The 115,343-nt window shown below is 33.2% G+C and carries 98 protein-coding genes, 1 tRNA gene, 1 riboswitch and 1 other annotated feature (1 of these 101 running past the window's edge); of the genes, 18 read left to right on the plus strand and 81 right to left on the minus strand.

Going from position 1 to position 115,343, the window contains the following annotated elements:
- Positions 1-355 precede the first annotated feature (355 nt).
- The 3 genes from ACZM4J_RS00870 to ACZM4J_RS00880 form a co-directional block, all read right to left on the minus strand.
- Positions 356-1,177, minus strand: a complete 822-nt coding sequence (locus ACZM4J_RS00870; protein WP_022165364.1) for an energy-coupled thiamine transporter ThiT — start codon at positions 1,175-1,177, stop codon at positions 356-358.
- Between the two features lie 41 nt (positions 1,178-1,218).
- Positions 1,219-1,315: riboswitch (TPP riboswitch) on the minus strand.
- Between the two features lie 74 nt (positions 1,316-1,389).
- Entirely contained in the window at positions 1,390-1,998 is a 609-nt protein-coding gene (locus ACZM4J_RS00875; protein WP_022165365.1) for a thiamine diphosphokinase, read from the minus strand.
- A gap of 19 nt (positions 1,999-2,017) precedes the next feature.
- Positions 2,018-2,932, minus strand: coding sequence for a hypothetical protein (locus tag ACZM4J_RS00880; protein ID WP_022165366.1), 915 nt, complete (start codon positions 2,930-2,932; stop codon positions 2,018-2,020).
- A gap of 111 nt (positions 2,933-3,043) precedes the next feature.
- Between ACZM4J_RS00880 and ACZM4J_RS00885 the strand changes: the two genes are divergently transcribed.
- Positions 3,044-3,115: transfer RNA gene (locus ACZM4J_RS00885), tRNA-Arg, on the plus strand.
- 2 nt (positions 3,116-3,117) lie between these two features.
- On the opposite strand, the gene ACZM4J_RS00890 is transcribed toward ACZM4J_RS00885, so the two are convergent.
- The 3 genes from ACZM4J_RS00890 to ACZM4J_RS00900 form a co-directional block, all read right to left on the minus strand.
- Positions 3,118-4,182: a DUF5688 family protein gene (locus tag ACZM4J_RS00890; RefSeq protein ID WP_428244781.1), complete on the minus strand. Its 1,065-nt coding sequence runs from the start codon at positions 4,180-4,182 to the stop codon at positions 3,118-3,120.
- Positions 4,183-4,394: 212 nt separating this feature from the next.
- A complete protein-coding gene (typA, locus tag ACZM4J_RS00895; RefSeq protein ID WP_302690067.1) occupies positions 4,395-6,227 on the minus strand; it encodes a translational GTPase TypA in 1,833 nt (610 codons plus the stop codon).
- Positions 6,228-6,499: 272 nt separating this feature from the next.
- Positions 6,500-7,132, minus strand: coding sequence for a YigZ family protein (locus tag ACZM4J_RS00900; RefSeq protein WP_428244782.1), 633 nt, complete (start codon positions 7,130-7,132; stop codon positions 6,500-6,502).
- A 199-nt stretch (positions 7,133-7,331) separates the two neighbouring features.
- Here ACZM4J_RS00900 and ACZM4J_RS00905 point away from each other — a divergent pair, with 199 nt between their 5' ends.
- Positions 7,332-9,977 (plus strand): transglycosylase domain-containing protein, encoded by a 2,646-nt coding sequence (locus tag ACZM4J_RS00905; RefSeq protein ID WP_022164630.1) that lies wholly within the window; start codon positions 7,332-7,334, stop codon positions 9,975-9,977.
- An 85-nt stretch (positions 9,978-10,062) separates the two neighbouring features.
- Here ACZM4J_RS00905 and ACZM4J_RS00910 read toward each other — a convergent pair whose 3' ends face one another.
- From ACZM4J_RS00910 to spoVAD, 4 genes are all read right to left on the minus strand, one after another.
- Positions 10,063-10,374 carry a hypothetical protein gene (locus ACZM4J_RS00910; RefSeq protein ID WP_022164631.1) on the minus strand — a complete coding sequence of 104 codons (312 nt, stop codon included), beginning with the start codon at positions 10,372-10,374 and terminating at the stop codon, positions 10,063-10,065.
- A 45-nt stretch (positions 10,375-10,419) separates the two neighbouring features.
- Complete coding sequence (gdhA, locus tag ACZM4J_RS00915) at positions 10,420-11,754, minus strand: NADP-specific glutamate dehydrogenase (RefSeq protein WP_022164632.1); 1,335 nt, start codon at positions 11,752-11,754, stop codon at positions 10,420-10,422.
- Positions 11,755-12,068: 314 nt separating this feature from the next.
- On the minus strand, positions 12,069-12,422 hold the full coding sequence (spoVAE, locus tag ACZM4J_RS00920; RefSeq protein WP_302690070.1) for a stage V sporulation protein AE: 354 nt from the start codon (positions 12,420-12,422) through the stop codon (positions 12,069-12,071).
- Between the two features lie 176 nt (positions 12,423-12,598).
- Positions 12,599-13,609, minus strand: a complete 1,011-nt coding sequence (spoVAD, locus tag ACZM4J_RS00925; RefSeq protein WP_117998916.1) for a stage V sporulation protein AD — start codon at positions 13,607-13,609, stop codon at positions 12,599-12,601.
- 238 nt (positions 13,610-13,847) lie between these two features.
- Here spoVAD and ACZM4J_RS00930 point away from each other — a divergent pair, with 238 nt between their 5' ends.
- Positions 13,848-15,371, plus strand: coding sequence for a sodium/proline symporter (locus ACZM4J_RS00930; protein WP_428244783.1), 1,524 nt, complete (start codon positions 13,848-13,850; stop codon positions 15,369-15,371).
- Positions 15,372-15,648: 277 nt separating this feature from the next.
- Here ACZM4J_RS00930 and ACZM4J_RS00935 read toward each other — a convergent pair whose 3' ends face one another.
- From ACZM4J_RS00935 to ACZM4J_RS01000, 14 genes are all read right to left on the minus strand, one after another.
- Positions 15,649-17,535 carry a fructose-bisphosphatase class III gene (locus ACZM4J_RS00935; RefSeq protein WP_022165848.1) on the minus strand — a complete coding sequence of 629 codons (1,887 nt, stop codon included), beginning with the start codon at positions 17,533-17,535 and terminating at the stop codon, positions 15,649-15,651.
- 235 nt (positions 17,536-17,770) lie between these two features.
- On the minus strand, positions 17,771-18,229 hold the full coding sequence (locus ACZM4J_RS00940) for a SpoVA/SpoVAEb family sporulation membrane protein (RefSeq protein WP_022165847.1): 459 nt from the start codon (positions 18,227-18,229) through the stop codon (positions 17,771-17,773).
- A 106-nt stretch (positions 18,230-18,335) separates the two neighbouring features.
- Positions 18,336-18,773 (minus strand): stage V sporulation protein AB, encoded by a 438-nt coding sequence (locus ACZM4J_RS00945; protein ID WP_022165846.1) that lies wholly within the window; start codon positions 18,771-18,773, stop codon positions 18,336-18,338.
- A gap of 44 nt (positions 18,774-18,817) precedes the next feature.
- Complete coding sequence (locus ACZM4J_RS00950; RefSeq protein WP_022165845.1) at positions 18,818-19,444, minus strand: stage V sporulation protein AA; 627 nt, start codon at positions 19,442-19,444, stop codon at positions 18,818-18,820.
- Positions 19,445-19,691: 247 nt separating this feature from the next.
- A complete protein-coding gene (locus ACZM4J_RS00955; RefSeq protein WP_022165843.1) occupies positions 19,692-20,411 on the minus strand; it encodes a SigB/SigF/SigG family RNA polymerase sigma factor in 720 nt (239 codons plus the stop codon).
- A gap of 12 nt (positions 20,412-20,423) precedes the next feature.
- The gene (gene spoIIAB, locus ACZM4J_RS00960; RefSeq protein WP_022165842.1) at positions 20,424-20,870 is read right to left on the minus strand and encodes an anti-sigma F factor; all 447 of its coding nucleotides are present in this window, start codon (positions 20,868-20,870) and stop codon (positions 20,424-20,426) included.
- Positions 20,871-20,879: 9 nt separating this feature from the next.
- Positions 20,880-21,209, minus strand: coding sequence for an STAS domain-containing protein (locus ACZM4J_RS00965; protein WP_022165841.1), 330 nt, complete (start codon positions 21,207-21,209; stop codon positions 20,880-20,882).
- Between the two features lie 106 nt (positions 21,210-21,315).
- The gene (locus ACZM4J_RS00970) at positions 21,316-22,734 is read right to left on the minus strand and encodes a tetratricopeptide repeat protein (protein WP_428244785.1); all 1,419 of its coding nucleotides are present in this window, start codon (positions 22,732-22,734) and stop codon (positions 21,316-21,318) included.
- 21 nt (positions 22,735-22,755) lie between these two features.
- The gene (locus ACZM4J_RS00975; protein WP_022165840.1) at positions 22,756-22,899 is read right to left on the minus strand and encodes a hypothetical protein; all 144 of its coding nucleotides are present in this window, start codon (positions 22,897-22,899) and stop codon (positions 22,756-22,758) included.
- A gap of 24 nt (positions 22,900-22,923) precedes the next feature.
- Entirely contained in the window at positions 22,924-25,560 is a 2,637-nt protein-coding gene (locus ACZM4J_RS00980) for a valine--tRNA ligase (protein ID WP_428244786.1), read from the minus strand.
- 128 nt (positions 25,561-25,688) lie between these two features.
- Positions 25,689-25,892 (minus strand) — a binding site (T-box leader).
- Between the two features lie 164 nt (positions 25,893-26,056).
- The gene (locus ACZM4J_RS00985; protein WP_117998904.1) at positions 26,057-26,836 is read right to left on the minus strand and encodes a tetratricopeptide repeat protein; all 780 of its coding nucleotides are present in this window, start codon (positions 26,834-26,836) and stop codon (positions 26,057-26,059) included.
- Between the two features lie 25 nt (positions 26,837-26,861).
- Positions 26,862-28,094: a DUF5716 family protein gene (locus tag ACZM4J_RS00990; protein ID WP_022165837.1), complete on the minus strand. Its 1,233-nt coding sequence runs from the start codon at positions 28,092-28,094 to the stop codon at positions 26,862-26,864.
- A 58-nt stretch (positions 28,095-28,152) separates the two neighbouring features.
- A complete protein-coding gene (locus ACZM4J_RS00995; RefSeq protein WP_489485462.1) occupies positions 28,153-31,689 on the minus strand; it encodes a DUF5717 family protein in 3,537 nt (1,178 codons plus the stop codon).
- Positions 31,690-31,706: 17 nt separating this feature from the next.
- The gene (locus tag ACZM4J_RS01000; RefSeq protein ID WP_022165836.1) at positions 31,707-33,023 is read right to left on the minus strand and encodes a replication-associated recombination protein A; all 1,317 of its coding nucleotides are present in this window, start codon (positions 33,021-33,023) and stop codon (positions 31,707-31,709) included.
- A gap of 353 nt (positions 33,024-33,376) precedes the next feature.
- Here ACZM4J_RS01000 and ACZM4J_RS01005 point away from each other — a divergent pair, with 353 nt between their 5' ends.
- Positions 33,377-34,762 (plus strand): citrate/2-methylcitrate synthase, encoded by a 1,386-nt coding sequence (locus ACZM4J_RS01005; protein WP_117998900.1) that lies wholly within the window; start codon positions 33,377-33,379, stop codon positions 34,760-34,762.
- Positions 34,763-34,843: 81 nt separating this feature from the next.
- On the opposite strand, the gene ACZM4J_RS01010 is transcribed toward ACZM4J_RS01005, so the two are convergent.
- The 12 genes from ACZM4J_RS01010 to glmM all read right to left on the minus strand — a co-directional run bounded on the left by ACZM4J_RS01010 (position 34,844) and on the right by glmM (position 46,342).
- Positions 34,844-35,023, minus strand: a complete 180-nt coding sequence (locus tag ACZM4J_RS01010) for a DUF4250 domain-containing protein (protein WP_022165834.1) — start codon at positions 35,021-35,023, stop codon at positions 34,844-34,846.
- A gap of 18 nt (positions 35,024-35,041) precedes the next feature.
- Positions 35,042-35,437, minus strand: coding sequence for a hypothetical protein (locus ACZM4J_RS01015; protein WP_022165833.1), 396 nt, complete (start codon positions 35,435-35,437; stop codon positions 35,042-35,044).
- A 60-nt stretch (positions 35,438-35,497) separates the two neighbouring features.
- Positions 35,498-35,971, minus strand: a complete 474-nt coding sequence (locus ACZM4J_RS01020; RefSeq protein ID WP_022165832.1) for a COG2426 family protein — start codon at positions 35,969-35,971, stop codon at positions 35,498-35,500.
- Positions 35,972-36,039: 68 nt separating this feature from the next.
- Complete coding sequence (locus ACZM4J_RS01025) at positions 36,040-36,804, minus strand: polysaccharide deacetylase family protein (RefSeq protein WP_022165831.1); 765 nt, start codon at positions 36,802-36,804, stop codon at positions 36,040-36,042.
- A 61-nt stretch (positions 36,805-36,865) separates the two neighbouring features.
- Positions 36,866-39,028 carry a heavy metal translocating P-type ATPase gene (locus ACZM4J_RS01030; protein WP_022165830.1) on the minus strand — a complete coding sequence of 721 codons (2,163 nt, stop codon included), beginning with the start codon at positions 39,026-39,028 and terminating at the stop codon, positions 36,866-36,868.
- Between the two features lie 155 nt (positions 39,029-39,183).
- A complete protein-coding gene (locus tag ACZM4J_RS01035) occupies positions 39,184-39,567 on the minus strand; it encodes an ArsR/SmtB family transcription factor (RefSeq protein WP_022165829.1) in 384 nt (127 codons plus the stop codon).
- A 274-nt stretch (positions 39,568-39,841) separates the two neighbouring features.
- On the minus strand, positions 39,842-42,418 hold the full coding sequence (gene clpB / locus ACZM4J_RS01040) for an ATP-dependent chaperone ClpB (RefSeq protein ID WP_302689768.1): 2,577 nt from the start codon (positions 42,416-42,418) through the stop codon (positions 39,842-39,844).
- A gap of 213 nt (positions 42,419-42,631) precedes the next feature.
- Positions 42,632-42,832, minus strand: coding sequence for a hypothetical protein (locus tag ACZM4J_RS01045; protein WP_303000924.1), 201 nt, complete (start codon positions 42,830-42,832; stop codon positions 42,632-42,634).
- A 20-nt stretch (positions 42,833-42,852) separates the two neighbouring features.
- Positions 42,853-43,425, minus strand: a complete 573-nt coding sequence (locus ACZM4J_RS01050; protein ID WP_022165826.1) for a manganese efflux pump MntP — start codon at positions 43,423-43,425, stop codon at positions 42,853-42,855.
- A gap of 21 nt (positions 43,426-43,446) precedes the next feature.
- Positions 43,447-44,502: a histidinol-phosphate transaminase gene (hisC, locus tag ACZM4J_RS01055; RefSeq protein WP_022165825.1), complete on the minus strand. Its 1,056-nt coding sequence runs from the start codon at positions 44,500-44,502 to the stop codon at positions 43,447-43,449.
- Positions 44,477-44,998, minus strand: a complete 522-nt coding sequence (locus ACZM4J_RS01060) for a VanZ family protein (RefSeq protein WP_022165824.1) — start codon at positions 44,996-44,998, stop codon at positions 44,477-44,479. The genes hisC and ACZM4J_RS01060 overlap by 26 nt, the downstream gene beginning before the upstream one ends.
- The gene (glmM, locus tag ACZM4J_RS01065; protein ID WP_022165823.1) at positions 44,999-46,342 is read right to left on the minus strand and encodes a phosphoglucosamine mutase; all 1,344 of its coding nucleotides are present in this window, start codon (positions 46,340-46,342) and stop codon (positions 44,999-45,001) included. It lies immediately after the preceding gene.
- 207 nt (positions 46,343-46,549) lie between these two features.
- Here glmM and ACZM4J_RS01070 point away from each other — a divergent pair, with 207 nt between their 5' ends.
- Entirely contained in the window at positions 46,550-46,741 is a 192-nt protein-coding gene (locus tag ACZM4J_RS01070) for a hypothetical protein (protein ID WP_117998888.1), read from the plus strand.
- Between the two features lie 46 nt (positions 46,742-46,787).
- Here ACZM4J_RS01070 and ACZM4J_RS01075 read toward each other — a convergent pair whose 3' ends face one another.
- From ACZM4J_RS01075 to ACZM4J_RS01090, 4 genes are read right to left on the minus strand one after another with little or no spacing between them, the layout of a single operon-like run.
- On the minus strand, positions 46,788-48,488 hold the full coding sequence (locus tag ACZM4J_RS01075) for an ABC transporter ATP-binding protein (RefSeq protein ID WP_302689765.1): 1,701 nt from the start codon (positions 48,486-48,488) through the stop codon (positions 46,788-46,790).
- A 31-nt stretch (positions 48,489-48,519) separates the two neighbouring features.
- A complete protein-coding gene (locus ACZM4J_RS01080; protein WP_022165821.1) occupies positions 48,520-48,993 on the minus strand; it encodes a S24/S26 family peptidase in 474 nt (157 codons plus the stop codon).
- The gene (locus ACZM4J_RS01085; protein ID WP_022165820.1) at positions 48,986-50,008 is read right to left on the minus strand and encodes a PqqD family peptide modification chaperone; all 1,023 of its coding nucleotides are present in this window, start codon (positions 50,006-50,008) and stop codon (positions 48,986-48,988) included. The genes ACZM4J_RS01080 and ACZM4J_RS01085 overlap by 8 nt, the downstream gene beginning before the upstream one ends.
- A 17-nt stretch (positions 50,009-50,025) precedes the next feature.
- Entirely contained in the window at positions 50,026-50,841 is an 816-nt protein-coding gene (locus ACZM4J_RS01090) for a TrmH family RNA methyltransferase (protein WP_022165819.1), read from the minus strand.
- A gap of 248 nt (positions 50,842-51,089) precedes the next feature.
- On the opposite strand from ACZM4J_RS01090, the gene ACZM4J_RS01095 reads away from it, so the two are divergent.
- Entirely contained in the window at positions 51,090-51,557 is a 468-nt protein-coding gene (locus ACZM4J_RS01095; RefSeq protein WP_022165818.1) for an HD domain-containing protein, read from the plus strand.
- A gap of 108 nt (positions 51,558-51,665) precedes the next feature.
- Here ACZM4J_RS01095 and prfA read toward each other — a convergent pair whose 3' ends face one another.
- The 5 genes from prfA to rho form a co-directional block, all read right to left on the minus strand.
- Positions 51,666-52,739, minus strand: a complete 1,074-nt coding sequence (gene prfA, locus ACZM4J_RS01100) for a peptide chain release factor 1 (RefSeq protein WP_299056377.1) — start codon at positions 52,737-52,739, stop codon at positions 51,666-51,668.
- A gap of 2 nt (positions 52,740-52,741) precedes the next feature.
- Positions 52,742-53,581: a peptide chain release factor N(5)-glutamine methyltransferase gene (gene prmC, locus ACZM4J_RS01105; RefSeq protein ID WP_022165816.1), complete on the minus strand. Its 840-nt coding sequence runs from the start codon at positions 53,579-53,581 to the stop codon at positions 52,742-52,744.
- Positions 53,569-54,774, minus strand: a complete 1,206-nt coding sequence (locus tag ACZM4J_RS01110; protein ID WP_022165815.1) for a DUF1385 domain-containing protein — start codon at positions 54,772-54,774, stop codon at positions 53,569-53,571. Before ACZM4J_RS01110 ends, prmC begins: the two co-directional genes overlap by 13 nt.
- A gap of 83 nt (positions 54,775-54,857) precedes the next feature.
- Positions 54,858-55,058, minus strand: a complete 201-nt coding sequence (rpmE, locus tag ACZM4J_RS01115; protein ID WP_022165814.1) for a 50S ribosomal protein L31 — start codon at positions 55,056-55,058, stop codon at positions 54,858-54,860.
- Positions 55,059-55,198: 140 nt separating this feature from the next.
- Positions 55,199-56,701 carry a transcription termination factor Rho gene (gene rho, locus ACZM4J_RS01120; RefSeq protein WP_022165813.1) on the minus strand — a complete coding sequence of 501 codons (1,503 nt, stop codon included), beginning with the start codon at positions 56,699-56,701 and terminating at the stop codon, positions 55,199-55,201.
- 271 nt (positions 56,702-56,972) lie between these two features.
- On the opposite strand from rho, the gene ACZM4J_RS01125 reads away from it, so the two are divergent.
- The 3 genes from ACZM4J_RS01125 to dut are packed head-to-tail and all read left to right on the plus strand — an operon-like array spanning position 56,973 to position 59,144.
- Positions 56,973-58,121 carry an NAD(P)-dependent malic enzyme gene (locus tag ACZM4J_RS01125; protein ID WP_022165812.1) on the plus strand — a complete coding sequence of 383 codons (1,149 nt, stop codon included), beginning with the start codon at positions 56,973-56,975 and terminating at the stop codon, positions 58,119-58,121.
- Between the two features lie 11 nt (positions 58,122-58,132).
- Complete coding sequence (nrdG, locus tag ACZM4J_RS01130) at positions 58,133-58,660, plus strand: anaerobic ribonucleoside-triphosphate reductase activating protein (protein WP_022165811.1); 528 nt, start codon at positions 58,133-58,135, stop codon at positions 58,658-58,660.
- Positions 58,661-58,712: 52 nt separating this feature from the next.
- Positions 58,713-59,144 (plus strand): dUTP diphosphatase, encoded by a 432-nt coding sequence (gene dut, locus ACZM4J_RS01135; RefSeq protein WP_290988320.1) that lies wholly within the window; start codon positions 58,713-58,715, stop codon positions 59,142-59,144.
- Between the two features lie 145 nt (positions 59,145-59,289).
- On the opposite strand, the gene spoIIP is transcribed toward dut, so the two are convergent.
- Both spoIIP and gpr read right to left on the minus strand, forming a co-directional pair.
- Positions 59,290-60,459: a stage II sporulation protein P gene (spoIIP, locus tag ACZM4J_RS01140; RefSeq protein ID WP_489485467.1), complete on the minus strand. Its 1,170-nt coding sequence runs from the start codon at positions 60,457-60,459 to the stop codon at positions 59,290-59,292.
- Between the two features lie 138 nt (positions 60,460-60,597).
- A complete protein-coding gene (gene gpr, locus ACZM4J_RS01145) occupies positions 60,598-61,494 on the minus strand; it encodes a GPR endopeptidase (RefSeq protein WP_489485468.1) in 897 nt (298 codons plus the stop codon).
- Positions 61,495-61,725: 231 nt separating this feature from the next.
- On the opposite strand from gpr, the gene rpsT reads away from it, so the two are divergent.
- Positions 61,726-61,989 (plus strand): 30S ribosomal protein S20, encoded by a 264-nt coding sequence (gene rpsT / locus ACZM4J_RS01150; RefSeq protein ID WP_022164808.1) that lies wholly within the window; start codon positions 61,726-61,728, stop codon positions 61,987-61,989.
- Positions 61,990-62,131: 142 nt separating this feature from the next.
- Here rpsT and holA read toward each other — a convergent pair whose 3' ends face one another.
- The 14 genes from holA to argC form a co-directional block, all read right to left on the minus strand.
- Positions 62,132-63,112: a DNA polymerase III subunit delta gene (holA, locus tag ACZM4J_RS01155; RefSeq protein ID WP_022164807.1), complete on the minus strand. Its 981-nt coding sequence runs from the start codon at positions 63,110-63,112 to the stop codon at positions 62,132-62,134.
- Positions 63,113-63,196: 84 nt separating this feature from the next.
- Entirely contained in the window at positions 63,197-65,761 is a 2,565-nt protein-coding gene (locus ACZM4J_RS01160; RefSeq protein WP_489485469.1) for a DNA internalization-related competence protein ComEC/Rec2, read from the minus strand.
- Positions 65,762-65,764: 3 nt separating this feature from the next.
- The gene (locus ACZM4J_RS01165; protein WP_022164805.1) at positions 65,765-66,679 is read right to left on the minus strand and encodes a GerMN domain-containing protein; all 915 of its coding nucleotides are present in this window, start codon (positions 66,677-66,679) and stop codon (positions 65,765-65,767) included.
- Positions 66,680-66,689: 10 nt separating this feature from the next.
- Positions 66,690-68,153, minus strand: coding sequence for a sensor histidine kinase (locus tag ACZM4J_RS01170; protein WP_022164804.1), 1,464 nt, complete (start codon positions 68,151-68,153; stop codon positions 66,690-66,692).
- 4 nt (positions 68,154-68,157) lie between these two features.
- The gene (locus tag ACZM4J_RS01175) at positions 68,158-68,844 is read right to left on the minus strand and encodes a response regulator transcription factor (protein WP_022164803.1); all 687 of its coding nucleotides are present in this window, start codon (positions 68,842-68,844) and stop codon (positions 68,158-68,160) included.
- Between the two features lie 26 nt (positions 68,845-68,870).
- A complete protein-coding gene (locus ACZM4J_RS01180; protein WP_022164802.1) occupies positions 68,871-69,482 on the minus strand; it encodes a helix-hairpin-helix domain-containing protein in 612 nt (203 codons plus the stop codon).
- Positions 69,483-69,579: 97 nt separating this feature from the next.
- Positions 69,580-70,008: a DMT family transporter gene (locus ACZM4J_RS01185; RefSeq protein WP_022164801.1), complete on the minus strand. Its 429-nt coding sequence runs from the start codon at positions 70,006-70,008 to the stop codon at positions 69,580-69,582.
- 138 nt (positions 70,009-70,146) lie between these two features.
- Entirely contained in the window at positions 70,147-71,466 is a 1,320-nt protein-coding gene (locus ACZM4J_RS01190) for a sensor histidine kinase (protein ID WP_022164800.1), read from the minus strand.
- Between the two features lie 109 nt (positions 71,467-71,575).
- Positions 71,576-72,259 carry a response regulator transcription factor gene (locus tag ACZM4J_RS01195; protein ID WP_022164799.1) on the minus strand — a complete coding sequence of 228 codons (684 nt, stop codon included), beginning with the start codon at positions 72,257-72,259 and terminating at the stop codon, positions 71,576-71,578.
- A 62-nt stretch (positions 72,260-72,321) separates the two neighbouring features.
- Positions 72,322-73,977, minus strand: a complete 1,656-nt coding sequence (locus ACZM4J_RS01200; protein ID WP_412622246.1) for a Na/Pi cotransporter family protein — start codon at positions 73,975-73,977, stop codon at positions 72,322-72,324.
- Positions 73,978-74,225: 248 nt separating this feature from the next.
- Entirely contained in the window at positions 74,226-75,407 is a 1,182-nt protein-coding gene (locus ACZM4J_RS01205; protein ID WP_412622248.1) for an aspartate aminotransferase family protein, read from the minus strand.
- 32 nt (positions 75,408-75,439) lie between these two features.
- Positions 75,440-76,354: an acetylglutamate kinase gene (argB, locus tag ACZM4J_RS01210; RefSeq protein ID WP_022164797.1), complete on the minus strand. Its 915-nt coding sequence runs from the start codon at positions 76,352-76,354 to the stop codon at positions 75,440-75,442.
- A 132-nt stretch (positions 76,355-76,486) separates the two neighbouring features.
- Positions 76,487-77,716 carry a bifunctional glutamate N-acetyltransferase/amino-acid acetyltransferase ArgJ gene (argJ, locus tag ACZM4J_RS01215; protein ID WP_412334506.1) on the minus strand — a complete coding sequence of 410 codons (1,230 nt, stop codon included), beginning with the start codon at positions 77,714-77,716 and terminating at the stop codon, positions 76,487-76,489.
- A gap of 80 nt (positions 77,717-77,796) precedes the next feature.
- The gene (gene argC / locus ACZM4J_RS01220) at positions 77,797-78,837 is read right to left on the minus strand and encodes an N-acetyl-gamma-glutamyl-phosphate reductase (RefSeq protein WP_022164795.1); all 1,041 of its coding nucleotides are present in this window, start codon (positions 78,835-78,837) and stop codon (positions 77,797-77,799) included.
- 360 nt (positions 78,838-79,197) lie between these two features.
- Here argC and ACZM4J_RS01225 point away from each other — a divergent pair, with 360 nt between their 5' ends.
- The gene (locus ACZM4J_RS01225; protein ID WP_022164794.1) at positions 79,198-80,421 is read left to right on the plus strand and encodes an argininosuccinate synthase; all 1,224 of its coding nucleotides are present in this window, start codon (positions 79,198-79,200) and stop codon (positions 80,419-80,421) included.
- Between the two features lie 157 nt (positions 80,422-80,578).
- Here ACZM4J_RS01225 and ACZM4J_RS01230 read toward each other — a convergent pair whose 3' ends face one another.
- Positions 80,579-82,240 (minus strand): glycoside hydrolase family 13 protein, encoded by a 1,662-nt coding sequence (locus tag ACZM4J_RS01230; RefSeq protein WP_022164793.1) that lies wholly within the window; start codon positions 82,238-82,240, stop codon positions 80,579-80,581.
- A 299-nt stretch (positions 82,241-82,539) separates the two neighbouring features.
- On the opposite strand from ACZM4J_RS01230, the gene ACZM4J_RS01235 reads away from it, so the two are divergent.
- Together ACZM4J_RS01235 and ACZM4J_RS01240 are read left to right on the plus strand one after the other, a co-directional pair.
- Positions 82,540-83,040: a GtrA family protein gene (locus tag ACZM4J_RS01235; protein WP_022164792.1), complete on the plus strand. Its 501-nt coding sequence runs from the start codon at positions 82,540-82,542 to the stop codon at positions 83,038-83,040.
- Complete coding sequence (locus ACZM4J_RS01240) at positions 83,018-85,744, plus strand: YfhO family protein (RefSeq protein WP_022164791.1); 2,727 nt, start codon at positions 83,018-83,020, stop codon at positions 85,742-85,744. The genes ACZM4J_RS01235 and ACZM4J_RS01240 overlap by 23 nt, the downstream gene beginning before the upstream one ends.
- A gap of 278 nt (positions 85,745-86,022) precedes the next feature.
- Here the strand turns inward: ACZM4J_RS01240 and ACZM4J_RS01245 are convergent, their stop codons facing one another.
- The 7 genes from ACZM4J_RS01245 to ACZM4J_RS01275 are packed head-to-tail and all read right to left on the minus strand — an operon-like array spanning position 86,023 to position 95,500.
- Positions 86,023-87,051, minus strand: a complete 1,029-nt coding sequence (locus ACZM4J_RS01245) for a peptidylprolyl isomerase (protein WP_022164790.1) — start codon at positions 87,049-87,051, stop codon at positions 86,023-86,025.
- 34 nt (positions 87,052-87,085) lie between these two features.
- Positions 87,086-87,871: an HAD-IIB family hydrolase gene (locus tag ACZM4J_RS01250; RefSeq protein ID WP_117998856.1), complete on the minus strand. Its 786-nt coding sequence runs from the start codon at positions 87,869-87,871 to the stop codon at positions 87,086-87,088.
- Positions 87,872-87,889: 18 nt separating this feature from the next.
- Positions 87,890-90,019: an SH3 domain-containing protein gene (locus ACZM4J_RS01255; protein WP_022166000.1), complete on the minus strand. Its 2,130-nt coding sequence runs from the start codon at positions 90,017-90,019 to the stop codon at positions 87,890-87,892.
- A gap of 53 nt (positions 90,020-90,072) precedes the next feature.
- Complete coding sequence (locus ACZM4J_RS01260; RefSeq protein WP_022165999.1) at positions 90,073-92,457, minus strand: DNA gyrase/topoisomerase IV subunit A; 2,385 nt, start codon at positions 92,455-92,457, stop codon at positions 90,073-90,075.
- Positions 92,458-92,467: 10 nt separating this feature from the next.
- Positions 92,468-94,375, minus strand: a complete 1,908-nt coding sequence (locus ACZM4J_RS01265; RefSeq protein ID WP_302689926.1) for a DNA gyrase/topoisomerase IV subunit B — start codon at positions 94,373-94,375, stop codon at positions 92,468-92,470.
- A 21-nt stretch (positions 94,376-94,396) separates the two neighbouring features.
- The gene (locus ACZM4J_RS01270) at positions 94,397-95,065 is read right to left on the minus strand and encodes a histidine phosphatase family protein (protein WP_022165996.1); all 669 of its coding nucleotides are present in this window, start codon (positions 95,063-95,065) and stop codon (positions 94,397-94,399) included.
- 21 nt (positions 95,066-95,086) lie between these two features.
- Positions 95,087-95,500 carry a GNAT family N-acetyltransferase gene (locus tag ACZM4J_RS01275; protein WP_302689924.1) on the minus strand — a complete coding sequence of 138 codons (414 nt, stop codon included), beginning with the start codon at positions 95,498-95,500 and terminating at the stop codon, positions 95,087-95,089.
- A gap of 208 nt (positions 95,501-95,708) precedes the next feature.
- Between ACZM4J_RS01275 and ACZM4J_RS01280 the strand changes: the two genes are divergently transcribed.
- Together ACZM4J_RS01280 and ACZM4J_RS01285 are read left to right on the plus strand one after the other, a co-directional pair.
- Positions 95,709-97,196: a M15 family metallopeptidase gene (locus tag ACZM4J_RS01280; protein WP_428244800.1), complete on the plus strand. Its 1,488-nt coding sequence runs from the start codon at positions 95,709-95,711 to the stop codon at positions 97,194-97,196.
- 277 nt (positions 97,197-97,473) lie between these two features.
- Positions 97,474-98,136, plus strand: a complete 663-nt coding sequence (locus ACZM4J_RS01285; protein WP_428244801.1) for a Pr6Pr family membrane protein — start codon at positions 97,474-97,476, stop codon at positions 98,134-98,136.
- Between the two features lie 183 nt (positions 98,137-98,319).
- Here the strand turns inward: ACZM4J_RS01285 and ACZM4J_RS01290 are convergent, their stop codons facing one another.
- The 5 genes from ACZM4J_RS01290 to ACZM4J_RS01310 all read right to left on the minus strand — a co-directional run bounded on the left by ACZM4J_RS01290 (position 98,320) and on the right by ACZM4J_RS01310 (position 103,171).
- Complete coding sequence (locus ACZM4J_RS01290) at positions 98,320-99,009, minus strand: YjjG family noncanonical pyrimidine nucleotidase (protein WP_428244802.1); 690 nt, start codon at positions 99,007-99,009, stop codon at positions 98,320-98,322.
- Positions 99,009-100,013 (minus strand): tryptophan--tRNA ligase, encoded by a 1,005-nt coding sequence (gene trpS / locus ACZM4J_RS01295; RefSeq protein WP_117998847.1) that lies wholly within the window; start codon positions 100,011-100,013, stop codon positions 99,009-99,011. Before trpS ends, ACZM4J_RS01290 begins: the two co-directional genes overlap by 1 nt.
- A gap of 232 nt (positions 100,014-100,245) precedes the next feature.
- Complete coding sequence (rsmH, locus tag ACZM4J_RS01300) at positions 100,246-101,421, minus strand: 16S rRNA (cytosine(1402)-N(4))-methyltransferase RsmH (protein WP_428244803.1); 1,176 nt, start codon at positions 101,419-101,421, stop codon at positions 100,246-100,248.
- A 634-nt stretch (positions 101,422-102,055) separates the two neighbouring features.
- The gene (locus ACZM4J_RS01305) at positions 102,056-102,490 is read right to left on the minus strand and encodes a hypothetical protein (RefSeq protein WP_022165279.1); all 435 of its coding nucleotides are present in this window, start codon (positions 102,488-102,490) and stop codon (positions 102,056-102,058) included.
- 231 nt (positions 102,491-102,721) lie between these two features.
- The gene (locus ACZM4J_RS01310; RefSeq protein WP_178061821.1) at positions 102,722-103,171 is read right to left on the minus strand and encodes a hypothetical protein; all 450 of its coding nucleotides are present in this window, start codon (positions 103,169-103,171) and stop codon (positions 102,722-102,724) included.
- Between the two features lie 282 nt (positions 103,172-103,453).
- Here ACZM4J_RS01310 and ACZM4J_RS01315 point away from each other — a divergent pair, with 282 nt between their 5' ends.
- A complete protein-coding gene (locus tag ACZM4J_RS01315; RefSeq protein ID WP_022164562.1) occupies positions 103,454-103,936 on the plus strand; it encodes an S-ribosylhomocysteine lyase in 483 nt (160 codons plus the stop codon).
- Positions 103,937-103,992: 56 nt separating this feature from the next.
- Here the strand turns inward: ACZM4J_RS01315 and ACZM4J_RS01320 are convergent, their stop codons facing one another.
- The 6 genes from ACZM4J_RS01320 to ACZM4J_RS01345 form a co-directional block, all read right to left on the minus strand.
- Positions 103,993-104,466 carry a hypothetical protein gene (locus tag ACZM4J_RS01320; RefSeq protein ID WP_428244804.1) on the minus strand — a complete coding sequence of 158 codons (474 nt, stop codon included), beginning with the start codon at positions 104,464-104,466 and terminating at the stop codon, positions 103,993-103,995.
- Positions 104,467-104,549: 83 nt separating this feature from the next.
- On the minus strand, positions 104,550-106,658 hold the full coding sequence (locus ACZM4J_RS01325) for a SulP family inorganic anion transporter (protein WP_489485472.1): 2,109 nt from the start codon (positions 106,656-106,658) through the stop codon (positions 104,550-104,552).
- 292 nt (positions 106,659-106,950) lie between these two features.
- Complete coding sequence (locus ACZM4J_RS01330) at positions 106,951-108,912, minus strand: RICIN domain-containing protein (protein WP_022165455.1); 1,962 nt, start codon at positions 108,910-108,912, stop codon at positions 106,951-106,953.
- A 92-nt stretch (positions 108,913-109,004) separates the two neighbouring features.
- Complete coding sequence (locus ACZM4J_RS01335; protein ID WP_022165454.1) at positions 109,005-109,778, minus strand: TraX family protein; 774 nt, start codon at positions 109,776-109,778, stop codon at positions 109,005-109,007.
- Between the two features lies 1 nt (position 109,779).
- Entirely contained in the window at positions 109,780-111,612 is a 1,833-nt protein-coding gene (locus ACZM4J_RS01340; RefSeq protein WP_022165453.1) for a glycogen debranching protein, read from the minus strand.
- Between the two features lie 127 nt (positions 111,613-111,739).
- A complete protein-coding gene (locus ACZM4J_RS01345) occupies positions 111,740-112,231 on the minus strand; it encodes a hypothetical protein (protein ID WP_022165452.1) in 492 nt (163 codons plus the stop codon).
- 239 nt (positions 112,232-112,470) lie between these two features.
- Between ACZM4J_RS01345 and ACZM4J_RS01350 the strand changes: the two genes are divergently transcribed.
- Complete coding sequence (locus ACZM4J_RS01350; protein WP_022165451.1) at positions 112,471-114,105, plus strand: ABC-F family ATP-binding cassette domain-containing protein; 1,635 nt, start codon at positions 112,471-112,473, stop codon at positions 114,103-114,105.
- Positions 114,106-114,121: 16 nt separating this feature from the next.
- On the plus strand, positions 114,122-115,030 hold the full coding sequence (locus ACZM4J_RS01355; protein ID WP_022165450.1) for an alpha/beta fold hydrolase: 909 nt from the start codon (positions 114,122-114,124) through the stop codon (positions 115,028-115,030).
- A gap of 125 nt (positions 115,031-115,155) precedes the next feature.
- Here ACZM4J_RS01355 and ACZM4J_RS01360 read toward each other — a convergent pair whose 3' ends face one another.
- Positions 115,156-115,343 carry the end of a bifunctional chorismate mutase/prephenate dehydratase gene (locus tag ACZM4J_RS01360; protein WP_022165449.1) on the minus strand. Its footprint extends 940 nt past the window's final position, so only the last 188 of its 1,128 coding nucleotides appear in the window; its start codon lies off the right edge, out of view — the gene reads right to left on this strand; it ends in the stop codon at positions 115,156-115,158.

Below are 115,343 nucleotides of genomic sequence, written 5' to 3' on the forward strand. Positions count from 1 at the left end.
TTAGCAAAAACCTTAACTAATATATAAAGCAATAAAACTTTTAACTCAAACTAAAACAAATTAAACTTCAGCTACAAAATGCTAAAAAGAAGCTGCAACATTTTGTTACAGCTTCAGCTAACAAATTTATAGAACATGTACTCTCCCTCTAATAGTTTATAGTTTAATTTATTTCTAATACCCTTATTTATATTTTACATTCACACAAATACATATCTATAAATATTATTATTTATTTTTCAGCATGATTAATTATTCGTTTTTGCAATTAATTAGTTTTGGTAATTAATTCGCTTTGGTAATTAATTTGCTTATTAATCAGCTTTATTTTCTTTCAAGGTTTGTTTCTGATTTATTAATTTTCTCTTCTAGGCAAAACAGTTTTCTTTTTTGAAACTACTAATTTAGTAATTACATAAGTTAAGCCACCAACAATAACACCTACTAATAAAATCACACCTACTAACATCCAGTTTGTATTTGCGATAAGTGTTATCTTAAATCCGTCTTCTGTCTGGATTTGTCTAAATATAATTAGGAAGTCAACAATTATTGCTATACCACATACTAATACGCCATTTAAAACAGCCATAATGTTCTTTGACTTTTCTCTTGTTACAGGTTTTGCTGCTCTTAAATCAATTGAATTTGAAACAAGCGCCATAACATATACTGTAACTACAGTTTCAGGAATCATGTATGCTCCATTGTATACTAAAGAATATAATGCTCCATCAGCTGTTGGAATTGATACACCTGCCCATACTGTACAACCTGTAATAAAATGACATAAATATCTTAATAAACAAACAATCAATGTTCCTAAAACTAAGGCACCTGTCTGATGTTTATTTTTCTTAACAACACCAAGTAAACCAAGCACTGTAAAAGCCACAATGTAGTCTAAAAGAATTATGGCAATCATAGCTGTTGTTGATGTAGCATAAGAAACATTTGATAGACCTGTTAATAATTGCAAAATACTATATGTAAAACTTGTAATAAGTCCCCATTTCAATCCATGTCTGTAACCTGCAATTATAATAGGCAACATACTTGCCGCTGTTACTGCTCCACCGTATGGCATGTCGATAATCTTAATAAAGCTTAACACAAAAGCCATAGCAATCAAAACTGAACATTCTACCAATGTTCCTGTTTTCTTTGTTTTTTCCATAAAAAAAGTCCTCTTTAGAATATAATATCACCAGAGAACCTATACATAACTAAATGCTTCCTTACGATGGTACTAACCATATCAAGTAGTGAGGGTCGATATACATCTCTCAGCCATCCGGCACCCCTAGCGACATATTTTTCATTATTTATTCTATATTCTTTAACATTTTTTGTCAAGTTGGCAAAGTATTGTATACATATCTGATTAGTTTAATATACAATTAGAAGACTTCCTTTTCCAACTGATATAACAGGATTTGCATTTACAAACTGATTGCTTACCCCTAAAGGTCTGTTTTCCTCAAGCTTATAGCTTTCTATATTATATAATGCATTTTTTATTGTAACATTATGAGCAACTCCGTTTATCGCAAAAACCGAAAATATATTTTTTTCTTTTCCTGTTATTGAAATCGAACCATCTGAAACAACTGTATATGTGTTATTACCATCAACCATCTTAATGTTGGCTCCTAATTGTGATGCATATAAAAGTGTTTGTATATTGGCAAAAGTATGGTCTATCCTTCCACCGGTTCCTCCGAAAATCACAATGATATTAAAGCCTTTGTGCAATGCTGTCTTAACACAAATCATCATATCTGTTTCGTTTTTCATTACTTTGTGCTTTTCCACATTGTCACCAACAGGAACATATCCTAAAGAGTCAAAATCACCTATTACCAAATCAGGTTCTATTCCAAGTTGGTGTATTTTTTCAAAACCGCCATCTGCCGCTATTACAAAATCATTTTCTTTTTTAGTAAAATTGGTACCGGAGTTATCTCCGGCACCAACTATATAACATACGTTTTCCATTTATTTGACCTACTAATTTCTATTTGTTTTTGTTATTTTTTGAAGCTGTTGTCTGTGGCTTTGTTGCACTATTCACCTTTGTAGTAGGTGCCTGTGTTGTCACAGATGCTTTTGTTGTTGCATTGTTAGATGTATGAGATGCAGTTGTTTCATTCTTATTGTTTGAAGTTCCTGTAGTAGTCCCATTTTTCTTTTCATTTGCTTTAGCATTAATAGCATCATAATAAGCCTTAACCTTAGGATCTGATGCCTTAACACTTTCAAATTCTTCCTGAACATCTTTTAATAAATCCTGAACATCAGAATCTTTTGTAACTTTATTCATGTATTTTTGAATATCATCACCACTATCATTTTGAATATAAACATTTCCTGTTTTCTTATCCCTAACAACATATAATCTGGTAATTGCAGGAACTGTTGTGTCAATATTCTTAAGTCCCATCTGATAATATGCATAAACTACATACGTGTCATCATAAGGACCTTTCTTTGTGTAACATTCAACGTCACTATATTCCGATACATAAGTTCTTTGCTTCACGCTGTTAATGTCATATAAGTTTCCAACATACTGTGCAATTGTCTCAGCTCTCTTTGCGTCATCTTCAATTAAAAAAGCATTGAGATAATTTTTTACAACGTCAGTTATTTCAGGATACTTGTCGTCCTGTAGTGGATTCTCAGCTACAGCTTTCTCTGCCTTTGATGGAGTATTAACAACAAAATGTCTTACTAATAAAACACCTCCAACTACAATAACAAATGCTATAACTGCTGCAATTATCATATCAAATCTAATATTTTTCTTTTTTACAGGTTGTTCTCTTCTTACTACCTGTCTGCTATCGTTTTCTACTTCCTTTAGAAGTGCATCAAGCTCTTCCTTGGATAATTTATTTTCATCTTCTTCGAAATCCTTTGGATTATCCACGTTTCACATCTCCTTTATTCAACAATTTCTCTCATAATATCAAAAATAAAACTAAAATTCAACTTAGCAGGTATTGAACCCTTCTTAATTCTAATGTAAAATAAAAGCTATGCATCTGTAGTCTAATGGATAGAACGTCGCCCTCCGGAGGCGATAATGCCAGTTCGATTCTGGCCAGATGCATTTTATTCTATCTCACCAATATCTCTTCTATACATATAAACATGGTCTGATAACACGTCTACCGGATCTAACTGTCTTCGATTTACATCCCTTATCATTTCATCAATATATTCTCTTGAACAGCTAATATCAGGAATTAAAATCACTTCATGTATTGAGCTTGGAATAATGTAAACATCACTGTCATGTTCATTGGCAAAATTCTCTATTGCGTGTGGATATGTAATGCAGGTTGCCCCATTTAATTTCATGGTATTGGACATAACATACATATTAATATCTTCTATTTTCATATTATTAACTTCTTCTCTTACTAAAGTCTTAAGTTCTCCGTAAGTGTAATCTCCGTACATTGTATCTTCGCTTATTATTTCGCCTTCATCACCCTCAAAATTTTCTCCAAATTCGTCTCCGTATCCATTTCCATAATTACTTCCAAACTCATCTTCCACCCAGTCTTCATCTCCTAATATATCTTTTAATATCATATCTGAAATAATATCTTCCATTGGTGTAACTACAACAGGGAATTTATCCCATGTATTTTTGAACGCAATATCCCTAAGTTCTTTTCTGGAAATTCCCCAGCCTTCCAAATGTTCTTTATGAATTAATGCAGTTGCCTGACCTTCCCCATCTTCCGAAACCATGATATAAAATACAATTGCCAAATCTAAAAACTTTAAATGGGGTACTTTTTTCAGCAATTCTTTATTCATTTCATAATTAATCAACTTATAATGTATCATGGTCTTTACTTTCTCAAAATCTGCTATGTCTCTTAAATCTATATCTGCATTAAAGCTATCCATACTATATAAATACATGTTAAAAATCTCAGTACATATATTTGTCATGTCTCTTCCATGCTTAAAATCTACAAAATAATTTCTTAAATATATCGTAGGTGTAGCCACCTCTTCTTTCCTTACAATACTAATGGCTTTTCTTCTAACATTGTTGTTCTTTAAAACATTTCGTACTACAACTACTCCCTCACCTAATTCCTTTTCAACAATGTCTTCAACCCCTCTTTTAACTTCCTTTACAAACTTCTCATAATTCATTACTATTCTTCCTCCGGTAAATATTAAAATATTGTCAGCTAAATGCTACTCTTACATTTTACTTTAGGAATTTAGTAATTGATTTTATTTTTAAGAATGTGTCAAAAATAACTTTTTTGTGCAATTAATTTTCAATAATAACGCAAAAATCGTGTGCGATTAAAACTCACACACGATTTTATGCTTTCCACATACCTGATAAAAATCAAGTATTATTGATTCTGTTTTCTAATATTAGCTCTCTTTCTTAATGTTGGATCTAATATTTTCTTTCTGATTCTTAAGCTTTCAGGTGTAATTTCAAGTAATTCATCTGTATCAATATACTCTAATGCCTGCTCAAGACTTAATTCCTTCTTAGGCACTAATCTTAAAGCTTCATCAGAACTTGATGTTCTTGTGTTTGATAAATGCTTTGTCTTACAAACATTTACTTCGATGTCTTCAGCTCTACCTGTCTGACCTACAATCATACCTGAATATACTTTTTCGCCAGGTCCTATAAATAATGTACCACGCTCCTGAGCATTAAATAAGCCGTAAGTAATCGCTTCACCTGCTTCAAAAGCAATAAGTGAACCCTGTTTTCTGTACTGGATTTCTCCCTTATAAGGACCGTATTCATCGAACATTGCGTTCATGATACCGTTACCCTTTGTGTCAGTCATAAACTGACCTCTGTATCCAATAAGACCTCTTGATGGAATTGAGAATTCAAGTCTTGTAAATCCGTCACCTGTTGGTGCCATTCCCTGTAATTCACCTTTTCTGTTACTTAATTTTTCAATAATTGCTCCTGAGAATTCTTCAGGTACATCAATGTAACAAATTTCCATTGGCTCTAACTTCTTGCCCCGTTCATCTTCCTTGTAAATTACTTCTGCTTTACTTACTGCAAATTCGTAACCTTCACGTCTCATGTTTTCAATAAGTACAGATAAATGAAGTTCTCCACGACCTGATACTTTAAATGAGTTCTTCTCATCTGTTTCTTCAACTCTTAAAGAAACATCAGTGTTTAATTCTCTCATAAGTCTGTCTCTTAAATGACGAGATGTAACAAACTTACCTTCCTGACCTGCTAATGGGCTGTCATTTACCATAAACTGCATAGAAATTGTTGGGTCAGAAATCTTCTGGAATGGTATTGGCTTTGGATTTTCGATTGAGCAGATTGTATCCCCAATACTAATATCCGCAATACCTGAAATAGCTACAATTGAACCAACTGTTGCTTCATTAACTTCTACTTTATTTAATCCTTCAAATTCATAAAGTTTGCTGATTTTTACTCTCTTTGTGTTTTCAGGATCATGATAGTTTGCTAAAACTACATCCTGATTTACTTTGATTGTACCATTATCAACCTTACCAACACCGATTCTACCTACATAATCGTTGTAGTCAATTGTACTAATAAGAACCTGTGTATCCGCTTCAGGATCACCTTCTGGAGCAGGTATATAATCAATAATTGTTTCAAATAAAGGCTTCATGTCTACATCAGGATCTTCCATATCTAATTTGGCAAATCCCTGCTTTGCTGATGCAAATACAAAAGGACATTCAAGCTGATCTTCGTTAGCATCTAAGTCGATAAATAACTCTAATACTTCATCAATTACTTCGCTAGGTCTTGCTTCCGGTCTGTCAATCTTGTTGATACATACAATAACAGGTAAGCTTAATTCTAATGCTTTCTTTAAAACGAATCTTGTTTGAGGCATTGCACCTTCAAAAGCATCAACAACTAAAACAACACCGTTTACCATTTTAAGAACACGTTCTACTTCTCCACCAAAATCAGCATGGCCCGGTGTATCAATAATGTTAATCTTTGTATTCTTATAAGTTACTGCTGTATTCTTAGAAAGAATTGTAATACCTCTTTCTCTTTCAATATCATTTGAATCCATTACTCTTTCAGCAACTTCCTGATTTTCTCTAAAAACACCACTTTGCTTTAAAAGTTCATCTACTAAAGTTGTTTTACCATGGTCTACATGGGCAATAATGGCAATGTTTCTAACATCTTCTCTAATCATCTTTTATCTCCTTATTTGTATTTATTAATCTGCTTTTTATAATATGTGTTAATTGTTAGTTTCTATAATAAACCTACGCTATATACTTTTTCAAAAGTAATTTCAAAACTCACTTTCACTAATCTGCGCATAGGCATAACCTTATTTATTTTATCACAAACTTAATTTTTTTCAATCTTTTCCTATTATATTATAATGGATTTATTTGTATTTTATTACGTTTACAACTAGCGTTTTTTCCATTATTTCTATTTTGTATTTATATAGTGAAGTTAATCAGTACATTTTTGCTTATATTCAATATCATCAACTCTGCTAAATACCGCCTGTCCGTTAGTAGCCTCTACCACCTGACTTTTAAATTTTTCAAAATTTTCTTTTGGCATTTCAATATCTAATTTAACATTTGCGCCGTACTCTTCTTTTGCTTCTATATTCATTTGTGCAATTATATATTTTATTTTTCCAATGCTATTGTAATCACACTCAACTGAAAAACTAACACCTTCGCAAACTCTCAAAAGCCGACTGTTTTCTATTGCTGCCTTAGAGCTTTGACCGTACGCTCTTACAAGCCCACCTGTGCCAAGCAATGTACCACCAAAATATCTTGTAACAATTATAAGGGTGTTATGGATATTACCTTTTGTCAGCACTTCCAAAATCGGTTTACCTGCTGTTCCCTGGGGCTCTCCATCATCACTGAATCTCTGCACTTCATTGTTCTTTCCTATTACAAAAGCGAAACAGTTATGCCTTGCATCCCAATACTGTTTCTTAGTTTTCTCTATTATTTCTAATGCCTGCTCCTCAGAATCAACGGGAAAAACATTGGCAATAAACCTTGATTTTTTCTCTACGATTTCTACCTGAGCCGGACCGTCAACCATGTAAAATTCTTCCATTAATGTACTTTTTCCTTTTACTTTAACTAAAATTTATCTCTGCCATTTTAACATACTTTTTTCTCCATATCCACACTGACAAATATTGCAAATCTTTTTTATTATAAAAACTAATATTTGCATTCGATTTTTGGCGACAAACTTCCCCTTTATTTAATGTATGTCTTTTGATATAATTGAACGGAATAGGAGGTTTTCTATGAATTTTGGATACAGAGAGACCATTGACAAACAAAAAGATTTAGTTTCTGTACAAAGAAAAGTGGTTTCAAAATCATTAGTTGGAGTATTAAAAGTATTTCTTTATCTTTTAGTTCTCCTTATTATTACAGTAGGATTTCTGGGCTTAGGACTTTTACATGGAATTATCAAAAGTGCCCCATCGGTAGATGATATTTCCATCACGCCTTCGGCATCAGCTACTACTGTTTATGATTCTAATAATAAAAAAATCAGTACCCTTGTAACATCCGGTTCTAACAGAATCAAGATAAGTCTGGATCAGGTTCCTGATCATTTGAAATGGGCTTTTATTGATACTGAGGACTCTCGTTTCTACGAACACAACGGTATTGATGTACAGGGTATCGGTCGAGCTGCTTTCATTGCACTTACAACAATGAATCCGTCAGAAGGTGCCAGTACCTTAACTCAGCAGGTTTTGAAGAATAATGTCTTTACTAACTGGACAAATGAAAGTTCTTTCCTCGCTTCTTTTAAACGAAAGATTCAGGAACAGTATCTTGCAGTTCAATTAGAAAAAGTCACATCAAAAGACAAAATATTAGAAACATACCTAAATACTATTAACTTAGGTTCTAATACTTTAGGAGTTGAGGCAGCCTCAAGAAGATATTTTAATAAGAAGGCAAAGAAATTAACAATTTCTGAATCAGCAGTAATTGCTTCTATTACACAGAATCCTTCTTACTATGATCCGATTTTGAATCCTAAGCATAATGCTAAAAGACGTAAAAAGATTCTTAAGAATATGAAAGCCGCAGGTCATATTACTAAGAAGGAATATAAACAGGCTTTAAAAGATGATGTTTACTCAAGAATTCAGAAGGTTAATAACAAAATTGAAAAAAACAGTAATTCAATTAATTCATATTTTGTAGATGAAGTTATTAATCAGGTTATGGATGATTTACAGTCCATCAAAGGCTACTCATACACTCAGGCTTACAACGCAGTGTACAGTGGCGGATTAAAAATTTACTCAACACAGGATAGTGACATTCAGAAGATTTGTGACGAAGAAACATCTAATGATGCAAATTATCCATACTCAATTTATTACTCAATTAACTGGGCATGGACAGTTCAAAATCCTGACGGCACAGTTGATAATTATGATGAAAGTGATATTAGTACCTACCACAGAAAAGTTTTAGGCGAAAGCAATTATCAGTTAATCTTTTCATCAAAAGAATCAGCCAAGGCTGAAGTTGACGCTTACAAGAAACATTTAAAACGAAAGTATTACAAAAAAGGTGTAAAGAAAAAATTAGGCTACATTCAGGCTGAAACATTGTACTATAATCCACAACCTCAGGTTTCATTTACAGTAATGGATCAGAATACAGGCTATGTTAAAGCCATTGTTGGTGGACGTGGAAAGAAAAATGTAAACCTTTCTCTAAACAGAGCAACGGATTCAACCCGTCAGCCGGGTTCTACTTTTAAGGTATTATCTGCTTATGCACCTGCAATTGACACAATGGGCTATACTCTTTCAACTACTATTGTTGATGAGCCATATAGATATGCAAATGGTCGTTCAGTTAATAACTGGTACAGTGGTTATCGTGGAACAGTAACTGTTAAGAAAGCCATCGCTGACTCAATGAATGTATGTGCAGTAAAAACAATTACAGCAATTACACCACAACTTGGTTACGATTACTTATGTAATTTTGGAATAACAACTCTTGTTGATAATCGTGTTGAAAAAGATGGTTCAGTTACATCTGATATACATCAGCCTTTAGCTTTAGGCGGTATTACAGATGGTGTTACTAACTTAGAAATGACTGCCGCTTACGCAACCATTGCTAACTTAGGAACATATACACAACCTGCTTTTTATTCACAGGTAATTGACGAAAACGGACGTGTTCTTCTTGACAGAACTACTCCTACTACTCACACAGTTTTAAAAGAATCTACAGCGGTTCTTTTAACAGAAGCAATGGAAAGCGTTGTTACTTCCGGTACAGGTACATCCTGCCAGCTTGACGACGACATGCCTGTAGCTGGAAAAACAGGTACTACTTCAAGTGAATATGACTTATGGTTCTGTGGTTACACACCATATCTTACAGCCTCAATATGGACAGGATATGATGAAAATAAGTCATTATCAGGTGATCAGGCATTCCATGAAAGAATGTGGTCAAAGATTGTTAGCAAAATTGATAAAGTAAAAAAATACAAAAAGACAAACTTTAAACAGGGAAAAAATGTAAAAGCATACGATATATGCGATTCTTCAGGAAAAGTTGCCATTGACGGTGTTTGTCCTGAAACTCATGTTGAATATTACAAAAAAGGTAGTGAACCGGCAAAATGTAATTATCATTCAAACAGTTACACAAAATCATACAGTAACAGCAATAATTACTACACAAAGAAAAAATATTACAGTTCTACTACTACAAACGCCAGTGAGAATCAGACAACTGCTAAATCAGGAAGTAAAACAACAGCTAAGGCTAAAAGCGATTCAGATTCTAAAGGTTCTACAAAAGAAAACAATAAAAAAACAACTGCAAAAGCCAAAGCTGATACAAAGTCAAAAACTTCAGGTAATTCATCAAAGAAAAATACTTCTGAAGAATAGATTCCCACTACAAAAGGCTCTAGCCAAACGGCTAGAGCCTTTTATTTTTTGTAATATTTCGTCTATCTCATTACTTTTATAGAAGCTATCTTTTCATCCTTAAGATAATTTTATTTTTCTGCTTTGATCTTTTTATATCTCCTTTGTAACTTTCAAAAGTCCCATCTGTCTTTATATTCTTCATGCCTCTAAATGGGAATGCATAAGAATACACTTTTCCATCTTTATAAGTTAATACAAGCTCATTTCCCGAATCTGTCTGTAATACTACCTCTTGCTCACCGTCAGCCTCCATATCCACCTGACACCAGGATTGAATGTTCACTTTTCTCCTTTTTAAGTCTTTCATTCCTATAATAATTGAAAATGTAACAATAAAAAAAAGACGTGCTACCATACAGTAACACGCCTTTATTTATGTTATTATATTTGATTACAATAATTAGCAAACACCCTGTGCTTCCATAGCTTCTGCAACCTTTTCGAATCCGGCGATGTTAGCACCTGCTACATAGTTGCCTTCAAATCCGTATCTCTTAGCAGCATCACTGATGTTACGATAAATATTTACCATGATTGTCTGTAATTTAGCGTCAACTTCTTCAAATGTCCATGAAAGTCTTTCTGAGTTCTGTGACATTTCAAGAGCTGATGTAGCAACACCACCTGCATTAGCAGCCTTACCACCAACGAACCAAACTCCGTTTTCCTGTAAGTATTCTGTTGCATCAATTGTTGTAGGCATGTTAGCACCTTCACAAACAGCTTTACATCCGTTTGCAACTAACTGCTTAGCATCATCAATAAGTAATTCATTCTGTGTAGCACATGGAAGAGCGATATCACACTTAATCTGCCATACTCCACGTCCTTCATGATATTCAGCTGAAGGTCTTGCTGCAGCATATTCTGTAAGTCTTGCTCTCTTAACTTCCTTAACTTCTTTAAGAAGATCTACATCGATTCCTTCTGGATCATAAATCCATCCTGTTGAATCAGAACATGTAACAACCTTAGCTCCCATCTGATGAGCTTTCTGAATAGCATAGATAGCAACGTTACCAGCACCTGATACAACTACTGTCTTGCCTTCCATTGTTTCCCCATGATCTTTCATTAATTCCTGTGTTAAGTAAAGTAATCCGTATCCTGTAGCTTCTGTTCTAGCTAAAGAACCACCGTATGTAAGTCCCTTACCTGTTAGAACACCTTCATATAATCCACGAATTCTCTTATACTGTCCGAACAAATATCCGATTTCTCTTGCACCTGTTCCAATATCACCGGCTGGTACGTCTGTGTCTGCTCCGATATATTTGCAAAGTTCTGTCATAAAGCTCTGGCAGAATGCCATAACTTCTCTATCTGATTTTCCCTTAGGATCAAAGTCAGAACCACCTTTACCACCACCGATTGGAAGTCCTGTAAGTGAGTTTTTGAAAACCTGTTCAAATCCTAAGAATTTAATAATACCAATGTTTACTGATGGGTGAAGTCTCAAACCACCCTTGTATGGTCCAATAGCTGAGTTGAACTGTACTCTGTATCCTGTATTTACCTGTACCTGTCCATTATCATCAACCCAAGGAACTCTAAACTTAATCTGTCTTTCAGGTTCGCAAATTCTTTCAAGTAATGCTTCCCTCTTAAATTTTTCCTCGTTCTTTTCGATTACAGGTCTAAGTGATTCTAATACTTCATCAACTGCCTGTAAAAATTCTGGTTCGCTAGCGTTCTTTTCATGAACCTTAGCTAATACCTCGTCTACATATGACATATTTGTAGCCCTCCTTAATATATTTTTCTTAATCTCGTGTATTACTTTTTTTACACTTTAACACACTAAAGAGAATTATATATTAATTTCTTTACTTTATCAAGTATTTCAAACATTAAACTTAATATTGTAAAGTGTTTTGTTTTAGAGCTTTATTTTATTAAGTGTGGACTGAATTTTTATAGCGATTACTTAATACTTTTAAGCGTACTTTATTTTTCACTTTTATGAGCAAACTTTTTCTTTTATTTTGTTAATTTTTTCACTATTTCATCTGCTATTTTTTTAATGTTTTTTTACTATTTTGTCACCTTTTATTTTATTTTGGGTTTAAAAATCAAAGATGCTAAATATCCGAAAATTAACGCCCCAGAAATTCCAACTGCACTGGAAGTAAAACCGCCTTTAAACAATCCTAAAAAACCTGATTCTTCTATGGCTTCTTTCATTCCCTTCCACAGATTATTTCCAAAGCCTAGTAATGGCACTGTTGCGCCACAGCCTGCCCACTTTGAAAAAGGTTCATAAATTCCTATTGCCCCTAAAATTACTCCCAAGCAAACTAAACCTACCATAATTCTTCCGGGAGTTAGTTTTGTTTTATCAATAAATATTTGCACAATGGCACAAATAATTCCACCTACCAAAAAACTTTTTATAAATATCATTTCTAATCCTTCTTATATTTAATTAAATTTTATTTATTATATACTTTTTTATTGTCACTAACCTGTACTTATTTAATCTTCTATTTTTATCTTATTTAATCTTATTTTATTCATCTTATTAACCAATTTCATTTACTTATGAGATTATAGTTAAAACATATATATTAATTGCCATTTTAATCTGCCTCTATTTGTACTAAATGTGCAATTCCCGGAACGCTGTTTCCTTCATTAAAACTTACCGGAGACATTAAAGCACCTGTAGGCACAAACAATATCTTTTTCCAGACCTTCTTTTTTAACTGTTTAAAAATGTATGATGTTAGAATTGTGGCAGCACAACCACAGCCACTTCCTCCTGCATGTGTGTCCTGACTACTACCATCAAACATTTCCACGCCACAGTCCATATGCTTTTTGGATATGTCATATCCTTTTTCTCTTAATAAATCCATTAGAATTGTCTTTCCAACTATGCCTAAATCACCGGTTATTATTTTGTCGTAATCTTCAGGTGTGGTGTTGAAATCCTTAAAATGTCTGTACAAGGTATCTGCTGCTGCCGGTGCCATGCAGGCCCCCATATTTTGTGCATCTTTTACACCATAATCCACAATTATGCCGGTAGTTATTCCTGTGATTTTTGCAAAACCTTTGTTTTTACTTACCACCACTGCGCCAGCTCCGGTTACCGTCCAGGTTGCAGCATAAGGTCTTTGATTTCCATAGGCAAGTGGAAATCTAAACTGTCTTTCTGCACTTGCAAAATGACTTGAAGCTATGGCAATTACGTTTTCTGCATTTTCACCGTCTACCGTTATTGCCGCAATACTTAACGCTTCACCAATTGTGGAACAGGCACCATACAGACCAAAGAAAGGTATTTCAAAATCCAGTATGCCAAATGTAGTAGCTATAAGTTGTCCTAACAAATCCCCTGCAAAAATGTATCTGATGTCTTCCTTACTTAAATTAGACTTAAAAAGAAGTTTCTGTATTACTTCTTTTTGTAAAAGACTCTCTGCATCTTCCCATGTATCCTGACCAAGCATTGGATCCTGTTCTACCACATCAAATAACTTTCCCATGGGTCCTTCACCTTCTTTTTGTCCTACAATGGAAGCGCCTTCCAAAATATATGGTGGATTATCAAAAGCTATGCTTTGTTTTCCCATTATTCTACCCATATTTCCATCCTCACTTTAATTTTTACTATTATTTTGCACTTAATTTTTCAATTTATTCCTATTTACTATTTTTATTAATTACTTTTTTAGTTGCTATTTTAATGTTATTTTAGTTGCTATTTTAATATTTTATTAGTTGCTTTTTAATATTTTATTTGTCACTATTTTGTTTTTTACTTGATTAAATTTCTTTTTTTTTATAGAATATAGAAGAATTTTGTTATGAGGGGAGAATTTTATGACAACATCAGAAATTGGTATTTTAATTTCCATCATTGTTTATATGGTAGCAATTATTGGAATTGGTGTTTATTATTCAAAAGTAAATAATAGTACCGAAGATTTTTATTTAGGCGGAAGAAAATTAGGACCTTTCGTTACTGCAATGAGTGCCGAAGCTTCAGACATGAGTAGCTGGCTTCTTATGGGACTACCGGGCGTTGCCTACCTTACAGGTATTTGTAATGCTTTCTGGACTGCTGTAGGTCTTGGCATTGGTACATACGTAAACTGGTTAATCGTTGCAAAGAGACTTAGAAAATATTCTGTTATCTGTGGAGATGCAATTACAGTTCCTGACTTTTTTGCTAACAGATACAGAGACAAAAAAGTTCTTAAATGCGTATCAGCTCTTATGATTATTATATTCTTTGTACCATATACAGCTTCAGGTTTTGCTGCCTGTGGTAAGTTATTCCATTCATTATTTGGAGTTGACTATATGGCTGCCATGGTTATTAGCGCAATCGTAATTGTTGCTTATACTACTCTTGGTGGTTTCTGGGCTGCAAGTACAAGTGATTTTATCCAAAGTATTGTAATGTCTGTCGCATTAATAATTGTTATTGGATACGGAGTATATTCAGTAGGTGGTATTGATGTTGTTGCTTCTAATGTAAAAGATTTACCAGGTTACATTAATCTTAACGCAACCTTTGATGCAACAACTAACTCATCTTCACCTTATGGAATAATAACTATTTTCTCAACATTGGCTTGGGGACTTGGATATTTCGGTATGCCACATATTCTTTTAAGATTTATGGCTATTGAAGATAAAAATAAAATCAAATTATCAAGAAGAATCGCCAGCGTTTGGGTTGTTATTGCAATGGCTATAGCAATCTTCATTGGTGTTATCGGTCACACAATGTCACAGGTTGGCGTTATTGATAACTTAAAAGATTCAGAAACAATTATTGTTCAGATTGCAAATGTTTTAAGTTCACATGGTATTTTATTTGCAATAATTGCCGGTGTAATCCTTGCAGGTATTTTGGCATCAACAATGTCAACTTCAGATTCACAGCTCCTTGCTGCTTCATCAAGTGTAACTGAAAACTTAATGGACGGAGTTTTAGGAATTAAATTATCAGAAAAAGCAAAAGTAATCGTGGCAAGATGTACAGTTATTGGTATTGCAATTGTTGCCATATTCTTAGCATCAAATCCTGACAGCTCAGTATTCCAGATTGTTTCTTTTGCCTGGGCAGGTTTTGGTTCAACCTTTGGACCTGTAATGTTATTTGCCTTATTCTGGAAACGTTCAAACAAATACGGTGCTATTTCAGGTATGGTAGCCGGCGGTGCAATGGTATTTATTTGGAAATTTGTCGTTCGACCATTAGGCGGTGCCTGGGATATTTATGAATTACTTCCTGCATTTATTATTGCCTGCGTATTCATTATTGTTATAAGTTTACTTACAAAGGCACCTGAACAGGAAATTATTGATGAATTTGATTCAGTAAAAAATGCTTAAATGTAATTATTTAACTATTTAATAAATATAAAACTACTTCATCATTTCCTTTAAGCAAAGTGATGGAAATATAGAAAATAATATAATTTTTCACATAAAAAAGAGATGCTGTCAACACATTGATAATGATATGATAACATCTCTTTTTTGTTATTATTATTGTTTTGTTACTACTCTTTTATGTTACTGTTCTTTTTAAAATCTGTAATTAAGTCTGTTAACTCAGATTGCTTATAGATTGCTTGTAGATTGGTTATAAACCGTTATTTATTTCTGTTTATATAATTATTCCTTCTCTATATGCCATTAGGAGCATTTCTAAATCCTTAATATTTTCAGTGATTTCTTTTCCATCATCTGTGTTTTCAACCATCACTCTATAAGGTTCCGTTTCAAAGGAATCAGAGCTTGACTCTATGTCCTTGTTTTCATTTAGCACTTTCTCTATTGACTCAAAAGGCTGGTGTGCCTTAATTCTCATACCATGGGAATTATAAATCAATGTGTACCCTGCTATTCCTGTGGTTTTCTGATAAGCCTTACAGAAACCTCCATCAATAACTATAACCTTGCCATTTGCTTTTAGCGGTGTCTCACCCTGTCCCACCTTAATTGGTGTATGACCGTTAATTATATGTGATAATGGAGAAAACAGACCAAACTCAATTAGAATCATACCTGCTGTTTTTTCTTCTTCATAATAACTATAGTAAGGATCCTTCTCCTCAAAAGCCAACTCTTCATTATCTAGAAATGTTCGCTCAAAAGTTTTTATGTTTCGACCACATAAAGGTGATTTTTTTCCACTCCAAAGATACCACATAAAATCCAAATTATTTTGATTATGCTTGCCAAAATATGCCTTTCTTGCAACGGTATCTGCATAGTCTAAAAGTTTTTTGCCCTTATACAGTTTGCCATCAAACTCAACTATCTGGAAGTTTCCATCTTTATCTAAAGGAATACAGCCATGGAATAAAAGATTGTTATTACAACAAACATATATTGCCCCTTTTGAATACAAAAATTCCACATGCTCTTTTAATCTGTTACTATTTAAAAATGAGAATTTCAATTCGTTCACAACATCTTCTTCTCCAATAGAAAGTTCGTATGGATTCTCTTTTGTAACTGTTGGAAAAAGTTCGCCTTTTATTTCATATTCATTTCCATTTATTTCAACTATATTCTTTTCTTTATTAATTTTATGTAAAAGCAGTCTGTCATCCATGTTATATTCAGGATGTCTTTTTATAATCTGCCCTTCTAATTTAAGCAAAATCACCGTAATTGAATAGTAAACTGCATCTGACAATTCCATATGCGGATATGTTTCCTGGGCAAATAAAAGAAGTCTTCTTAAACTTATTCCGTATCCGTTTTCCAATACAGACATGTTCTGATATTTAATATTATTTCTTACAACATTTGCAATACAGGCTTCCGAACCTGCTGCAGCCCCCATCCACAAAATATCGTGATTGCCCCATTCAATATCCAGTGTATGATATTTCATTAACATATCAATTATTTCGTCTGCCCTCTCACCTCTGTCAAAAATGTCGCCAACAATATGTAGTCTGTCCACAGCCAGTCTTTTAATTAAAGAAGTAAGCTCAATAATAAAGTCTTCTGCACTGTCAATTCCTATAATTGTTTCAATGATTTTCTGATGATAAACTAATTGATTATTGTCTTCATCAGGCTGTGCATGAAGTAACTCGTCTATAATATAAGCGTACTCTTCAGGCATTGCTTTTCTAACTTTGGAACGGGTATATTTTGATGAAAGAAAACCTGCCAGTTTTATAAGATTTCTAAGCGTCATTGTATACCAGTCATCATTAATGACGTCCTGCTTTTTCAAAAGTTTTAATTTCTCTTTGGGATAATAAATCAAAGTACATAAATCCTGTTGTTCTTTTGTACTTAATGTATCCTTAAAAACCATTTGAACTTTTTCTCTAATTACCCCGGAACAATTATTTAAAATATGATAAAAAGCTTCATACTCACCATGTATGTCGCTCATAAAATGCTCTGTTCCTTTTGGCAAATTTAGGATTGCCTTTAAGTTAATAATCTCTCTTGATACATGTTCTTTTGTTGGATATTTTTCAGCCAACAATGTAAGATACTTTTTCTTTTCTTTTGATAATTCCATTGTTCCCCTTTTCCTGTATTACTTTCGTTAATTTATTACTGCTTTTTTTATAATACATAAAGGTTCTACAATTGGCAAATATAAAAATGTTACAAATTATTTCGTTTTTTTCACTATCTCTTTTTTCCACTATTTTTTCGCTTGATATTTGTCACTATCTAAAAAATGCTCAATAATTTAAAACTAAAAACTTGTCTAACATATAATTTAATAATTTTATATTCTAATTATTCCACTATATTACATTCAGTAATTTTAATATCCAATATACAATTCCTGCAAGCCAACTGCTAAAAATCCCATATAGTATTACAGGTCCTGCAATGGTAAAAATTTTGGCACCTACACCGAAAACCTGCCCTTCTGCCTGAAATTCAATTGCCGGTGAAGCTACACCATTGGCAAATCCCGTAATAGGTACAAGACAGCCGGCCCCGCCTACTTTTGCAATTTTAGGATATAGACCAATTCCTGTTAAAATAACACTTTCTAATATTAGAACCAACGTTGTAAAAGCTGCTGCATTCTCTTTTCCCATACCGAAATTCATAAAAATTTCATTTATAACCTGTCCCATTAAACATATTAAACCTCCAATCCAGAATGCATTCCACATATCCTTAAACAAATTATTATTAGGAGTTATTCTTTCTACATATTCATTGTAGGCTTTTTTCTTTTCTTCACTAGCCATAAATTATCCTTTCCAATCTTAAATTGCCTTTTTTATATTATCCTCTTCTATCCAAAATTATCTTGCTTATGTTAGTCTTTCTTAGCTTATATTATTTATCTTGCTGTTATTTTTTTGCCATGTCGTTTGCAAACTGTATTAACGATGCCATCATTTTTCCCAAAGCCACTGACAAAATTATAAAGTTTAAACCGTATTTCAGTTTTACTCTTCTTGAAAAAATTGCTGTTCCGTTAAGTGCTTCTGCCAATGAAACTGCGAGGCAACCAACAAAGATTCCCTGTGTCAGCCCCATTATCAGTTGGAATCCCTGTGCTATATTATGAGCAAAAGGTAGACTTATTGAGAATGTCCAAAATAAATTCCACCATGCACCGCCAAAAACAATTGCACTTTCATACGCTCTAACATGCTTTGCAGTTCTTGAAGTGTCAGCCATCCTTGTAACTACACCTGTTGATGTAATTAACGCAAAGACAGCTCCGGAAATGACTGCTCCACCGCCAAAAGCAATTAGTGCTAAAATTATATATTTTAATATCATAATCTTTCCTTTTAATAGTTGTTTAAATGTTAATCTTATAGCTATTATTTAACATCCATTTTTCCGTCCTGTCTGTTATGACCGTCAATTAATGCCTGATTGATTTCAGTTTCATATTTTCTCATTTCTACCTCAATAGGTGTAGGATCTTTTGAGAGTTTTTTAGGTCCGAAATGATTATAAAATACAAGTATTCCAACTGCTAAGCCAATGGAATACGATACTTCCATAACAGTCTTACCTGTATTTTTGCTGCCGGCAACCAGCTTGCATATTTTTTCAAACATTGCTCCGATGGTAATATCGTTGTTAAAAGACATAATGGAAAAGCCTGCACCAAAAAATAATATTATACATATACCTATGACTTTTAAGATTTCAAAGGCTTTATTATCACTGTTTGCTTTTTTAAATTCAATTATACAGTCTGTTTCTCCTATGCTTTGTACATCTACATTTTCAAATTCTTTATCTACTATTTCAAATATCTTCATAATCGAAACAATATATCGTTTTTTACCATTAGAATTGTCATTTAGAAGTTTGATTGGTTTTAGTCTGTTTACAACTGTTTTATTTTTGCACTCTAATTTTCCAAGGTCACCTATTGTCACGTAACTTTTAGTTACTTCCACACATTGATCCATTTTGATATATAATGTATCACTCATTTTTAAATTAAAACTGCCGCCTTAATTTCTGTTGTTTCCTTTTTTTCCGACATTAAATAAATGCCTCCCAATGCCATGGTCAAAGCAACTGCTACTATTAAAATAATTTTTACAAATTTCATATTCCACCTCTTACTAAAAATAAATCAATGTTCCTCAATTTCTTTCATTAACCAAAACTTATAGAAATTGTTAGTTAATTGTTTTATAACATTATCTCCAGTAAGTTGTGGAATATTCCATTTTTTTAAAAATTTACTTGTGCTCTTAATTTTTTTAGAATTTTCTTTTCTAATCTGGAAATCTGAACCTGAGTCAGTCCCAGCTTACTAGCAATTTCCGACTGTGTTTTATTTTTAAAATATCTTAAAACAATTATTGTTTTCTCTTTTTCCTCTAACGTTTCTAATATTTGTTTTACAAACAGTTTATTAATTACTTTTTCCTGACTCTGTGTCTTATCTTCTATTTTTTCCCCTAAGGTTATTTTTTTCTCACTGTTTCCATAAGCAATTTCTTTGTCTATGGATTGAACAGCGCCCATTGCATTTAAAGCAATAACTACGTCTTCTTTTGATATATCGCATTTAACAGAGAGTTCCTCTATTGTAGGCTCTCTGTTTTCTTTTTCTTCAATTTGTCCTTTTTCCAGCAGGATTTTGTTTTGATTTTCTTTTATTGTCCGACTTATTTTTATAATTCCGTCATCCCTTAAAAATCTTCTGATTTCTCCTGTAATTAAAGGTACTGCATAAGTTGAAAAAGACAAATTAAGACTTAAGTCAAATCTGTCAATTGCCTTTAACATACCAATACACCCTATCTGAAATAAATCCTCTCCTTCGTAGCCTCTCCCAAGAAATCTTTTCACAATACTCCATATTAGCGGAGTATTTTCAATGAGAATCTGATCTCTGGAATTTTTGTCTCCCATGTGAGCTTGTTTTATTAGATTTATTGTATCCATACTCCCTCTATCTTATTTTCTATTATTTTTTATTTTCTTAGTCATGCACACAGTTGTTCCATTATGTAATTTTGATTCCACATATAAATCATCCATAAACATTTCCATAAACATAAATCCCATACCGGAACGCTCAAGTTCCGGTTTAGTTGTAAAAAGCGGTTCTTTAGCCTTCTCTACATTTTCGATGCCAACGCCCTTATCTTTTACAGTTATTTTTAATGTGCCATGATTTTCATTTTCTTCCATATCCAAACTGCAATCCATGTACACTTTTCCCTCTGTGCCGTTATAACCATGAATTATTGAGTTTGTCACAGCTTCGGAAACTGCTGTTTTGACGTCATTTAACTCTTCAATTGTAGGATCAAGTTCCGTAATAAAAGCTGCTATTACCATTCTTGCCAATCCTTCATTTTCTGATTTTGCATCAAACACCATACTCATATTATTTTCCATCTTAACCTCCTATAATTGTGCTAAACTTGATGTCTCAGTCTTACTTACGATTTTATATAGCCCTGAAATCGTTAAAATTCTGTCAATTGCCTTGTTTATGTTAGTTACCGTAACATTGCCCCCTCTTGGCTTTATAAGCTTGTATCTGCCCATAATTACGCCAACACCTGAACTGTCCATAAAATTCGTATTAGAAAAATTAAATACAATATTTTTTATCTGGTTTGATATTATGTACCAGTCTGACTGTTCTGTTATTATTTTGGCATTATGATGATCCAACTCCTCCGGTAAATAAATAAACAAATTGTCTCCTCTCACTTCATATAAAACTTCCATACTGTCCTCCTTATTTTTTATTAATAAAGTATTCTTTAGAATACTGTTTTGCAAAAGAAAAAGAGAAGAACTTTTTTGTTCTTCTCTTTAGTAAATTAATATTAATTTATTCTGTTCCACTGTCATTTAACAGATTCTGTGCTCTTGAATAAAAATCTGAATCCTGATGCTTATCAACAATTTCCTTGAACCACTTTTTAGCATTTTTAGAATCACCTTTTCTTCTATAAGAATATCCTAAGTAGTACATAGCCTCATCATTTTCAGAGTTGGCGTCAAGAGCTTTTGTAAACTGTTTTATTGCCTCATTATAGTTAGCACTTTCATAGGCATCCATACCTGCATTGAATGCTAACTGTTCCACTTTAGATGACAAATTGCTGTTTAAAGTATTATAAACAGATGTAAATGATTCTGAATCCATCTTCATCTTGCTGTCTACATTTTCTAAAGCTGTGGCACTCTTTGTATAATCTTTTGCAATAAAATACTGAACAGCTTCTAACAGGTTACTATAGTTTGAACTAATTGTATTTCCTGTGCCTGTATACTGTGCAAGACTTGTTTTCAACTTCTTCTTGTCTGACTTAAGAGTTTCAACCTGATTCTGTAACTCAGATATTGTTGAATTCTTTATTGCAATCTTCTGATTATATTCAACCTTTGTGTCATTTACCTTACTTGTTACACTGGATATTCTTGCAGGTGTAACTATAAAGTAAACTAGGGCTGCTCCTAATAAGATACCAACGATTACATACATAATGCTCTGGGCACCTGTTAATGCATCCTTGAAGTTTTCCTTTGGCATTATTGTGTCATTACCACTTAAATATGGTCTGTCCACCATAACACCTCTTAAACTTCTTCTTCTCTCCATTCTCTTATCAGGATCATTTTTCTTTTCATCCTCAATGTATTCATTTATTTCACGTAAATATCTGATACTTAAGGGATTACATTTATCTATTTTCATAGATTTCTTTATTGTTCTTTTGGCTCTTTCATATTGACCATTCTTTGTATATAAAAGAGTCAGTAACTGATATGCCTTAATAAAGTTAGGATTCTGATTAAGAACCTTTTTAAGCTGTATTATAGCCATATCATCTGTGCCGTTTCTGGCATAGTCTAAAGCCACGTTAAACTTCTTAATTGTATGGTTTAACTCATCTACCTTGCCTTTTTCCTGCTGGATTGCAAGAAGATATTTATCTGCCGGATTGTTATTTGGCTGTATATTTGTACTCATAACCCATTCTGAGAATGCCTGTACAGTTTCACCCATTTCAAAATAAACAAGCCCAAGCAGGTTTCTGGCATCAATGTTTCGCTTATTTAATTTTACACATCGTCTAAGTGTATCAGCAGCACCGGATAAGTCTCTGTTTCTTGCTTTTGTCAGACCGGCATTGTAATATGTGTTAGACAATCTTACTATTCTTTTGTATACACTAACATCCATACCACAATGACTACAGTAGTCACTGTTGGTAAGTACATTTCCACAATTGTAGCAAATCATTTATTTTTCCATCCTTCACTGTTATTCTTCTGATTTTAACTCGTTAATCATCTGTATCATAACATCTGTTATGTCTGAAATATTATTGTTATATATGGCATCTTCTGCCTCTTCTATTTCAAGACTAGGATGAAATTTCTTTATTTCCTCATCAAAATTAATCATAATAACCTCCTTAGGTTATAGTCATTAAGATAATCTTAATAACTGCTCTTTAACCTGTTCCATCATCTGCTGGTATTTAGCTTTCTTTTCCTTTTCTTCGTTAATCTTCTTTTCAGGAGCCTTACTTACAAAGTTAGGATTTGAAAGCATTCCATTAACACGTGCTAGTTCCTTTTCAAGTCTTGTTACTTCTTTTTCAAGACGTTCCTTTTCTTTTTCAATATCTACAAGTTCAGCAAATGGCATGTAAATTGTTGCCTTAGGAATAACAACTGATACTGCATCATCTTCAATACCTGTCTTGTCTTCCTGTATAATTACCTGACTTGCATATCCAAGTGTTGCAAAGAAAACATTACCCTTCTCAAAAATTTCTCTTATGTTAGCATCATCTGATACAACAAATACTTTTGCTTTCTTGCTAGGTGCAACATTCATTTCTGATCTGATATTTCTAATTGAACGTACAGCTTCCTTGATTGTTTCAACTGCAGCTTCTTCTTTTGCAAAAGTATTTTCTTCTGTATATTCAGGCCATGCTGAAATCATGATTGATTCTTCTTCGTCCTGAATTGTACAGAATATTTCTTCTGTAACAAATGGCATATATGGATGTAAAAGTTTTAATGAATCAATTAATACTTTCTTAAGTGTCCATAATGCAGCCTGTTTTGTATCATCGCTATCATTGTACAATCTTGGCTTAACCATTTCAATATACCAGTCACAAAATTCTTCCCAAATAAAGTTGTAAATTTTGTCGGCTGCTATACCAAGTTCAAATTTATCAAGATTTTCTGTCACATCTTTGGCTAAAGTGTTAACTTTTGATAAAATCCACTTATCTGCATCTGTAAGATTTTCAGGTTTCTTACTTAAATCAATATTTTCTTCAGGAAGATTCATCTGAATAAATCTTGAAGCATTCCATACTTTGTTAGCAAAGTTTCTTGATGCTTCTACTCTTTCCCAGTAGAATCTCATGTCGTTACCTGGTGCATTACCTGTAATAAGTGTAAATCTTAATGCATCTGCACCGTATTTATCAATTACTTCAAGTGGATCAATACCGTTTCCAAGAGACTTACTCATTTTACGTCCCTGAGAATCACGAACCAAACCATGTATTAATACTGTATTAAAAGGAACTTCTCCCATATGTTCAAGTCCTGAGAACATCATTCTGATTACCCAGAAGAAAATAATATCATATCCTGTTACTAAAACATTTGTAGGATAGAAATAATCTAACTCTTCTGTCTTGTCAGGCCAACCAAGTGTACTAAATGGCCACAATGCTGATGAGAACCATGTATCAAGTGTATCAGGGTCCTGTCTCATTTCTTTACCACAGCATGGACATGTAGCATGGTCTTCTTTTGTTACAACCATTTCTCCACAGTCATCACAGTAGAACGCAGGAATTCTGTGTCCCCACCATAACTGACGCGAAATACACCAGTCACGAATATTTTCAAGCCAGTGGAAATATGTTTTGTCAAAGTGTGGTGGTACAAATTTTGTATCGCCATTCTTAACAGCGTCAATTGCAGGTTTTGCAAGTTCGTCCATTTTTACAAACCACTGTTTTGATACTCTAGGTTCAATAGTTGTATGACATCTGTAGCATGTACCAACGTTGTGTTCATGGTCTTCAATCTTAACAAGGAAGCCTTCTTTGTCTAAGTCTTCAACAATTGCTTTTCTTGCTTCATACCTGTCCATACCTGCGTACTTTGGATAATCATCAACAATCTTAGCATCATCTGTTAATACATTAATGACAGGTAAGTTATGACGAAGTCCAACTTCAAAATCGTTAGGGTCATGGGCTGGTGTAATCTTAACTACACCTGTACCAAAATCAATACCTACATAGTCATCAGCAATAATAGGAATTTCTCTTCCAACTAAAGGAAGTGTAAGAGTCTTTCCTACTAAATCTTTATATCTGTCATCATTTGGGTTTACTGCTACTGCTGTATCACCAAGTAATGTTTCAGGTCTTGTTGTAGCAAGCTGAATATAGCCTGAACCATCTGTTAAAGGATATCTTAAATGCCAGAACTTACCAGCCTGATCTTCATATTCTACTTCTGCATCAGAAATTGATGTTAAGCAGTGTGGACACCAGTTGATGATTCTTTCACCACGATAAATCTGTTTCTTATTATATAAATTAACAAATACTTCTTTTACGGCCTTTGAGCAGCCTTCATCCATTGTGAATCTTTCTCTGTCCCAGTCACATGAAGAACCAATCTTCTTAAGCTGTGAAACAATACGTCCACCATACTGTTTCTTCCATTCCCATGCTCTGTCAAGAAAAGCTTCTCTTCCAATATCTTCTTTTTTTACGCCTTCTTCACGCATCTTTTCTACAATCTTTGCTTCTGTAGCAATTGATGCATGGTCAGTTCCAGGAAGCCATAAAGCTTCATAGCCCTGCATTCTTTTAAATCTAATTAAAATATCCTGCATTGTATTATCAAGGGCATGTCCCATGTGGAGCTGTCCTGTAATATTTGGAGGTGGCATAACAATAGTAAATGGTTTCTTACTTCTGTCTACTTCTGCATGGAAGTATTTCTTCTCCTGCCACTTCTCATAAAGTCTGTCTTCAATCTCTGCGGGATTGTAATTCTTCTCAATTTCCTTCATTTTTTCCTCCTGTAACTTTGCCCTGCCTTCGGCTGGTGGCAATGTGTGTCTATTTTTGTCAATTAGTACACATATAAGAAAAAAGAGCAGCAACGCTACTCTTTTTCTTCTGTATTCCAATGGTAGCACTAAAGGGCGAATAAATTCGCGGTACCACCTTCATTTATCTCTTCTCTTATCCTATAACGGAGACGAACCGATTGTGGCTAATAAACTCTTTCTCACCACAACTGCTTAGAAACTACCTTCACAAACACTTCTCTAAAGGGCTTCCACCATTCCCTTCTCTCTGTCAAAGGTTATTTGCTACTCCTTTTCATCATCGCATTTGACATATAGAAATATAATATAAATTTTATTTATGTTTGTCAACTTTTTCTCTGATTTTATCAGTCATTTTATTATATCCCAAATACTTTTTCATCAATTCGATAATTATTGATAAAGCAAGACTTATTGCAAGCAATACTGCAATTATAATTACCGGATATTTATTTTAACTATTAATTTCTACAATATATTCTTTCTGACATTTTCTTATAAAATCTTCTTCTTTTTCCTTATCCCAATCTGACTGAATTTCTACTTTCATTTTTATAAGTTCGGAACGAAGTCTGTTTACAACAGTGTCAGTTACTGAATATTTGTTTTGGTCTATTTTCAATCTTTTGTCGTTATCTGTAATAAGATCACACATAATAATTGATTCTAAAGATTCGTTGGTTTTGTTTAATCTGTAAGCACTTCTAAAAGCTGCTGCTGCCTGTTCATACTCAAAAAGTCTTGCATAGGCAACACCTAAGTTGTTGTACACATCACCATAAAATCTCTCTGGCAAATCATTGTTAATTGCCTTACTTAATATGTTGTTATAATAAGTTATTGCCATGTTATATTTTTCAGTATCCATTAGAATGTCAGCTTTTGCCTTCCATCTTTCTGCTGCTGTTTTTGAGCAAAGAGCCTCTAAATGATTACCCAGCTTTTCAGCCATTTTATCTGTAAAATACTCTGAGTTTTTTATAACATAAGCAATCTTCTCACCAATTTCACCTTCATTAGCAATTATCTGTTTGATGCCTGCTGCAATATTATGCTGCTTTAAATCCTTGTCGATGTAATCTATTAACTCATCACTGAAAAATTTGTCATCAATTAAATACAGATAATTGTACAGATAATAACTTAATTCCTCAATTGAATAAATATTTTTATTTACTTCTTTTATGTAAAAAGGTTTATCACAATGAGTTGTACATAATCTAATATAGTTCACGTTTTGTACCTTGCCTTTCCATGATTTACTGTAAAGTCACTTCTCTTGTGACAGTCATACCTGAACTTTCAAAAAAGTCACCGAAGCCTAAATCTTTTATTGTTATTTCAAATTTGTTTTCTTCCACATATCTGAAATCAACTTCTATTCTTGTGGTGTTGGGCTCTCTTTCAGGAAAATCCCTTAAGTCAATTTTGAATGTATCGTTAGAATGATTAATTAAATCCTGAATTTCAAAAACTGCTTTTGTTGGCTTTTCCATAATGCATTCCATTTTCGATGTTGCATCATACCAGTAATCTCCAATGTTTGATAAGGTTATGTTACTGTCCTTACCTTTGTATTCTACAGCCATTGTTATCTTTACTCTTGTTCTTCCTTTACATGAAATAAGATATTTATCAAGAGTAGGTGGCAGGAAACATTCTTTTGCTCCGTATGCCGCACCTTTTACAATTAAATTATTACCTTTGAATACTCTTCTGTTTCTGCAGATTGTCTGAAGAGTCTTCTGCCAGCCATCAAGATAAAAACCAGCACCTGACAAATAAATTCCTGAAACTACATGTTTCTTTAATAACTCATCCATGTAATCTGCCAAAATTCTATCACATGAATGAATGTCTTTTTTTGCCATTTCCAAGTCAAAAAGATTGCTTAAATCTTCTACTTTCACATCGGCAACATGTGGTTCACGACCTCTTACAACCTCTAAACGTCTGCAGGCAAATTCGTATTCGTTTAACTCCAAAAACAGAACTTTGTTAATCCAAATATCTTTATTCTGATTAAGTGTATAATAAACAAAACTTTCTGAATGACTTATTACTCTGATATCATCTTCCTGGTAACCTAGGTCAGTCAAAACTTCTTTTATGCCTTTTAGTACATTTTGATTAACTTCCTCAACAGTTACTAAAATATTTTTTATAAGTCTTCCATTACATTGATTAACTGCAAGTTTCAATAAATATGCAAAGAAAACCGTCATTATTTTCCCTACATCTTCTTCTGTATCCTCATTAAATAATAAAGGTAGTTCCTTAATCAGTCTGCTGTTTTCACTGTGGCTTTTGTTTATTGCCTCATCTCCTGCAGACCACTCTTTTAGTTCACTGTTAAAACAAACCGCAGTTGGTATAAGATAGTTACTTTCTGTTCCTATACTAACCGACTTTGGTTTTCCTGTATCATCTAAATATGATAGTTGTGAATAATCTCTTGAAAAATCAATTCCTAAAATTATTTCTTTTGCCAACTTTCATTCCTCCCTTGTTTTTGTGTCTCAAATATATTTCTGTGTTTTCTACAATAATTTATAGTAATTTGAAGATTTCTCTACCTGCTTCCTTACACAATTGATAAGACTGCATCATTTCTCTTGCTGCGTCTTCTCTTCCAATTTTTCGGCATATCATCATACTGTTAATCATTCCAAATCTACTTTCATCATTGTATGTATTTTTCTCACTAATACATATTGAGTCAGTTGCAACTTCTTTTCCATAAGGATACTCATCAGAATATTCCAAAATCTTGTAAGTAATTTTTTCCCCATAGAACATAATGATATTCTTTGTAAAAATCCCCGGATAAATGCTATTCATTTCTTCAGTATTTTCTACCTGTTCATCACCGTTTTTGTTAATTGTATAAACAATATTAACTCTGTGTTTTGGATTAGTTCTATAATCAATTATTGTTTTGTCTATTAAGTCAAATGGTATTTTAAACCATCTGTTAAACTTTTTATAAAACTGAAAAATAATCTTATCCTTAACAAGACTCTTTATTAATCCTTCACAAATTTTAATTTGTCTTTCAGTAATATTAGTCTTTGAGGACATTTTTTCCACAAAAGCTATTTTAACAATAACAGGTGTTGCCAACCCGTTAAAATATTCCTGTTCCAAAATCTCCCAAACACTATCCGGACATTGGATTTTTTTAACAAAATAATTGTATGTTACATAACTGTAAAATGCTTTTCTTATTACTGTTCTTGTTACGCCTTTTATATACTCTTTATACAATTCATATAATCTGTCATTAACCTGTCCTTCAAAAATAACATATACAAGTAATTTTTCTACAAATTCATTGTCTGTTATATTCATTGCTTTCATTTGAGTATAAAGTTTGTACAAATTCTCTGTTCCTGAATTATAGTATTTAGCCATGTATTTAAGAACAGCCTCATCCGTACAGCCTTTCTCAAATACATAACCACAGATTTCTGTTAATAATTCATTTTCACTGTAGTGTTGTTCTGCAACATAATGCCTGCAGACTTTTTCTAAAAGACCTTCGTTAATTGACAAATAACCATACTTATCTAAATATGGCATAACCTTTTCCCAAAGTTCTTTTTTAATTAGAATTTCAAGTAACTTGTTTCTTGATGCCATTGACAACTCTTCCATGTCAAACTCAAGTATATAGTCATCAAACTGTCCTTTATCAAATTCCTTGTAATAATAGTCAACAATAAACTCTTTTAAGTAATTTTTAAACTCAACTGTTAATGTGTCAGATTCTTCTATTTCTTTAAGCTGTACAACCTGCCCTACATATTTTTCAGGAGAATCCATAACATCTTCTAACTGACATAGCATTGTCATTAGATTATTGCCTGTCTTTGTAAGTGGTGCCATAACCTCCATTTTTTCCATGGTATAATCTACATCTGCTAATACTTTTCCACTATGATTAATGAAAACAATTACCGGCTCTTTTGTATACAATGTAATATACGCTTCACCATCTGTTAATGGCATGCTCTGTATACTTTCCACTTCTTTGTGGGAAACAATGACATTTGTTATATCCTGATTATTAACCTTCATTCTATAAGTGTTCATAATTCCAGGCATATATTCATCTAAGTTACCATCTAAAAATTCATCATCTAATATATAGGAATATATTTTCTTTAAATGTATATTGTTGTTTCCTTTAAGCAACTGTTCTGTTACATATTTCTCCAAGCCGGCTTTGTACTTAGGATATAGTTCATCATTTTTTCCTAAGTTTTCAAGCATATTGGCATAAAAATAATCCTTGTTATAAACCAATGTATCTGTACCATAAGAAAAATATTTGTAGGCTGTTTTCTCCAGTGGTTCATAACTGTTAGTGTCTATTGAATATATGTAGTATTCATAAAGGTTAGTAATTTTTAATTCTTTTCTTACACCTTCTCTTAACCACTTAAAATATTCATTACTGATTTTTCCGCTGTTAATTATTTCACTGCATATTGAAGTTAAAACTTCATTGTCCTTAGTTTCTTTATAAATTCTGCTTAAAATATCAATATATAACGGCTTAAAACTTCTCTCGCTATTCATAAGGTCAGCTGCCTGCTTTGCAAGCTCTACTTTTACCATTGAATATTTTCCTGCAAAGTTTAAAACCTGAATTTCAAATCTGTTCATTACACGAAGAAGTTCAGGCTGCTTATTAATGATTTTAGCAGCTTCATAATACATAACAGGACTTGTACAGCCTTTATTAAACATTCTTTTAATTAATGTGTATTTAAGACTTGGATTTTCGTCATATCTGCTGTCCATATTAAATAAAATCCAAAGTATCTGCCAGTTATCGTGACCACCCTCATAATACTGTTCTATTTTTTTCTTAGCTTCATTTGTAAAGTCATATTCGTTCTTGTACAAAGCTGCCAGATATAAATAATAACAGTAGGCAATTACATTTTTAGGATTGCTGTCTTGAATATATTTAGCTGACTTATCTAATGCTAACTTGGCAAGTTCTTTGTTGTTATTAAGAATAGCCACCTGCGCCTTTAACAGATTACCTGTAATATCACTGTTATCTACAGTTAATCTCTGTTCAGCAATATCTGCCGCATCATCAATCCACTTTCTGCCTGTTATGTTACCTGTTCTAAATTTCAAATAATTCTTTATTAAGAAACCGTCTGTTGTTCTTAGCTTTATATAATCACTGTTGTCATTTTTTGGATTCTTTACAACAACCTTGTATTCTTCTTTTCCACCTGCTGTTTTAAAAATAATCTTTCCTTCATTCATGCCACAATGAAGCTTTGCAGTGTTTAAATAGTAAGAATATTCCATTGTCTTTCCGTTAAACTGTTCACTTGTAATTCTTTCCTTACAGTTATAGAAAAACTCTCCCTCTAATTCCACATCAATTTCGGCATAGCCCCATGTGTTTCTTGTAATAATTAATGTGTCACCATAATTGTCTGTTAAATTCTCATATTCTTTTGTTTCACTTTTTAATGATATTTTTACAGGTTCTTTTAAGCCCATTGCAACCATGAATTCTTCTAAGGCAACATCTCTATTTGCGTTTCTCATTAACTGCTTATAGAGAGCTATACCATGATTATCACCCTTTAAGAAATATTCAGAAAAATCCTTTGAAATAAACAAAATCAAGGCTTCGTCATAATTAGTTCTAACGTATTCCACAAAGTCCTCAAGTGTTTTTAGCACTCCTATTTCTGTAACAATTTCCCTTTCTTTTACTTTTATTTCAAAAGGTATCTCAAATTCACCTGCTGTTGTTATTATGTTTATTTTTCCTATACACACTTTGTTTGGTACAAGATTTTTCCCATTTATAATATAATGTAATCTATTTTTTATACCGTTAAACTGATTGTATCTAAACACAAAATGGCTGTCTGAAGAATACGCAATCCCTTTTATGTCCATTGAGTTTTTTCCAACAATTGCAATGTCACCTTCAATAGTTTCATCAGCATCCAGTTCAACAGTTATTTTATTTTCAGATATTAAAGCATCAGCAATTTCGTATGAAACATTACCTGATGCAAGTCTTTCCATTAATACTTTCAATTAAATTACCTCAAAAATTATTTTCCTATTAACTTAAAATACTCTTTTACTTCCTGCTCGTATCCTAAATCACCGGGCTCATAAAACTTCGTTCCTACAAGACCATCAGGTAAATACTGCTGGTCCACATAATGATTTGGATAATCGTGAGCATATTTATAACCTATTCCATGTCCAAGTTTAGCCGACCCTTTGTAATGAGCATCCATTAAATGAGTTGGTACCTTCTCTGTTGTTGTATTCTTAACAGTAGACATGGCACTAAAAATTGCATTGCATGCCCCATTGCTTTTTGGAGAAGTTGCCACGTAAATAACAGCTTCTGATAAAATAATCTGCGCTTCAGGCATACCCACTCTGTGAACTGCATCAGCCGCAGATGTTGCTACAACTAATGCCTGTGGATTCGCAAGTCCTACATCTTCGGCAGCACAAATCATAATTCTTCTTGCTATAAAATCAACACTTTCTCCTGCATAAAGCATTTTTGCCAAATAATACACTGCTGCGTCAGGATCAGAACCTCGCATACTTTTTATAAATGCAGAAATAGTATCGTAATGATTATCTCCACCTTTGTCATATCTAAGGGCTCTTTTTTGAATACACTGTTCTGCCACCTGTAGGGTTATGTGAATCTTTCCGTCTTCACCTGGATCCGTTGTTAAAACTCCCAGTTCTACTGCATTAAGGGCAGTTCTTGCATCACCGTTTGAAAGTTCTGCTAAGAAGTCTACCGCCTCCTCATCAATAACCGCATTATATACACCCATACCTTTTTCTGCATCATTAACAGCTCTGTATATCAGGGTTTTAATATTTTCTGCCGTAAGTGGTTGTAGTTCAAAAATAATTGATCTTGATATTAAAGCTGTGTTTACTTCAAAATATGGATTTTCAGTTGTTGCACCTATTAAGATTACCGTTCCATCTTCTACAAAAGGTAACAAATAATCCTGCTGTCCCTTATTAAATCTGTGAATCTCATCTACAAAAAGAATTGTTTTCTTACCACTCATAGCCATGTTGTTTTTGGCTTTTTCAACAACTTCTTCCATGTCTTTTTTACCTGCTACTGTTGCATTAAGTTGCGTAAACTCTGCACTTGTAGTATTGGCAATTACTTTCGCCAATGTAGTTTTTCCCGTTCCCGGAGGACCATAAAAAATAACCGAACTTATTTTGTCGGCTTTAATTGCTCTATATAATAATTTGCCTTTGCCTATTATATGTTCCTGACCAACTACTTCCTCTAAAGTTGTTGGTCTAAGTCTACTTGCCAAAGGCGATTCCTTTTCACTATTTATATTTCTTGCATAGTCAAAAATATCCATTTTTTGCCTCTTTTGTTCTAATTTTTTTAATTAAAATAATTACATTCTCAAAAGATTTCGTCTCTTGATTCTGCATAATCATTTATATTAGGGTATATAACTCCATATTCCTACATATTCTACCACATAAAAATAAGAATATGAAGAAATAATCTATATTTTTAACACTCATTGAGAAAAATTCTATTTTATGGTAAAATACTTAATTAAAGTGTTAAACTGTGAAAGTACAAATCTCATTACAGTTTATTTATTTAATTAACCTGCCATTTAATTTTATTTAGCAGATTAATTACTTTTATTAATTTTTACATAATTACATATTTTATTGTTACAGAGAGGAGGCACATTTTATGCCAAATATTCGTAAACATGTAGACGAAGAAAAATTAATGCCACAAATAAACAAATATGCTGACCGATGCATAACTAATTCATGTATTGACCCTGCTTTATATGACAAATACAACGTAAAAAGTGGTCTTCGTGAAAAAGGTGGTCAGGGTGTTCTTACAGGGCTAACAGAAATCGGTGATGTTCACTCATTTGATATTGTCGATGGTAAATCTGTTCCTTGTGAAGGTAGATTGTTTTATCGTGGAATTGATATAAATGATATTGTTAATGGTTTTATTAAAGAAGACCGTTTTGGATTTGAAGAAGTTACATATCTTCTTTTATTTGGCGAATTACCAACAGCCCGCAGATTAGAAAATTTTAATAAAGTAATTGCAGAATACAGAACATTGCCTGCTACTTTTGTTAGAGATATTATAATGAAAGCACCAAGTTCAGATATGATGAACCAATTGGCAAGATGTGTTTTATCTCTTTATTCATGGGATGACAATCCCGATGACACATCCATACCAAATGTTGTAAGACAGTGTATCAGTCTTATTTCAAGAGTTCCATTAATATCTGTTTACAGTTATCACGCAATGAGACATTATCATTATGGTGATGACTTGCATATTATTAATCCGGATCCAAATCTTTCGACAGCTGAAAATATTTTAAGACTGCTTAGACCAAACAGTACATACACAAAACTGGAAGCCAAAATATTAGATTTAGCTTTAGTATTACACGCTGAGCATGGTGGTGGTAACAACTCTACTTTCACTACTCACGTTGTATCTTCATCAGGTACTGATACATATTCAGCCATTGCTGCTTCTCTTGGTTCTTTAAAAGGTCCTAGACATGGTGGTGCTAACGTAAAGGTTAAGCGTATGTTTGACAACATGAAGGAAGCTGTTAATGATTGGAATGACGATGAAGAAATCAAGAAATATCTTCGTGGTATACTTGATAAGAGACTGTACGATAAGTCAGGTCTTATTTACGGTATTGGACATGCAGTTTACGCCATATCTGATCCTAGAGCAATTCTTCTTAAACAGTTTACAGAAAAGCTTGCTGTTGAAAAAGGTCGTACTGATGAATTAGCGTTATACAAGAATGTTGAACGTCTTGCACCTGATGTAATTTCAAAAGCACATAAACGTAAAAAAGTTGTAAGTGCCAATGTAGACTTCTACAGTGGTTTTGTATATTCAATGTTAGGTCTTCCTGACGAGTTATATACACCTCTTTTTGCAGCGGCCAGAATGTCAGGTTGGAGTGCTCATAGAATTGAAGAAATCATTAATGCCGGTAAAATTATTCGTCCTGCATATAAGAACGTTGCTGAACCAACAAAATATGTTCCATTAAGCAAACGTAGAAAAAGCTAATTTTTCTTAATATTATAAGATATAAAAAAGTGGGTATTTATTACAGTCATTCGTAATAAATACCCACTTTTTATGTAATCTTTATTTAAACTGATTACTTTCCTGATTATACTCATATCCTATTGCTGATAATGCATTAACTATTTCATCCTTATCTGCATCTTTTGCGTTACAAAATTCATCAAGACTTGAATAAAAATCTCTAAGATTTGTATTAACTACGCTAAGCAGCATTACAGGATCCTTTGGTAACTGACTCATTATATTTCCTCCATATAATTAATGTTTAACACCCCAGATTAAATAACCTATAATAACACCTGCGGCAACACCAATAAGCAAATGAACTATTCTCATAATATCCATTTCCTTTGGACCTTCCCTTTTGTCTGTTGCTTTCTTCTGCTGTCTGTTAAATCTGACAATATCTATGGCAATAACAACACTTCCTACGAAAGCAATAATAAAAGTAAAGAATGTAACTACTATTGCCTGTATCATTCCAAAAGCTGCTATTAAAACAGATATTAAGGCAATTAATGCTGAAGGAACTGTAATTCCAAGAGCGATTTTCCCAACAATTCCAGGTGTATATTTTTCATAACCTGTTCTCATTGGGGAACCGTTCTTTTTGCCCTTATACATATAATCATAATTCATTTGTTTTTTGCTCATTATTTACTCCAATTTCCACGTTTGAAAACTTCAAACATTGTTGTAATCTCTATTCTTACGTTAAAATGCTACTGAAAAAGCTGTTACTCCCAATGCACTTAATGTTCCCATTATTACACCTGCAAGTAATACGCCTCCCATGCATGCAATAACACTTTTCTTAAAGTCCATGTCTAAAAAGCTTGCGGCTAATGTTCCTGTCCAGGCGCCTGTTCCCGGAAGTGGAATTCCTACAAAAAGAAGTAATGCTACATATAAACCTTTTCCTGCTTTTGACTTTAATTTCTCTCCACCACGTTCTCCTTTATCAAGACACCATGTGAAAAACTTTCCTATAAACTTCTTATCAGTACCCCATATTAATACCTTTCTTGCAAAAAAGAAAATAAATGGTACCGGAAGCATGTTCCCTATTACACAGATTATGTAAGATGGAACCATTGGCAAACCGAATACTGCTGCGTATGGTAGTGCCCCTCTCAACTCAACAATAGGTACCATTGATATTAAAAAAATTGTTAAATACTTAATCATACTATCCTCTTTTCTTATTTTTTTACATCTATGACAGTATAACATCCGCGTATGTTTTTAACAATATTTTATTTGTTAATGTTCCTATTTTTTATTACTTTTACACTGTCTATTTTATCTATTGTAACAAATTCATAGCCTTTTTCCCGTAGATCATCAATTATAATAAACGCTGCATCCACTGAAGTTTTAAAAATATCATGTAGCAAAATCACGTCACCATCGGAGGTGTTTTTAATCACTCTGTTGGCAACTATATTGGCATTTTGGTCTTTCCAGTCTTCAGGATCCACACTCCATAACACAATTGACATATCTGTTTCATTCATTAGTCTTTCGTCCCAGTCGCCGTAAGGTGGTCTTATATATTCCGGCTTTTTTCCTGTTAAATCCTTAATAATATCATTTGTTTTTTCTATTTCATCTTTTCCCTGAGCATAGTTTACCTTTTTCAAATCAATATGGGAATAGGTGTGATTACCAATTATATGCCCTTCTTTTGCCATTCTTTTAACAACTGCTTTGCTGTATTGTATTTCCTGACCTGTCAAAAAGAACGTAGCTTTAACGCCACGTTCTTTTAAACCATCTAAAAGTATTTTTGTATAAACTGTGCTTGGTCCATCATCAAAAGTAATTGCTACTTTTGGTTTCGATATTTTTGAATCTGTTTTTTTGATACCATTGTTTTTAACTTTTGGTTGTTTTTTATAAGTTGTAGTTTCATTAAGCCTGTTGTTTTTTTCATTTAGATTATTAATGACCAAAACGCCCCAAAGAAAAACATTTAGCACAACTAATGCAAAAATTACTAATACATATATTTTTTTCATAAGAAACCTTCTGTACATATTATTATTTATCTTATGAACATTTCTTACAGAATATGTTTTTCTATTTTATTTTTCCTGCTCTCATTGCATTTAAAATAGCAACTACGCATACACCAACATCTGCGAAAACAGCTGCCCACATTGATGCAATACCAACTGCTGCAAGTATTAATACTAAAACTTTAACAGCTAAAGCAAATATAATGTTCTGTTTAGCAATGCCCATTGTCTTACGGCCAATCTTAATTGCTTTGCCAATATTTTTAGGATTATCGTCCATCAAAACAATGTCTGCTGCTTCAATTGCCGCATCACTTCCCATTGCGCCCATGGCAATACCGATATCAGCTCTTGCAAGTACAGGAGCATCATTTACACCATCACCAACAAACGCTAAAACTCCACTTGTTTTAAGAAGTTCCTCAACATGTCTTACCTTATCTTCAGGAAGTAATTCTGAATAAACACTGTCGAGATTTAATTCCTTTGCTATTTTTTCAGCAATTTCTTTTCTGTCACCTGTAAGCATAACAGTGTTTTTTACACCTAATGACTTTAACTGCCTAATTGTTTCTAATGATGTTTCTTTTACTGTATCTTCTATTACGGCATATCCTAAATACTGGTTATCAACAGCAACATAAACAATAGTTCCTATTTCCCCGGTTTTTTCGTAAGGAATCTTGAACATATCCAATAATTTGCCATTGCCGGCTAAAATTTCACTACCATCTAATTCTGCCTTAATTCCTCTACCATGAATTTCTTCAATCTTAATGTCTTTCTGTCTTGCCTGAATGCCATCAAATACGCTCTTGTCTTTGTTAATTAATTCATCCTTTAATGATTTTGCAATTGGATGATTAGAATACATTTCAGCAACAACTGCCATTTCAAGGAATTTCTTTTCGTCTACATTAGCATTAATCTTACTTACTTTGAAAACACCCTTTGTTAATGTACCTGTCTTATCAAATACTACAGTGTCACATTTTGAGATTAACTCTAAATAGTTGCTTCCCTTAACTAAAACACCTTTTGTTGAAGCGGCTCCAATTCCTGCGAAGAAACTAAGTGGAACTGAAATAACCAACGCACAAGGGCATGAAACTACTAAGAATGTAAGTGCTCTATAAATCCATGGGCTCCATACACCGTAGAAATCAGTAATGCTTGAACCTGTTGTTGCCATTATAAGTGGTGGCGCAATTGCCAATGCAATCGCTAGGCCAACAACTATTGGTGTGTAAACTTTTGCGAATCTTGTAATAAATCTTTCTGTTTTTGCCTTTTTGCTACTTGCATTTTCTACTAATTCAAGAATCTTTGAAACCGTTGATTCTCCAAATGCTTTTGTAACTTTAATTGTAAGAACACCGCTTACACTTATTGAACCACTAATAACAGCTTCCTTCGTGCCTACTTCTCTTGGAAGGCTTTCTCCTGTAAGACTTGATGTATCAAGCGTTCCCTGACCTTCAATAATTACACCATCAAGTGGAACTTTTTCACCAGGTTTTACAATAATTGTATCTCCTACTTTTACCTTGTTAGGATCAACCTTTTCAATAGTTCCATCTTTCTTTAATATGTTTGCATAATCAGGTCTGATATCCATTAATTCTGTAATAGAATCTCTTGACTTATCTACTGCATAATCCTGAAACAATTCCCCAACCATGTAGAACAACATAACGGCACAGGCTTCAGGATATTCGCCTACAATAAATGCACCTAAACTTGCAACTGACATAAGGAACTGTTCATCTAATGCCTTGCCCTTAAATAAGTTTTTAATGGCATTTAAAACAATGTCCTTTGCTGTAACTAAGTAAATAAGTAAAAATGCTACTAATTCTATGTTTTCCATTGTTGTATCACTAAATGACTTAAATAGTCCCGGTATATGGAAAACCACAAAAGCCACAAGGAATACTGCAACTCCCGCTATTGTTTTATTCTTTTCAATTTCTACACCATCTTCACAGCAATCACATCCATGTCCATGACTGTGTCCATATTCATGTCCGCAACAACAGCCATCGTGGTCATGGTGATGGTCGTGCTCATGGTCATGTCCACAGCAATCATCGTGGTCGTGATGATGCTCATGATCATGTTCATGTCCGCAACAGCAGCCATCATGTTCATGATTATGTCCATGTCCTGCAGTATCGTCATGATGCATCATTTTTCTGTTTTTTATATTCTCCTGCAATCTCATCTCTTTTCCTCCTACTATTATATGTATTGTTCCTTTCCTTTGATTATCGGCATTTCGTCGAAAACATTCTAAAAATAAACTTCGTTCATTTTGTTTTCTCCTAAAAAATATGTATTGCCCTCCCTTTGGTCAGCGGCATTTTATTAAAAGAATAACTATTCCATTACATGCTCTAATCCACCATTTAAAATCGATTGGATATGATCGTCATCTAATGAGTAATATATAGTCTTTCCTTCTTTTCTGTACTTAACCAATCTCATCTGCTTTAAAATTCTTAGCTGATGAGATACAGCAGATTGAGTAAGTCCCAATCCCTGCCACAAATCACACACACATAATTCCTTGTTAGATAATGCGTATAGGATTTTAATTCTTGTTGAATCTGCAAACACCTTGAAAAATTCCGCCAAGTCACATAAAGTTCCTTCGTCAGGCATATTATGATCTAAATGTTCTATATCTTCTGCATGTTTCTTATTACAACAGTGGTCTATTTCTTCTTTCACTTCTACATCTAATTTGTCTTCTTTTTTCATATATCTTCCTTTCTTTCGTAAACATATGAATGATTGTTCATATGTTTATGATACTCATTTATATTTAATCTGTCAATACATATTTTTAATTATTGCAAATTCTCAAAATTCCATATTATAGAATCTAAATATATGTCATTTTATCGGCTTATTTTCATATATACTTAAATTTTCTTTATTAGTTTCAAAACAATCTCCAATTAAACAAAAAGAAACATTCCCATTGCATTTTCAGCAATAAGAATGTTTCTCTTTAATCTGATTCTCAATTATTTTATTTAACTACTAATTTATCACCTTCCACGTCAAATACAATTGTATCTCCAAGGCTTACCTTTCCTTCAAGGATTACTTTTGCTGCCAATGTTTCAACATTTTTCTGCAAATATCTCTTTAAAGGTCTTGCGCCATATACCGGATCATAGCCGTTATCAGCAACGTACTTTTTAGCTGCCGGTGTCAGGCTAATCTTTAATTCTTTATCAGCTAAACGTTCATTTAAATTATTAATAATTAAATCAACAATTCCACCAATATTTTCTCTTGTAAGTGGCTTAAACATTACTATTTCATCTAGTCTGTTTAAGAATTCAGGTCTGAAATGACCTCTTAAGTCATTCATTACAAGTTCCTGATTTTCTTCTTTAATATTACCCTGGTCGTCAATGCCATCAAGCAAATATGGTGAACCAATGTTAGAAGTCATTATTAAAATTGTATTCTTAAAATCTACAGTTCTACCCTGTGAGTCTGTAATACGACCATCATCTAAAACCTGTAAAAGTACATTAAATACATCAGGATGTGCTTTTTCAACCTCATCAAACAACACAACTGAATATGGTTTTCTTCTAACTGCCTCTGTTAACTGACCACCTTCATCATAGCCAACATATCCCGGAGGCGCTCCTATTAATCTTGACACACTGTACTTCTCCATATATTCACTCATATCGATTCTGACAATATTACTTTCATCATCAAACATGTTTTCAGCCAATGCTTTCGCAAGCTCTGTTTTACCAACACCTGTAGGTCCAAGGAATAAAAATGAACCAATTGGTTTTGTTGGGTCTTTAATTCCTGCCTTAGAACGTATAATTGCCTCTGTAATTTTTGTTACAGCCTCGTCCTGACCTATAACTCTCTTGTGAAGTTGTTCATCAAGATGTAATGTTTTGTTTCGTTCTGTCTCTGTTAATTTTGCAACAGGGATACCTGTCCAACGGGAAATAATTCTTGAAATTTCTTCATCAGTTACACTTTCCCTTACAAGTGACAAATCTTTATTTTTAACATTTGCTTCCTCTTCTTCTAACTGTTTCTGAAGTTCAGGTAAAGTACCATACTGTAACTGAGCTGCCTTATCCAAATTGTATTCGTTTTGAGCCATCTCAATCTCTTTTTTAACTGATTCAACTTTTTCTCTTAACTCCTGCAATCTGTTTACAGAATTCTTTTCATTTTCCCATTTTGCCTTTTTATTGTTAAAATCATCTCTTAACTCTGCAAGTTCTTTTTGAAGTTCTTCTAATCTTTCTTTGCTTAGATTATCTGTTTCCTTCTTAAGGGCAGCTTCCTCAATTTCTAACTGCATTACTTTACGTCTTAATTCATCAACCTCTGTTGGCATTGAATCCATTTCAGTTTTAATAAGGGCACACGCCTCATCTACTAAGTCAATTGCCTTATCAGGTAAAAATCTGTCCGTAATGTATCTGTCAGATAAAGTTGCTGCACTAACTAAGGCACCATCAGTAATTTTTACACCATGGAAAACTTCATATCTTTCTTTTAATCCACGAAGAATTGAAATTGTGTCTTCAACTGTTGGTTCATTAACCATAACAGGTTGGAAACGTCTTTCCAAAGCTTTATCCTTTTCAATATACTGACGATATTCATCTAAAGTTGTTGCGCCGATGCAATGCAATTCACCTCTTGCAAGCATAGGTTTTAACATATTGCCTGCGTCCATTGCACCATCAGTTTTTCCAGCACCTACTATTGTGTGAAGCTCATCAATAAATAAAATGATTTCACCTTCACTATTTTTAACATCTTCAAGGACAGCCTTTAATCTTTCCTCAAATTCACCTCTGTACTTTGCACCTGCAACCAAGGCTCCCAAATCAAGGGCAAAAATCTTTTTGTCCTTTAAGCCGTCAGGCACATCGCCTTTAACAATTCGCTGCGCCAAGCCTTCAACTGCTGCTGTTTTACCAACACCGGGTTCACCAATAAGTACAGGATTATTCTTTGTTTTTCTTGAAAGAATTCTGATTACATTTCTTATTTCAGAATCACGTCCAATTACAGGATCCAGTTTCTGGTTTCTTGCTTTTTCAACCAAATCCTCACCATACTTTGATAAAGCATCGTATGTACCTTCAGGATTATCAGATGTAACTCTTACATTACCTCTTACCTGTTCCAAAACACCTAAGAATCTCTCTCTTGTAATTCCATATTCTCTAAAAATTTCCTTAACTTCTTTGTTTGGTTTCTTAATAAGCATTAAGAATAAATGTTCAACTGAAACATATTCATCACCCATTCTTTTTGCTTCATCTTCTGCATTAATCAATACATCATTTAAAGCCTGACTCATGTACATGTTTCCGCCCTGAACTTTCGTACGTTTTTCAATTGCCTGCTCAATTCTATTTTTAAAGTGTTCAGGCTGAATTTCCATTTTTTCAATAAGTTTAAGAATTAAACTATCTTCTAAATTCACTAACGCATATATTAAATGTTCCTGATCAATTTCCTGGTTACCATACTGATTTGCTATCTTTTCAGTATTCTGTATGGCCTCAATTGATTTTTGTGTAAACTTACTTATGTTCATACAACCTACCTCCTTATATAATTATGAAATGCCTTCCCGTTTTGTTCAGTGGCATTCCATACTTATTATAGTCCATTTCTTGAACTATTTATTAATATACAACTTATTTTTTATAAATCATTATTCATAAATTTAATATTTTGTTACTTTTTTGTTATGTAAAAATGTCTGAACACACCCGGTATTCAGACATTCTTAATTTATGTTATTTAATTATTTTTTCCAGTCTTCACCCATTTCAGAATCTATTTTTTCAAAAATAATTTCCTTAATTACAGTATTTACCGGCTTACCTTTATGGTCGCAATATGCCTTAAGTCGACTATACTGGGGTATTTGCATATCAAGAGGTATTCTCTTTAACTTCTTCATGTATTTAAGAGTTGCTCTTTTACTTGCTTCTGTGTATGGCATATTTCCTCCTTAATTGTGTTTTATAAATAATATTCTAATACAACCTTAATTCCTATAAGAATCAAAATTATACCACCTACTATTTCAGCTTTGGTTTTGTATTTGGAACCAAATATATTTCCAATAAAAACTCCTATTATTGAAATAATAAAAGTTGTAATTCCTATTAATGTAACTGACAGCCAAATAGATAAGTGAAGTTGACTTCCCATTGTACCAAATGTTATTCCAACTGCCAACGCATCAATGCTTGTTGCAATAGCCAGTCCAAAAAGTTCCTTAATTCCTACAACCTGTTTTCCATCAGTTTCCTCTTCTTCATTTCCCACTGATTCTCTTATCATGTTTGCACCGATAATTGTTAAAAGTACAAATGCTACCCAATGACTATACGCATTAATGTATTCAACAAACTTTGAACTTAACACATAACCAATGGTGGGCATAATAGCCTGAAATATTCCAAAAAACCAAGCGATCATCAGGCACTGTTTTAGGTCTACAACTTTCATTTTAAGTCCTTTACATATAGACACTGCAAAGGCATCCATGGAAAGTCCTATTCCAATAAATAAGATATCAATAACTCCCATAACTTCTCCTGAATATACTTTTTATTTAACTATTTCTTCTAACGCCTTAAAAAGCCTGTCCATCTCGTCATCAGTTCCAATAGTTATTCTAAGATAATTATCTATACGTGGTTTATTAAAATATCTCACATATATTTTCTTTTCTTTTAGTTTTTCAAAAATTATATTTGCACTAACATTTTTATGTTTTGCAAATATGAAATTTGCCTGAGAGTCAGCAAATTCAAAGCCTAAATCTGCTAATTTTTCCTTAGCGTTTTCTCTTGTTTTTATAATCTTGCCTACAATTTCCTTAAAATATTCATCATCCTTAATTGCAGCCACACCGGCAACAATGCTTGGCATGTTCATTGTATATGAATTGTAAGAGAATTTAACAGCTTTCATTGCACTTATTAAAGCTTCATTTCCAATTGCATAGCCTATTCTCATTCCTGCCATTGCTCTTGATTTTGAATATGTTCTAACTACAAGAAGATTATTATATTTGTTTACTAAATCAAGGGCTGTAACTTTGCCAAAATCAGCATAAGCTTCATCAACAATTACAACAACATCCTGATTATTTTTTATTATTTCTTCTATGGAATCTAAAGAGATTTCAATTGATGTTGGTGCATTTGGATTTGGGAAAATCACTCCACCATTTGGTTCGAAATAATCCTCAACTTTTATATTAAAGTTATCATCCAACTTCTTTGTTTCATATTTAATCTTAAACAAATCAGCCCACACATCATAAAAAGAATATGTAATATCCGGGAATAATATGGGTTTATTAGAATTAAAAAATGTAAGGAAAGCCATTCCTATTACATCATCTGAACCTACTCCAACGAAAACCTGATTGCTGTTTACATTGTAGTATTCTGCAATTGCATCTACTAACTCTGTAGCATCAGGATCAGGATATAATCTTAATTTATCCTTGTTCATGTTTTCCAATGCTTCCACAACTTTAGATGATGGTGGATAAGGACACTCATTTGTGTTCAACTTAATTACGTCATCAACCTTTGGCTGTTCTCCCGGTGTGTACGGTGTTACCTTTCTAACATTTTTTTCCCAAGCGTTCATCTTTCCTCCTAAATACCAGCCATGTAATTACCGTTATAAAAACTGCAGCTGTAAATCCTCCTAAAGTGTCAATAAATACATCCCTTACTCCAGGACTTCTTCCATCAACAAATCCCTGATGAAACTCATCAGTAGCCGCATATACCAATGAAATTGCTGTTGGTATTAATATAAATATTTTCTTTTTTATTTTTCTTATTGATTCAAATGAAAGTAAAAAACCTGACCATAAAAGTGATAATATTCCATATTCACCAAAATGACCTGTCTTTCTCACAAAAAAACTAACCTGATTAAAATACTCCTGCTGCCTGTCCTTAGATAACATATTGCAGTCTTTTTTTATAAGTCTTATTATCTTAATTGTAATCCCATCGCTATAAGACTGGGACTGTTGACCATTTGCAGCTGAAAAATCAAATATAGTCATCATCCAGCAAACTATAAGAGCAATAAGAATAATTCTTACTGCCCATAGTGTTCTTTTCTTATTCATTTATACCGCATGACCTTTTTTCTTAATCACATCAATAACCTGGTCTACATACTTCTCTGCAAGTAAGTCTGATTTTGCTTCAACCATTACTCTGATAACAGGTTCTGTACCGCTTTCTCTTAAAAGAATTCTTCCATCGTTACCAAGTTCCTCTGCAACCTTGTTTACTTCTGCCTGTACATCCTCATCTGCTCTTGCTTCAGGTTTGCTGATAACCTTAATATTCTTTAAGCACTGTGGATAAATTGAAACAGGACTTGTAAGTTCTGACATTTTCTTCTTAGATGAAATCATAACTTCCATTAACTTAATTGAAGTTAAAATACCATCACCTGTTGTAGCATGTTTACTAAAAATAATGTGGCCTGACTGTTCTCCGCCAAGTCTGTAGTCATTATTTCTCATACATTCATATACATACTTGTCACCAACATCTGTCTTTTCATAATTAATTCCCACTGCATCAAATGCCTTATATAAACCAATGTTAGACATAATTGTTGTAACAACTGTGTTATTATCAAGTTCTCCGTTTTGTTTTAAATAAACTCCGGCAACATATAAAATCAAGTCACCGTCAACTAAATTACCATTCTCATCTACGCACAAACATCTGTCTGCATCACCATCATATGCAAAACCTACGTCTAAATGATTTTCCTTTACATATTTCTGTAAAACTTCAATATGTGTTGAACCACAATCCATATTAATGTTTGTTCCATTTGGCTCATTGTTAATTACATGAGTTTCTGCGCCTAATGCATCAAAAACACCTTTGGCAATTGATGATGCACTACCGTTAGAACAGTCAAGTCCAACCTTTATGTTTCTGTATGAATGTTTTGCAAGAGTCATTAAATAACCCATATATCTGTTTCTTCCCGCAAAGTAATCAACTGTTCTACCAATCTTATCACCTGTTGCATATGGTATAGAATCGAAATCATCATCAAGATATTTTTCTACCTCATCAATAACTTCCTGTTCCATTTTTTCGCCCTTACCATTAATAAGTTTGATTCCGTTATCATAGAAAGGATTGTGACTTGCAGAAATCATAATTCCACAGTCGAAGTTTTCTGTCTTAACAACGTATGAAACACTAGGTGTTGTTGTTACGTGTAAAAGGTATACGTCGGCTCCTGTTGATGTTAAACCTGCTGATAAAGCATCTTCAAACATGTAACTGCTTCTTCTTGTATCTTTTCCAATGGCTACAGAACATTTATGAAATCTTCCATAGTACCATCCAATAAATCTTCCTACTTTAAATGCATGCATTGCTGTGAGGTTCACATTTGCTTCCCCTCTAAATCCATCTGTTCCAAAATATTTTCCCATTTGTAATTCCTCCATCAGAATTTTATCCTTTCAATTATATAATATTAACTATTTATTTACAATGTTTTGAATAGTTTTTATGACCATATATATTATTTTGTATTTTTATGTCGCTAAAAGTCGATGAAAATTTTCCACAAATTTCACTTTAAATGCTATAATCTTGTGGAGGGTAATTACATATAACTTTTGGGGGAAGGTGATAGTGTGAATTTTGCCGAAGATACGTCTTTATTACAAGAAACAATGAAGTTGCAACAGGAAGTTGATAATTTGAAAAAAGAACTTTTTTTCGAAAAGCAACAACACAAACATTGGGAGGAGCTTGCAATGTTATTCCACGATGCCCTATGGGAGCAACTTACAACTACAGCTAAAGTAACAACGAAATATACATAAACAGCTCCAAAAAAGTCCGACACTTATTATGTCGGACTTTTTTTGTCTAAATATTTTTCACATGTAATATCTTATCTTTTATTATTATCTCTTTATTGCACACTTCCAGTGCAGCCTCTTTATGTGTTATTATTATAACCGTTTTCTCAGTTAATTTCTTTATTTCTTTTAGAACTTCTTTTTCTGTTTCAATGTCTAATGCTGATGTTGCTTCATCTAACAGAAGTATCGGCGCGTCGCTGATTAACGCTCTTGCTATTGCAAATCTTTGTGCCTGTCCTTCTGAAATGCCTAATCCCTTTTCGCCTATAACTGTATCCAATCCCTTAGGGAGTTTGTCTACAAAATCCTTTACACAGCTAATTTTTAAAGCTTCTTCCACTTCATCTTGTGTAGCTTTGTTGTTTGCTAACATTATATTCTCACGCAAAGTTCCACTAAACAGGTAGTTTCCCTGTGGTACATAAGAGAACAACGGTCTTGTTTTAGGACTTATTTCCATTATACTATTATTATCAAGCTCTAAATCAATTGAACCTTCTGTTGGCTTAAAAACACCTAGAAGTATTCGCATTAATGTACTTTTTCCAATTCCTGATATGCCCCTAATGGCAACGAAATCTCCTTTTGCAATCCTACCATTGCCACTTTCTATAATAGCAGACCTACCGTAACTAAATGAAATATTATTAATGTTTATTTCTTTTAATTTTTTATAAATTTCCTGCGTGTCTATCTTTGTTTCTTCCACATCTTCACTTGGAATTTTTTCAATTTCCTGTATTCTTTCAGCTGAGGCTATCATTGAGTAATACTGTGGTACGACTTTCGTAATATTTACAAAAGGTGTCTGCACCTGTGAAATCAACTGTAGCACCGCCGTAAGGGTTCCATAGGTCATCACCCCCATGCTAACTTTCATGGCACACCATATTAAGCCTAATAAATAACCACCGTTAAATACAAAGGAAAAGCCTGTGTTTGCCAGTATGCTTATGGTACGTCTTTTCATTTTTGTATTGTAATTTTCCTGCTGTAAAATTCTACCATTTGCTTCAAACTGTTCTTCTACGCCAAAAGTTTTAACAACTAATATACTCTCAATTGTCTCCTGAAAAAAAGACCTTACAGTGCCATCTGTTTCCTGAACTCTCTTGTGAAGATTTTTTAATTTTCCTCTAAAAAATAAAGTAACCACAAAGATTATTATGCCTGCTATTAAAAATACCAGTGTAAATTTCCAATCAAAAATAATTAAAATAACAAAAGCGCCCATAAACTGTGCTGCAAAATATAAAAACTGTGGGACAATATTTGCTATTCCCCCAGCCACAATTGCCACATCACCTGTTAATCTGTTCATTAGTTCGCCACTATGATAAACATTTATTTTGTCATATTCCTTGCTGATAATGTTTGCGAATAGGCTTTCTCTCATACTCATTTCCAATTTTGCCTGTATTTTCACAGACAGACTTTGTGCAAAAATTCTTAATATCATTCTTCCGGCTATTATACCGAAAATTATAATGCCATAAATAATAATTAAATTTTTGTAATGCACAAATTCTACATTCGTCTTTGACGTAGCTGCTTTTTGAGCGGTATCTATTGCAAACTTACTTGCCAATGCTAATATAGTGCCAATCAAAGCCAACACTATATTAGAAACACTTAGTGTAATAATCCATGGCATTTGTTTTTTACTATTTTTTATTGTCCATTTTAACCCTGAATTTTTATTCATATTATCTCTGTTACTCATTTCATTTATCGTTTTAATCGTCTTTTCTTAATGTTTTTCTTTTTATTTTGGACAGAATTCTTCTACCCTTCCTATAACATTTTCTAAGCAGAACCGTTTTAACCCATATAATGCTGTAAATTTTGTATAAAATATTAGCTGTTGTATATTCTTTTCCATTTCTTTTAAATCCCACAACCACAGCAATTATGTTATCTTTTGATATGCCGTACTCATTAACTACCTGATTATCTCCTCGTATTTTATAGCTGTCTTTTTGTACTTTAACAATTCTATGTAAAATATACTGACCGTTATTTCTTCTATAAAATACAATATTGTATTTTTTCAATGTAAATTCCGGTGTTGCCAAAATAACCGTATCCACATTGTCCCGAAACAAAGGTAACATACTTGTTCCTCTTGGCGTAAAACTAACCTTGCCGCCTGATTTAAGCTGTTCTTCAATAATGGGAACTATATCTTCTATTTGAACTATTTTATTCAAACAAATTCTCCTTCTTTACCTTCTCAATAAATTCTTCAACGTCATTTTTTGCAGTATCTGCATCAATTTCGTACTGGCTCATTAATTGCTCAATTAACTGCTCCTTTGTTGTTCCCTCTATCATTTTCTCAAACAAAAACGCGCCTGTTTCATTTAAACTCATCATGCCATTAAAATCTATTGTTGCCTCACCTACAGGCACAACAACATTGTTCCCGGCAACATTTCTTAAAATAAATCCCTGTTTTATTTTCATCCTAGCCTCCATTATTTTGATTGTATTATAAGCCATTTCCACTGCACTATCTGATATGTCACAGCCCATTTTGTATATGGGATTTTCCGTTAATACCTGTTCTAAAGTTTTTAACACTAACTCGATGCTTTCAACTTTTTTGAAACTTTTTACTGTCTGATTATAGAATAACGGAATTGCATCTTTTACCTGCAATGGCTCTATATAATTTGTCTTGGACCTTTCCAAAAAAACTATCCCACCAAGAAGTTCTTTTTTATTTGCATTAATGTCATATTTACCACTCCATGGTGTTCCATAAACGTACCAACTGTCATTTTCTTTTTTCAACACCGGTTTGTCATCATTAATTATATAAGCTTTATCTTTAAAATGTTCCAACCACAGCCCTGTATGAGTTGATTTCCCGGTGCCGCTATTTGCCGAAAACAAATATGCATATCCATCCACAACCACACCTGATGAATGAAGCATACACCCATTGTATTTTAACAATTTATGATGAAAATAACTTCCTGTATATATATACTCTATGGCTTCACAGTTTAAATAAGGCATATATTCATCATGGATTTTTTCATAGGTCTCATTACCCAAGTCTATGACAATGTCAGCCTCCTTTTCATCCCAGCTCTCAGCTTTAGCAATATATTTTTTTGCTCTTTTGTATGTTTCTTCATAATAAGTTGTCATTAAAACTTTCAACCCGGCTATATTATATTTTTCTTTTCGAACTATTCTGTTGTTTTGTTCTTTCATTATAAAATCAATACCTTTTATTTATTTCCCAACTGCCAAAACGCAACTGCACTTGCCGCCGCAACATTTAACGAATCCACGCCGTTAGACATTGGTATGCACACTGTATAGTCACTTCCATTTATTGTTTCTTCTGTAAGACCTTCCCCTTCAGTGCCAAGAATTATTGCAAGCCTATCTTCATTCATTAAAGCATCATTATCAATATTTACACTTTCTTCCTTTAAAGCCATTGCTGCCGTCTTAAAGCCTAATTGGTGTAAAATTTCGTTAATGTTTTTCTTCTTAGTGTGGGCAATTGTCCATTTTATCTGAAAAACCGTCCCCATGCTTACTCTTATTGCTCTTCTGTACAGAGGATTGCTGCAAGTTGATGTAAGTATTATTCCATCAATATTTAAAGCTGCCGCCGACCGAAAAATTGCCCCCACATTTGTTGGATTTACCACATCTTCAAGCACAGCTATTCTTTTTGCATTATGGCAAACCTCACTTACCGTAGGAAGTTCTTTTCTCTTCATTGCACAAAGCATTCCTCTGGTCAGCTTGAAGCCTGTTAGGTTAGTAAGCAAATCAAACTCTCCTGTATAAATTGGTACATCCCCTAATCTCTTTATGATTTCCTGACCTTGTGTTTCAATATGTTTCTTTTCAATTAAAGCAGACACAGGCTTGTAACCACTATCCAATGCTCTCTCAATAACTTTTGGGCTTTCAGCAATAAAAATCCCGCCATTAGGTGCATATAAATTTAATAATCTGCTCTCTGAAAATCTTCCGTATATATCTAATTCTTCACTGTTTAAATCCTGTATTTCAATAATATTTGGCATATTCTTCCTTTTCTGAAATACTAAAAAAGCTTTTTAAACTACAGAGTTAAAAATTTTTATTTTACCTTTGTCTGCATATAAGCAGGCAAATAACCTTCTAATCTCTTTCGTTTAAAAATAATTCACTTTAGTATTTTCACAAATTTTACATATTTAAATTATAACCTAAGAATAATAAGTAAACAATTGCAAATCCAGTTTTTTTACAATATAATTAAATAGTTAGAGTTTTTTACAATGAGGTTGATATGAATAAGGAAATTATTAGAATTGAGTTTGCAGAAATTGCAAAACCTATAATTGAAAATGAAAAAGTAAAAAGAATGGATAAATACATTCAACATGGCGACACTTCAACTTTAGATCATTGTGTAGCTGTTGCCTACGTTAGTTTTTACATTGCAAAGAAAATGCATTTAAGATGCGACTATAACAGTTTAATTCGTGGTGCACTGCTACACGATTATTTTCTTTATGATTGGCACGTGGCAGACGATTCCCACAAATGGCATGGTTTTAGTCACGCGGAAACAGCCTTAAATAATGCAAGTAAAGATTTTGAATTAACAAACATTGAAATGGACATTATTGCCAAGCATATGTTTCCATTAAACATTAAGCCACCAAAATACAGAGAAAGCTACATTGTAAGTCTGGCAGACAAGATTTGTTCATCCTACGAAACAATATTAGGCACACCATGCTATTCAGTATAGAAAATTATGTTATTTGCTTTTCACAATAAAAAAATAGCTACAGTTAGAACAAGGTGTATTTCTAACTGTAGCTATTTTTACTGGAAAAGATAAATTATTCAATCCACTTTATTCATCTTCTACTTGTGCTAATTTTGCAGCCTGATCTGCTGCTACGCAATTATCGATGATTTCATCTAAGTCACCATTCATAATGTTTTCAAGTCTATGTGTAGTAAATTTAATTCTGTGATCTGTTACACGTCCCTGTGGGAAATTGTATGTTCTGATTTTTTCAGAACGGTCTCCTGTACCAATCTGGCTTCTTCTTGCTTCTGACTCTGCGTCCTGTTTCTTCTGACATTCTAATTCGTAAAGTCTAGCACGAAGTACCTTTAAAGCTTTATCCTTGTTCTTTAACTGTGATTTTTCATCCTGACATGAAATTACAATTCCTGTTGGTATATGTGTAAGTCTTACAGCAGAGTCTGTTGTATTTACACACTGTCCACCGTTACCTGATGCTCTAAATACATCAAAACGGCAATCGTTCATATCTATTTCTACGTCAACTTCTTCTGCTTCAGGCATAATTGCAACTGTTGCAGTTGATGTATGAATACGACCGCCTGATTCAGTAACAGGTATACGCTGTACACGATGTACACCACTTTCGTATTTTAATCTTGAGTAAGCTCCCTGACCGTTAATCATAAATACAACTTCCTTGAAACCTCCAAGACCATTTTCATTTACAGAAATCATTTCTGTTTTCCACTTCTGGCTTTCAGCGTACATGCAATACATTCTGTATAATTCAGCGGCAAATAAAGCAGCTTCATCACCACCTGCACCACCTCTGATTTCAACAATAACGTTTTTGTCATCATTTTCATCTTTAGGTAAAAGAAGAATTTTCAACTGGTCTTCCATTTCCGGAATAGATGCCTTTGCTTCGTTTAATTCTTCCTTTGCAAGTTCTCTCATATCTTCATCTGATTCTTCATCAAGAATTGCAAGGCTGTCTTCAATAGTTTGCTTAGCTTCTTTATATTTCTTGTACAATTCAACAATAGGAGCCAAGTCGCTTTGTTCTTTCATAAGTTTTCTAAAATTTGATTGATCACTAACAACGTTAGGATCATTTAACTGTTCTAATATTTCGTCATATCTTTCAAGTATACCATCTAATTTATCAAACATTTTTATTCCTTTCCGGCAACAACCATACGGTCAAGCCCCGATAAATCTTTAAAAACTTTTATATTTGTAAATCCATTGTTTTTTAGCAAATCAGGAACTGTTTTTCCCTGGTCATATCCAATCTCCAGAAAAAGCATTCCTTTTTCCCTTAAGTATTCTACAGCATTTTTGCTAATAATTCTATAAAATTTTAATCCGTCATCACTTCCATCTAACGCAAGAAGTGGATCATGCTCCTTTACTTCCTGTTCTAATTCCACAACATCTTTAGTTGGAATGTACGGTGGATTGGAAACAATTACGTCATATTTTCCTTCTATGTTTGAAAACATATCACTCTTTGTGAATTCAACATTTGCATGATTTAAGGCGTTGTTTTTTACAGCAACCTCTAAGGCATCTTTTGAAATATCTGCTCCAACAACTGATGCCTTGTCACACATTTTATCAACAGCTATTGCTATACAACCTGAACCTGTACACATATCAAGAACTTTCATTTCATTATTACCTATAAAATCAGTAACTTTTTCAACCAAAAGTTCTGTTTCAGGTCTTGGGATTAAAACATTCTCATTAACCAAAATCTTATAATCCAAAAACTGCTGATACCCAATAATATGCTGTAAAGGTATATGCTCTGCTCTTTTATTAACAGCTTCTTTGTATTTTGCTGCTAATTCTTCATTAACAGTAATACCCATATTCATATAATAATTTTGTTTTTTTACATTTAATATTTCCTCTGATAAAAGCCAACTGTCAACCGTTGCATCTGCTATGTTTGCTTTTTCTAACTGTTGTATGGCATCTTTTATCAGTTCAATAACTAAAACTTCCAATTATATCCTGAACCTGTTTTAACTTTCTTTTCTTCCTGCTGATTATTAACTCCCTGATTGTATGTTTCAAAGTCATTATCTCCAATGTTATCCCTTTCAGGATTCACAGAATTATCAACATATGTTCTCTTTAATGCATTATCTATTGACTTATTTAACACTCTATCAACATCCGGATCAATATCCGCTATATTTTCTTTTGAAACCTGCTTTCTAACTTTTCTTGGTCTTCTTGCAGCAATTCCATTATCAATTAAATACTGTTCCCAATCAAATACAGCTTCAACAGCCTCAATGGCAACTTCTATCATGTCGTCAGTAGGCTCTTTTGTTGTTATTTTCTGCATCCAAAGGCCCGGCATGCTTAAAGCATTGATGATTTTGTTATCAGATGTACCTGCTTTTCTAATGAACTCATAAGACACGCCTGCTATTACAGGCACCATCAGAATTCTAAGAAAATATCTTAACCAAACAACATCTGTTCTTATAATCATAAAAAATATAATACTAATAACCAAAACAATTAAAAGAAAACTTGTACCACATCTTTTGTGAAAGCGTGAACTTTTTCTTACATTATTGACTGTTAGTATATGACCGTTCTCAATACAGTTAATACATTTATGCTCTGCTCCATGATACATAAACGTTCTCTTAATATCCTTCATTAAAGAAATTAATATTAAATATCCTATGAAAATAAGAATCTTTACCACGCCTTCAATAGCCGGCACGTAAGAAGTTTTAACCCATGGAATACATTTCTCCATTAAGTCAGCAATAAATAATGGCAAAACCATAAATAAAGCTACTGCAATTATAACGGAAAACGCCACTGTAAGTCCCATTATAACTTTTTCAGCTTTATCACCAACTTTTCCTAAAAGCCATTTTTCAATTTGTCCCGGTTCCTCGTCAAAGTTTTCATCATCATCAAAAAACTGTGCGGAATATGTTAGTGTCTTGATTCCCAATACTAAAGAATCCACAAAACTAAAAATCCCTCTGATGAATGGTAATTGAAATTTCTTACTCTTTCCTGTTACGCCTTTATATTCCTGTGTATCTACAATTATGGAACCGTCTGACTGTCTTACTGCCACAGCATAGTGTTCCTTATTTCTCATCATAATCCCTTCCATGACAGCCTGACCGCCAATACCGGAAGAGCCTAGTTTGTTATTTCTCATATATAATTCACCTTTTGTAACAAAAATTTATCTAATTACGAAAATAGGTTGAGAATTGCTTCTCAACCTGTTATCCTTAAAAATTATTTGATACCATATTTCTTGTTGAACTTATCAATTCTACCACGAGCTGAAATAGCTTTCTGCTGTCCTGTGTAGAATGGATGACATGCTGAACAAATTTCAACATGAAGCTCTGGTTTTGTTGAACCTGTTACGAATGTGTTACCACAGTTACATGTAACGGTTGCTTCCTGGTAATCTGGATGGATTCCTTCTCTCATTACATTCACCTCTTTGAATTATTTTTTATGCATATTGGCAACGCCAATCCGTTTTTACTCAATAGCCTAGCCATTATAACATAGCATTTCATAGTTTACAACCCTTTTAGCAAAAAGATTTCATTTTTTTATAAAAAACCTTATCTTCTGCTATGGCTTACTCGAATTTTGGCGATTTGCTTAATAAAGTCATCATTATTTTTGGTTCTGGCAAATAAATTTAGAATCTGCTCTACTGCATCTTCTTTTCTCATGCCGTTCATTTCTTTTCTTATTATATATGAAGCACCTAATTCGTCATTGCTTAACAATAAATCTTCACGTCTTGTTCCTGACTGTGCAATATCAATTGCAGGGAATATTCTCTTCTCTGATAATTTTCTGTCAAGTACAAGTTCCATGTTACCTGTTCCCTTAAATTCTTCATATACTACGTCATCCATTTTACTTCCTGTATTAACTAACGCAGTTGCAAGAATTGTAAGACTGCCACCTTCTCTCATATTTCTGGCTGCACCGAAAAATCTTTTTGGCATGTGAAGTGCTGCCGGATCCAAACCACCTGATAAAGTTCTTCCACTTGGTGGAACAGTCATGTTATAGGCTCTTGCAAGTCTTGTAATACTGTCTAAAAGAATAATTACATCTTTCCCATGTTCTACTAATCTTTTAGCTCTCTCTATTACCATTTCTGAAACTCTCTTGTGGTGTTCCGGTAATTCATCGAATGTTGAATAAATAACATCAACATTGTCACCTCTGATTGCTTCCTTAATATCTGTTACTTCTTCCGGACGTTCATCTATTAAAAGAATTATGATTTCCATTTCGGGATTATTTTTTAATACAGCTTTTGCTGTTTCTTTAAGTAATGTTGTTTTACCTGCCTTTGGTGGAGCAACTATCATTCCTCTTTGTCCTTTTCCAATAGGGCTTACCAAATCCACAACTCTCATTGCTGTACTGTGACCATCTGTTTCTAAGTGTAATCTTTCATTTGGAAAAATCGGTGTAAGATCTTCAAAATTAGGGCGGTTCATTACTTTATCTAGTGGTTCGTCATTAACCTTTTCTAAATAATATAAAGCACCGAATTTTTCATTTTCTCTTTTTTCTCTAACTCTACCTGTTACATAATCTCCTGTTTTAAGTCTGAATCTTTTAATCTGAGATGGTGCAACGTAAACGTCATCATCTCCCGGTAGAAAGTTATCACATCTTATAAAGCCGAATCCATCAGGCATAACTTCCAAAATACCTGTTCTCATTTTGCCTTGTTCATTTGGAATTTCATCTTTATGTTCTATCTGTTCCTCCTTTGACTTATGAACAACTCTTCTTCTAACTCTATGTTCTCCCGTACCATATTCTGCTGTAGGATGAGATTTTCCACTTTCTTTTTCTATATTCTTTTCATTATTATCGTCACTCTGTATTGCTTCACTGTTTGTGGCTGTTTCTGCTTCATTTTTTTCAACTGTTTCCGGTTCACTGCTTGAAGCTTCTTTTTCTTTTCTCTGTGTAACTTCTAAAATCATGTCAACTAACTGTTGTTTTCTTAATGTTGTAACAGATTTTATGCCATTTTCTTTTGCAATTTTTCTTAACTCTCCCACTGGTAATGATTGCAATTTTTCTCTCATTTTACTAATAATCTCCTTTCACAAACAGAGCCAAATTTTCTGTCCGTAGTAAATAAATTGATTTTCATATTGTAAATATAAAAAGTAATATTGATTTATAATTCACATGGGATTCACTAGGGGACTTCCCTAAAGACTTTTTAAATTCATTAGATACATATTCTAACACACACCACCAAAAAATCATAGTGTTAATTTTTAAATTATGGTATACTTATCTGAGTTGTGTAGTTTCATAACACGTAAAATTAAATATATATGGAGGTTTATCATGACAACTAATGAAAAAGCATTAAAATTGCATGAAGAATTAAATGGAAAATTAAGCACAGAAGCTAAATGTCACGTAAAAACCCGCGAAGATTTATCTTTAGCTTATACACCGGGTGTTGCAGAACCTTGCAGAAAAATCGCTGCAAACCCTGATGATGTTTACAAATATACATGGAAAGCAAACACTGTAGCTGTTGTATCTGACGGCAGCGCAGTTCTTGGTCTTGGAAATATTGGTCCTGAAGCAGCAATGCCTGTTATGGAAGGAAAAGCTGTTTTATTTAAGGAATTTGGTGGTGTAAATGCCGTTCCTATTTGCCTTGACACACAGGATCCTGATGAAATTGTCCACACAGTCGCAAGAATTGCTCCCGGCTTTGGTGGCATTAACTTAGAAGACATTTCAGCTCCAAGATGTTTTGAAATAGAAAGCAAACTTAAGGAAAAACTTGATATACCTGTTTTCCACGATGATCAGCATGGTACTGCTATTGTTGTTTTAGCAGGAATTATTAATGCTCTTAAGGTTGTTGGAAAAGAAAAGGAAAACTGCAAGGTTGTAATTAATGGCGACGGTTCTGCAGGAATTGCAATTTGCAAACTTCTTTTAACTTACGGTTTTAAGGATGTTACTATCTGTGGATTATATGGCATTCTTTCAAAAGATATTGAAGATTTAAACTGGGCTCAGAAAGAAATGGCAGAAGTTACTAACCTTTCAGGCCAAAACGGAAAACTTGCAGACGCTTTAGTTGGTGCAGATATTTTCATTGGTGTTTCTGCTCCAAACATAGTCTCAGCAGAAATGGTTAAAACAATGAATAAGGACGCCATTATTTTTGCAATGGCTAACCCTGTTCCTGAAATTATGCCTGATGTAGCAAAGGCTGCAGGTGCAAGAGTTGTTGGAACTGGTCGTTCTGACTTCCCTAACCAGGTAAACAATGTTGTAGCATTCCCTGGAATTTTCAAGGGTGCTTTAGAAGGTCGTGCAAAGCAGATTACAGAAGAAATGAAATTAGCTGCTGCTCTTGCAATTGCATCACTTGTTCCTGATGATGAATTAAATGATGAAAATATTTTACCTGAAGCATTTAATCCTGATGTTGCAGATGTTGTAAGTAAAGCTGTTAGAGACAATATTTAAGGAGTGATTTTTTGAATTACGCTGAATTAAAAACATATGATATTGCAAATGGACCGGGAATCAGACTTTCCCTTTTTGTCAGCGGATGCAATCATAGATGTCCCGGTTGCTTTAATGAACAGGCTTGGGATTTTAATTACGGGAAAGAGTTTACACAGGAAACTATTGATTACATTATTGACACTTTAAGTTTTGGTGCTTATGCCGGCGTTACTTTTCTTGGTGGCGAACCATTGGAAATTGAAAACCAGCGTGGTCTTTTACCATTGGCACGCAAAATAAAAGAAGTCTATCCCAACAAAACCATCTGGTGTTTTACAGGTTATGTTTTTGAAAAGGATATTATGGAAAACATGTATGTTAAGTATCCTGAAACAAGAGAGTTGTTATCTTATATAGATGTTTTAGTTGACGGGCCTTACATTGAAGCCTTACGAAACATTTCTCTTACATTTAGAGGCTCAGAGAATCAGAGATTAATTAAAATTCCTGAAACTCTAAAAGAGAAGAAAATTGTCTTGTGGGAAAAGCAACTGTAGTTTTGCAATATTGTTAAAAAAATTATTTTACATTTAATAGACGAGGTATTTTATGAACATAAAAAAATTAAAGGAAAACGCTGTAATACCAACATACGGTTCTGAATACGCAGCAGGTGCAGATTTATATGCTGCTATTGATAATCCTGTTACAATTGCTCCCGGAGCAACTGAATTCATTGGCACAGGACTCGCAATGGAAATTCCTATGGGCTATGCAGGTTTCGTATATGCCAGAAGCGGTCTTTCATGTAAAGAAGGACTTGCCCCTGCAAATAAAGTCGGAGTTGTTGATGCTGACTACAGAGGTGAAATCACTGTCGCACTATACAATCACTCTAACGAGGCTAAAACTGTTGAACCTGGTGACAGAATTGCCCAGATGGTAATTGCTCCATTTTTAAAAGTTGACTTTACAGAAGTTGGGGAACTCTCAAAAACAGTTCGTGGAGTTGGCGGATTTGGTTCTACAGGAAACAAATAACAGTTGATTAATGATTATTTGATTATTAACTATTTATAATCAAATCAACTATTTATTAATTAATAATAATAAATAACTTATAAATCAATATATAATATGGATTTTATAATGTTTTTAAGGATAGTAACTTTTTTAGTTATTATCCTTATTTTTTTCCCATGACGATATTTATTAACCAGGCTAACGGTTCTGCTGCGTTCTTTGCCTCCTGATATGTATTAGTTTGTGCACCCACTTCTATAAGCATGGATTGTTTGCACAAATCTAAATTGTATTTATATGCATTTACATAATTATGCCTTGCAAAACCCGGATAATAACATTCCGCGTTAAGTTTCATTTGAAATGCTAAAGCTAAATTTTCATATAAATAAGGATTGTATAAATATCCTATATCTCCTGTTGTCTTAAATCTTGACATTCCATTAAAAAACATAACCTGTGCTGTAGACTTACCATTTATTTCGGTTACAAGTTTTGTCCCTGTATTTACACCATCTCTATGAACATCTAAAATCAAACTTATAGACGGATATTTTTTTAGAATTTTTCTTACGCCTACTCTTGACTGGTCATAAGCTTCATTTCTGTCCAGTCTTCCATTTACAATGTCATAATAAGTTTTGTCGTGGATTACATTATAACCAAACTGCTCCTTTAGGATTTTGCAAAGTCTGTCACCTACTCCGATTATTGTAGTGTCATCATTTCCGTTGCTATTTACAAACTCCTCCCTTGAATGAGTATGATATATTAGAATCTGGGGCTTTTTATTATTTCCCTTTATTTTGAATTTTTCATTAATGGCTGATTTTAAAGGCATATCCGCTTCTTTAAATGTTGTGGCAGACGTTACAATATAATACTTGCTAAGAATGTTGTTGAAACTTCCAATATTGCTTGCCGTATAAACTTTTCCATTAATTCTTGGCTTTGGTACAATTATTTTTGTGGCTGTTTTAACAACTTTATCTTTTTTGTTTTTCTTTGTTGTTTTTTTTGTCTTATCTATATTTTTCTTTGTTGTGGGATTTTCTTTTGTTTCCGTGCTTTTCGCATTTTCATACACCAGATTAATTACTTGTTTGTAACCTGGATCATCAATATTATAAGTGTACTCACTTTTTGCAATATACTCAGAAACTATTTCGTTAAGGACTTTTTTCTTTGCTGCTGTTGATAAAGATTTGTGATTTTCAACATATAACACATATTGTTTCATTACATCACCATTTTCCACAAGTTCCTTGGCAATTATGTCCGATGCATCGTTTATAACATTGCCTGTCTGGTCTTTTATATCCTCTTTAGTCATTATGCTTACGCACCTTACTCCAATATATACACATAATATTACGATTATTATTTTCATGAGATTTTGAAAAAAAGTACCTTTACACATATTTCCCCCACCTTTGTCCCACTTATATAATATATGTGGAAAAACTTTAGGTTATGACAACACTTCCCTGCAAAAATCATTAATGCCATGTGCAATTATTTTACTTAAGTTGTCAACAATTTCATCTACATCTTTTGGTGTCACAAACAAGTCCTCTGTTTCTTCTGACAGTAGTTCCTCAAACAATTGATATTTTTCCTGTGGTGTGTAGTCTTTAAAAGCATTTCCAATGGGATTGTTTTCTATTTTTGAAAGTATTCTTATTAAATTTTCCATTGTGTCATTTACAATTGTGGCACCACTTACAACCATTGGCACGCCTATGGCTATTACTTTTTTTCCAAGACTTTCTTCGTTTAGACCTTTTCTGTGATTTCCGATTCCTGAGCCTGGGGTAATACCTGTGTTTGTTATTTGAATTGTTGTTGTAATTCTTCTAACGTTTCTTGCTGCTAAAGAATCTATTGCAATAATTAAATCTGGATCAATTTGGGACACCACACCTTTTATAATGTCGTAAGTTTCCATGCCTGTTTGTGATAAAACCCCCGGTGCCATACAATATATGTTCTTAGTGCATATTATATCCCTTGCAGTTTTGGGACCTAATGCATCAGGGGTCGCCATTGAATTTCCAAGACCTACTATAAGGATTGATTTGATATTTTCTTTTGATGTAATCTCTTTTAAATAATTGCATAAAAACTTTCCCAGCTCTCTTCTATGGGCTTCTTTAGAATATCTGATTTTGGTAGATTCCATTGTAATATAGCTTCCAATTGGTTTGCCCATGGTTTCTTTTCCTTTTTCATTAACAATTTTTACAACTGTGGTCAGCATGTTTACGCTATTTTCTTTTTTCTGATAACTTTCAACTCCTTCTATTTGAATATCCCTGTTAAATTTTTCTCTTTCTTCCAGCGCTAAATCTGTATAAATATTTTTCATGGTTAATCTCCTTTTTGCTTTGCCTTTTTTGTTCTGTCATTTGTTATTTTATTTTTATTCTGTTTTTATCTACAAATAGTATTGACAACATTGTGCTTTTTTACTAGAATAAATCTTGATGTCTGTATCTAGTCCGCATATTCCAAAGGATACAGACTATGAAACTGATTTCCAATCTCTCTCAACGGAAATCAAATTTTATAATTTTTATTTATCGCGGAGGTAAGAAAAATGGCTAACATTAAGTCAGCAAAGAAAAGAATTTTAGTTAATCAGACAAAGTACGAAAGAAACAAAGGCGTTAAGTCAGCAGTTAAGACTTCAATTAAGAAGGTTGAAGCAGCAGTAGCAGCTAACGATAAGGCAGCAGCTGAAGCAGCTTTAAAGGCAGCTACAAAGGCTATTACAATGGCTGGTTCAAAGGGTATCTACCACAAGAACAACGTAGCTAGAAAAGTTTCTAGATTAACAAAATTAGTAAACACAATTGCTTAATTTTAAGCAAACAAAATAAAACGTCGGTTTTTAACCGGCGTTTTATTTTGCTTATTTTTATCTTTTGTTTATCTCTTTTTAGTTCTTCTATTTTATTCTTTTTGTTTTATTCTTTCTATTTTTTTATTTATTTTCTCTTATTTTAATTCTTTCTACTGTATTTAACTAAGAGCATTTCCACTCCTATATTTTCATCCATTATGCCTTTTTTTATATTCTCTTCTGTTGCAACGCAATCTGCTAATGCCAGCTTTAATTCATTTACAGAAAAGTTTCTGCTTTGATTAATGCTTTTGTTTGCAATAAATCCCTGCACACCCATTACAGATGCTATTGCATTTCTATCCATGCCTCTTGCTGATAAATCTTTTGCCTGAAGGATTAAGTTAAACTGTCTTGAAACCATAAACAATATTCTCATTGGTGGTTCTTTTTCTGCTACTAACTCATAATAACAGTCCAAAGTTTTCTTTTGATTCTTTACGGAAATTGCATCCACCATGTCAAATATTCTAACATTCAACTGTTTAATACACACCGCATCTATATCTTCTTTGGATATAACGTCCTTGTCTAAATCATAACTAATAAGCTTCTCGATTTCTCTGGAAAGAACTTCCATGTCCGTTCCAACATTACCTATTAAATACGACATGTTAGCATTAGTTATTTTCTTACCGTCATGTGCAAATATTCTTGCAGCCCACATACTTAAGTCTTTTTCCGTCTGTCTGTTAATCTCGCAAATATAACCATTAGCCTTAACAGCCTTGTACATCTTGCTTCTTTTGTCCACATCCTGTTCTACAAACAAAAAAACCGTACTTTCAGGGATTTTTGACATATACTCTGCTAATTGTTCTCCACCGCTTTTAAAAAGCCCTGTTGACTCCATAACTATTAATCTGTGTTCTGCAAAAAAAGGAAATGTTTCAGCATTATCTATTACTTCATTAACATCGAAGTTTTTTCCTTCATATAAAGCCAGATTCATGGTATCGTCACCTGCAATTGCCTTAATCATCTGATTCTTATAATTAAGCTTTAGGTATTCCTCTTCACCACAAATTAAATATGCATTTTTAAAATTTCCTGATTTTATATCTTCTGATAATGTTTTCACTTTTCTGCCTTTCCATAATTGTATCTTTTTCTTACATTGTTCATAATTTTAACATACATTAAATTGATGAACAAGTAACCACTCTTACTTATCTGTATTTTTTATGTTTTCTATTATACTAATCTCCTTGCCATCACTTATTATATCCACTTCTCCTGAATAGTCTGTTCTAAATATTTTGGAAGTCACCTGCTCCAATCTATCTAAAGTTTCCTGTGTGGGATGCCCGTACATATTGTTTTTTCCTACGGAAATAAATGAATAAGTTGGCTTTATTTTCTCAAGCCACCTGTCTGTTGTAGAATATTTTGAACCATGGTGAGCTACCTTTAAGGCAACACATTCCCTTATATTATTAACCACTAACTTGTCCTCCAGTATTTTTTCTTCGATTTCACCGGATATGTCCCCTGTGAAAACCATTGAAAACTGATGGTACTCCAATCTCAAAACCGTTGAATAATCATTTCGGTCATCATTTATGTATTCCGTTCCGGGACTTAAACAGGTAAATTTCACATTACCTATTTTCAGGCTATTCCCTTTTGTAATGTAAAGTACATTTATTTTATTGTTTTCTGCACTGTTTACAACTGACATGTATTTTTTATCCTTTAAATATATGTCAGGCAATATGATATTTTTAATCTTTAGTTTTTTGATACTACTGTTTAAAAGCTCATTTATACCGTTAACATGGTCTTCATCACAATGTGTAACTACCACATAATCTATTGTTCCATGTCCCCTTGACTGAATAGTTGGTACAATTCTGTTCTTTGCCACATTTTTTACTGTGGTGCTTCCACCGTCTATTAGCATTGTTGTGTTGTTAGGCATTCTTAAAAATATCCCATCACCCTGTCCCACATCAAGCATTGATATATTTAGTTTTTTACTATTCACAATGTTATTTTTTACAGGATAATAACCATAAATCACAACTTGGAATAAAACAATTTGCAAAAGGAAAACGCTGTATAATTGTAACTCTTTTACTCTTCTATTTCTCTCTATATTTAATTTTTCAATCATTGTTATCCCGCCTAAAGGAACAGTTTTCCGTAATACTTTTTCTTCCCTTTCAAATTGTTTTCTTCTTTTTTCTAACCAACACACTCCTATTAGAAATAATATATAAATACACACTATCAGCCATACTTCAGGCTTTCCCACAGTTATATTTGAAAAGGGTACATCAGCCATTAAATCACATAATTTCTCATAAAATTCTAAAACCAACGCTCCCGGCATTATACCTACTACTCCTAACGTTGTTGTTATTAAAGACAACATAATTCCAACAATTCCTGATATAACAACAATATTCATTAGCGGAATAATTATAAGATTAAGCAAGAACCCGTAGGTTGGCAATGAATAATAATTATATGCTACTATAGGACTCATAAATATTGACACTACTGCACTAAACATTAAGGAGCTTTCACATTTGTACTTTGCTTTTTTTAATTTATTTATTCTTCTATCTTTTTTAGATATAACGTTATCGTTCTCTTTGTTTTTGTCTAAATTTCTAATTTTTTCTTTAAACTGAAAAACATACTCTATTTTTTTCCATACTATTATTATGGAAAAAATTGCTGCAAAGGACATCTGAAAGCCCGAATTGTAAATAATAAAAGGATTGTTGATAAGTAACAATATTCCTGCAAGGGACATAGACGTAAGACCATCATAATTTCTTCCTATGGCATCACCTATTAATCTTAACGCAAACATAACCATTGCCCTAATTGTTGCCACAGCCATGCCTGACAGAAAGCCAAATAAAAATACCACTATTATTGAAAAAAATGCTGATACAAAAAACTTAAATTTCCTTCTAAGGCTATTGTAAATAAATATGCCAATGATGCTTATATGCAGCCCACTAATAGCAAGCACATGAGCAATTCCCGAAAAAGCGTACAAGTCTTTTATTTCAGTATCCAGATTATTTTTATCGCCTAACAGTATTGCCTCATACATGGAATTTTTATTTTTTAATATTTCCAAATTCCATTTATTTTTATTGCATATATCATCAAGTCTTTTTTCAATAAAGCTTTTTAACTGGCGTATATTTTCTTTAAAAATGTTGACTCTTTTATCGATTACAACAATCTTATTAGCACTAAGCTTCCCGTATATACCAAGACTTTCGTAATATTTCCTGCTGTCAAAATTGCCCTGATTACGTGCATTTTCAAATTGTTCAAAATCTCCCCGCACTTCTATTACATTGCCTATTTTTATTTTAGAAACATCCTCTGCATATACAATTATATTTTCATTTTTTCCAGCGTCAAATTTGGATTTCCTTAAATAAATTCCGTACCCCATTTTCGTTTCTGTTATTTTTGCAACTGTCCCACTTACTTTAACATTACCGTCTTCTATGGAATATATTTCATCTCTGGTAGCCTGTTCTGATTTGGTAATAACCAAACCCATAACCAAAAACAAAAAAATCACCACTAAAAAACTTACCTGTTGTTTAGTGATGATTGTATAACCTACTATAAATACAATGGAAATAATTATAATCCCAATCCTTATTCCACTATATAAATTAGTTTCAGCAATAAACTCTCCAAATACAAAAGCCAAAAATGATATAAAAATTGGTCGTTTAATGCTTTTCACCTTCTATTTAATTAAATCTAAATTTCTGATAAATGGCTGCTCTAAAGAAATTTCCTCATTGTACTTAATTGAAGTTTCACCTCTAACACTTATCTGAACCTTATGAACTTTATCAAGTTCCGATAGTGAATTAACAATAGAATAAATAACAACTTTAGGTGCCACCTGATTTCGTTCTGTTAAGAAATTACTGTCAAAGTCTACATAACAGATACTGTTCGCTGTAACAACGCTTAATATCTTAATTTGGGAAGACAAAGTTCCTACAAATCCTTTTCTGGAAGGACCTTTAATCAACTGTTCAACAATGTATCTTTCCTTTGTTTTATTTCCATATTTAACATTTTTTAATTTATATTCTTTTAATGCTGTCCCTTTTTCATTAGAAAAATATAAAATAAAATCCTGTTTATCCTGCTTATTGTTTCCTAAATCTGATACAAAATCAGAAGCATTCATTGCATTTAAATACTTTCCGTCTTTTCCTGTACATGGTTTTCCTTCTACAGTAAATGCAACGTACTCAACTGACTTTAACTGTATAAGACTTAAAACAACAGAAGACCTAAGCAGCAGTTCTCTTTTAGAACTTAAGTCATAATATTTCTTACTAAAATCTATTTTCACTACTCCGTCTAAAAAGTCATAGCCGTTTACCTTTACACTTTTTGGTATTGCACTTTTATAATTCTGCTCTTTTCCCTGAGTAGTTAAGCAATCAAGTATTTCACCAATACTTTGAATTGTACTTTTATTTTTCAGGTTATGTTGTTCAGTTACAACTGTATTTTCACTTTTTGAAACGTAGTAAACCGACAAACCTGATTTTTTCTTTTCTTCATTATTGCCACAGGCAACAAACAAAGATGCAACCATACTTAACATTATGGCAATAATTAAAATTCTTGTAGTTTTCATTTTTACACCCTTATACAATATATTTAAGCGGAATTCTTACAATAAATGTTGTTCCCTCTCCTTCTTTACTATGAATCTTAATTGATCCATGATGCTTGAGAACAATATCTTTTGTAATAGCCAAACCTAAACCTGTTCCACCGGTCTCTCTGGCTCTTGCCTTATCCACTCTAAAGAATCTTTCAAATACTCTTTCCTGATCTTCCTCTGCAATACCAATACCTGTATCAATTACCTTTAGGTAAAAATACTGATGGTCTGAATTAAGTGAAACTGTAACCGTCCCATCCGTATTGTTATATTTTATTGCATTTTCAACTAAGTTAGTTGCAACACTTGCAAATTTTATCTCATCTACATCGGCAATAACTGGTCTGAAACTTTCAAATACAAGCTCGATGTTTTTATTTTCAGCAATAGGTTTTAGTCGTTTTAATACAGTCTCTAATATTTCATTGATATTTACAGTTGAAATATTAAGTTCTACATCCGGCTTTTCCATTTTAACCAAACTTAACAAATCGGTTATAATGTCATTTTCCCTGTCAATTTCCTTACAAATATCACCTAAAAATTCCTGATATAATTCTTCAGGCATCCCCTGATTTCCAATTAAGGATTCTGCCAACACCTTCATTGATGTAATCGGTGTCTTTAACTCATGGGAAACATTTGAAACAAATTCCTGTCTTGTTTTATTTTGTGCTTTCATTCTATCTACATAATGAGAGAAATCTTCTGTTATTTTCGTTATTTCAGGATATTTACTCTTATTTTCATCATGTGTATGACCATGTGTAATTCTCTTAATTGAACCGTACATTTCCTTAATCGGTCTGTTAAACGCTACCGAACAAATCCATGCCATAATAAGTGCAAAAACAGCAACTAACGAATCTGCAATTGCTGCAAATCTGTCAACTGTTTTTCTATAGCTTTGTACATCCTCCATAGAATATCTAATATACAAAACACCTATAATGCTTGACTTGTTATTAACTATATTACTTGAAACATTAACGCTTATAATCAAAGGCTGGGCAAATTCAACATATTTACCTTTTTTGCTGTTAATAAATATGCTTTTTCCCTCCATTGCCTTGATTACATTCTCAGCAACACTTGTTTTTCCAACTGCACTGTTGTCTGTATCTTCAACAATAACATACTGGCTGTTAATAATCTGTACTCTACAGTTATGTTCTCCTGCAAGCTGCGCTATTTGAGTTTCTATAACCTTCGACTGGTTATTTTTTTCTAAATAACCCTCACTTACTATGCTGTTTTTTAGCATGGAGTTATTGATTTTAAATCGTTCTATCTTCTTGTCACTGTAAGCGTCTACCGATAAATTTACCAATACAATACTAACAATTATTGTTGGTATCATTATTAGTAAAGACACCGATATAAATATCTTAAATCTTAAGCTTCTTAATAAATTAATTATTTTTTTTAACCACTGTTTTTCCATTGTTCTATCCCTGGAAGTAATAACCCATGCCCCACTTTGTATGAACATACTCTGGTTTTGCAGGGTTTTCTTCTATTTTTTCTCTTAATCTTCTTACATTAACATCTACAGTTCTCGCATCTCCCGGATACTTTGTCCCCCAAATTAAAGTAAGCAACTGTTCTCTTGAATAAATTTTACCGGGATTTTCAGCTAAAAGTTTTAAAATATCAAACTCTTTTACAGTAAGTCTTATTTCCTTTTCATCTATGTACAGACGTTTTGCATCTATGTCTAATCTCATGCTACCTGACACAATTACTTTTGGTTCTTCCTGTACTGCAGGAGTTTTTCTACGGTTACGTCTTATAATCGCCTTAATTCTTGCCTTCACTTCAAGAATGTTAAAAGGCTTAGTGATATAATCATCTGCTCCATATTCAAGTCCTAAAATCTTATCCATATCCTCGCCTTTTGCTGTAAGCATAATTATTGGAACATCTGAAAATTCCCTAACCTGCTGACATACCTGATACCCGTCAAATACAGGTAACATTAGATCTAAAAGCATAATGTCATATTCTTTATCTCTTGCCTTATCTATGGCTTCCTGTCCGTCATAAGCACAATCCACTTCATATCCGTCCTGCTCAAGACTAAATTTCAGTCCTTTAACAATTAACTTTTCATCATCTACCACTAAAGCCTTCATTTTATTTCTCTCCTACTATCTATATCCTATACGGTAATTAAATCTTCAATATTGGAATAGGTTGAGTCGCCTATACCTGATACATTTTTAATGTCTTCTTTTGAAGAAAAATTACCATTCTCTTCTCTATATTCTATAATTGCTGCCGCCTTTGAGTTTCCAATTCCCGGCAACTTGGTTAATTCACTTTCGCTCGCCGTATTTATGTTAATCAGACTGCTATTTGTATCCTGATTTTCGCTTAAACTATCATTAGTTTCACCAGATATGCTTTTCTTTGAAAGACTCTTTTTGTATTCTTTCTTAGACATTACATAAATATTTTGAGCATCTACAACTGTCTCTGCTAAATTAATGTTGTTTTTCTTAGCATTCTTCGTTAAACCGCCGGCTTTCTTAATTGCCTTATAAGCTCTGTCACCATTCTTCAATTTATACACACCCGGATACTTAACCTGTCCGTTAACATATACGTATATATTATCATTTTTTGTTTCCTTTTTTTTGCTACCTGATTCTAACACACTTTCGTTAGAACTTTCACCGGATAATTGCACCGAATTATCCTTTCCACAGCCAACAAAAAAAGAACATGTTGCAAGTACAACTGTTATCATAATAATTATTTTATTTGCCATTCATTCTCCTTTCGGAGCTTCCCTATGAACGCTATTCTAATTGTACAAAAATAAACAATACTTATCAACTGACTTTTTTAACAATTTTAAAATTGAATTACCTGTGAAAAATAAAAATTCCCACAATTGCAACTAAGGCACCAACCAATTTGCTCCACTGGAAAGGTGCTTTGTCTACGCCAAACAGACCGAACAGCTCAATTAAATATGCAACAATTATCTGAGAGATGACAATAATAAGCACAGCCTTAGCCGGACCTAGATTGTTCATGCTTTTTATAACTGTCATTGTTATAAAAGCACCTATAACGCCTCCTAAAAGCATGTACTTATTTTCAACATGAAACATCCCCATTATATTTTGTTTTCCTGTAACAAACCATGCAATTACGCAAACTAAAAAAGCAGTTAGCTGAACCCACGAATTCGCTGCCCACATACTGCTGCTTTTTGTTATTCCCGTATTAAAAACCCCTTGTATACTCATTAACGCACCTGATATTAATGCAATAATAAATCCCCACATAACTTCCTCCTAAAAAACTTTTTCTTTAGGATTTCCAAATATGTAACTTTTATGCAATTTAAGAAATCTTCTTCAAAGACCATGGGACCTATTCTTAACGCAATGCAGGAATGGGGCGACATCACTTTTTCTTTTCAGTTAAAAAATCACAGAAATTGTAGTTCCTTCATTTACATAACTTTCTATTTTTATTTCTGCGTTGTGTTGTTCTGCTATATGTTTTACTATTGCAAGTCCAAGACCTGTACCACCTGTTTTCTTTGACCTTGCCTTGTCAACACGATAAAATCTTTCAAATATGTGCTGTTGCTCTTTTTCAGGTATACCAATACCGTTATCCCTAACCTGAAGAATAATGTTGTCTTTCTCTCTGAATACTGATACCCAAACATTTCCTTCCGGCTTGTTGTATCTAATAGCATTATCACAAAGATTATAAATAATTTCCTGTATCATATCCTGATTTGCATCAATTACACAGCCATCTTCACACTTATCCAATGAAATATTAACATTATGCTTTTCTGCATTCATTTGAAGTATTTCCACACAATTAACCGCTTCATCTGTAAGACTTACTTTAGTTTTTGACATTTGACCATTCATAACATCAAGTTCTGAAAGTTCAATAATATCATTAATCAAAGACAACAGTCTTAATGAGCTCTTATGAATTTCACCGGCAAATCTACATATATCCTCTTCCTTTGCCATACCTGTTTCAATCAACTCTGCGTAGCCTGAAATTGATGCCAAAGGTGTTTTTAATTCATGAGAAACGTTTGCCGTAAAATCCTGTCTCATATTAGCACTCTTTTTCAAGGCTTTATGCTGACTGTGTATCTTATTTAAAAACGGCTTAATTTCCTCGTAAGTTTCTGTTACTTCTTCCTCATCCATATTTTGAGCAAGCTGTTCTATGGGTTCTACCAATCTCTTTGCAAGAAGCTTTGATACGATAAAACAGATTATTGCTACCAATAGAAGTTCCATTATTAATATTGGTAAAATCTTAAAAATAAACTGCCAGACACTTACTACTTCTTTTGCCACACGAAGAATCTGACCATTCTCCAGCTTCTCGGCATAGTAGTAGGTTGTCTTGTCTAAGGTATCAGACTTTCTTGTTGCCTCACCATGTCCATGCTCTAATGCCTCTTTAATTTCAGGTCGGTTTACATGGTTATCCATAGTTCCAATATCTGCATTACTGTCGTATAAAACGTCGCCCTTTGTATCAATAACCGTTATTCTTAAATTATCAATCTTGGGATCAAAATCTTTTTCAACATACTGCAGAACAGCTTCTGTTGTATTAAGAATATGGACGTGTGTTTTCAAATCTTCCATAACCTGTTCACTAAACAAATTATAAAAGGTAAACACTGTAACACTCATTGTAAAAAGCATCATTATTACTGATACTAATGTCATTCTAATATAGATTTTTCTTTTCATCTTATCCTCTTTTTCTATACACTGTTGTAATTAAATATTGTTTATGATTCCGTATAGAACTAATTTTTCACCTGTTCACATTCTACCACTTTAATTATTACAGGTATATCTACTTTTCCTTTTTATAATTTAAAGTGTAACCAACATTTCTAACAGTTTGAACTAATGCACCCTTGTCACCTAATTTCTTTCTTAAAGTCTTAATGTGCATGTCTAAAGTTCTTGATTCTCCTTCGTAATCAATTCCCCATACTCTGTCAAGGATTCTGCCTCTTTGAAGGACAATACCCGAATTTTGCATAAGGTATTTTAATAATTCAAACTCCTTATATGTTAAATCACACTGCTTACCATCTACAGTTACCTTATGTTTTGCATCATTAAGAACAATCCCCTCAAATTCCAGTGATGTTTCAACAGAAAGATTAGCTCTTCTAAGCATTGCCTTTACTCTTGAAATAAGCTCCATTACACCAAAAGGCTTTGTCATGTAGTCATCCGCTCCCTGGTCAAGACCTTTTACTTTGTCCATTTCAGATGATTTGGCAGTAACCATAATAACCGGTATGGAAGCTGTTTCAGGATGTTCCCTTAAATCTTTTACAAGGGATAAGCCATCTCTGTCAGGAAGCATAATATCCATAATAATTAAATCCGGATATTTATTTTCCATTTTTTTATCGAAATCCTTGGCATTTGAAAATGTATAAACTTCAAAGCCTGAATTTTTCAATGCAAACTCTTCAATTTCAGCTATATTCTTGTCATCTTCAACTATATATATTTTCTGCATGTATTTTCTCCTTATCGAAAAAAATGGGCACGTTTCCATGCCCATTTTCGTTAGTGTCTTTTCTAGTTTATTTTCTTTTCAGGTAAAATAGAAAATGCAATATTTACAGCATGATCTGCAATTCTTTCGTAACCAATTACTAAATCAGTAAACACAAGTCCTGATTCAATTGAGCATTTTCCGGCTGCCATTCTCTTAACATGACCTTCCTGACAATCAATTTTCATCTGATCTATAACATCTTCTAAACGGTCAACTTCATCAAATTTTGATTTATCTTCATTTACAAAGATTTCAACTGCCTTCTCGTATATATCCATAACTTTCCCATACATAGTAAGCATTTCGTCTCTGCCTTCTTTAGAAAACTCGATTTTCTGATTCTTCTCTTTCAAGGCATCATCCATAATATTAACTGCATGGTCGCCGATTCTTTCAACGTCAATTACTACATGGAAAAGTCCACCTAATCTTTCTTTATCCTTAAGTGGTAAACCGTATCTGTTAGCATCAACCATGTATTCAGTAATACCATGACTTAAAAAGTCTATATATTTTTCTCTGGCGTATACTTCCTTATATGTTGAAAATTCCTTGTCAATTAAGGCTTTTGATGATTCTTCTAAGTTAATCTTAACCATGTCAGCCATACGCTGAATTTCCTGAACAACTTCAACCACAACAGTAGTTGGGTTTGTAAGACCTGATTTTCTAATATACTTTAATACCATCTCGTCTTCATCCTGCTCTTCACCAGGTTTAGAATGAATAACCTTCTTGGATAACTTAACAAGTAAGTTAGAACATGGTAATAAAATAATACACTGGAATACCTTAAATATTGTATCTGCATTTGCTACAAAACGCTTATCTGTTCCACTAATTGAATTAATCAAATTAACAATTGGTTCTGAAGCAAAGATTAAAATAGCACCAATTACAACTAATCCTACAACATTAAACATTACATGGATAAAAGCTGTTCTTTTTGCTTTTCGGTTTGCATTCATTGCTGCCATAACCGCTGGCATACATGAACCAATATTTGCACCTAAAATAAAATATAAACATGCAAGATAATCTGTTCCACCTGTTACCGGATCAATAATAATATTTGAACCTGCCAACAATACAAGCACACTGACTGTTACTGATGAACTCTGAAGAATTGATGTAAAAATCAATCCTACAAGCACTGATATTATTGGGTTAGTTAAATATCCAAACACATTCATTAATTCAGGTATTTCCTTAATTCCATGAAGTGCTTCTGTCATAAAATTAATTCCTAAGAATAATGAACCGAAACCAAAAATAACGGCTGCGATTTTCTTTAACATTGGTTTCTTACAAAATGATAATATTGCCGCACCAATGAAAATAATAAATGGTGCCACTGCTGTAAGTTTCAATGAAACAAGCTGTGATGTAATTGTTGTACCAATGTTCGCACCAAATGTAATTCCTACAGATTGTTCCAAAGTCATGATACCGGCATTAACAAAACCAACTTCCATAACGGTTGTTGCACCGGATGACTGGATAAACGCTGTGAATAAAGCACCACATACAACAGCTATATATTTATTTCTTGTACAACGGTCCAAAATGGTTCTTAACCTACCACCTGCCGCCTGCTGTAAGCTGTCGCTCATATACTTCATTCCAAAAAGGAATAGTGCCAATCCACTAAGCAATTGTGTAATTAATACATACATTTTCTTTCTCCCATAAATTTTATTATCTGAACATAGTTCATTTTAATCATATAAATTTATAAGTTTTCCGTAAACCACCATAACAATCTAATGTAAAGTCTATGTAAAATTTTATCACAGTTTTTACAAAAAACAAAACTTTTTTTACAATATTGCAATTTTTGTAAAAACAATTCAATTTAACAAAGAAAAAGCAACCCGGTGACACAAACCTGCCACCAGATTGCTAAATCAGTCAAATTATAATTTTATAAACATTTACGTAAAATAGTAATCATTTCGTCAACCTGCTCTTTTGTTATAATAAGCGGTGGCAACATTCTAAGAACATTTCCCCCTGCTGATATAACAAAAAGTCCGTTTTCAATTGCTTTTGCAATTGTATCGCCTACAGGTGTCTCAAGAACAAGTCCCTGCATCATGCCTTTTCCACGTCTTCCTTTTACGTTGTCGAAATCTTCTACAATTTTGTCTAACTGCTCTTCTAAATATGCACCAACAACTTTTACGTTATCTAAAACATTTTCTTTTTCATAAATATCAAGGACTGTTGATACAGCCTGTGTTGCTAATGGATTGCCACCATACGTTGTTCCATGGTCGCCTGGAACTAAAGAGTTACAGCATTTCTTGCCGGCAATAAATGCACCTACAGGTACACCACAGCCAAGTCCTTTTGCTGAAGCAATAATATCCGGTACTACATCATAATTTTGGAAAGCAAACATTTTTCCGGTTCTACCCATACCACACTGCACTTCGTCACAAATCATAATTATGTCTTTTTCTGTACATAACTCTCTTATGCCTTCAATAAATTCTTTTGTTGCAGGATAAATTCCACCTTCACCCTGTAATGGTTCTAAAATAATTGCACAGGTTTTATCATTTACTAATTCTTTTACACTGTCTAAATTATTATATTCTGCAAATTTAATGCCACCAATCATAGGCCCAAAAGGTTTCTGATAATGTTCATTTCCTGTAAGTGCCAATGAACCCATTGTTCTACCATGGAAAGAATGATTCATTGCAATCACTTCATGATTTGCATGACCGTCTCTGTCATAAGCATATCGTTTTGCCATTTTTAAAGCACCTTCAATAGCTTCTGCACCACTGTTTGTAAAGAACACTTTTTCAAGCCCTGCTGCCTTAACAATTTTTTCAGCAGCTTCTATAGATGGTATATTGTAAAATAAATTAGATGTATGAGTTATTTTGTCAATCTGAGTCTTTAAGGCTTCTTTGTAAACTTCATTGCCATAGCCTAAACTACATACGCCAATTCCTGATGCAAAATCTAAATATTTCTTTCCATTTACATCATAAATATAAGCCCCTTCTGCTTTATCAATAACTACTTTAAATCTATTATAAGTATGTACAAAATATTGTTCTGCCTTGTCCATATACTCTGTATCTTTCATATTTTTACCAAAAACCTTTCTTTTAATCTAAATTATTCATTAAAGAATTTTGTCTGTTCATCGCCTAAAATTGCTGTTCCAACACCCTTGTTTGTAAAGATTTCCAAAAGAATACTATGAGGGATTCTTCCGTCAAGGATATGAACTCTTGAGACACCATTGTTTATTGCATCCATACAGTTTCTAATCTTTGGTAACATACCACCTGCGATTATGCCGTCTTCAATTAACTTTTCTGCTTCTGAAACTGTCATTTCAGAAATTACCGTACTGCTGTCATCTTTATCCATATAAACACCTTCAGTGTCTGTTAAAAACGCAAGTTTTTCAGCCTTTACTGCCTCTGCAATAGCACTTGCAGCATCATCAGCATTAATGTTATAGCCATGGAAATCTTCATCTAAACCAATAGGACATACAATTGGTAAGAAATCATCTTCAAGTAATTCAAGAAGTATATCTTCATTAACGTGTGTAACTTCACCTACATATCCAATATCTTCGCCCTCTGATAATTTTTTCTTTACAGTGAGAAGTCTACCGTCTTTACCACTAATACCAATGGCACGAACGCCTAACTGTTCTACTATCTGAACTAATTTCTTATTTACACTGTTAAGAACCATTTCAGCAGCTTCTAATGTGTCCTCATCTGTTACTCTAAGTCCGTTAATAAACTTAGTGTCCATTCCAAGTCTGTCAATATGACGGCTGATTGCCTTACCGCCTCCATGAACAATAATAGGTTTAAAACCTACTAATTTAAGAAGTGTAATATCCTGAATAACACTCTTCATAAAGTTTTCATCAAGCATTGCACTACCGCCATATTTTACAACAATAATTTTTCTGTTAAATCTTTGGATATAAGGTAATGCTTCAATAAGAACATCTCCTTTTTCAATCCATTTATCCATATCAAGTTGCTGCTGTCCCTTCATTATCATAGCTTCTCTCTCCTTTTCTTTACCTAATCTGCATATTTATTATCAGTCCTGTTGTGGCTCAATGTCTTTTTTCAATATTGTATAAGCACAAGTTGATAAAACATTTTGACACTATAATTATATTTTTTATTTTTAACTTCTGTAGTCAGCGTTAATGCTTACATATTCATGTGTTAAATCACAGCCCCAGGCTGTAGCTTCTGCCTCTCCCATTTTCATGTCACATATAGCTGTAACATAGTTTTCTGACAAAATTTCTGTAGCTTTTTCTTCGCTGTAATCTGTTGCCATTCCATTTTCAACTATCTTTAACTTACCTGCTTTACTTTCAAAATAAATATCTACTGTGTCAGGATTAATTTTTGCACTTGAATAACCAAGAGCACATAAAATTCTTCCCCAGTTAGCATCATGTCCGTAAATAGCAGCCTTTGTTAAACTTGATGTAATAACTGATTTTGCAAGTGTAACTGCCTGTTCTTTAGAACTTCCGTTAACGATTTTCACTTCAAATAAAGCTGTTGCCCCTTCGCCATCACCAGCAATTTTCTTTGACAAAAATACATTAACATTATGTAATGCTTCTACAAATTTATAGTAATCGTCATTTTTTTCTGTAATTTTGTCATTACCTGATAAACCGTTTGATAACAATAAAACAGTGTCGTTTGTTGAAGTATCTCCATCAACAGAAATCATGTTAAATGTATCCTTAATGTCTTCTTTCAAAGCCTCTGTTAAAAGTTCCTTTGAAATATTAATATCTGTAGTAATAAACCCTAACATTGTACACATATTAGGATGAATCATTCCTGAACCTTTGCACATGCCACCAATAGTACATTTCTTACCACCGATTTCTACTTCGTAGGCAATTTCCTTTGGAACTGTATCTGTTGTCATAATGGCTAATGCTGCATTATGACCGCCGTCAACTGTGTCATTTAATTCAGGCACAAGCATTTCAATGCCTTTTGTGATTTTATCCATAGGAAGCTGGGCACCAATTACACCTGTTGATGCAACTAATACTTCATCTTTACCTACATTTAAAGCCTTAGCTGTAGCTTCTGCCATGTCTTCGCAATATTTCATTCCTTCAGTCCCTGTGCATGCATTTGCCACTCCGCTGTTGCAAACTACGGCATGTACAAAATCACTGTTTTCTACTATATTACTGTCCCATTTTACAGGGGCAGCTTTAACCTGATTTGTTGTAAAAGTACCTGCTGCAACGCATGGTTCTTTACTATAAATCATAGCCATGTCTTTCTTTTCTGTATTACCTTCTTTAATGCCGACTCTAAGACCGTATGCACTAAAGCCTTTTGCAGCTGTAACGCCGCCATCTATTACTTTCATTGTTTTCCTCCTAAAAATTTTCAACTTCAATTCCTTCTACAACAAGATGTTATCCATCTGAAATGAAACTTAATTATGTTCTATGGGAACATTGGTACCTGTTCAAGGCCTTCTGTTTCTTTTAATCCAAATAGTATGTTCATGTTTTGAACTGCCTGACCGGCTGCTCCTTTGATTAAGTTATCAAGAGCTCCCATCATTACAATTCTGTTTGTTCTTTCATCAATCTTGAAGCCTACATCAACGAAGTTACTGCCTTCAACCCAACGTGTTTCAGGTGTTTCGTCTTTATTTAATACTCTGATGAAGAATTCGTCTCCGTAGTATTTGTCGTAGGCTGCCTTTACTTCTTCATAAGAAACAGGCTTCTTTAAATTAGCATATGCAGTTACTAATATTCCTCTTTGCATTGGTACTAAATGTGGAGTAAAGTTAATCATTACTTCCTCTCCTGCTGCATAGCTTAACTGTTCTTCAATTTCAGGTGTGTGTCTGTGTGTTGTTACACCGTATGCTTTGATGTTTTCATTCACTTCGCAGAATAAGTTTGGAACTTTTGCTCCACGGCCTGCACCTGAAGTTCCTGATTTTGCATCAACAATAATTGACTTAGGATCAATTAAGCCTTCTTTTACCATTGGGTAAATTGAAAGAATACTGCATGTTGTATAGCAACCCGGATTTGCAATAATTCTTGCACCTTTTACTTTGTCTCTATTAATTTCGCAAAGTCCATATACAGCTTCTTCTATAAACTGTGGGCTTTGGTGTTTGATGCCATACCATTTTTCGTAAATTGCAACATCTTTAATTCTAAAGTCTGCACTTAAATCTATAATTTTTACCTTATTTAATATTTCTTCATTAACTAATGAACCACATAAGCCCTGTGGTGTTGCTGTAAAAATAACATCTACAGCTTCTGCTAATTCTTCCATATTATCTTCTAAACATTTTGCATCAACAATCTGAAACATATTTCTAAATACTGATGCGTAATCCTGATCAACATAACTTCTTGAGCCAAACCATACAACTTCAGCTTCTTTATGCTGCATAATTAATCTTACAATTTCTACTCCTGCATATCCTGTAGAGCCAATAATTCCAACCTTAATCATAATTTCCTCCTATATATAAGCAGTCAAATCTATTAATCTAACCTATTATAATAATGAAATATAATATTGAACCTATTCATTTTATAATAATGAAGCTATTCATTTCATTATGTGTTAATAGTGTTTTTCAGCCATAAAATATGGTATTTATGGACCTGTTTAATTTTATAATTATATTACATAAAACACAAGGGATTTTACTGCAATGTAGAAATTATACACCTATTATGTATAATATGCAAGTTTTCTTTGAGTTTTATGCATAATTATACATTAATTTATATTTTTTCTTGCATTTTATGCATTATTGATGTATAGTAGCTCGTGGAAAGAATATATATTATATGGAGGATTAATATTATGGCAAAGGAAAAAGTTATTTTAGCTTATTCAGGTGGTCTTGATACAACTGCTATCATCCCTTGGCTAAAAGAAAATTATAATTATGATGTTGTTTGCTGTTGCATCAACTGTGGACAGGGCGAAGAATTAGATGGTCTTGAAGAAAGAGCTAAATATTCAGGTGCTGCAAAATTATACATTGAAGACATTACAGATGAGTTTTGTGATGACTACATTGTACCTTGTGTACAGGCAGATGCAGTTTATGAAAATAAATATTTACTTGGTACTGCTATGGCTAGACCTGGTATTGCTAAGAAATTAGTTGAAATTGCAAGAAAAGAAGATGCTGTAGCAATTTGTCATGGTGCTACAGGAAAAGGTAATGACCAGATTCGTTTCGAACTTGGAATTAAGGCTCTTGCTCCTGACATTAAGATTATCGCTCCTTGGAGAGATGACAAATGGAACATGGACTCAAGAGAAGCTGAAATTGAATATTGTAAGGCTCATGGAATTGATCTTCCATTTGGTACAGACCAGAGCTACAGCCGTGACAGAAACTTATGGCACATTAGTCATGAAGGATTAGAATTAGAAAATCCTGCAAACGAACCAAACTATGAACATCTTTTAATGTTAGGTGTTTCTCCAGAAAAGGCTCCTGACGAAGGTGAATATGTAACAATGACATTTGAAAAGGGTGTTCCAACATCTGTTAATGGTAAAAAAATGAAAGTATCTGACATTGTTCGTGAATTAAACAGACTTGGTGGAAAACATGGTATTGGTATTATTGATATTGTTGAAAACCGTGTTGTTGGTATGAAGTCTCGTGGTGTTTATGAAACTCCAGGTGGAACAATTCTTATGGAAGCTCACAGACAGCTTGAAGAATTAGTTCTTGATCGTGCCACAATGGAAACAAAGAAAGACATGGGCAACAAATTAGCTCAGATTGTTTACGAAGGAAAATGGTTTACACCACTTCGTGAAGCTATCCAGGCATTTGTTGAATCAACACAGGAATACGTTACAGGTGAAGTTAAATTCAAACTTTACAAAGGAAACATCATCAAAGCCGGAACTACTTCTCCATATTCATTATACAGTGAAAGCCTTGCATCATTTACAACAGGTGATTTATATGACCACCATGATGCTGAAGGATTCATCACATTATTTGGCTTACCACTAAAGGTTAGAGCTATGATGAAGAAAGAAAACGGACTTCAGAAATAATTAATTTTTATATAACTTACTAATTTATGAATTGTAATTTATAGATTGTAAGCAAAGAAAACCCACATCTAATGATTAATTTCTAATCTTAAATGTGGGTTTCTTTTTATATAATCTTAAATGTGGTTTTATTATCTAATGTTAAGATTTGGGTTTCTTATTTCAATACCAACGCCTGAGTGCTTTTTATTACTAACTTATTATTTGCCATCTCACATTCTTCCATATTATTGAGAAGTACCTGATATTCTTTTTCCATTTCTAAAGTAATATCTTCCTGACCAAAATTGGCAACTACAAGTATCTCTTTACCTTCAAACACACGCTTGTATGCAAAAACATTATCTTTGTCCATAAAAATCGGAGTTGTTTTCCCGTAAACAAATAAATCTGCATATTTTTCATTTTTTCTTAATGCTATTAACTTCTTATAGTAATTCAAAACAGAATTATTGTCTTTTTCCTGCTCCCTTACGTTACACTGTGCATACAGCGGATTAACTTTAAGCCATGGTGTACCTGTTGTAAATCCTGCATTTTTTTCATCTGACCACTGCATAGGAGTTCTTCCATTATCCCTACTGTGTTTGTAACAAATATCCATTGCCTCTTCTTTTGTTTTGCCTGCTTCAATTGCCAAATTATATTCATTTATTGTGTTAATATCATCATATTCAGATATGTCTTCAAATCTTGTATTAGTCATGCCTATTTCCTGTCCCTGATATATGAAAGGAATTCCACGTAACAAAACAATAATTGTCCCAAGCATTTTGGTGCCTTGGGCATTTCTTGCATGTTCAGGGAGATATCTGCTTGCCCCTCTTGGCTCGTCATGGTTTTCAATTATGTTTGACAAAAAGCCAACATTTTCACTTTCTTTTTGAGCATTAAAAATAGCATTTCTATATTGTTTAAATGTAAAATCAGGTGCATCATACCAGCCATGTCCACCAAAAGACAAACACTGAGCTGAAAAATCAAACATAGATGAGAAGTGACCGTTTTCTCCGATAAATTCTCCCAGTTCATCTTTTTTCATGTTAAACACTTCACCTACTGTAAACGCATCGTGTTTTTCAAAAGTATTTTTCTTTAAATTTTCAAGCATGCTACCAATGCCTGTTGCGTGCTCTGCCACCTTGCCAGCATGTACCAGTCCGTCTTCACCGTCAGGCTCAAGATTTTCAAAATTCAAATCTTTTGCAATGTTAATAATGGCATCAATTCTAAAGCCTGAAACACCCTTATCAAGCCACCAGTTTATCATTTTATAAAGTTCATCTAAAACTTCTTTGTTGTACCAGTTTAAGTCCGGCTGTTCTTTTGCAAACATATGTAAATAATATAAATCCGTACCTTCAACCTTTTCCCAGGCACTTCCACCAAAGTATGAGCGATAGTTGCTTGGCGGATTACCGTCTTTTCCTTTTCTAAAATAAAAGTAATCTCCATATTTTCCTGCTGGATTCTCTAATGCCTTCTTAAACCATTGATGTTTATCTGAACAATGATTAATAACCAAGTCCATAACAATGTGCATATCCCTGCTTTTTGCTTCTTCAAGTAATGTGTCAAAATCTTCCATTGTGCCAAACTTTTCATCTATTCTGTAATAATCCGAAATATCATAGCCCTGATCTACAAAAGGAGACTGATATATTGGAGAAATCCATATAATATCAATGCCTAATTCCTTTAAATAATCCAGCTTGTCAATTATGCCTTTAATATCACCAATTCCATCACCATTTGTGTCATTAAAGCTCTTAGGATAAATCTGATATGCAACTTTGTTGTGCCACCACTTTCTTTCCATTATATTAACCTCCGTACATTTATAATTTTTAATTTGAATAGTAATATTATTTCTTTCTTGGAAACGTTTCCATAATTACTATACATTATAAAATATTTTTAAAACTGGGTCAATTATATTATTTTTATATCCATACATTTTGCATTTTTGTCTATTATGTTTGTTTTTATTTACACTAATGGCAATTTATAGTAAAATAAATAGGATATGGACTAATTTGCCCTAGCCCATAAAAGTCTAAAAATATAAACAAATTAAACTATTGAAAACCATTTATAATTTAAAAGGACAACAGACAAATGAAAGAAACTATAATTAGGTTAAGGGAATTTTTGTTGGCACATGTTAGTAACAAAAAATTACAGTCTTTAATTATAGGCTTGTTAAGCTACGAAATGGTATACTATATTTTTTTTGGTGCCGGTACTTTCATTATTGACATAGGCATTTTTTCATTAATAACTTCCTATGGATGTACTGCACTGATTTCTAATATAATATCTACCATTTGTGCCATTGTTTTTGCTTATACTACTAATAAACTCTGGGTTTTTAAAAGTAAAACTCACGGATTTACTGAAGTATTTGCAGAATTTATGCGATTTGCTTATGTTAGATTTGCTACTTTAATTATGACTGAAATTATTCTGCTGATTAACGAAAAGCTAATTAACGGTAACAAATATTTAGCAAAACTAATCGCAATGATTATTACGATAATATTAAATTATGTGTTTAGTATATTATTTATTTTTAACAACAGAAAGGGGACTCATAATGAAATCCAAAAAACAGCATAATTTTTCATTAAAAACATGGTTTGACAACAACCGATTATACTTACTGGCATTTCTTATTCCGGTAGTATCAATGCTTGTCGTTTACGCAGTGAAGGGAGTTTTCCCATTTGGTGATGAAATGTACTTACGAAGCGACTGCTATCATCAGTACACACCTTATTTGGAAATACTTCAAAAGAAACTTCAAAGCGGTGGTAGCCTATTCTACACATGGGAAATTGGTGCCGGTATGAACTTTGTGGCAATTGCAGCCTACTATTTATCCAGCCCATTTAACTTACTTACAATTCTCTGGCCTACAAACATGGCTGATTTTGTAAACTTTTCAATTATTTTGAAAATGGGACTTGCAGGCTTTGCTACAACTTACTATCTTTCAAAAAGATTTAAGTCAAAAAACATTAACACTGTAATCTTTGGTATGTTTTACGCATTGTCAGCATATTTTGCAGCATTTAGCTGGAATATTATGTGGCTTGACTGTATGTGGATTCTTCCATTTATTATATTAGGTCTTGAAAGATTAGTAACACAAAAAAGATACAAGATGTACTGTTTAGCTCTCGCCTTTGGTATTTTTTCTAACTACTACATTGGTATTATGCTTTGTCTTTACAGTGTAATATATTTTGTATATCTTCTTTGTGTATCTGATTTTGACAGTGAAATCGGTGCTTTAAAAGCAAGACTTTTAGCTTTAAAGGATTTTGCAATATATTCAGTTTTAGGTGGTGGGCTTGCTGCTTGCATTATTCTTCCTGAGTATTTTAACATGCTTATTACTAAGTCAGCAGACACATCATTCCCTGAAGCTTTGGAAGAATATTTTTCAATGATGTATATGCTATTTAGATCACTTATTTGTGTTCCAATAGCTGATTTGAAATACCCACATGATCCTAACATCTATTGTGGTGTTGCAATGTTTATTTTAATACCACTATTTTGGTTATGCAAAAAAATTAGTAAAAAAGAACGTATCGGAAAAACAGTTATTGCTGTTATTATGTTATTAAGTTTTAGTTTCAATATTCCAAACTATATTTGGCATGGTTTACATTTTCCAAATAGTTTACCTTGTAGAGAATCATTCTTATATATTTTCTTAATTGTAACTATGGGATATGAAGCATTTACTCATATTAGGGAATTTAAGCCGGTACACATTATCGGTTCGGCAGGAGTATCTGTTGGTTTAATTTTACTTTTTGAAGAAATTTTCAAAAGTTCAGAATTATTTACAGATTTAGATATTAGTACAAACATGACACAAATTGCTTACTTAAGCATTTTGTTTATTGGTGCATACCTTGTAATCTTCTTCTGTTTCAGAAAATATCGTGACATGAAAGCGTTTTTCACATATTTACTTGTTCTACTTGTATTCTGTGAATTGACTCTTAACATGACTGTTACAAGTATTCCAAGTACTTCTTCTAGAAGCGGCTACTATGAAGCAACAGAAGCTTATGATAAACTTAACGAAGTAGCCAAAAGCGATGCAAAGAAAGACAATTACAACTTCTTTAGAACAGAAGGCGAATACCATGCAACAAGAAATGATGGTGCAAGATTTGGGTACAACAGTATTTCAACATTCTCTTCTGTAGCATCAGCAGCTATGCAGGATTATTATGATGAGATTGGATTACAGACATCATTTAACGCATATTCATATTATGGTCATACTCCTCTTACTGCTGCTTTATCTGCAGTGAAATATGAATATACAACAGGAAATCCTACTTTGCCAAATTATATGACTTTACTAAGTCAGCAGTCATATAAAACTGTTAACGGACAGAGTTCACTTAAATTATACAAATATAATCAGACTCTTCCACTTGGATTTATGATGAATCTAAATACAGAAGCTAGTTGGAAAAAGAATACAGGCAATCCATTTGCTACACAGAATAATTTCATTAAGTCTGCTGTAAATGATGGCAAGAACATTTTCCACCAGCTTACATCATCTGAAGTCGGTAAATTTAGTGCTGAATACAGTTTAGAAAAAGGCGACAAATTTACTCCTTCAATAGACGAGAAAACAATGGATGTATACTTCTTCTGTGTAACATCATCAGAAACATTAACTGCTACAGTTACAGACGGTAGCATTATGGAAAACCAGAACGGTACACAGACATCTACTACAACAAAGACATTTTCTTCTACAAACCAGAATTATATCTGTCATTTAGGAAATGTAACACCTGGCTCAAAAATCACAATTACAGCCAGCGATAATCAGGCAATTAGTAGTTGTTATGCATACGCATTTGATAACGATGCCTGGTCATATGATTACCAATTATTAAATGCAAATCCATACACTGTATCAGAATACAGTGATACAAAAATTACAGGTACAGTAACTTCAGAAGAACAGGGTATTATGTATACTTCTATTCCTTACGACAAAGGTTGGAGCGTATATGTTGACGGTGTAGAAAGTGCAATTACACCTATTTGTGATGGTGCTCAAATTGGTGTCTTAGTAGATTCAGGTACACATGAAGTAACATTTAAGTATAAACCTCAGGGACTTGGAAGTGGTATTTTAATCAGTCTTCTTTCACTTCTTGTATTCCTTGGCTTAACTTTCAAAGATAAGATTTTAGCTAAGTTTTCAAAGGGTACTGTAAAGAAAATTCAGGTAGCTAAACCTGTTGAAATTAGCGATGAAAGTGATAATGAATAATTATCGTTAATATCAATAAAAAACCATAAAAAAAGAAGTTTTGCTTAACAAATTTATTTGTTAAACAAAACTTCTTTTTTATAAATTTTAATGAATCAAACTTGCAATAAATTCCATCTTAAATTTATTAATCAATGGTATATCAACTGCCCTCATTTTACGGTTCCATTCTATTTGCTATTTTTATCATTATAAGACATATAACACCAATTGCTAAACAAATACTGTAAACTAAATCTTCCTTGTATTATGTTCTTTTATAGCTTAATATTATACGACTAAATATCTCCATACAAACTAAAGAAGTTTGATGATTTTAAATCTTTTATATCTTCAGGGACAATATCTTCCCATTCTGACGTATTAAAATCATAACTGCTGTCCTTTAGGAAACTGTTATATTCTTTCTGGAATAGTGCCTTTTTTTGCTTCTTGATGATATCTTCCTTGTTCTTAGCTGTCTCATCTTTCATATAATTATCAACGCAGTAAATCAGGTAATAATCATTTCCGTCATTAATAATTTCACTGGTCTGATTTTTATTAACGTTAAAGGCTTCTTTTTCCAATGTTGTTGTAGCTTCATTTTTCTTTATAACTTTTGTAGCTGAGTCATCTTCGCTTATCTGCTTTGCTTCCTTTTCGAAGTTTGCAGTTCCTTTTTTAACTTTTTTAGCAATGGAACGTAACTTCTTTTGGATTGTATCAGGGGCTGTATTATCTGATGACATACGAATGTACTGTATTTTTATTACTCTTGCATCTTCTTCACTTACAGTCTCATCTACCTTCTCGGTAACTCTGTTGTAAACCTTGTCCGCCAAATAATAATTTCTGTACAATACTGTTGCTGTATCCAAATCCGCGTCTGTGTATTCCAATTCACTTTGACTTAATGAATTATAAAACTTGTCTGCCACATCATTAATTGAACGCATGTCATCTTTATCTATTTTGATACCCTCTGAGTCTGCCATGGCTGCAATTGTATACTTAACAGTCATGTCTTCTTTAACTTTTTCCATAACGAAATCTTTTAACGTTGTGTCCTTGTCCACTTTTGCATTCCAGTCAACTTTTCCGCCAAAGTCCTTTTTATATTTGTTTACATAGTTCATAAAAATCAATTTGTATTCACTTTTAGAACATGTTAAGTCATCTATTTTAAAAATTTCATCACTGCTTAATCCAAAGATTTTTCCTAATATGAATGTGTCACTTTTTATGCCGCAACCTGTTAAAAATGATGCGGTTAATGTAACTGCAATTCCTGTAGCTGCAATTTTTTTCAATTTTGAAAAATTCATTTTTTCTTCCTTCCTGCCAGTCTCTATTTATGTTTTACATTCTCATAATATCTTCCAAAATAGTATCAACACTTTCCGTAATATGTTTTGCCGCATGTCTTACCTGAGAATCTGCCCATTGCATTGCATAGCTGTAAAAACAATGTTCAAACATGTCTATATCAGTAAAACCTGTTCCAAACACAACTGTGTCTTCTTCTGATATTTCATAAAAGTGCTGAATTAAGGCTATTGCCATACCTTTAGTTACATATTGTCCTGTTATAAACATTTCATTAGGAGATGAAATTGATACATTGGCTTTTGCAGACCATCTTTTGTAAATCTTCTCAAAGCTTTTTTCATCAAATCCATCTTTTGAGCATAATGTAATCTTTGTAACATCTCCATTTAATTCTTTTAAGTCATCAATATGTTCAGGCTCAATCCCTTTGTTATTTAAGTATTTGAGAAACTCGTAATCATGAGTTTTTATAGCTGTATCTTTCTCATTTGAAAAAACCAAACGAATATCATTATTATATTCATCTTTTTCCATTTCAATAAGTACATCTAAACAAACAAGACGGTCAATTGTTGTCTTGCTTATTACTTTTTCTCCCTGAAAAATCACGCCACCATCATTACAAATATAAATAATATCATCCTGTATTTTTCCAAATAATGGTTTAACAAGATTGTAATTTAACCCTGTTGCTACAGCAAATTTAAAATCATTTTCTAACAGTGTAGCGATTAAGTCAATTGTTTCTTCTGAAATTGTTTTATTATTTTCATCTATTAATGTGCCTTCTAAACCACACACAATAAAATTAATCATTTTGCCTCCTAGTTATTTTTAATTTATAATTTTCCTTTTTGTTGATTTTTTTCCATAAATCTTCTTGTTTCCAACTGTTCTATATGCAGCAACCTTATAAAAATATGTCTTTTTGTCCTGAACATTTTTATCAACGCAATTTACATTGTTAGCGGATTTAACTGCTATTCTTGTAAATGGTCCCTTTGCTGCTGTCGACCTGTAAATAACATAACCACTTGCACCAGCTACCTTTTTCCATGTAACTTTCAAAGTTTTGCCCTGCTTAGCAACAGTTGGCTTTTTTACCTTTGAAGGTATTGGTTTTATGGTTACTGCTTTTGATTTTGCACTTTTGTGTTTCTTGCCTGATACAGTTCTATAGGCTTTTACCTTGTAGCTATATACTGTACCTGATACAAGATTTGTGTCCACATAACTGTTAACATTTCCCTTAGGCTTTGCTATTATAACATACTTTCCTGCTGCGTTTTTTCTATATAAATAATATCCATTGATATTATTCTGAGCATTCCATTTAACAGTAACAGAATTGTAATTCTTTGAGCTACCTGAAACTACAGGCTTTGAAGGTTTATAGGATTGTCCAACAGTTATTGTCATAGCACTCATATTGCCTGCTGCCGTATAAGCTCTAACTGTTGTTGTGCCTTTCTTTAATGCTGTAGCATAACCTGACTGGTCAACCTTTACAACTGCCGGATTGTCACTCATATAATAAACACTCTGACCTTTTGTAACTGACACCGGTAACTTGTATTTAGCACCTTTTGAAATTGACTTTTCACTGTGAACATTCAAATAAGATGCTGCAATATAGCCTGTGTAAGTCTTGTTATTTTTCACACATTTTACTTTATACCAGTATGGGTTACTTAACCAAGATGAGCCAAACAGATTACTTGTTCTTACACCTTCTAATATTGTAACATTTGTATTCTTACTTAAAGTTGTTAATGTATTTGTATTAGTGCCTGCACCCTGTCTTAAATTAACTGTTGAGATAACCGTCCCTTGTTTTGAACTGCTACCTATTGTTACCTTGGCACTTGTAGATGGCATATTCGTGTAAACAGGAATTACAAAAGTTAAAGCAAGTTTTGTGACACCCATCTCATTATAAGCATCACTTCCAAGTGCTGCTTCTGAAGCTGCTCCGTAAATATTAGTCATATACTGGTGCTGGTATAAACCGTATGTAGAGTTTTTATTTACATTAAATCTTTGGAAGTATGTAGTGTACTGACCAGCATTAATGTATTTTTCTCCTATATATTCTGCTCCACCTATAATAGATTTTCCCGGTGCTTTCCACTTTCTATTATATGTATTACCAGAGCTTGCCCATGCCAGTCCGTTAGCTATTGGATTAGAACTTGTGTAAGCCCCAATGTTATAGAAATTATAAATTCCCTTGTACTTAGAAGAATACTCTCCATTAACACTACCACTTGCTCCCATACCTGCATATTTTGAATTCTTCTTTGAACCAACTTCCTGAAGTATTTTTGAGGCAATATAATAAGCACTTACCTTACTTCCTTTTGCAGCTTCTATAATTTTTGATGAATATTTAACATCTGTTGACTTGTATTTGCCAGCAGTTGTTAAATAACCAATGTTTGTTTTGTACATAAAAGAGCCTTCTAAAACTGCCTCCACTCCACTTGCAGTCTGTGTTGAATCGTATGCTAATTTTTCAAACTGATAAATATGCGTATCATTTAAAAAGTTTCTCGGATCCATAAAATACTGGACGGCTACCTTTGAGGCTGTTACCCAACTACTACCGTCTTTTGCTATATAAGCTCCTGTAGAAGCATTATAGTCTCCGGGTTCTGTAGACTTTAAATACTTGCTGTAACTTTTTTCAATTAAGCTTCTGTCATCTTTTAATTCATTTTCCACTGCAGTATTAAAATTGATTCCCGTATTATAAGGAACAAATTTCCACTTAGGATATTTTTTGTGAAGCTTCCTTAAATATGGTTTATAACTGTCAGGAAAACCTTTAATACTTGTCTCAAACGAATCTGCTGCCATTACTTCTCTGCTGTCAAAAGATATTCCAAAAAACAAGTTTACAATCATGGTTACTATAACAATTATTATAATTGTGTTTTTTACTGTTTTTTTGCGTGCTCTCATATATTTCATCCTTTTTTTGCATAACAACAAGTTACAAGTTCTTCAAAGTCTCATTATCTGCGAACTTTTACACCTTTAGTACCGCGCTTTCCAATTTTGAGTTTTCTAAGTTCCACCTGTTTTCCTTTATATTCAACAACTTCATTATCGCCAATATCCAAAAGATATACGTGTGTAACAAAGTCTTCTGCATTAAGTTTAATACCCTTAACACCAAGTGTTGCCTTCTTCAATTCAGGTACTTCCTTAATTGGGAATCTTAAGAATATACCGTCGTTTGTCTGTAAAACTAAGATTTCTCTTGTATACTGTAATTCTTTCTCCTGATGATTGTCAGTATCCATATTGGTAAATTCCATTTGCTCATAATCAAGCATTTCAAAATCATCTGAACCACCTGATAATGCAATAGGCATTTCAGTGTCTTCCACAACTTCCTTCTCTGAAACTCTTGTAATGACTACTGATACTAACTCATCATCTTTTCCAAGCTTTGTGGCTGCTACTGTTTTTCTGTTAGTCTCAAACTCGCTACCATCAACAAGCTTTATCATTCCGTTTTTAGTTGTAAATAAAAGTTTCTTATCTTTAATCATATCAAAAGACATTAATGCAATTATGTTTTCCCCCTGACTACTGTAATTGCCTAAATTGTCAATTGGGACACCTTTTTCTCTTACTTTCTTTGTTGGAATATTCTGTACCTTAATCTGATGAACATTGCCGTTATCTGTAAAAATACAAATTGTATCTGTGTTCATACAGTTAAAGTAATATTTGTTATTGGCTGTAACACTTTCAATATTTCTATCAAATGCTGCCGGCTCTAAAAGTTTGGCATAACCGAACTTGTCCTGAACAAATACAACTTCCTGTTCAACAAATGCGTTTTCATCAAACACAGCTTCTTTTCCATCTTCAATAAGAGTTCTACGTGGTCTGTTGTATTCCTTTTTAATGGCTCTTAAATCCTTCTTGATGGCATTTGTCATGGCTCTTTTACTGTTAAGAATTTCTTCGTAATCAGCAATCTGGTTTACAAGTTCTTCGTATTCTTTTTGAAGAGCCATAATTTCAAGACCGATTAACTTGGCAAGTCTTAAGTCCAAAATTGCCTGGGCCTGACGTTCTGTAAAACATAAATTGCCTGCTAATAAAGCTGACTCAGGATTCTTAAATTTAATGCCTTCAGTATTACCGTTTACAAGACAGTCCTTAACCTGTTTCTGGCTTTGACAACCTCTGATTATTTCAATTATTAAATCAATAATGTTAGTTGCCTTAATAAGACCTTCCTTAACTTCTTTCTGTTCTAAAGCCTTATTTAAAAGAGTTGTATATTTTCTTGTGGCAAGTTCATACTGAAAATCAACACTGTATTTAACAATCTGTTTAAGGCCCATTACTTCCGGTCTACCCTCTGCAATGGCTAACATATTAACTCCAAATGTATCTTCAAGTTTAGTTTTCTTATAGAGCATGTTTGTTAATTTTTCAACATCTGCTCCCTTTTTCAACTCTAAAACAATCCTAATACCATCTTTATTTGATGCGTTGGAAATATCAACAATATCATTTGTTTTCTTTGTTTCAACAAGGTCAATTACGTCTGAAATAAACTTGCTTATTCCTGTACCAATCATTGTGTATGGAATTTCAGTAATAACTAACTTGTCTTTTTCTCTGCCTTTGCCTTTTTCAAATTCTACTTTTCCACGAAGCTTGATTTTACCTGTACCTGTTTCATAAATTTTAGGCAAATCAGACTTGTTGGCAACAATTCCTCCTGTGGGAAAATCCGGGCCGGGAATTATCTTCATTAATTCTTCTGTTGTAATGCTGTTCTTGTCCATGTAAGCAATAACCGCATCCACAACTTCCCCTAAATTATGAGTAGGAATATTTGTTGTCATACCTACGGCAATACCTTCTGCACCATTTACCAAAAGATTTGGTACACGTACAGGAAGTACCTGTGGTTCTTTTTCTGTTTCATCAAAGTTTGGTACGAAATCTACAACATCTTTATTTAAGTCTGCCAAATAAACATCTTCTGTAAATTTCTGTAGTTTAGCTTCAGTATAACGCATTGCAGCGGCTCCGTCACCTTCAATTGAGCCAAAATTTCCATGACCGTCAACTAACGCCATTCCTTTTTTGAACTGCTGTGCCAAAACTACTAAAGTTTCATAAATTGAACTATCACCATGTGGATGATATTTACCCATTGTATCACCTACGATACGGGCTGATTTTCTATGTGGTTTATCATGAGATAAGCCTAACTGATCCATTGCATAAAGTACACGTCTTTGTACCGGCTTTAATCCGTCTCTTGCATCCGGAAGTGCTCTGGCACAAATAACGCTCATCGCATAATCAATATAACTTTTCTGCATTACCTCAGAATATTCTGTTTTTATAATTTGTTCTGCCATTAATATCTCCCTAAATATCTAAATCAGCGTCTTTTGCATGATTATAAATAAATTCTCTTCTTGGACCTACTTCACTTCCCATTAACATACTTGTTACATCAGAAGCAAGTCTTGCGTCCTCTATTTCTACCTGTTTTAAAATTCTTGTTTCAGGATTAAGCGTAGTCTCCCATAACTGGTCAGGATCCATTTCACCTAAACCTTTGTAACGTTGAAGTGTAAAACCTTTGTGAGTCTTTCTGTATTTTTCCAATGCCTTGTCATCATACAAATATTCACCTTCTCCTCTTTTTGGAACAACCTTGTAAAGAGGTGGTGTTGCAATATATACGTGACCGTGATTAATTAATTCAGGCATAAATCTATAGAAAAATGTAAGTAATAATGTATCAATATGAGAACCGTCAACGTCCGCATCAGTCATAATAATAATTTTGTGGAATTTTAATTTTTCAATGTCAAAATCATTTCCATAGCCTTCTGAAAAACCACATCCGAAAGCATTTATCATTGTTTTAATTTCTGCATTTGCCAGTACCTTATCTATTGATGCTTTTTCAACATTTAATATTTTTCCTCGAATTGGCATAATTGCCTGTGTCTTTCTGTCTCTTGCTGTCTTGGCTGAACCACCCGCAGAATCTCCCTCCACTATGAATATCTCACATTTTTCAGGTTTTCTGCTTTCGCAGTTTGCAAGTTTACCATTACTGTCAATGGAAAATCTACTTTTTGAAAGCATGTTTGTTTTTGCTTTCTCTTCTGACTTTCTGATTTTTGCAGATTTTTCAGCGCAGCTAATTACATTTTTCAAAGTCTCAATATTTTTATCAAAAAATAAAACAAGCTGTTCTCCTGCGATGCTCTTTGTTGCTTTTTCAGCGTCAGGATTGTCCAATTTTGTTTTTGTCTGCCCTTCAAATCTTGGATCAGGATGCTTACATGCCACAACAGCCACTAAACCATTTCTAACATCTGCCCCTGTAAAGTTTGAATCCTTCTCTTTTAACACACCAAGTTCTCTTGCGTACTGATTAATTGTCTGTGTTAAAACTGACTTGAAACCTGTTATGTGTGTACCGCCTTCCTGGGTGTAAATGTTATTACAGAAACCTGAAATATTTTCTGTAAATTCATTTATATACTGAAAAGCAATCTCAAGTTCAATGCCCTCAATATCATCTTTAAAATAAATAATGTCTGTTACTTTTTCCTTGTCCTTAGTCATGTCAGCTATAAAAGCCTTAATTCCGTCAGGTTCAGAAAATGTTACTGTCTCCTCTTCCCCTACTCTTTTATTTTCAAAAATAATTGTCAGATTAGGATTAAGGTATGCTGTTTCATGGAGACGGCTTTTAATTGCATCTGCCTTAAAATATGTTTTTTCAAAAATTTCTCCATCAGGGAAAAAGCTAACAGTTGTACCTGTATCATTTTTTCTGCATTTTCCAACTTCCTTTAAGTCGTAGCAAATCTTACCCTGTTCATATCTTTGGTTGTAAACTTTTCCGTCTCTTTTTACATTAACTTCCAGCCAAAGTGATAAAGCATTAACAACTGATGAGCCTACACCATGGAGGCCACCTGAAATCTTGTAGTTACTATCACCAAATTTACCACCTGCATGAAGGGTTGTAAAAACAACTTCCACTGCCGGCCTACCTGTCTGCTCATTTAAGTCAACCGGTATGCCTCGTCCATTATCTTTAATTGTAGCCGAACCGTCTTTTTCCAAAGTTACTGTAATTTCAGAACAGTACCCTGCCAAATGTTCATCCACCGAATTGTCTACTATTTCATATATAAGATGATTAAGTCCTTTAGTACCTACGCTACCAATATACATTCCCGGTCTTTTTCTTACCGGTTCAAGTCCTTCAAGTACCGCTATACTATTTCCATCATAATTATTAGCCATAAAAAACTCCCTGTCTTAAATTTATTTATCTTTCTGCATTCTGAAAAAACCTGTTCCAAAATGCTTTCTCATTAAATAATCTTTTCCTTCCAAATGTGCAAAGTCATTAAATCTTTCAATATGGAAAGTTTTCATTTTTTCATCATACATAATGTGAGTGATACTGCTATTTTCAATTTGTCTTCCGTATGTAAGCCATTTACAATAATCAGCTCCCAGAATTCCTGTAAGCAAAGCTCTTAGAACTCCACCATGAGTTACAACGCATACATTTTCGTATGGTTCCTTTGTTAAATCCTTTAGTGCTTCCATTACTCTGTTAAACACCATTTCACAGTTTTCACCACCGTCAGGATATGGCAAATCTTCTTCCATTAAGACTCTCTTAGAAAGAAAATCCTGATATTTTTCTTTAATAACAGAATTCTCAAGTCCTGTCATACCGCCAAAGTTTGCTTCCTGCCATCTTTCATCTATTACTCTCTTTTTATTCAAATGAGAATTAATTATATCTGCTGTCTCTTTTGCTCTAATAAGCTGACTTGAATAAACAGCTTCTATGCCATAATCATTTTCTGCAAGTCTTTTTCCTAATAAATCTGCCTGCTCTCTACCTTCTTTTGAAAGTTCCACATCTACATTACATAATGTACTGTTTTGTCTGCCGTGTCTTATTAAGTAAATATTCATAATCTTACTCCTTCCAAAATTCTATTTTATGTACATAATCATTCCCGGGCCTAACTTATCATTAGGTCTTGAAATAAAGCCTTCCTTCTTATAAAAGTTTTCTCTGCCTCTTGCACACATTAAATCAAGCATTATCTCTGTGTCACTTAACTTTATTTCCTTTACATAATCAATAAGCTTAGTAATAATTGCATGTCCCATGCCTTTTTTCTGACATTCAGGAACAACTATAAGGTCCTGTATATAGCAGATTACTGCCCCGTCACCTACAATTCTTCCCATGCCTACAGGCTCATTATCTTCATAAGCCACTACTGTATAAAGACTCCCCTTTATTGCTGCTTCTGCCTGAGTTTTGGTCAATTTCTTCCAGTTTACTTTTTCTCTTAACTTTAAATATGTATCTATGTCCAATTGATTAGTTTTTAAAATCATAATATCTCTTTTCCATTAAGTAAGTCTAAGCTTTCCAACGTCAGAACGCAAAAAGCCACTTTAACCAATATATTATACAATATTTATTTTCTTTCTTCAAATGATTTTCTGTTATAAAATATTATTTTCTATTATAAAATCATCTTTTATGGTAAACTTGTAGACAGGGTATGTTTATGCCTAAAATATTTTACAAGGAGATATGAAAATGAAAAAGAAACAATATAGTTTAGTCGGGCTTTTCATTGTCGCATTACTATTTAATATTGCTTTTATTTTTAATGGTAATGTTTTTGCTGACACATTATCCACAAACTATCAGCCAGTTATTGACAATGTAAATAAGACTGCAGACTCAGTTGAACTACGATGGCATGTTAGTGATGATGATTACTACTACTTTAATATTTACAGAGCCACTTCTAAGGACGGCGACTATCAGTTATTGTCACAAAGCTATTTCCCTTATTATACTGATTATAATTTCAGTGCCGGCGTGCATTATTTTTATAAAATCGAGACAGTATATTTCGATGAAAATGATAATTTGCAAACAAGCGAGGCAACTTTCGTAGAAGATGTTTTTACACCTCTTGCTGTACCAACATTAAAAACAGCAACTGCCGTTAAGTCTCATGGCATAACACTTAGCTGGAACGGGACAAAGGACTCACAAGGCTACGAAGTTTACAGAAGCACCACTTCAAATGGAAGTTATTCATTAATAAAAACCGTAAAAACTACCTCTTTTGATTACTATATGGCACCTTACAGTTACACAAATAAAAAACTTACAGTTGGTAAAACCTATTACTATAAAATACGTGCTTATGTAACTTATGACAATGTAAAATATTACAGTAATTTTTCTACAGTAAAATATGCCCAGGTTCGAACTGACAGTGCAAAAATTACTACTACATATTCAAAAAAACCAAAGACCAACACTCTTTACTGGAAGAAAATTTCAGATGGTAACGGTTATGTAATTTATTATTCAACAAAATACAATGGCAAATACAAAAAGCTTGCCACCTTAAAGGGTAACAACAAATTACACTACACTCATAAAAAAGTAAAAAACGGCAAAGCCTATTATTACAAGGTTTACAGCTATAAAACAGTTTCCGGAAAAATGCTTCTAAGCGTTGAACCCGGCTATTATGAAAAATACTGTAACTACTACTCTTTTGAAAATGAACCTTATGACAGTCGTATACAAAGACTGTTTGGCAACAGTAAAACTGCCTGGTACAAAACTTCAAAAATTGCAAGTAAAAATATGAAAACAGTTAGAATTAAGGTTTGGGACAGAACAACAGTTGGCAAAAAATATACAAGACATTTTTATGTTACGGTGAACAAGGGACTGGCACCTTCTGTAAAAAAAATGTTTAAAGAAATTTACAAAACAAAAGAACGTTTTCCTATTCACGACATTGGTTGCTACAACTGGCGTGGAAACGGCTCAGCCTCTGAACACTGTATCGGCACAGCCTTTGATATTAATTCAAATGAAAACTATATGATTGACAACGGTCAGATTTTAGCAGGTTCTTTTTGGAAACCTAAAAAAAGCAAATATTCAATTCCACTAAAATGCCCGCTTGTAAAAATTTTAAATAAGTATGGCTTTGAAAGAGGCTTTTGGGGCAACAGAAAAGACTACATGCATTTCTCTTATTTGGGAACTTAATTTGTTCATACACAAATGTTAATACGCAAACTATAGTTATGTAAAATCTGTAATCGTAAAAACTACAACAATATAATAATTTGAATATATTAGATTAAATATAATAATTTAAATATAATAGTTTAAATATATTAGATTTTTTAATATATTACTCAAACATGTTTTTTAATCTATAAAAGTGTTTGAGATTTTAAAACACGCAATTAACAATGAAATATTTTACAAATGTTTTTTTCATACTCCTGGTAATAATATTATTATCAGGAGTGTTTGTTTTATGAAAAAAAGATTTGAGTTAATTTACAGAATTTTATTTATAATCATATCAATTACAGGAATCGCCATACATTTTGACATTAATGACAGGGATGTTAATGTTCACGAATTTAGTTTCTTTACATTGTGGAGCAATATTTTCTGTGCTGTATTTATGAGTGTTCTTTTAATTAAACATTTTACAAAAAAGAATACCCGCTCTACTCTTTTAATTTATTTTAAGGGCATGGCACTGTCCTGCATTACATGTACATTTTTAATTTATCATTTTTCAGAACATAAAATAGTATTGCAACAGGACACTATGACACCTCTTGGATTGCCTGTGGAAAGCATCATCGCCCACTATATTGTGCCGTTTATGTTTGTTTTTGACTGGCTTATATTCCAGCCCAAGGGATTATTTAAATGGAGTTATATTTTCAGTTGGCTTGCTTTCCCATTAGTATATATTTTCGCATTTTTTACAAGATGTGCCTGTAACACACCGGAAGAATTTAGAAATGTACCTAAATACCCATACTTTTTCCTAAATTATGACTATTTGGGTATGAGAAAGTGTTTACTCTACATTGTGGTAATTACCGTTATATTTCTGGCGGTTAATACTATTATTGTTTTTGCAGATAAATTTTTAAGCAATTTAAAAACAAAAAAACATTAAGTATTTCTTTGAATCAACCTTTAAACTGTTATGTTTCAAGTTAAACTTATATTACAAGTTTAATTTTTATTACCAATTTAACTTTTGGTCATTCAATAAATACTTAATGTTTTTTATGTAAGTAATATAAAATTTCTCTGAAATTCCTATTACGTATAAAACATTCCACTAGGAAATAATTCTTTATTTTTCTTTTTTTAGAACATCATACAATTCTTCTAAGTTGCCTATAACATAATTGATTTTCATATTGTCAGGTGTGGTTAGATTATGTGGATTGTACCAGCATGTTTTAATACCTGCATTTGTTCCACCCTGTATGTCTGAACTTAAGCTGTCGCCCACGATAATTGTTTCATCTTTATTTAGATTAGGAATCTCAGCAAAACATCTTTCAAAAAATCTAATGTCCGGCTTGTTTATTCCAACTCTTTGCGAAATAAATATTTTCTTAAAATATCTTTCTAAGTGGGCTCCGGCTATTCTTCTATCCTGAACTGAAGCGGTTCCGTTGGAAACTATGTATAAATCATATTTGTCTTTTAAATTTTCCAACAGCTCTACTGCTCCAGTCACAAAGAAATACTGATTACTTAACATTTCTTCGTATGTTTCCCAAGCTTTTTGCCCTGAACACTGAACACCTATCTTCTCAAACAGCATCTCAAATCTGCCTAAAAGTACCTGATTTCTTGTCAGTTCTCCTGTTTCCAACTTTTTCCAATGAAGATCATTTATCTTGCTATAAAGCTTAATAGTACTTTCATCATGTGGCACTCCAAGAACTGTTAAAGCCTTATCCAATGCTACATGCTCGCACTTTTTAAAATCTAAAATTGTATCATCTAAATCTAATAATATATTTTTTATCATTATCTGATTTTTTCTGTAAGTCCGACTTTCTTCTGAACTTTTCTTAATGTTTTGTTTGCAAAATATGCAGCCTTTTCGTCATTTTCTTTTATAACACCATTAAGATATGCTTTGTCTTTCTGAATTTCATAGAATCTGTCCTGTAATGGTTTAAGTCTGTCTGCAACTGATTCACCTACTGCTAACTTAAACTCGCCATAACCTTTTCCGTCAAATTCTTTTTCAACTTCTTCAATAGTCTTTCCTGTAATACATGAATAAATGTTAATTAAGTTCTGAATTCCAGGCTTGTCATCAGAATATCTGATTTCCATATCTGAATCTGTAACAGCTCTCTTGAACTTTCTGATAATTGTGTCAGGATCATCCATAAGCAAAATACTTGCATTTGGATTCTCGTCTGATTTTGACATTTTTCTTGATGGATCCTGAAGGCTCATAATTTTTGCTGTTGACTTTCCAATGTATGGTTCAGGAATTGTAAATACATCACCGTAAATTCCATTAAATCTTGTAGCAATATCTCTTGTCAACTCTAAGTGCTGCTTCTGGTCAACACCTACAGGAACAACATCTGCCTGATACAATAAAATATCTGCTGCCATAAGTGACGGATATGTAAATAATCCTGCATTAATATTGTCAGCATGCTTTGCAGCCTTGTCCTTGAACTGTGTCATACGGTTAAGTTCACCCATGTATGTGAAGCAATCTAAAATCCATGCAAGCTCTGCATGTGCAGATACATGTGATTGGAAGTAAATACAGTTCTTCTCAGGATCTAATCCTGCTGCAATATATAATGTATATAAATCTCTTGCTCTCTTTCGAAGTTCTGCAGGATTCTGTCTTACAGTTAATGAATGTAAATCTGCAATTGCATAAAAGCACTCATATTCTTCCTGCATCTTTAACCAGTTGTCAAGAGCTCCTAAATAATTTCCTAATGTAAGTGTGCCTGTTGACTGCATGGCACTATATGAAACTTTCTTATCTCCTAGCATATTTTTTCTCCTTGAATAATATTGTTTGTCCATTATTTAACATACCATTGTATTGTATCACTTTTGTAATAAATTGTATAGAAAAAAGTACGGAACCAGTTCTTTAATTACTGCAATTACAAAGCTTTTTACCTGCAAATTATTTTTCCATATTATGATATTACAATGTTCGCAAATTAAGTTTTAAATATTTAAACGTCAAATATAGAATATATTAATACTTTTATAACCTTTACTTCTTAATTGCCCAGCGCATTTTTGTCGACTTGGCTCTTGGGTTTCTGTTGCATTCAGCCTTTCCCGGTCTTATTACATCTCTTGCCACATCACTGTAAATACCTTGTTTTTTTAGAGCCTTAAATGACTTTTTCACCAATCTGTCTTCTCCTGAATGGAATGTGAGTACTGCTACTCTACCATTTGGTGCCAAAACCTCCGGCAATTTTTCCAGAAAATCATATAAAACTTCAAATTCATTATTAACATCAATTCTAAGTGCCTGAAATGTTCTTGCGCAACTTTTCTTGACAGCTTCCTCCCTTTCTTTTTTAGGTAGGTAAATCAAAGCCTTCTCAATAATATCTTTTAACTGAGTTGTTGTTTCGATTTTCTTTTTTCTTCTTTCTTCAACAACTGTTTTTGCAATTTCGTAAGCATAAGGTTCGTCTGAATTTTCAATAAGCATACCTTCCAATTCATCCATTGAAATTGTATTAATCCTTTCTGCTGCAGAAATTCCCTGATTTGGATTCAGCCTTAAATCAAGCGGTCCTTCATATTTGTAAGTAAAGCCTCTTTCCGGATTATCAATTTGCATTGACGATACTCCTAAGTCAGCTAAAACAAAATCAAATTTTCCATACTTTTCTGCTACCTTATCAATATCCTTAAAGTTAATATTTACACCTGTAAAAATATCTTCCCCAAAGCCTTTGTCTTTTAGCCTTTTTTTAGTTTTTTCTATTTCAATAGGATCAATGTCAAGTCCGTACACATGCCCTTTTCCTTCTAGCCTCTCCAACATTTTTGACGTATGCCCACCATAGCCTAAAGTTGCATCAAGCCCTTTTTGTCCCGGTTTTATTTCAAGAAAATCAAGAATTTCCTGAACCATAATAGAAATATGCATTCCCGCAGGTGTGCTACCCTTGCTAATTACTTTTTCAATTGTATCCTTGTATTTTTCAGGATTGTGCTCCTTGTACTTTTCCGCAAAAGTTCTAGGATGAGTTCCCTTGTACCTTACACGACGCTTGTGTGTTTTATCCTGAATATTGTTATCTTGTTGCTGGCTATTTAGTATATTGTTTTCTTTTGTCTGACTATCTTGATTTGTATTGTTCTGAGTTTTTTCATATTTGTCTGTATTTATGTTCTTTTCACTTATGTTGTTCTTGTTATCTTCCATTTTCTACTCTCTATACTTTCTTATATATTTTGCACAATATATCCTTTATTTTAGGCATTTGTGCAATTTCTCCTGTATTTGTACTATTCGCTTTTTGTTATCTGTATTCCTACTTGCAAATATTTTGGAATCATTGCTATTTTTGTTCCTATTTAGCATTGATCGTAACTGATATTTTTTGTTCCTACTAATGTATTTTATTACATGAATTGTACTGTTTTAGTTATATTTTCTTGTAGATTTGATGTTTGTATTTTGGATAATATTTGTGGTTTGAATTTTATTACATGAATCACACTCTTTCAGTTATATTTTATTGTAAATTTTTTTACAAAATCTATTATTTTCTCTATATTTAATTTGTATTATCTTTTCTATACATTATATTGGGTGCATTTATTTAAATTTAATGTAATTATTCTTAGTTAACATTCCGAATTATATCAAAAAAAGAAAGTGCTGGGCGGCAATGCCCCAACTCCCGCAAGAAGTAAACTTGTTAAGTTGAACACTTTCTTTGAAATTAGTATAATACCTTGTATAATATTCGTCTAGCACTTTTTACTATAATCAACATTCAATAATTTACTGTTTTATATGTTGTTTATTAATTATTTTCTGTATCAACTATTTCCTAATAGATATAAATACCTTTCTCGCCTACAGACACACCCACTTTATCAATATATATGCCGTTACTATTCTTTTCGAAATGCACTTTGTAATATTCACAATCTTCAGCATTTTTTCCATTCTTTAATGTTCCTTTGTAACGTACAACTACGCAAATATAATTTTTGCCCCAGTTTTCGTTTTCAATATCACACTCCATTTTTTTTAGTTTTATTCCACCTGCTTCGCTCCAATTATTTTGTATTGTGCTATAAATCTTCTCTCCGGCACTGTTATTTATAAACCTAGCATCAACTTTATTTTGTGTACAATTCAAAACTACTTTTTTAATTTGAGCTACAGTATTTTTTCTCTGAACGTACATATAGATAAATCCCAATAGTATTGCCAATAATATAACAATCACTATGATTAAATATGCTTTTTTCTTTTTCATAAAATTTTCTCCTAAATAATTATTTTACACCATTTTATATTCATAATTCTACTATACAGACATCATAACGTAAACAATATTCTTATAATATCTAGTATTGTGTCGATATTTTTAGGAATTTGGCAACCCTTTACAATTTTATATTTGATTTTGGTTGCCAATTTTATTTTACTCAAAACTCATTAATTCACCGATACAATCGTAAACTAAAACTAAGCCAGCATATTCAAATTAATATCCCTCATTAGTAACTTTCCATTTACCATTTTGTAATTTCAAATATATTGCTCTGGTAGCCTGATTAGTTTCATCGTATATTTGAAACATTACTTTTTTGCCTTCGACTTTTTTAAACTTCAAGTTTCTCAACTTATGTGGGAAATTTTTATAATAGTTTATTGCGACTTTTTTTGCTTCATCAATTTGTTCATCAGAATATGCTGATTTTATTGTTTGACTATTATCTGTACATGTTGTTTCCCTTGTGTTGCTGTTGTCTTTATGCATTGAATTGTGGTTTTCTTTAGTATTTGTAGCATCCGATGTAATACTACTATTTTCAGTCACTGTTATCACTTGCTTTTTTACTGTTGTACTTTTCTGTTGTACACCATCATTTTTACATGCAATCAAAATGATTGATATAGTTGTTAGAACTAAGCCTATGAGAATCCTTTTCATCTTTAAAACCTCCATAATATATTAATTGTTATTGATATACCAAATGTTTACATCAAATAAGCATCAAAACAGCATCAAAACAATATATATTTTATGTTATATGATAGTGCTTTATGATTCTATATAAGCTTTGGGTTGCCATATTCTATTTTATCAATAATATATTTCGTCAAAATATTTCAATATAATTTTAGAAACTTATCACGCTATCTTTTTGTTGATTTTTCCCATACAATTATTTAATATATTTCTAGAAATTTATTATTTATCAGGAGGCATACTATGGAAAAAATTGCAAGTTTTACAATAGACCATTTGAAACTATTACCCGGAGTATATGTTTCAAGAAAAGACAAAGTTGGTGAGAATACTATTACAACTTTTGATATTAGAATGACACGACCTAACTTTGAGCCGGTTATGAATACTGCGGAAGTTCACACTATAGAGCATTTAGGCGCTACATTTTTAAGAAACCATAAGGAATTTTCTAACAAAACAATTTACTTTGGACCAATGGGATGCAGAACAGGTTTCTATTTAGTTTTGGCCGGAGATTACGAATCAAAAGATATTGTTGATTTAATGAAAGAAATGTTCGACTTTATGAGAAACTTTGAAGGCGAAGTGCCAGGCGCATGTGCTAAGGATTGCGGTAACTACTTAGACATGAATCTTAATATGGCAAAGTATTTGTGTAACAAATTCTACACAGAAGTTCTTGAAGATATTACAGATGAGCATTTGGTTTATCCACAAAGTTAATCTATTTTCGACAAATTTTGTAAATGAAACTAATCAAATACACTTTTTCCACCCCTTTATGTTCTCACAGAACTAAAGGGGTGGATTTTTCTGCAATCATTTATAAGCATAAGTCCATCAAATGCTGTTTTTACACCCCTATGTGCTATTACATAACCGAGGGGGTGGAAACTGCCAGAATCTTTTTCAAACACAAGCTCATCAAACTCTGTTTTTACACCCCTATGTGCTATTACATAACCGAAGGGGTGGAAACTGCCAGAATCTTTTGCAAGCACAAGTTCATCAAGCTCACTTTTTCCACCCCTATGCTCTATAACATGACTAAAGGGGTGGAAACTGCCAGAATCTTTTGCAAGCATAAGTTCATCAAGCTCACTTTTTCCACCCCTATGCTCTATAACATGACTAAAGGGGTGGAAACTGCCAGAATCTTTTGCAAGCATAAGTTCATCAAGCTCACTTTTTCCACCCCTATGCTCTATAACATGACTAAAGGGGTGGAAATCGCTGGAATCTTTTGCAAGCATAAGAGTCAAATCATCAAATCTATTGAAAAAAACAACTACACTTCTTATTTTTCTCTAATGTTTACAATCAAATCATACACTTCTTATTTTTCCCTTATACTTACAATCAAATCATACACTTCCGGATGTCGTTTCTGCAAATGCTCATCTAGTATATGTCTGCGTTCTACAAAGCGTTCTGCAAGTTCAGGATGCTCCTTGTGTATACGATTGTGAATTTCTCTTCTATGTTCTTCAAGTCGCTTAGCAATATCTTTTTCGTCTTTGCCTGAAATATTTACAATCTCTTTTAAGTGTTCTTCAAGATGCTCCAACCATTCGTCCTCGTCAAAAGCATCCATGTGGGACCAGCGTCCATGGAAAAGATTTTCCACATCTCCTGATTTCTTTAGTTGGTCTATCTGTAGCATTATTTGATTTTCGATTTCTTTTTCACTTTCCTTACCAAATGCCCAAACAAATTCCTGAACCCTGTTGTCTACTCGTTTTCTTGAAGGTGTAAGTTGCTCATTTTCTACATCTCCTTCTAAGGGATAAGGTCTATTAATTCCCATGTCTTTTAACGCTACATGAATTGTTCTTCTAACATTTCCATTTTCAATTAAATAACCAAGACCTAATTTTCTTAACTGTTCATTAACACCTGAAATATGTTCAGTCATATAAAAGCGAATCCCCTTCTCCTGAAGAGATTTATATAAAATTTCCAATCTGTCGGCTGCTGTTATGTCAATGCTACCCACAGCACTTGCATCAATAATTACAGCCTTTGTATCTTCTTTAATGGCATCTTCAATGTCTCTTTGCAATGTTTGTATGTTAGCAAAAAACAAATTACTGCTAAATCTGTAAATAACCACACCCTGTATGGCATGTATGTGACGTCCCTCATTCAAATCTCTAAAATGCTTATGGCCCGGTTGTATGCCAAGAAAACATGTAGCCGGCTTTGCCGTTCTGATAATCATTTCAGTAAATGAAAGAATTATTCCAATTAAAACACCATTAATTGTTCCAAGCATAAGCACCCCCATAAAGGCGCCTATAAAAATAAAACATTCCGTACGGCTTACCTGCCAAAGTCTGACAGCCAAATCAAACTCTGTTGCGCCGATTAATGCAGAAATTACTATTGCCGTAAGAATTGGCACCGGCAAATATCCAATAAAGCCTGTACCTACCAAAAGAAGCAGCATCATGGAGAAACCTGCCACAATTCCCGTTAATTGTGTTTTTCCCTGATACTGCTCTCCCATTGCAGTTCTTGAAACTGAGCCATTTATAGGGCAACAACCTGTAAACGCTGCCACAAAATTTCCAAGGGCAAAGGCAAGTATTTCCTGATTATCATTTATTCTATAACCATTCTTTTGTGCAAAACTATTTTCAGCCAAAAGCGTTTCAGCTATAATAACAACTGCCACAGAAAGACTTATCATAACCAAATCAGTCATAGGATATGCTCCAAAATCAGGAACCTTCCAACTTGGAAGTCCCAGTGCAACACTATCAAGAGTTTTTACACCCCATTGTTGTAACGGAATAAATTTTGTCATTATAACACCTATGACCATAAGTACAACCGCCATAGGAAATTTTGACATAATCTTTTTAGAAACAAGTAAAATAATAAGTGCCACGATTCCAATATAAATCGAAGGCATATTAATATCTTTTCCTGTATCAATAATATGTTCCACCAATTCAGGAAGCTCTCCCGTACCTGATGTGCCACCCATAATTTTAGGAACCTGCATTAAAATAATTGTTGTACATATTCCTGTAATAAAACCACCCATAACAGGGGCCGAAATATAATTTACAAATTTTCCTGCTTTCATAAAATAAAAAGCCAACAGCCAAACTGCCACTAAAAAAGTAATTATAGGAACTACTTCCATTGCTTCTTTTGTACTGCCCTGAATATTCATACTAAGAAGAGCTGCACCTACCAACGCCGCCGGAGCTGCATCAACTCCGAAAATAAACTGTGGTGATGTTGAAAAAAGTGCAAAAATTATAATTGGGAAAACCGAGCCATACAAACCATATACTGCCGGCAAGCCCGCTATCTGTGCATATCCCATGGATATTGGAATAGACACAGCCATTATAATGATTCCTGTAAATATATCTTTTATTAAATTTTCTTTCTTATATCCTTTTAACGTATATGCTGGTTTTATCTTCATTTTCATTTTCTCCCGAATAAATTTTAGTTTATAATTTTCTCTCAAATTAATTTTAGCTAATAATTTTCTTAATTTTCTCCCTAGTAAACCTTTAATTAATCTATTCTTAATTTTTACTGAATACTTTTAAATTAATATGTTCTTCCCCCAAAAAAATAAATCTTTAGCTAATAATATACCACACTCATTTACATAAAAATACCTCTAAAGTAACAGACTTTCCAATTCTATCTGTCTACTTTAGAGGTATTTTTGTTTTTACTTTTTAAGCCTTTAAGCTTTTTAGATGTATTTAATTAGCTAAAACAAACTTCCACTGCTGATTTGCCTGAGCAAAATAATCCCACTGCTGTACATTACCACCATTTGATGTTGACCAACCAGCAACTTCTAATGATTTGTTACTGTGTTTGTTAATGAGGAATGAATATTCTCCATCAACCATTGTAATATACCATCTCTGGTTATTAGTTTTATTGTTATCCCAGATTATGGCATTACCACCATTATCCTGTGACCAGCCCCCCATATCAAGTGCTTTTCCTGTTAATGCACTCTTAAGAATGTATGTTGAATCATCTTTATTAAAATCAATTTCCCATTCCTGGGCTACGTTTCCATTTGCCTGACACTGTTGTACATTTGTACCACTTGCTTTGTTTGCTCCTGCAACATCAAGACAAAGGCCACTGTGTCTGTTGATAATTTTATATCTTGCTTTTTCAACCTTAACAGATGACAACTGGTCATTCCAGTCATTTCCAATGTAACTTGCATCGCTTGTAATTACCTTTGACTTTCCACTAAAATTGTCATCCTGATAAATTGTTACCTTATAACCAAATGGAACCTTTAATGATGACATATCATCATTCTTAAAGCCTTTTGCAATAAGTGATGCAAGATTGTAACTTCCAACGCCTAATGATGTGCTTTTACCACCATAATTTGCATCCTGATAAATTGTTACATCACCTGATGCAGTGTTTACTGTTCCTGATGTACTTCCTGATGAAGAACTACCACTTGATGAACCACCTGAAGAACTGTTACCTTTATGTGTATATGAATAACTTGCTGTGTCTTTTACATAGCCTGAAGTATTGCAGTATGTAAACCAGTATTTAACTGTGTCCCCTGACTTCAAGCCATTAACTGTGTAAGTTGCTTTATCTCCTGACTGAGTCATTCTTACGTTCTGCTGTCCACCACCATTTACTGAATAATGAATGTCTGTCCACTTTGAATCATTTACATAAGCTGTTGCAGAACTGTCACCAGCATAATTCATTCCCATACCACTTGCCGGCGTATTTGAAGATGAACCATTATTGCCGCTGTTTCCTGTATTTCCTGTATTTCCTGTATTACCACTACTTCCTGCACTGCTACCATTGCTCTTATCTACATTGTTTGATGATGAACTATTGTATGAAGGATTGTCCTGATATACACGAACATAGTCAACCTTCATTTCCTGTGGAAATGCACTGTCATTAATTGAGAAGCCAGGCCAATTTCCTCCAACTGCCACATTTAATAATAAATAAAATGGTCTGTGGAATTCTTCTGTATCGCCTACATTGTTTGCAATTGACATTTCGTAGAATTTATTTCCATCAACAAAGAATCTGATATACTCATTATCCCACTGTAAACCATATGTGTGATACTGTGTTATATCAAAATTACCTGTTGGCTTACCGTATTCAGCATGTCCGTTTGCGTTCCAATGACATGTACCATATGTTTTATTTTCAGCATTAATTGCTTCCATAATGTCGATTTCACCACATGATGGCCAACCTACGCTACCAATATTTGCACCAAGCATCCAAAAAGCAGGCCAAATTCCCTGATTAGATGGTAATGCAAGTCTTGCTTCTACATAGCCATATGTAAATGTAAATTTCCCATTTGTATTAAGTCTTGCAGATGTATAATTCTTTCCACCGTAAGACTCTTTTTTTGCTCTAATGTGTAAGGCACCGTCAGCAACATAAGCATTGTCCGATCTGTTAGTATAATATTGCTGTTCGTTGTTTCCCCATCCATTTGAACCTGTTCCTATTTCAAATCCCCATTTTGAAGTATCAATGGAATTCCCATTGAATTCATCGCTCCATACTAATGTAGAGCCTGTAGTTGGAGAAGCCTTAACTGTTTTTTCAGGCATTGCAAATGTAATTGTCGAAAAAACCATGGCTGCTGAAACTACAAATGTTGTTGTTTTCTTAATTAACTTTGATATCATAATTTACCCTCCTAAAAATTTTCCGCTCAAAGCTAATTTAAGTATACAAAAACTAAAAACTATAGAAAGATAAAAAATTATATAAAAGGTAATCATTTTATTAAAAATATTTTTATACCTACCAAAATCACTATATGTAATGGATAAAATAAATAAAAGAAATATTTCCATTTATGTTTTCCCGGTGTGTCATTGTATAATTCAATAGGAATAATACTTAATGCCCCAAACCACTGAATTGACAATGGATACATGCCCATATTAAAAACAATATTTACAATCCCCTGACTTATGTGATGTTTTCTAAAAACATAAAAGCAAAGAATTATCATTATCCCTGCATAGGAATATGAGCAATTAATAAAATATGCCATGGCAAATCCTACCAACATAACTACTAATTCAATCAAAGTATTTAGTCTTGCCACTCCGATTTTTTGTAACACTTTGTCAGGATATGAAATTCTGAACTTTGAAATTGAATCAAGCATCCATATCATCATATAACCGATAAACAAAGTTATTAACACGTTTTGTCTTGCAAGGTCCCATAATGAACCATACATTAAATCATAAGGAACCTCTGATAATAACGCGAATATGCCTAAAATAATTCCATGTTTCATTCTGTCTTTTGTATGGAAAAATCCTTCAACCAAAACAAAACATATTATTGGGAAACAAATTCTTCCAATGGCACGGCCCGTTAAATACAATGTATTATTATTGTTTTCTAAAAAAATAATTGAAAAATGGTCAATAAACATTGCAAGGATTGCTAAAATCTTTAATTCAAATGTGCTTAATCCCCATTTTTCAAGATTAATATATTTACCAATTCCTTTTTCGTTTAATTCTTTTAACATATTATTCAGGTTTTGCAATCAAAACCGTTATGCTCCTTCCCGGTACATTAAATGTTCTGCCCACCTCTTCACTTTTCTGATTAGGGCTGGTTGAAAAAGCAACCTTCCATTTCCTTTTATTTCGTGCTGAAGGAATTCCAAAACTTTGCTCTTCCCAATACATATTGTATGCAATGTACACGTCAGCTTCATCACTTCCTGTTTCATCCATTGCATATTTTCCACAGTACATAGTTGAAAAATGTCTGTTAAAATGACTGAAGTCTCCGTACCACGCCTTTGTTCCATGATAAGACATATCCGGTAAACCGTAGGATTTATAATCCATCTGTCTTGTTTCATTTTTTAGATGTAACACTTTATGTTCTTTTCTAAATTTAATTATATTCTTTGTAAATTCAAATATTTCCTTTGCCATTGCTGTTTTATTCCAATTAGTCCACGAAATTTCATTATCCAGACAATATGGATTATTGTTTCCCTTTTGAGAATTGCACATTTCATCACCTGCATAAAGCATAGGCACACCCTGACTTAAAAATACCAAACTTAAAGCATTCTTAATCTGCTTTTTTCTTAAGTCCATTATTTTACGTTTTCTTGTATCTCCCTCAGCCCCACAGTTCCAACTGTAATTATAGACAGCACCGTCTCTGTTGTTTTCACCATTTGGCTGATTATATTTTCTGTCATAAGATACAGAATCATATAATGTAAATGTATTATGATTTGCCACATAATTTACAATTGCCACTGCCGGTGGATTTGCCTTCACCTTATAGGCAATGGTTGAAAGCATGTCTTCATCACCTTTTATAAATCTTCGTGTGGCAATCATAAAATCATCATTAAAATTAGCCAGATTTCTTACTTCCGTTGCACTATTGTAAAAATCTGTATCTGTCGCAAAGCTATAAGTAAATATTTTCGTTGTGCATAGCAAATTATCTGTTTGAACCATTCGCATCACTGCACTTTCAAGGTTCACATGAATTCCGTCAATGTGGTATTCCATTACCCAATAATGAAGACAGTCTAAAATTTCCTTAGGGTTAGTCTGCTCAGGAAAGAAAAATTCCATGGAAATCTCAATTCCATTTTTGTGTAATTCCCTAACCATATACTTAAATTCTTCTACTTCTCCACCAATGGCATTAGAATAAGCGTAAGCCGCTTTTGGTGCAAAAATAAAACCATCAGTATATCCCCAATAGTTTAGCTTTGGCTCCTCAATTGAGAACTGGCCTTTCATTGAAGTTGCAGGTCTTGATTTTATTTCATTAAAGTCATATGCTGGCATAAGCTCAATCATTGTAATTCCAAGTTCTTTGAAATAAGGAATCTTATCTACAATACCTAAATAAGTTCCCTTATGTTTTACTTTTGAGCTAACATGCTTTGTAAAGCCTCTAACATGTAGACGATACAAAATTGTCTCATCAAAAGGAATATTCAAAGGGGCATCCCCCTGCCAATCATATTCATTTGAAACAATTCCTGCCCTAAGATTTTTGCTCTTTTCTCCCCATTGCTTTTTTTCTGATAAAGCCTTCGCGTATTTGTCTACAATTATCTCATCATTAACACAAAAGTTATAATCATATTTCTTATAATCAAGTCCTGTTACACACATGGCATAAACACTTCCAATAACCTGTGCATTTTCAAATGGGATTCGAAAAGCTTCCCTGTCTTCACCTTTCCTGTACAATATTACTTCGCACTTGCTACCATACTTTGCAGTAATTGCAAAATTAACATTGTCACCCATTACCGTAGCACCCATTATTAACGGATTTCCCCTATATACTTTTATGTTGCCTAACTTGTCCATGTTGTCGTCCTTTCATGTCTGTAACTTGTCTTATTTTATGCTTAAATTAATCTGGTTTCAAAAAAACCAATCTCTATTACAGGTCCCTCTCCCTGTTTCTAACTTCCGCCATTGTAACAGAATCATTCTAATCAAATAACTGTATCAAATAAACTTTTCCCCGATCTATTGTTATCATGTAATTATCAGGGGCTGTGTAACCGCTATCTGCAATATGTTCTTTAAATTCTTTAAATGTCATTGAGCCATCACCATCTAATCTCTGATCATAAAAAGAACAGGACTTTGATATTTCAATATCCGCTTCTTCTCTTGTTGACACCTGACCGTCCATGGCATCAATTACGCCAAACTTTCCTTTTAAGTAAAGTCTTCTTCCGTTTATTTTTAACTGTTCAATATATGTTCCATTATCAGATTCCTTTGAACCTTCATTTATACTAAAACTTCTTGGCCAGCTTGAATCTTTTGCAGGATCAAGTCCTACAGTAGTTTCAGCCTTGGTTTTTGCTGTATTATCTTTTTTTGTAGTCTTTTCTTTTGTTGAAGAACAGCCACATACACTTGTAATTGTAAGTGTTGAAACTAACAACAAACTAATCAGTCTCTTCTTATTCATGTCCTCGCCTCCTACTGACATATAATAACATATTTACCCGTTTATAAAAACATAAAACTGTTTTTAATTATTTTTCCCATATTATAAGGTAATTTTTCCCTTTCCTAGATTGCTTTAATTCCTAAAAACTGATATACTTTGATGAGCAATCAGCAAAAGTTTACGGGATTTTTGCGGTCAAAAATCCGTTATTCTTTTGCATTTACCTAAAACATGTATAAAAATAAGGAGATTTATAAATGATAAGTACAAGTAATATTTCTTTACGTTTTGGCAAAAAAGCATTATTTGAAGATGTAAATATTAAATTTGTTCCAGGTCACTGCTACGGACTTATTGGTGCTAACGGTGCCGGAAAATCAACATTTTTAAAAATATTAACAGGGGAGATTGAACCTACAAGCGGTGAAGTTATTATCACACCTGGTGAACGTCTTTCTTTCTTAAAGCAGGACCACTTCCAGTATGATGAATACACTGTTCTTGATACAGTAATTATGGGTAATGCCCGTCTTTACGAAATCATGAAAGAAAAAGATGCAATCTACATGAAGGAAGATTTTTCTGATGAAGATGGCATTAAGGCATCAGAACTTGAAGCTGAATTTGCCGATATGGACGGCTGGAACGCTGAAGCTGATGCTGCTACTCTTTTAAATGGTTTAGGAGTAGATACTGAATATCACTACAGCCAGATGAAAGATTTAAACGGCACATTAAAGGTTAAGGTTCTTTTAGCTCAGGCATTATTTGGTAACCCTGACATTCTTCTTTTAGACGAACCTACTAACCACTTGGATTTAGATGCAATTGCCTGGCTTGAAGAATTCCTAATCAATTTTGAAAACACAGTAATCGTTGTATCTCATGACAGATATTTCTTAAATAAAGTTTGTACCCAGATTGCTGATATTGACTATGCAAAGATTCAGCTTTATGCCGGTAACTACGATTTCTGGTACGAATCAAGTCAGTTAATTGTTAAACAGATGAAAGAAGCTAACAGAAAGAAAGAAGAAAAAATCAAGGAATTACAGGACTTTATCCAGAGATTTAGCGCCAATGCTTCTAAATCAAAACAGGCTACTTCAAGAAAGCGTGCTTTAGAAAAAATCGAACTTGATGACATTAAGCCTTCAAGCAGAAAGTACCCTTACATTGATTTCAGACCTGCAAGAGAAATCGGTAACGAAGTTTTAACTGTTGAACATTTATCAAAAACTATAGACGGTGTTAAGGTTTTAGATGATGTTTCATTTACAATCGGTAGAGAAGACAAAGTTGCTTTCGTTGGTTCAAACGGACTTGCAAAAACAACATTATTTCAGATTATTATGGGACAGATGGAACCTGATGAAGGTGATTACAAATGGGGTATCACAACAAGTCAGTCATACTTCCCTAAAGACAACACAAAAGATTTTGACTGTGACGATGTAATCGTTGACTGGCTTACACAGTATTCAGAAATCAAAGATGCCACATACGTTCGTGGTTTCCTTGGTAGAATGCTTTTTGCAGGTGATGATGGTGTTAAAAAAGTTAAGGTTCTTTCAGGTGGTGAAAAAGTTAGGGTTATGCTTTCAAAACTTATGATTAGCGGTGCTAACGTTTTAGTTATTGACGAACCTACTGACCATTTAGACATGGAAAGTATTACAGCCCTTAACACAGGCCTTATTAAGTTTCCTGGTGTACTTTTATTCTCATCAAGAGATCATCAGGTTGTTCAGACAACTGCAAACCGTATTATGGAAATTGTAAACGGCAAGCTTATTGACAAGATTACAACTTATGACGAATATCTTGAAAATGACGAAATGGCTAGAAAGAGAACTGTTTACACAACTGAGGGAATGGATATAAACGACTAATTGCGAGGTGAGTAATATGCGACCAACTACTATTACTTTTCCACCGGAGGGTATTGAACCTCTTGGTATAATTGAATTTGTACATGGTATGTGTGAAACGCGAAAACGTTACGAAAAAACTTTACAGTATTTTAGTAATTGTGGTTTTATTTGTGCCATTTCCGACATAAAAGGGCATGGTGAAAATATTTTAACCACTGATGACTTGGGCTACTTTGGTCACGAGGGCTACAAAGGACTTGTCGAAGACGTTCATCAGTTTACAATGTTTCTAAAAAGAGAATATCCTAATCTTCCACTTATTATTGTAGGACACAGCATGGGTTCTCTTATTGTAAGAGCTTATTTGAAAAAGTTTTCTAACGAAGTGAATGCCGTCGTTTTAAGTGGTTCTCCTTCTGATAATCAGCTTGCCGGCTTTGGCAAACGACTAGTTCGATTTATGGCTCTTTTTAGAGGCTGGAATTACAGAAGTCCAATGATTGAGAAAATGGTTAATGGACCTTTTGAAAAACCTTTTATGAAAGAGGGCATCGTAAATGCATGGATTTGTTCAGATAGAGATGTTGTTGAAGAATACAACAAGGATCCGTTATGTGGCGTGACCTTTACTTTAAATGGTTACTATGCACTGTTTAGTTTGATTCAAACAGTATACAGCAAACTTGGTTGGTCCAAGAAAAATCGTGATCTTCCTGTAATGTTTGTTTCAGGTGAGAATGATCCTTGCAGACAAGGGGACAAAGCTTTCAAGAAGGCTGTTTTACACTTTAAGCATTGTGGCTTTCCTAATACTTTTTCTAAAGTATACAAAGGTATGCGACATGAAGTATTTAATGAAAAGAACGCTTCGGAAGTTTATGAAGACATACTTAAGTTTTTGGAAATCAAGGCTGGCATTGAAGATATTAGATATCAGGACTAACATTAACTGCTTTATGTTTATCACTGCAGAAAGTAGTTACAATAGAATAAAATCACATATGAAAAAGGGTTGCAAAAATGCAACCCCTTTTTTTCATATAGCCACGCAATAGGATATTAATTTTTCTAGTAATTTCCTAATATTTTCATATTAAGGGCTTCTGCATTAATACCGCTTAAAGCATTAATTGCTCCTGCCTGATTTGCTTTTCCCTCAAATTCAACGTAGAATCTGTATTCCCACTTCTTCTCAGGTACAGGTCTTGATTCTATACGTGTCATATTTAAGTCATTGTAAATAATATGAGACAACA

It is taken from the genome of Eubacterium sp. (genome assembly GCF_057858645.1).

Bases quoted from the DNA above. Each gene is read 5' to 3' on its own strand.
- ACZM4J_RS00870 (WP_022165364.1), bottom strand. From the start codon at position 1,177: ATGGAAAAAACAAAGAAAACAGGAACATTGGTAGAATGTTCAGTTTTG.
- ACZM4J_RS00875 (WP_022165365.1), bottom strand. From the start codon at position 1,998: ATGGAAAACGTATGTTATATAGTTGGTGCCGGAGATAACTCCGGTACC.
- ACZM4J_RS00890 (WP_428244781.1), bottom strand. From the start codon at position 4,182: ATGAATTATGAGAAGTTTGTAAAGGAAGTTAAAAGAGGGGTTGAAGAC.
- typA (WP_302690067.1), bottom strand. From the start codon at position 6,227: ATGATTAGAGAAGATGTTAGAAACATTGCCATTATTGCCCATGTAGAC.
- ACZM4J_RS00900 (WP_428244782.1), bottom strand. From the start codon at position 7,132: ATGGAAGAATTTTACATGGTTGACGGTCCGGCTCAGGTAGAAATCGTA.
- ACZM4J_RS00905 (WP_022164630.1), top strand. From the start codon at position 7,332: ATGAATTTTGGATACAGAGAGACCATTGACAAACAAAAAGATTTAGTT.
- ACZM4J_RS00910 (WP_022164631.1), bottom strand. From the start codon at position 10,374: ATGGTAGCACGTCTTTTTTTTATTGTTACATTTTCAATTATTATAGGA.
- gdhA (WP_022164632.1), bottom strand. From the start codon at position 11,754: ATGTCATATGTAGACGAGGTATTAGCTAAGGTTCATGAAAAGAACGCT.
- spoVAE (WP_302690070.1), bottom strand. From the start codon at position 12,422: ATGATATTTATAAAAAGTTTTTTGGTAGGTGGAATTATTTGTGCCATT.
- spoVAD (WP_117998916.1), bottom strand. From the start codon at position 13,609: ATGGGTAGAATAATGGGAAAACAAAGCATAGCTTTTGATAATCCACCA.
- ACZM4J_RS00930 (WP_428244783.1), top strand. From the start codon at position 13,848: ATGACAACATCAGAAATTGGTATTTTAATTTCCATCATTGTTTATATG.
- ACZM4J_RS00935 (WP_022165848.1), bottom strand. From the start codon at position 17,535: ATGGAATTATCAAAAGAAAAGAAAAAGTATCTTACATTGTTGGCTGAA.
- ACZM4J_RS00940 (WP_022165847.1), bottom strand. From the start codon at position 18,229: ATGGCTAGTGAAGAAAAGAAAAAAGCCTACAATGAATATGTAGAAAGA.
- ACZM4J_RS00945 (WP_022165846.1), bottom strand. From the start codon at position 18,773: ATGATATTAAAATATATAATTTTAGCACTAATTGCTTTTGGCGGTGGA.
- ACZM4J_RS00950 (WP_022165845.1), bottom strand. From the start codon at position 19,444: ATGAGTGATACATTATATATCAAAATGGATCAATGTGTGGAAGTAACT.
- ACZM4J_RS00955 (WP_022165843.1), bottom strand. From the start codon at position 20,411: ATGGATACAATAAATCTAATAAAACAAGCTCACATGGGAGACAAAAAT.
- spoIIAB (WP_022165842.1), bottom strand. From the start codon at position 20,870: ATGGAAAATAATATGAGTATGGTGTTTGATGCAAAATCAGAAAATGAA.
- ACZM4J_RS00965 (WP_022165841.1), bottom strand. From the start codon at position 21,209: ATGGAAGTTTTATATGAAGTGAGAGGAGACAATTTGTTTATTTATTTA.
- ACZM4J_RS00970 (WP_428244785.1), bottom strand. From the start codon at position 22,734: ATGATTTGCTACAATTGTGGAAATGTACTTACCAACAGTGACTACTGT.
- ACZM4J_RS00975 (WP_022165840.1), bottom strand. From the start codon at position 22,899: ATGATTAATTTTGATGAGGAAATAAAGAAATTTCATCCTAGTCTTGAA.
- ACZM4J_RS00980 (WP_428244786.1), bottom strand. From the start codon at position 25,560: ATGAAGGAAATTGAGAAGAATTACAATCCCGCAGAGATTGAAGACAGA.
- ACZM4J_RS01000 (WP_022165836.1), bottom strand. From the start codon at position 33,023: ATGGATATTTTTGACTATGCAAGAAATATAAATAGTGAAAAGGAATCG.
- ACZM4J_RS01005 (WP_117998900.1), top strand. From the start codon at position 33,377: ATGCCAAATATTCGTAAACATGTAGACGAAGAAAAATTAATGCCACAA.
- ACZM4J_RS01010 (WP_022165834.1), bottom strand. From the start codon at position 35,023: ATGAGTCAGTTACCAAAGGATCCTGTAATGCTGCTTAGCGTAGTTAAT.
- ACZM4J_RS01015 (WP_022165833.1), bottom strand. From the start codon at position 35,437: ATGAGCAAAAAACAAATGAATTATGATTATATGTATAAGGGCAAAAAG.
- ACZM4J_RS01020 (WP_022165832.1), bottom strand. From the start codon at position 35,971: ATGATTAAGTATTTAACAATTTTTTTAATATCAATGGTACCTATTGTT.
- ACZM4J_RS01025 (WP_022165831.1), bottom strand. From the start codon at position 36,804: ATGAAAAAAATATATGTATTAGTAATTTTTGCATTAGTTGTGCTAAAT.
- ACZM4J_RS01030 (WP_022165830.1), bottom strand. From the start codon at position 39,028: ATGAGATTGCAGGAGAATATAAAAAACAGAAAAATGATGCATCATGAC.
- ACZM4J_RS01035 (WP_022165829.1), bottom strand. From the start codon at position 39,567: ATGAAAAAAGAAGACAAATTAGATGTAGAAGTGAAAGAAGAAATAGAC.
- clpB (WP_302689768.1), bottom strand. From the start codon at position 42,418: ATGAACATAAGTAAGTTTACACAAAAATCAATTGAGGCCATACAGAAT.
- ACZM4J_RS01045 (WP_303000924.1), bottom strand. From the start codon at position 42,832: ATGCCATACACAGAAGCAAGTAAAAGAGCAACTCTTAAATACATGAAG.
- ACZM4J_RS01050 (WP_022165826.1), bottom strand. From the start codon at position 43,425: ATGGGAGTTATTGATATCTTATTTATTGGAATAGGACTTTCCATGGAT.
- hisC (WP_022165825.1), bottom strand. From the start codon at position 44,502: ATGAACGCTTGGGAAAAAAATGTTAGAAAGGTAACACCGTACACACCG.
- ACZM4J_RS01060 (WP_022165824.1), bottom strand. From the start codon at position 44,998: ATGAATAAGAAAAGAACACTATGGGCAGTAAGAATTATTCTTATTGCT.
- glmM (WP_022165823.1), bottom strand. From the start codon at position 46,342: ATGGGAAAATATTTTGGAACAGATGGATTTAGAGGGGAAGCAAATGTG.
- ACZM4J_RS01075 (WP_302689765.1), bottom strand. From the start codon at position 48,488: ATGAATAAAAATTCAGGGTTAAAATGGACAATAAAAAATAGTAAAAAA.
- ACZM4J_RS01085 (WP_022165820.1), bottom strand. From the start codon at position 50,008: ATGAAAGAACAAAACAACAGAATAGTTCGAAAAGAAAAATATAATATA.
- ACZM4J_RS01090 (WP_022165819.1), bottom strand. From the start codon at position 50,841: ATGCCAAATATTATTGAAATACAGGATTTAAACAGTGAAGAATTAGAT.
- ACZM4J_RS01095 (WP_022165818.1), top strand. From the start codon at position 51,090: ATGAATAAGGAAATTATTAGAATTGAGTTTGCAGAAATTGCAAAACCT.
- prfA (WP_299056377.1), bottom strand. From the start codon at position 52,739: ATGTTTGATAAATTAGATGGTATACTTGAAAGATATGACGAAATATTA.
- ACZM4J_RS01110 (WP_022165815.1), bottom strand. From the start codon at position 54,774: ATGAGAAATAACAAACTAGGCTCTTCCGGTATTGGCGGTCAGGCTGTC.
- rpmE (WP_022165814.1), bottom strand. From the start codon at position 55,058: ATGAGAGAAGGAATCCATCCAGATTACCAGGAAGCAACCGTTACATGT.
- rho (WP_022165813.1), bottom strand. From the start codon at position 56,701: ATGAGAGAAAAATTGCAATCATTACCAGTGGGAGAGTTAAGAAAAATT.
- ACZM4J_RS01125 (WP_022165812.1), top strand. From the start codon at position 56,973: ATGACAACTAATGAAAAAGCATTAAAATTGCATGAAGAATTAAATGGA.
- dut (WP_290988320.1), top strand. From the start codon at position 58,713: ATGAACATAAAAAAATTAAAGGAAAACGCTGTAATACCAACATACGGT.
- spoIIP (WP_489485467.1), bottom strand. From the start codon at position 60,459: ATGACTAAAGAGGATATAAAAGACCAGACAGGCAATGTTATAAACGAT.
- gpr (WP_489485468.1), bottom strand. From the start codon at position 61,494: ATGAAAAATATTTATACAGATTTAGCGCTGGAAGAAAGAGAAAAATTT.
- rpsT (WP_022164808.1), top strand. From the start codon at position 61,726: ATGGCTAACATTAAGTCAGCAAAGAAAAGAATTTTAGTTAATCAGACA.
- ACZM4J_RS01165 (WP_022164805.1), bottom strand. From the start codon at position 66,679: ATGAAAACTACAAGAATTTTAATTATTGCCATAATGTTAAGTATGGTT.
- ACZM4J_RS01170 (WP_022164804.1), bottom strand. From the start codon at position 68,153: ATGGAAAAACAGTGGTTAAAAAAAATAATTAATTTATTAAGAAGCTTA.
- ACZM4J_RS01175 (WP_022164803.1), bottom strand. From the start codon at position 68,844: ATGAAGGCTTTAGTGGTAGATGATGAAAAGTTAATTGTTAAAGGACTG.
- ACZM4J_RS01180 (WP_022164802.1), bottom strand. From the start codon at position 69,482: ATGGCAAATAAAATAATTATTATGATAACAGTTGTACTTGCAACATGT.
- ACZM4J_RS01185 (WP_022164801.1), bottom strand. From the start codon at position 70,008: ATGTGGGGATTTATTATTGCATTAATATCAGGTGCGTTAATGAGTATA.
- ACZM4J_RS01190 (WP_022164800.1), bottom strand. From the start codon at position 71,466: ATGAAAAGAAAAATCTATATTAGAATGACATTAGTATCAGTAATAATG.
- ACZM4J_RS01195 (WP_022164799.1), bottom strand. From the start codon at position 72,259: ATGCAGAAAATATATATAGTTGAAGATGACAAGAATATAGCTGAAATT.
- ACZM4J_RS01200 (WP_412622246.1), bottom strand. From the start codon at position 73,977: ATGTATGTATTAATTACACAATTGCTTAGTGGATTGGCACTATTCCTT.
- ACZM4J_RS01205 (WP_412622248.1), bottom strand. From the start codon at position 75,407: ATGAAAGATACAGAGTATATGGACAAGGCAGAACAATATTTTGTACAT.
- argB (WP_022164797.1), bottom strand. From the start codon at position 76,354: ATGATAATGAAGGGACAGCAGCAACTTGATATGGATAAATGGATTGAA.
- argJ (WP_412334506.1), bottom strand. From the start codon at position 77,716: ATGAAAGTAATAGATGGCGGCGTTACAGCTGCAAAAGGCTTTAGTGCA.
- argC (WP_022164795.1), bottom strand. From the start codon at position 78,837: ATGATTAAGGTTGGAATTATTGGCTCTACAGGATATGCAGGAGTAGAA.
- ACZM4J_RS01225 (WP_022164794.1), top strand. From the start codon at position 79,198: ATGGCAAAGGAAAAAGTTATTTTAGCTTATTCAGGTGGTCTTGATACA.
- ACZM4J_RS01230 (WP_022164793.1), bottom strand. From the start codon at position 82,240: ATGGAAAGAAAGTGGTGGCACAACAAAGTTGCATATCAGATTTATCCT.
- ACZM4J_RS01235 (WP_022164792.1), top strand. From the start codon at position 82,540: ATGAAAGAAACTATAATTAGGTTAAGGGAATTTTTGTTGGCACATGTT.
- ACZM4J_RS01240 (WP_022164791.1), top strand. From the start codon at position 83,018: ATGAAATCCAAAAAACAGCATAATTTTTCATTAAAAACATGGTTTGAC.
- ACZM4J_RS01245 (WP_022164790.1), bottom strand. From the start codon at position 87,051: ATGAATTTTTCAAAATTGAAAAAAATTGCAGCTACAGGAATTGCAGTT.
- ACZM4J_RS01250 (WP_117998856.1), bottom strand. From the start codon at position 87,871: ATGATTAATTTTATTGTGTGTGGTTTAGAAGGCACATTAATAGATGAA.
- ACZM4J_RS01255 (WP_022166000.1), bottom strand. From the start codon at position 90,019: ATGAGAGCACGCAAAAAAACAGTAAAAAACACAATTATAATAATTGTT.
- ACZM4J_RS01260 (WP_022165999.1), bottom strand. From the start codon at position 92,457: ATGGCAGAACAAATTATAAAAACAGAATATTCTGAGGTAATGCAGAAA.
- ACZM4J_RS01265 (WP_302689926.1), bottom strand. From the start codon at position 94,375: ATGGCTAATAATTATGATGGAAATAGTATAGCGGTACTTGAAGGACTT.
- ACZM4J_RS01270 (WP_022165996.1), bottom strand. From the start codon at position 95,065: ATGAATATTTACTTAATAAGACACGGCAGACAAAACAGTACATTATGT.
- ACZM4J_RS01275 (WP_302689924.1), bottom strand. From the start codon at position 95,500: ATGATTTTAAAAACTAATCAATTGGACATAGATACATATTTAAAGTTA.
- ACZM4J_RS01280 (WP_428244800.1), top strand. From the start codon at position 95,709: ATGAAAAAGAAACAATATAGTTTAGTCGGGCTTTTCATTGTCGCATTA.
- ACZM4J_RS01285 (WP_428244801.1), top strand. From the start codon at position 97,474: ATGAAAAAAAGATTTGAGTTAATTTACAGAATTTTATTTATAATCATA.
- ACZM4J_RS01290 (WP_428244802.1), bottom strand. From the start codon at position 99,009: ATGATAAAAAATATATTATTAGATTTAGATGATACAATTTTAGATTTT.
- trpS (WP_117998847.1), bottom strand. From the start codon at position 100,013: ATGCTAGGAGATAAGAAAGTTTCATATAGTGCCATGCAGTCAACAGGC.
- rsmH (WP_428244803.1), bottom strand. From the start codon at position 101,421: ATGGAAGATAACAAGAACAACATAAGTGAAAAGAACATAAATACAGAC.
- ACZM4J_RS01305 (WP_022165279.1), bottom strand. From the start codon at position 102,490: ATGAAAAAGAAAAAAGCATATTTAATCATAGTGATTGTTATATTATTG.
- ACZM4J_RS01310 (WP_178061821.1), bottom strand. From the start codon at position 103,171: ATGAAAAGGATTCTCATAGGCTTAGTTCTAACAACTATATCAATCATT.
- ACZM4J_RS01315 (WP_022164562.1), top strand. From the start codon at position 103,454: ATGGAAAAAATTGCAAGTTTTACAATAGACCATTTGAAACTATTACCC.
- ACZM4J_RS01320 (WP_428244804.1), bottom strand. From the start codon at position 104,466: ATGCTTGCAAAAGATTCCAGCGATTTCCACCCCTTTAGTCATGTTATA.
- ACZM4J_RS01325 (WP_489485472.1), bottom strand. From the start codon at position 106,658: ATGAAGATAAAACCAGCATATACGTTAAAAGGATATAAGAAAGAAAAT.
- ACZM4J_RS01330 (WP_022165455.1), bottom strand. From the start codon at position 108,912: ATGATATCAAAGTTAATTAAGAAAACAACAACATTTGTAGTTTCAGCA.
- ACZM4J_RS01335 (WP_022165454.1), bottom strand. From the start codon at position 109,778: ATGTTAAAAGAATTAAACGAAAAAGGAATTGGTAAATATATTAATCTT.
- ACZM4J_RS01340 (WP_022165453.1), bottom strand. From the start codon at position 111,612: ATGGACAAGTTAGGCAACATAAAAGTATATAGGGGAAATCCGTTAATA.
- ACZM4J_RS01345 (WP_022165452.1), bottom strand. From the start codon at position 112,231: ATGAATAAGAAGAGACTGATTAGTTTGTTGTTAGTTTCAACACTTACA.
- ACZM4J_RS01350 (WP_022165451.1), top strand. From the start codon at position 112,471: ATGATAAGTACAAGTAATATTTCTTTACGTTTTGGCAAAAAAGCATTA.
- ACZM4J_RS01355 (WP_022165450.1), top strand. From the start codon at position 114,122: ATGCGACCAACTACTATTACTTTTCCACCGGAGGGTATTGAACCTCTT.